Origin of the sequence: Youhaiella tibetensis, assembly GCF_008000755.1 — a bacterium.
GTDB lineage: Bacteria > Pseudomonadota > Alphaproteobacteria > Rhizobiales > Devosiaceae > Paradevosia > Paradevosia tibetensis.
Window position 1 is genome coordinate 1180692 of sequence record NZ_CP041690.1, and the last position, 113383, is coordinate 1294074.

Genomic DNA, 113383 nt, shown 5'->3' on the forward strand with positions numbered 1-113383 from the left:
CACCTACCTGCCGCCGCGCACGCCTCTGCGAACGCAGGTTTCCGCCCGCGACCAGGTGGTATAGTCCCAGCGCCGACTCGCAATTATGGACGCAGGGCCGATGGCTGACCTCGATCAACTCGACAATCCCGTCTGGAGTTCGCTCCACGCCGGCCACCGCTCCATGGCGCTGCTCAACGGCAATGCCGCGCGCTATCCGCGCGACATCTCCCCGCTCGCCGCCCTCGCCGAACCCAATGCCCAGGCTTTTGCCGATCTGCGCGAACTGGTCGAAGCCGGCGAGACCGTCGGGCTCGTCTCCCCCGTAGTCGCCGAGCCACCGGCCGGCTGGGAGGTCAAGCGCGCCCGCTTCATCGACCAGATGGTCTGCACCCGTGTCCTCGTCGAGGCCGACCTGCCGCTCATCGATCTGGGTGAAGAGGACGTCCCCGAAATGGTCGCGCTCGCCGCAGCCACCGAGCCCGGCCCCTTCGTCGCCGGCACGCATCGCATGGGCCGTTTTCGTGGCATCAAGTCTCCGGAAGGCAGCCTGATGGCCATGGCCGGCGAGCGCATGCACCTGCGCGGCCTTACCGAGATCAGCGCCGTGTGCACCTGGCCGCAATATCGCGGGCAGGGGCTGGCCAAGGCCCTGGTCGTCGCCGGTGCCAACCGCATCATCGCCGAAGGCGATATTCCCTTCCTTCACGTCAAGGGCGAGAACGCCGCCCGCCAGCTCTACGAGAAGATCGGCTTCCGCACCCGCCGCCAGGTGTACTTTACCGTCATGACTGCGCTTCCCGCCTGATCGGACCCGCGTCCGCATTTCCGGCATCGCCCCGGCTTTACCATGACAGCCCGACCCAATAAGATGGTGGTGGGGCAAGCACTTGAGGGTTGATATGCGGAACGTACTTCGGTCTGCCTGGGGGCTTTGCATTGCGCTTTGCCTCCTTTTGGGAACCTCCTCGGCCATGGCGGCGGATCGCAGCGTGACGCGACTGCCCGGCACCGACCTCCCCGGATTCGACTATTCGGTGATCAAGGACACGTCCGAAAAGGCGTGCCAGCAGGCCTGCGTGGATGACCGCGCCTGTCGCGCCTATACCTTCAACACCAAGGCCAAGTGGTGCTTCCTCAAGAGCGGCATGGACCAGGAGCAGGTGTTTGCCGGCGCCAATTCCGGCCGCATCGACCTGGCGCCTCGCGCCGATGTCACCGCCGCCGCCCGCATCGCCGAATTGCCGTTCCCGGCTTCGGACCTGGTGACCTCGGCAAGGAATTTCGCCGCCGAACTCCCCAACACCGATCCCGCGCCCACCGATGTCGGCTATGCCGATCTCGTCGCCTCGGGCGATGAGGCGCTGCGCCAGTCCAATCCTGATGGCGCTACCGCTTCCTACCGGCAGGCCCTGGCGATTTCGCCCAACGATCCGGCCGTCTGGCTCAAGCTCGCCCGCGCCGCCATCGCCCAGGGCGATGCGCGTCTGGCCCAGGACGACACCAGCAGCGCCTACGACGTCGGCACCACCGCCGCTTACGCGGCCCTCAACGGCTACCTGCTTTCCGACGAAGTTGCCGAGCGCGCCGAAATGCTCGGCGTGCTGGCGCGCGCGCTCGATTTCCGCCAGATGTGGAAGGAATCCATTGCCACCTACCGCGCCAGCCTCGCCCTCGTCGATGACGCTACCCTCCAGGAGCAACTCGACACCGTGGTTGCCCAGCACGGTTTCCGCGTCGTCTCCAACCAGGTGGATGCTGAATCGGCGACGCCGCAGATCTGCGCCGTCTTCTCCGATACGCTCCCCAATACCGATCTGTCCGGCTACGTCGTGGTCGAAGGCGCGCCCAAGGTCGCCGTCGAAACCCAGCAGAGCCAGATCTGCATCCAGGGCGTCGAGCATGGCCAGAGCTACAAGGTCAAGCTGCGCGCCGGCCTGCCTTCCGCCAACGGCGAGACCCTGCGCAAGGACGTGGAACTCTCCATGTTCGTGCCCGATCGCTCGCCCTTCGTGGGCTTCGCCAACAATGCCTATGTGCTGCCTGCCGGCCTCGGCGGCGGCCTACCGATTTCCTCGGTCAACGCCAAGACGGCCGATGTCGCCATCTACCGGATCGGCGATCGCTCGATCGCCGTGGCGGTCCGCAACGGCGTCTTCCAGGGCACCCTGTCCACGTCCTCGGCCGATGACATCGCCAATTCCACCGGTGAAAAGACCTGGGAAGGGCAGGTGGACCTTGCCGAGGGCAAGCCCAACGTCATGACCACGACGGCGATCCCCATCGCCGATGTGCTGACCGATATCGAGCCGGGCGTCTACGTTATCACCGCCAAGGTGGCGGGCGATGACAACCAGGATTACTGGTCGAGCGTCGCCACCCAGTGGTTCATCGTCACCGATCTCGGCCTCGCCACCGTTTCGGGCGAGGATGGCGTCCATGGCTTCGTGCGTTCGCTGACCAGCGCGCAGCCGGTCGCCGGCGCCAAGGTCAAGCTCGTCGCCGTCAACAACGAGATTCTGGGCGAGACCGTCTCGGCCGCCGATGGGCGCGTCGATTTCGCGCCGGGCCTGGCGCGCGGCACCGGCGGACGCGCGCCGCAACTGCTCGTTGCCGAGACCGATGGCGGCGACTATGCCTTCCTCGATCTCACCAAGCCCGCCTTCGACCTCACCGATCGCGGCGTTGATGGGCGCCCGACGCCCGGGCCGCTCGACCTCTTTGCCACCACCGAACGCGGCGTCTATCGCCCGGGCGAAACCGTCTACCTCACCGCGCTCCTGCGCGACACGCACGCCAAGGCCGTCACGGGCCTGCCGCTGACCATGGAGCTGGAGCGTCCCGATGGCGTGGTGAGCTCGCGCACCGTGCTCAATGACAAGGGCGCCGGCGGCTATTACGCCGAGCTGGCCATGGTCAAGGAAGCCATGCGCGGCTCCTGGACCGTCCGGCTCTATGCCGATCCCAAGGCGAGTGCGCTCGCCACCGTCAATTTCCTCGTCGAGGATTTCGAGCCCGAGCGCCTGGCCTTCGAGGTCAGCGCCCCGCCGGGCCCGATGGCCACCGAGGAAGTGACCCCGATCTCGGTCACCGCCAAATACCTCTATGGCGCCACCGCACCCGGGCTCGATGTCGAGGCCGATGTGGTGCTGCGCGCCACCTCCTCGCTCGCGGGCTTTGCCGGCTACACCTTCGGGCGCGAGGACGACACCTTCGAGCCCGATCGCGAGCCCTTGGGCGTCGTCGGCACCACCGATGAATCCGGCAATGCCACCGCCGAAGTCACGGTACCGGCTTCCCAGCAGACGACGCGCCCCCTCGAGGCCCAGGTCATCCTGCGCCTGGTTGATTCCAACGGGCGCACGGTCGAGCGCAATCTCACCCGGCCGGTGCTGGCCGATACCGTCCGCATCGGCATCCGTCCCCAGTTCTCCGGGAGCGATGGGCTCGGTGAAGACAGCCAGGCCGGCTTCGATATCGTCACCGTCTCGCCGGACGGCGAGGCCGTAGCCACCTCGGGCCTCAAGTGGACCCTCTCGCGCGTCGAAACCAACTACCAGTGGTACCGCGACAACGGCACCTGGAAGTGGGAGGCCGTAACCACCAACCGCAAGGTTGCCGATGGCACGCTCGATACGCCCGCAGACGGCCCGGCCTCCATCGCCGCCCAGGTCGATTACGGCCAGTACCTGCTCGAGGTGGATTCTGAGGATACGTCCTCGAGCTACTCGTTCTATGCCGGCTACTACTACGCCCAGGCCGGGTCGGACACGCCCGACACCCTCAAGGTGGCGCTGGACAAGCCCGCCTACCGGATCGGGGATACCGCCACCCTGCGGCTCGATCCGCAGTTCGCCGGCACCGCCGTCATCATGGTGGTCGATGATCGCGTCATCGACATGAAGGCCGTCGAAGTGCCTGAAGGCGGCACGTCCGTGGAACTGCCCGTTACCGAGAACTGGGGGCCGGGCGCCTATGTCACGGCCATGCTCTATCGCCCGTCCGACGCCGCCGAGAAGCGGATGCCGGCACGCGCCATCGGACTCGCCTTTGCCGATGTCGAGCCGGGCGACATGAAGCTCCAAACCAGTATCGAGGCCCCGGCCGAATCCCGTCCGCGCCAGAAGTTCACCGCCAAGGTGGCGCTGGGCAACGTCGCGGCCGGTGAAAAGGCCTATGTCGCGCTTATGGCGGTCGATCTGGGCATTCTCAACCTCACCAATTTCAAGGTGCCCGATCCCGATGGCTGGTATTTTGGTCAGCGCCAGCTCGGCATGGATATCCGTGATCTCTATGGCCAGTTGATCGATCCGACCCAGGGCATCCCCGGGGCCGTGCGTTCGGGTGGCGATGGTGCCTCCTCGCGCCTCGGCACCCCGCCGGCGACGTCGGTTCTCGTTGCCATGCATTCCGGCGTGGTCGAGGTCGGCGCCGACGGCACCGCCGAAGTCACCTTCGACATGCCCGATTTCAACGGCACCGTCCGCCTGATGGCGGTGGCATGGTCCGACAATGCCGTCGGCCATGCCTCCAGGGACGTGATCGTGCGCGACCCCGTCGTCGTCACGCTCAGCCCGCCGCGGCTGCTGCGCGTCGGCGACCAGTCGCGCCTGCTGGTCGAACTCAACAATGTCTCGGGCGAGGCTGGCACCTATAAGGTCGAACTCGTCACCGGCGCCGGTCTCGGCACCGACGCGGCGCAGACGACGTTCGATCTCGCCGTCGGCGAGCGCAGGGCGCTCAACCTCGGTCTCACCGGCACCGCGCTCGGAGACAACGACTTGCGCCTGCTCGTCACCATGCCGAACGGCGACACCCAGATTAAGGAACTCAAGCTCGGCGTCCGCGCCACCAGCGCCCCCCAGACCAGCAGCCAGCTTCTGCCGCTCCCTCCGGGTGGTTCGATCACGCTCGATGACAGCCTCTTCGCCGGCATGCTCCCGCACACCGGCACCGTGACCCTGGCTATCGGCCCGGTTGCCCGTCTCGACGTGCCGGGCCTGCTCCTCCAGCTCGACCGCTACCCCTATGGTTGCTCCGAGCAGCTCTCCAGCCGCGCCCTGCCGCTCCTCTACCTCAACGAAGTGGCCCACGCGATCGGGCTGGGTTCGGATGAGGAAATCGAGCAGCGCGTGCGCGACGCCATCCGGGACCTGCGCTCCAAGCAGACCTCCAATGGCGGCTTCGGCCTCTGGGACGCCTACAGTTCCTCGGACCTGTGGCTCGATGCCTATGTCACCGACTTCCTGCTCCGCGCCAAGGCCAAGGGTTTCGACATCCCGGCCGAGGCCGTGACCATGGCGCTCGACAACCTCTCCAACCAGGTCTCCTACGCCTCCGACTTCACCAAGGGCGGCGAAGACATCGCTTACGCCCTTTACGACCTGGCCCGAGCCGGCCGCGCCGCCATGGGTGACCTGCGCTACTACATGGAAGCCCGGCTCGATGCCTTTGGCTCGCCCCTGGCCAAGGCCCAGATCGGCGCTGCCCTCGCGCTCTATGGCGACCGCACCCGCGCCGACAAGGCGTTCGCCGCCGCCGTGGCGGACCTCAAGGGACCCGAGGACCGCAAGCGCTACCGGTCCGATTATGGCAGCCGCCTGCGCGATGTCGCGGCCGTCCTGGCGCTGGCCGCCGAGTTCAAGCCCGCCAGCGTCGACATCGCCGCCCTCACCGCGCAACTCGCCGACATGCGCGACCATGTCACCTGGACCTCGACCCAGGAAGACACCTGGACGCTCGTTGCCGCTGCCAGCCTTGCCAAGGACGCGGGCAATGGTAGCGTCACCGTCGATGGCGAGGCCCTTGAGGGTTCGGTCTACCGGCGCTTCGACCAGGAGCATTTCGATGCCGCCAGCGTCGAGATCGTCAACAACGCCAACCAGCCCACCGAGGCCAAGGTGACCGTTGTCGGCATCCCGGCCACGCCGCCCGCCGCCACCAGCGACGGCTTCACCATCGAGCGCACCTATTACCTGCCCGATGGCACGGAGGCCGATCTTTCCGACGTGCGCCAGAACGATCGTTTCGTGGTCGTGCTCAACGTCTGGCCGGATGCGCTGGGCTCGGGTCAGTATGTCGTCGCCGATCCGCTGCCGGCCGGCTTCGAGATCGAGAACCCCGATCTGCTTTCCGGCGCCGGGGTTGGCGATCTCTCCTGGCTCAGCGTGGATTCCCCGGTGCATACGGAATCGCGGACCGACCAGTTCGTCGCCGCCTTCCGCTATTCCTCGGCCGTCCAGGGCTTCACGACCGCCTACATGGTTCGCGCCGTTTCGCCCGGCACCTTCGCCATGCCGGGTGCCACCGTCGAGGACATGTACCGGCCCGAACTTCGTGCCAATACGGACGCGGGCACCATCGAGGTGGCTGTGACCGGGCCGTGACCACCGGCGTCCAACCCGCCCCCAGGCTATCGCCGCGCTGGCGGCGATGGCTGGCCGGGGGCGCCCTGGCCGCAGTGGTTCTCGCCGCGGCGGGTGGCCTCTATGCCAGCCAGGTCGTTGGCGACATCCGGGCCCATCTGCCGCCGACGCCGGGCATCGAGACCCTGCCGGTCTCGACTTCGGTCGTCGACCGCGACGGCCTGCTCCTGCGTGCCTTCACCACCGATGGCGGGCGCTGGCGGTTGCCCGTCACCGTCGATCAGGTGGATCGTCACTTCATCGCGATGCTCATCGCCTACGAGGACCAGCGCTTCACCGAACACCACGGCATCGACTGGACCTCGATGGTCCGCGCCGCCGGTCAGTTCGTCGGGGCAGGGGGTCACATCGTCTCCGGCGGCTCCACACTCACCATGCAGGTCGCGCGCCTCATCGAGCAGGAGCGGACCCGCAGCCTCTGGGCCAAGATACGCCAGATCGTTCACGCCGATACGCTCGAGCGCGAGCTGACCAAGGAGCAGATTCTCACCCTCTATCTCTCGCTCGCCCCCTATGGCGGCAATATCGAGGGCATCCGCGCCGCCAGCCTCGCCTATTTCGGCAAGGAGCCGGCGCGTCTCACCACTGCCGAGGCGGCCCTGCTCGTGGCCCTGCCGCAATCGCCCGAGGCGCGCCGCCCCGACCGCGACCCCAAGGCCGCCGAAGCGGGGCGCAACCAGGTGCTCGACCGGCTCGTATCCCAGGGCGTGATCGCCCCTGAGGAGGCAGAAGCCGCCAGGCTTGAACCCATCCCGACCGCGCGCCGCGAGTTTCCCATGCTCGCCGCCCACCTGGCCGAAAAGGCCGTCAAGGCTCAGCCCAACGCGCGTCAGGTCGCGCTCACCGTCGATCGCCGCCTGCAGGGCGCGCTCGAAAAGCTCGGCGCCACCCGCGCGGCCCGTCTGGGTCCCACCGTCTCGGTGGCCATCGTCGTCGCCGACCAGGCGAGCGGCGATATCCTTGCTTCCGTCGGCTCGGCCGGCTTCCTCTCCGAGCAGAGCGCCGGTTTCGTCGACATGACCCAGGCCCTGCGCTCGCCCGGCTCCACCCTCAAGCCCATGATCTACGGTCTCGCCTTCGAGCTCGGCATGGCCAATCCCGAAAGCCTCATCGAGGATCGCCCCACCGCCTTCAACCGCTACGTCCCGGTCAATTTCGACGGCTTCAGCCGTGGCACCGTCACCATTCGCCAGGCCCTCACCGAGTCCCTCAACGTGCCCGCCGTCGTCGTGCTCGATGCCGTGGGCACCGCCCGGCTCGTCGCGCGCCTCAAGCGCGCCTATGCCAATCCCGTGCTGCCCGATGATACGGCCCCCGGCCTCGCCGTTGGCCTTGGTGGCGTCGGCGTGACGCTGCGCGATCTCGTTTCGATCTACGCCTCGATCGCGCGCGGCGGCACGCCCGTGCACCTGCGCGATGGTGTGTCCCCCGAGCCCGCGACCGACATCGATCCTGCCCCGGTGCTCGATCCCACCGCCGCCTGGTACGTCACCGATATCCTGCGCGACGTGCCACCACCGCTGAACGGCTCCCCCGGGCGCATCGCCTATAAGACCGGCACGTCCTACGGCTACCGCGACGCCTGGGCCATTGGCTATGATGGCAAGACCGTCATCGGGGTCTGGGTCGGCCGCCCCGATGGCGCGCCCGTGCCCGGCATCTCGGGCATCACAGCTGCCGCCCCCATCCTCTTTGAAAGCTTCGATCGCCTCGGCATGCAGGCCGCGCCGTTCAGGCCCGCCCCGCCGGGCGTCATCGTCGCCGCCAATTCCGACCTGCCCGAGCCCCTGAAGCGCTTCCGCCACCCCAACGACACCATGGTGGCGCGCGACGCGCCCCCCCAGATTGCTTTCCCCGGCGATGGCGTGGATGTGGACCTTGGCCTGGCCTCCGGCTCCGGTCGCCCCCTGACGGTCAAGGTGCGCAACGGTTCGCCCCCCTTCACCTTCTTTGCCAACGGCGCGCCGTTCGGGCGCACGGCCTTTGCGCGCCAGAACAACTGGCGGCCCGATGGTCCCGGCTACGTCACGCTCTCGGTGGTCGATGCAAAGGGTCGCTCGGACCTGGTGCGGGTATTCGTCGAATAGCAGGCGTCTCAGCGCGCCAGTTGCACGAGGCGTGAGGAGGTCACTTCCAGCCCCCGGTCTTCGCGCGCCTCGACCCCTTCGGGCGGGCGATGTGCGTCCAGCACCACGTCGCGTTCGCGGATCAGGGCTTCGATCTCCGGCTGGAAATGGCGCACCACCGCCGTCAGCCAGCGGTTGACCAGGTAGGACGGCTTGGCGTGATGCACGTCGAATCGGGGCAGCAGCGCGATCGTCGGCTCCGCTGCCAGCCAAGCATCGCCCACCACCCACTGGTTTACCGTAAAGAGCCTGTGCAGTCGCCCATAAGGGTCCACGCCCACCGCGATCAGGTGATGCACCGGCCCCTTGGCGCCCTCGGGTCGCACGAAGCAGTGGAAATGCCCGTGCTCCACATCGTCAGCCGGGGGCAGGTGGCAATGGTAGTACCATTGCGCGCCCGTATCGGGGTCGAACACGTCCCCGCTCGGATAGTGCGACCAGGCCGCCACCGGTGCCCCGCGCAGCGTTTCGCTAAGGACATTCTCGCCGGATTTGGCGAGGACGCTTTCGCAAAACAGTGCTTCCTGCAGGGCCCGCTGGCGATCCTCGTCCATTCGCTCGCTCCTATTGCGCGCCCGCCGCGCAAGGGTTGGCCGCCGCACACGGAGCCGCCGCCGCGCAAGGCGCGCCAGCCGCACAGGGGTTGGCTGCCGCCGCCGGGGCTGCTGCAGCGCATGGCGCACCAGCCGCACAGGGGTTGGCTGCTGCAGCGCATGGCGCACCAGCCGCACAGGGGTTGGCTGCTGCGACCGGGGCCGCCGCCGCGCACGGCGCGCCAGCGGCGCAAGGGTTGGAGGCCGCGCACGGCGAAGCCGCCGCGCAGGGCGCCCCGGCGGCGCAAGGGTTCCCCGCGGCGCACGGATTGCCGGCAGCGCAAGGGTTCGCTGCCGCTGCCGCGGCTGCCGGTACCGGCGCCGGTGCGCGGGCCGCCGAGGCCACGTGGTCGGCCGCTACCGCTGCGGTTGCGACGAGGAAGGCGCTGCCGAAAAGCAGGGTGTTGCGCGCGCTCATTTCTTGAACCCATCCATGCCGAAGACCGGGCGCAGGTAGACGCCGGCCAGGCTCCCCACGAACGCCGATGCGAACCAGAGCCAGCCATGCAGGCTCCCCGAGGCGATGCCGCTGAACAGCGCCCCGATATTGCAGCCGAACGACAGCCGCGCCCCGTAGCCCATCAGCACGCCGCCGATGGCAGCCGCCAGGAGCGAGAGGAACGGCACCGCCACCTTGGGCGCAAACTTGCCGGCCAGCCCCGCCGCCAGCGCCGCACCCAGTATGATGCCGAAATCCATGACCGAGGTCGCGTCCTCCAGCACGCTGCTCTGCAGCGCCTTGGCCTGCGCCGGCCAGGTCCAGAATTCCCACGAAGCCACCGGCACGCCGACCGCCTGCGCGATCTTGGCGCCCCACAGGCCAAAGCCATAGGTGATCGACCAGGGATGACCGGCGATGAGGAGCGTCGCGATGTTGAGCCCCGCCAGAGCCAGTCCGGCCCCGATGAGCGGCCAGGGTCCACGCAGCACCCGCTGCCAGCCCGCCACCGCCGGTGCCTTGCGCTTTTCGAGGCTGCCATGGGCGCGCCGCTCGATGATCGCGGTGACCCAGGCGACCGCGCCGAGACCGGCCAGCGTCACCACGAGCGCCAGCGGCACACCCAGGCTCGTACCCAGGCTCATGGCCGGGAGCGACGGTTGGGTCAGCCACCAGGGCAGGTGCGCGGTGCCCAGCACGGCGCCCACGATGAAGAACAGCAGCGTCACCAGCATGCGCGAAGAGCCGCCGCCGACCGTGAACAGCGTGCCCGAGCCGCACCCGCCGCCCAGTTGCATGCCCAGCCCGAAGATCGCAGCTCCGATCAGCACCGAAACCCCCACCGGCGCCGTGGCGCCCGCCAGCGGCTGGCCGAAGGGATTGCCGAGCGTCAGCAGGGGAATGAAGGCCAGGGCCGCCACCGCGATCATGAGCATCTGGGCGCGCATGGCCCCGCCGCGCTTCTCCACCACCATCCGGCGCCACCCGCCGGTGAAGCCGAAGGAGGCATGGTAGAGGGTCAGCCCCATCAGGGCGCCCACGAGAAACAGCACGGCCTGGCGCAGGTCGACCAGTTGGGCGATCGCGAACGTGCCCACCACGAGCGCCGCTCCGGCAAACGCCACCGGCCCCCTGTCGAACTGGATCAGCGGCTTTTGGGCAAACGCGCCCGCGGCAGCATCGGTCATTGCAATATTCCTGAACAAATCGGTCCGAGCCTGTCGGCCCGGACGCTACTTGGCTGGTTATGGATATGTCCACCCGCCGGTGCCCCGGCGGGTGGCAAAGGCCTTAGTTGCTTGCGACGACCGGACGCGACGGGTCGGCGGTCCACTGCGACATGGAGCCGTCATAGAGCCGCACGTTCTTGAGCCCCTCCACTTCCGAAAGGCCGAACCAGGCGATCGAGGCCAGGTGCCCGGTGTTGCAGAAGGCGATGAGGCCCTTGTCGGTGGCCGCGCCCGAAGCCTTGACGAATTCGGCGATCTCGGCGGCCGAGGCGAAGGACGGGTTCTCCGGATGGTAGAACTTGTCGAAGTTGATGTTGACGGCCGTCGGCACGGTGCCGAGCTTCTGGACGGTGTTGGTCTTTTCCTTGCCGATGAACTGGGCCACCGAGCGGGCATCGATCAGGTTCGTATCGCTTTCGATGGCGTCCTGCACTTCTTTGACGTCGGCCAGCAGTTCGGGGCGGAACTCCGCCTTGAAGTCGCCCGCGGCCGGAGTTACCGCGTCGGTCGAAACCTGCGCATTGGCCTTGGTCCAGGCTGCGTAGCCGCCATCCAGAATCGTTACGGCGTCATGGCCGAGCACCTTGAACGTCCAGTAGACGCGGGTGGCGCCACCGAATTCTGAGGCATTGGTGCCGGCCGGGATGATCACCACCTGGCTGTCATCGTTGACGCCCAGCTTGGCGATCAACGCCTCGAGCTGCTCGGGGGCGGGCAGCATGCCGGGAATGTCGTTGACCTTCGTGCGCCAGCCATATTCCGAATAGCGGGCATTGACTGCGCCCGGCACGTGGCCGGCATCGTACGGGTTCTTGCCTTCGACCGCGTCGCGGATGTCGATGACGACCAGGCTCGGGTTGCCGAGCTGGCTGGTGAGCCAGGCGGAATCGACGAGCGGCTTGTCGGTCAGCCGTTCGGCCTGGGCCGGCAGAACCGACACCAGGGCTGCCGCGGCGAGGGTGCCCAGAAAAGACAGGCGCATGAACTTTGTCCCTATATGGAAGAAATGTTGACCTGCATTGTGCCAGAACGGGCTTTCGCGTTCGGCTGATAGCCATCCAAAGGAACGCGCCGCCGGGAAAAATCCATCTATCAGGTCGAGATTGAAGCGAAGGATTATCCTCTCGCCCCGATTTCCAGTTTCCGGTCCGGCTGGAATAATGCGAGTCAACATCTTCGGAACCCGCCCTATGTCCAGGTTATTGCTCCGCTTCGTCCTCGTTCTTGTTGCAACCTTCGGGTTGCACGTTACGGCCTTCGCGCAGGATGCCTCCACGCCATCCGCCGAGACGCAGGCCGGTGCGATGGTGACGTCCTTCGAAAACGAGGCGCAGCTCGACGCCCTCGCGGCCAAGGGCAAGACGGTGGTTTTCTTCTTTGCGAGCTGGTGCCCCAACTGCCGCGCCACGGTCGCCGAGCTCAATGCCCGCTGGGCCGAGGTCAATCCGGACCTGACCCTCGTCATCGCCGACTACGACAAGGAGACGGCGCTCAAGGGTCGCTACGGGGTAACCTACCAGGATACCTTCGTCCTGCTCGACAGCCATGGCGAAGGCATCAAGTCCTGGAATGCGGGCGGGGTCGACGGCCTCAACGCCAACACCGCTTCGTGATGCTGCCCCAGGTCGCGCTGGCATTCCTCGCCGGCATCATCACGGTTCTCTCGCCCTGCGTGCTGCCGCTCCTGCCGATCATCCTGGCAACGGCGGCGCAGGAGGGCAGGGCGCGTCCCTTCGGCGTCATCCTCGGCTTCGTTGGCGCCTTCACGCTCGCCACGCTCTCGCTCAGCTTCCTCGTGCGCGCCCTCGGCGTGCCGCCCGATCTCAACCGCACGCTCGCCGCGTCCATACTGGTCGTGCTCGGGCTGGTGCTGATCGTTCCCGCCTTCCACCACGCCTTCGAGCGTCTTGCGAGCGCGCTCGTCGCGCGCCTGCCGGTAGGGCAGGCGGGCAATGGCTTCGGTGGCGGCCTGGCAGTGGGGGCGGGGCTGGGGCTCGCCTGGAGCCCATGCGTCGGTCCCGTCATGGCTTCCGTCATCACCCTGGCGCTCAACCAGCAGGTCAATGCCGGAGCGGTGGCGATCACGCTGGCCTTTTCGCTGGGTACGGCCCTGCCCATGGCCGCCATCATCCTGGGCGGCCGCAACCTCGTGCGGCGTCTCTCCTGGTTCCAGGCCAACGCCACACGCATCCAGCAGCTCATGGGCGGCCTGCTGGTGCTGACCGGGCTCGCCATCTTCCTGGGCTGGGACCGCGCGATCCAGGTCCAGCTCCTCACCTGGTTCCCTGATTGGGAACTGGCGCTTACCGGCTGGGAGCCCAGGCCCTAGGCGCAGTAGATGCGATAGAGCGTCTCGAGGATCTGGCGCACGTCTTCCGAAGCAATGGAATAGTAGACCTGCTGCGCCTCGCGGCGGGTCTTGACCATGTTCCAGGCCCGGAGCTTGGAGAGATGCTGGGAGAGTGGCGACTGGGCCAGCGCCACGCGGTCTCCCAGCTCCGTCACGTTCTTCTCCCCCTCGAGCAGCTCGCACAGGATCAGCAGCCGCTTCGGGTTGGCCATGGCCGTCAGCAGAATTGTTGCTTCCTCGGCCTTGCTTTCCAGCTTTGCGATTTCCATCTTGATCATATTCGAACGTTCTAATATACGAATGGGCGTGTGAGCAATATCACCCCGATCGGCCGCACTTTCAAGGAGCAATGATGAATCGCATGGCACAGGCTTGGAAAGCGGAGGCGGCGCTGCCGGCCCGCCGGCCCGGTCAGGCGGCATTTGCTCCGAACGCCGCCGGTCGGCTTTCCATCCATCCAGGTTCTTGTTCAATGACGGAATTCACCCCCCTGATGTCGCTTGCGGGCGGCTCACTGATCGGCCTTTCCGCCGTGCTGCTTATGGCCTTCCATGGCCGCATCGCCGGCATGACCGGCATTCTCACCGGCATGCTGCCGCCGGTCGCTACCGATTGGCCCTGGCGCATCGCCTTCCTTGCCGGCGCAGTTGCCGCTCCGGCCCTGATCCTGGCCGCTACCGGCCAGTCGGTCGATTTCTCCAGCCCCGTGCCCGCTCCCTGGCTCGTGCTGGGCGGCCTGGTCGTGGGCATTGGCGTCTACTTCGGCGGTGGCTGCACCTCCGGCCACGGCGTCTGCGGCATAGCGCGTCTTTCGCCGCGCTCGATCGTAGCCACGCTCACCTTCATGGCGACCGCCGCTGCCTCCGTTTTCGTCCTCCGTCACGTGCTGGGGGCCTTCTGATGACCCGCGTTCTCACCGCCGCCTTCATCGGCCTCATATTCGGTACCGGCATCGCGCTTTCCGGTATGATCAACCCGGCCAAGGTTCTAAACTTCTTCGACCTTGCCGGGGCATGGGATCCTTCGCTGGCCTTCGTCATGGCCGGCGCGCTGGTCGTGACCGCCCTTGGCTACCGCTTTGTGCTCAAGCGCAGCCGGCCGGCGCTCGATACGCGCTTCCACCTGCCGGCCAAGCGCAGGCTCGATGTTCCGCTGGTGGCCGGTTCGGCCGCGTTCGGCATCGGCTGGGGGATGACCGGTTTCTGCCCGGGGGGCGCCATTCCGGCGCTTGGCCTGGGTGAAAGTTCAGCCTGGCTCTTCGTTGCCTCGATGGCCGTAGGCATCGCAGCAGCCCGATTGGTGAGGAACGCGCTCGTGGCGCGCGTGCCTCAGACTGCCTGACCCAAGGAGAATGAAATGACCTCGGTTCCCTTTACCCCTGATCTCTCGATCAAGCCCGAAGTCGTCGCGTTCTTTGACGCGCCGACCAACACCATCAGCTACATTGTGCACGATCCGTCGTCCGATGCCTGCGCGGTCGTCGATTCCGTGATGGATATCGACTACGCCGCCGGCCGCATCACCTATGACGGCGCCGACCGCATCGTCGAGTACATCAAGGCGCACGGCTGGAAGCTGGAATGGCTGATCGAGACGCATGTCCATGCCGATCACCTCTCGGGTGCTCCCTATATCCAGAGCAAGCTGGGCGGCAAGCTCGGCATCGGCGAGAACATCACCATCGTCCAGGACACCTTCGGCAAGATCTTCAACGAAGGCACCGAATTCCAGCGCGATGGCTCCCAGTTCGACCGCCTGTTCAAGGATGGCGACAGCTACACGATCGGCAACATGACGGCCTATGCCATGCACACGCCCGGCCATACCCCGGCCTGCATGACCCATGTCATCGGTGACGCCGCCTTCGTGGGCGACACCCTGTTCATGCCCGATGGCGGCTCGGCCCGTGCCGATTTCCCCGGCGGCGATGCGCGCACGCTCTACCGCTCCATCCAGCGCGTGCTCTCGCTACCGCCCGAGATGCGGCTCTTCATGTGCCACGACTACGGCCCGAACGGTCGCGACATCCGTTGGGAAACCACGGTTGCCGACGAGCGCGAGCACAACATCCATGTCGGCCACGGCACCACCGAGGACGATTTCGTGGCCATGCGCGAAGCGCGCGACGCCACCCTCGCCATGCCCAAGCTCATCATTCCCTCCCTGCAGGTGAACATGCGCGCGGGCAAGCTTCCGCCCAAGGACGAGGACGGCAAGGTGTTCCTCAAGGTCCCCGTCAACGGGCTCTAGCCGAACGAAAGACTTGACCAAATGAATATCCGCAAGATCGACGACCAGTTCTCCATCGCGGGCCAGATCGCCCCTGAAGACGTCAAGGCGCTCGCCGAGGCTGGCTATAAGGCCATCCTGTGCGCGCGCCCCGACGATGAGGACCCGGGCCAGCCCAGCTTCGCCGCCATCGCGGCCGAGGCTGAGCGGCACGGGCTCAAGGCCGCGCACGTGCCGGTCTCCGGCATGCTCGGGGAGGGGCAGCTTATCCGCTTCGAGCAGGCCATGGCCGAGTTCGAGCGCCCCGTTTTGGGCTATTGCCGGTCCGGTGGCCGGGCTGGTTCCCTCTACGCTGCCCTCAGCGAGTAGTCTCGATGCTCAAGACCTACTTCCCCATCCTCGATTGGGGCCGACGCTATGATCGGCAGGCGTTCGGCAGCGATCTCATCGCTGCCCTGATCGTCACGATCATGCTCATTCCCCAATCCCTGGCCTATGCCCTCCTGGCGGGGTTGCCGCCAGAAGTGGGTCTTTACGCCTCGATCCTGCCGCTCATAGCCTACGCGATCTTCGGCACCTCCTCGGCCCTGGCCGTCGGACCGGTGGCGGTGGTCTCCCTGATGACCGCCGCCGCGGTCGGACGCCTGGCGGCCGAGGGCACTGCCGACTATGCCAGCGCCGCCATCGTGCTGGCGCTGCTCTCGGGCGGCATGCTGGCGCTGATGGGCCTCTTCCGGCTCGGCTTCATCGCCAATTTCCTCTCGCACCCGGTGATCTCCGGCTTCATCACCGCCTCGGGCCTCATCATCGCCACCAGTCAGATCGGTGGGCTGCTGGGCATCAAGGCCGATGGCCACGCGCTGCCCGATCTCGTGACCTCGATCCTTTCCAATCTCGGTCATATCAACCTTTACACCCTCGCCATCGGCGCCCTCTCGCTCGGCCTGCTCCTCTGGATCCGGCTCGATCTCAAGAACTGGCTCGATCGCTTCGGCGTCGCCAAGGGCGTGGCCAAGATCGTCGTGCGCGCCGGCCCCGTCTTCGTCATCGCCCTCACCATGACCCTCTCGGTGGTCTTCGATTTGGGAGGCAAGGGCGTGGCGCTGGTGGGTGATGTGCCCCAGGGGCTGCCGATTCTCGCCATCCCCGGCATTTCGCTCGATATGATCGAGGCCCTGGCGCTGCCCGCGCTCATCATCTCGATCGTCGGCTTCGTCGAATCGATCTCGGTGGCTCAGACCCTGGCCGCCAAGCGCCGCGAGCGCATCGAGCCCAATCAGGAACTCATCGCCCTGGGCGCCTCCAACCTTGCCGCAGGCATTGGTGGCGGCTATCCGGTCACCGGCGGTTTCGCCCGGTCCGTGGTCAATTTCGATGCCGGCGCCGCCACGCCCGCCGCCGGCGCCTTCACCGCCATCGGCATTGCCGGGGCCACCTTGCTGCTCACCCCGTTCCTGGCCGTTCTCCCCAAGGCGACGCTTTCCGCCACCATCGTCATCGCCGTCCTCACCCTGGTTGATTTCGGCATGCTCAAGCGCGCCTGGGCCTATTCGCGGGCTGATTTCGCCGCCGTGGCGGCCACCATTGCCGGCACGCTCCTGCTCGGGGTGGAAGTCGGCATCCTGCTGGGTGTCGGCACCTCGATCCTCGTCTTCCTCTATCGTTCCTCCAAGCCCCATGCCGCCATCGTCGGCAAGGTGCCGGGCACCGAGCACTACCGCAACGTCAAGCGCCATGCCGTCGAGACCGTGCCGGGCGTGCTCTCCATCCGCGTCGATGAGAGCCTCTACTTCGCCAATGCGCGCTACCTCGAGGACCTGATCTACAACCAGGTTGCCTCCAACCCCGAGGTCACCGACGTGGTCCTCATGTGCTCGGCCATCAACGCCGTGGACATGTCGGCGCTCGAAAGCCTCGAGGCCATCCGCGTGCAACTGGGCGACATGGGCGTGCGGCTGCACCTGTCCGAGGTCAAGGGCCCGGTCATGGACCGACTCGTCGGCACCGAATTTCTCGAGCACCTTTCGGGCCGCGTCTACTTGAGCCAGCACCAGGCGATGCAGGCTCTCGTCGCCGAGCCGTCACGGCAGCACGAACCCGCCTGACCCCCGGTAATCCGGGCACTGTGGCGGGCGCGCAACCATTTGCGCCCGCCTCCTGCGGCCCCGTTTGAACGAACGGCGCGGCTGCCAAAAGCCTCTCCTAGAACCAGCGACACAACACCGAGCTTCACCTCGGGCAATCGCGCATTGCCCGTCGCCGGCTGCGCTCGCCGTCGGCTGACCTGACCTGGAGAAATGCATGTCGCAGCAGTCCTTTGGATGTCTCAGTCCCTATATCGTCGCGCGCCGCCGCCGCCGGCACGTGCTGCTGCTCGGCGGCGTGTCGCTGGCGGCCGTCATGCTCGCCGTTCCGTCCCGCGCGGCGTCCTACACCTATAACGACGGGGATGAGGAGACCAATCCGATCGCCCTTTCGGCTGGCGGCGACAGCTTCACCACTGGCGTCGACGTCTCCGCCACCATTTCCGGCGTCGTTTCCGGCGTCGGCGCGTTCAGCAAGCTCGGCGATGGCGTGCTCACCCTTTCAGGGGACAACACCTATTCGGGCGGCACCAATCTCAATGCCGGCGTGCTCGACCTCAAGCACGACAATGCCCTGGGCACCGGCATCGTCGTCTTCAACGGCGGCGCTCTCAGGTTCTCCGCTGCTGCCCCGATGACGCTCGCCAACGACATGTTCTTCAGCGCCAGCGGCACCGCCATGGACACAACGCAGAACACCACCCTGACCGGCGTAATGGCCGGTACGGCCACGTTGTACAAGCGCGGCTCGGGCACCCTCGCCCTGTCCGGCGCCAATACGTTCACCGGCGGCGTGATTGTCCAGGGCGGACAGCTCCATCTTCTCAATGACAACGCGCTGGGTACGGGAACCCTCTACAACTCCAACGTCGCATCCACCATTGGCTTTGCCGACGGCGTGAACATCGCAAACAACATCGTTGCCAATGCCGGTACCTATCTGTGGGTTGGCCCGGGCGTCGCTACCTATTCCGGCATTGTCTCCAGCACCGCGGGCGCCTTCTATTTGTCCAAGTCGGGCGCCGGGGAACTCGTCCTCACCGGCAAGGTAGGCTCGAACATAACCGTCAACGTTAACCAGGGCACCCTGACGGCGGGCGCGGAAAATGTGCTCAACGAGGGCGGCCTCTATACGCCTTCGGCCGGCGCGACCTTGCGGCTCTACGCCAATCAGCGCGTCGCGGCGATCACCGGCGAAGGCACCATTGATCTTGGTTCGAGCAAGCTTGAGATATCCTCCGGTCCGTTGGGCATGGACTTCAAGGGTGCCCTGGTGGGCGACGTGGATGCCGAACTGGTCAAGAGCGGCATGAGCAGCCTGACACTGTCCGGCAACGGCTCCGGCTATGGCGGACGCATCAGCCTCCAGGGTGGCTACTTGCATGTGGAGGGCGATTTCGCCGGCACGCCAGTCTTTGTCACCGGAGGCCGTTTCCAGGGCAGTGGCACCGTCGGCGATGTCTTCATCGATGCTGGCACGCTTTACGGCGTCGATGGCAGCACCCTGTCGATGCGCGATCTCTCGATGACCGGGAACACCATCGTTGATGCGCGCCTGGGAGCCGAGAACGCCACCGCGCTCTTCGATGTCGCCGGCGACCTCACGCTCGATGGCACCATCAACGTCACCAACGTCGGCGGCTTCGGGCAGGGCATCTATCGCATCTTCACCTATGGCGGCGCGCTGGACGACCGTGGTCTCGAACTCGGCACGATCCCGGAGGGCTATGACGCCGACAATCTCGCTGTCCAGACTTCCGTTGCCGGCCAGGTGAATCTTGTGGCCGACTCGCCCGACTACGGCCCGGTGGTCTTCTGGGACGGCGACGACGTCGCCAACCACAACAATCGCCGCGTGGATGGCGGCGACGGCGTCTGGCGTCGCGGCGGCAACGCCTTCACCGACGCCAACGGCATTGCCAACGGGTCGATGAATCCTCACCCGGGCTTCGTCGTCTTCACCGGCCAGGCCGGCAACGTCAGCGTCGTTACCGGGTTCGGTGAAATCCACCCCGACGGCATGCAGTTCGCCGTCGATGGCTACCGCATCTCGGGCGAACTGATCTCCTGGGACGCCGGTGATCGCATCGTCCGCGTTGGCGACGGCACCACTGCAGGCGCCGGCTACACCGCTGAGATCGCCAACCACATCGGCGGCCCCGGCCGCCTGGTCAAGACCGACCTGGGCACCCTTATCCTCTCGGGTGAAAGTGACTACGGCGGCGGCACGCTGGTCCAGGACGGCACGCTCCTGGTCAACGGCTCCATCCTCGATGTCGAAGTCGGCGTCGACGGACGCCTGGGCGGCACCGGCACCATCGAGAACGACGCCAACGTGCTGGGCACGCTTGCCGCCGGTAACTCCATCGGCACCCTCACCATCGAGGGCGACCTGACCATGGCCGCCGGCTCGCGCCTCGAAGTCGAGGTCGACGCCCTGGGCAATGCCGACCGCATCGACGTCACCGGCGTCGCCCATCTCGAAGGCGGCGAAGTCGTGACCCTCGCCAGCGGCGGCGACTATGCGGACGCCACCACCTACACCATCCTCACCGCCGAGGGCGGCGTGGAAGGTGAGTTCGAGGGTGTCAGCTCCAACCTGGCCTTCCTCGACGCCGCCCTTGCCTATGGCGACAAGGACGTCCAGCTCACGCTGACCCGCAACGGCGTCACCTACGGCAATGTCGGGGAGACCCGAAATCAGGTCGCCACCGGCGAGGCAGTCGAAGCCCTGGCCGCCGGCAACGGCATCTATGATCGCGTCCTGACCCTGAGCGCCGCAGACGCCCGCATGGCCTTCGATCGCCTCTCGGGCGAAGTCCACGCTTCCGCCAAGGGCGTCCTCGCCGTCCAGAGTCGCGACCTGCGAGACGCAATGTCCGATCGCGTCGGTGCCGCGTTCGAAGCGCTCGGCCTGCCCGAGCAGAGCCAGGCCTTCGGTCCCGCCTTCTGGACCGCGGGTTCGGCTTCTGCGGGCAGCCTCAAGAGCGACGGCAACGCCGCCGGTCTCACCTACAATGCCGGCAACCTCTTCATGGGCGCCGACGCCATGTTCAATCAGGATTGGCTGCTCGGCTTCGCGGTCGGCTACGGCCAGACCTCGCTGGGCATCGGTGACCGTTCCTCGACGGCGTCTTCGGGCAACTACCACGTCGGCGTCTATGGCGGCGGCGAGGTCGGCGACTTCACCTTCAAGTTCGGCGCCGGCTACACCCACCACGACATCAAGACTTCGCGCGATGTCGAGTTCGCCGGGTTCGATGAAACCCTCACCGCCAAGTACAATGGCGGCACCGGCCAGGTCTTTGGTGAAGTGGGCCACAAGTTCCGCTTCGACAGCGGCCTGATCGTCGAGCCTTATGCCAACCTGGCCCTGGCCAACGTCTACACCGGCTCCTACGCCGAAGAGGGCGGCTCGGCTGCGCTCGCCTCCAGCGGCGGCAGCTTCACGGCGGCCACGGTTACCCTCGGCGTTCGCGGTTCCCAGCAGTTCGTCATCGGCGATGGCACCAAGGCCAACGTCACCGGCGCCATCGGCTGGACCCATACCGCGGCCACCACGCCTCAGACCGAGCACGCCTTCGCCGGTGGTAACACCTTCACCGTTGCCGGTGCCCCGATCCAGGGTGACAGCCTCTTCCTCAAGGCCGGCGTCGGCATCGAGCTGAGCGAGAATGCCGATCTCAACATCGGTTACGCCGGCCAGTTCGGATCGCAGGGACAGAGCCACGGCATCAAGGGCGGAATTTCAGTCAAATTTTAACGATTGAGACACCCCCGAATGCAGGAAAGGCGGCCGTTTGGCCGCCTTTTTTCGTTCTCCAGCACTGTCGGAAACGGGCGACTAATCCCCACCCTCGACCTGCACCACCACCGCGCTGCGCGCCAGCAGCGCCACCAGCTCCTGCTGGCGGCTGACCTGTGCCTTGCGGAAGATGTTGCGCAGGTGGAACGCGAAGGTGGTCGTGGTGATCCCCATGTCCGCCAGGATCTGGTTGGCCTGGTGCCCTCGCGCCAGCGCCGTCGCCACCCGAGCTTCGGTTGGCGTGAACCCGTAGAGCCGGGCCACCAGCCGCTCCGACAGCGGAGCAGGGGCGTTGGTATCGATCAGGAAGGCCGCAGCGCTCGCGCCGCTCGGCGTTCCGCCCCGGCCCAGGCTGATGAACTGGACGATGAGCGGATGCTCGGCATCCTGGGAAATCGTGAGGAACTCGGAGTTCTCCCCTTCGTCGATCGCCTTGGCCAGCGCCGCCCGCAGCAGGCTCGCCTCGGCGGGCGATTGCACCTGCAGCTTGCTGTTCGAGATCGCCAGGCCCTTGCCGAGCACGCCCTTCGATTGCGGGTTGGCGTAGATGACGTTCCTGCCCGCATCGAACAGCAGCACGCCCATGGACACCCGGTCGAACGCCGTCGTCAGGTCGTTGAGGCCCCGCTGCAGGGCCCGCGCCACCTCTTGCGCCCGCCGTTGCTCGGCCTGCGCGTTGGCGGAAGCCTTGACGCGATCGACCTGGTCGAGCCGCGACTTGACGGTGATCAGCATGAGGTCGAAATCGACCGGCTTGGTCAGGTAGTCGTCCGCCCCGGCGCTCCGCCCCTCGATCACGGCGATCCGGTCCGAGAGGGCGGTCAGGAAGACGAAGGGAACGTCGGCCAGTTCGGGCCCGCGCGCACGCACCTCGCGCAGCAGCTCATAGCCCCCCATCCGCGGCATGGTGATGTCGCAGAGCACCAGGTCCGGCACGCACGTCTCCAGCACCGCCAGAGCCGCGACGCCGTCATCGGCCTCGACCACCTCGTAGCCCGCCTCGACCAGCTCCTCCACCACGTTGGTGCGCAGCTGGCGCTCGTCCTCCACGCAAAGGATCAACCGACGCTCGGCGGGCGCGCTTTGGACAGTCATGCTATGGCCTCGGCAGGTGCAATCGACAAGGGAAGGCGAAGCGTAAAGACCGTGCCCCCATCCGGTCCGTCGGAAACGGCGATATCGCCACCGTGCAGGCGCGCGATCTGGCGCGACACGTAAAGGCCTACGCCCGTTCCCGGAAAAGTCGTGGTGTTGCTGGCGCGGAAGAAGCGCTCGAAAAGCCGGTCCCGGTCCTCGACCGGTATCCCGACGCCCCGGTCCGCGACGCTGATCGTCACCCAGCCGTCCGCCTCCGCGGCGGTAACAGTAACGGGCTCGTCGGCCGGCGAATACTTGAGCGCGTTCCCCACCAGGTTCGTGATCACCTGGTCGAGCAGCAGCGCGTCGCACGTCACGGTCGCGCCGAGCCCGGATGCATCGAGCTGGATGTCGCGCGCCGGCTCCACTACCGCAAAGCGGGTCCGCACCTGTTCGAGCAACCCGGCCAGGTCCACTTCGTGCAGCGACAGCGCCATCTCGCCCGAGTCCAGCCGCGCGGCGCTGAGCGTGCTGTCCATCAGTTGCGCCAGGCCCGTCACCGCCTGCCGGATGGTCCCGGCGCGCCCCAGCAACTCCTCGCGGTCCATCTGCGCATGGCGGCGCATGATGCGCTGGACCGTGGAATCGATGATGGCCAGCGGCGTGCGGAACTGGTGGGACACCATCGAGATGAAGTCGCGATAGACCTCGCGCAGCTGCCGCTCGCGCAGCGCCTCGTAGCGCTGCGTCACGTCCCGGACGATGATGATCCCGCCGATCGTGTTCCCCTTGAGCTGGATCGGGCAGATCGTGTGCTCGAGATAGGCCCCGCTCTCGGAAAGCTGGGCGGGAAGGTAGGTCGTGCCGCCTTCGAGCGTTGCGGCGAGCAGCTCGGCCGTCAGCGCCCCGTCCGGCGAAAATCCCTCACGCAGCAGAGGCTTGCCTAGTATGTCCGCCGCCTCGACGCCGAACATCTTGGTCATGCCCTCGTTCCAGTGCGTGCAGTTGCACTGTCCGTCGAAGGCGCAGATGCCTTCCCCGCTCGATTCGAGCAGCAGCGACAGGAAGTTCTTTTCCCGCCGCAGCGTCGCCTCCGCGCGGTCCGCCTGGCGCAGGCTGCCGATCAGCCGGAACACCAGGAAGCTGCCGGTCAGCGTGATCCCGAGGACGGCGATGATGACTTCGCCCAGCGTCTGGCTGTAGCGGGCCCGCCGGTCGCCTTCCTCGACGCTGCTCTTGATCATCAGTTCGTTGCCGACCGACCCGAGCGAAACCACGTGCTGCGGCATGATCCTGGCGAGCCGCCGGTTGTAGCGGTCCACCTCGTTGCCCGAGCTCAGGATCAGCGGCTCCATGCTCAGGAGACTTGCCTTCGCCCGCTCGATGACGCTCGAACCGCCGATCTCGGCGATCCGCTCGCCGAACGCCCCTTCCTCGAGCAGTTGCAGGCGGCTGAGCGCCACGTCGAAACGCAGGCTCACCTCTTCGCCCGAGGGGGCGTTCAGTGGATTGGTGGCGTTGAGCAGGCGCTGGATTTCGTACTGGGCCTGGCCCACCGCCCAGACCACGCCCTCCTTGGAGCCCGCATGGGTGTCGCGCTCGACCTCGACCAGGCGCAGCAGTGCAAACACCAGCAGCACGGCGAAGGCCGATACGGCCAGCGCCACGCCAACGACTTCGACCGTGCGACCGCCCGGCAGCCTCACGGCAGCAACAGCCGGTTCATCTGCCACACCCAGCGATGCTCGAGCCGTTCATCGGCCAGCTCGGGGACGGCGTCGCGCGGATAGATTATCCAGAGCGGGCCCTTGTCGCGGCGGGTGAGGGGAACGCCATCCATGCTCCAGGCAAAGATCACGTCATAGTTCTCGAAGTCGGAAATCGGGATGCTCGCCGTATAGTCGTTGAGCGCCCGCGCCACGACCGAGGTTGAGCCGACGGGCCCCATTTCCGCCAGCACCGCGCGCGCCAGCACGCCCTCGAAGCGATGAACGCCCGTCGTCCAGCTCGTGCTGGTCTCGATTGTGGTCACGCCCAGTGCCATCAGGTCCGAGCGTGTGAAGAACCGCGAGTTCGCGACCCGGCCGCTGACCTCCAGGATCACCGGGTCGGCATTGCCGGCCGCAGCCAGGCCGCTCCCCGCCGGGAGCGCGCCGGCGCAGGCCAGGGCCGTCAGTCGTGCCAGCAACCAGCGACGGTCGACCTGCTCGAACATCGATGTCCTTCCAGAGGGCGGTGCGAAGGCACCGTAGTAGTCGGGCGACATTGGGATCAATGCCCGCCGAGCATAGACGAGAAAAATTGTGCCCAACCCGTCAGGAACAACGGGGCGCCTGCCGATTGGCCCTGCCTATGTGCCCCCGACAAGAATTCGGAGACGACAAATGGTTCTCGGTATCGGCTGGGCGACCTGGCTGACCTGGCTGCTGGTGGCTTTCTTCATCGGCGATGGCATCATGAGCGCAATCGGGCCGGAGCCCATGCGCGCTTCTTTCGTTAATTGGGGCTTCCCCTCCTGGTGGCACCTGGTCAATGCGGTGGTCTGCCTGGCGGTGGGCCTGCTGCTGCTCTTTCCTGCAACGCGCCCGTTCGGCTTCCTCCTGGGTTTCCTCGAGTGCTTCGCCGTCTTTGCCACGCTCATCCGCCACGGCGAATATGCCCACCTGCCGCCGGGCGTTGTGCTCTTTGCAGTGCTGGTCCTGGCCTATTGGGGCAATTACGGGCTCAAGCTGCCTGCTAACGCGGCTGTGTAGGCCGGGGCGCTTCACAACCACTGAAATCTCGACAAATATCGGCGCGTACCTGCCCTCAGCACGATGGTCCCCGTTGAAGCGCGTCGCCCCCTTTATCATCGCCTTTAGCGCGGCCGGCCTCACCATGGGGCCGGCCGCAGCCATGACCCTGAACGTGGCGACCTTCGCCGAAGCCATCACCGTGTTCCCCAAGGCCTTCGAGGGTTGGGATGTCGTTGCCATCGGCGACTGCCTGGAAGGTCTCGTGACCGAAGACGCGGCGGGCCGGGCCATACCCGGCCAGGCGCAGTCCTGGACGGTTTCGGACGATGGGCTCACCTATACTTTCCGCCTGCGCCCGGATGCCATGTGGTCCGACCACACGCCGGTGGTGGCGCAGGATTTCGTCACTGCGTTCCGCTGGCTTTTCGATCCTTCCAATGCTGTCGAATATGCCAGCCTGCAGTTCCAGATCCGCAACGCCGCCGCCCTCGCGCAGGGAACCATCGCGGATATGTCCCAGCTCGGCGTTTCGGCGCCCGACGAGCATACCCTGGTGCTCCAGCTCGATAGCCCCACCCCTTATTTCCTCGAGGCCCTGACGCATTACTCGGCCTACCCGGTCCCCACCGCCCGGTTCGAGCGGCTCGGCGAAGCCTGGCTCACGCCCGAGAACGTCGTCTGCAACGGCCCTTTCACCATCCAGGAGAAGCAGCCCGGCGGGGTCATTCATTCCCTCAGGTCGACCACCTATTACGACCGCGCCAACGTCGCCGCCGACGAGGTCTACTACCACTCCTTCACCGACCTATCGCGAGGCCTTGAGATGTTCGAGAAGGGCGATATCGATCTCGTCATCGCCCTGCCGCGCGAGGCCAATGCCTGGGTCCAGGCTCACGTGCCCGATGAGAGCCGGGTGGAGCCGTTCCTCGGGGTCTATTATTTCGTCCTCAACCAGGACAAGCCGCCCTTCGACAAACCCGAGATCCGCCGGGCCCTGTCGATGGCCATCGACCGCGACCGCATCGATCCCTTCGGCCTCGATACGCCCGAACTCTCGGCCTATGGCTGGGTTCCCGAAGGCACCGCCGGCTACCCGGCCTTGCCGCCCTTCGAGCCCGACTGGGCCGGCTGGCCGATGGATCAGCGCCGGGTCTGGGCCACCGCGGCCCTCGCCAAATATGGCTATACGTCCGCTCATCCCCTCACCGTCCAGCTCCGCTACAGCACGGTGAGCGATGACAGCCATCAGCGCATCGCCATGGCCGTCGCCGCCATGTGGGACGCCATCGGCGTGCGCACCGAACTGGTGAGCGCCAGCGTCGAAGATCACTTCAACGCCCTGCGGACGGGCAATTTCGACGTCGGCCGCGCCAGTTGGCTGCTCGATATCTCCGACCCCTCGGACGTGCTCGATATCATGTCGAAGCACTCCGACTACAACTTCGGCGGCTACTCCAACCCCGACTACGAGGCGCTGCTCGCGTCTGCCGCAAATGAGCGGAATCTGAGCAAGCGCGCCGATCTGCTTCGCAGCGCCGAGGAACTGGCGGTCGCCGACACGGCGGCGATCCCCATCTACTGGTTCTCGATCCAGAACCTGGTGTCGCGCTCGCTCGAGGGGGTCGTCCACAACCCCAAGAACGTCCACCGCAGCCGCTGGATCAGCAAGAAGGACTAGCGGGCGCTAGAGGCTGTGCTGGCTCGGGGGAACGTCCGCCACCATCAGCAGGTTGCCGTCCGGGTCTTTGAAGGTGAAGAACATCCCGTCCACGATCGGGCCGAGCGCATCGACGCCCAACGCCGCGCATTTCGCATGGGCCGCTGGCAGGTCGCGGCTGTTGAAGTGAAAGGCCGGCTTGCCGTCATGGGGGCCGCCGAAATCCTTGCTGTCGAGCACCAGCCCGCTCCCCGCCCGCATCGGAACCACCCAGAGGTGGCCGAAAAGGATATCGCCGGTCGGCTCACGGCCCAGGAGGGCGCAATACCAGTCGCGAGCCGCGGCAATGTCGCTGACCGGGATGAAAATCGCCCCGATTTCGTTGTGAACGGGGCTGGATAGGCTTTCGAGGAATGCATCCATCTCGGGGGTCGAGATGCCCAGGAAGAGCTGGTGCGGCGCTGCGGACAACGCCGGGTCATAGCCGAAATCGAGCTTGAGATCGTTCGCCGCAAGGCCGTTCGCCTCGGCATGGGCATAGAGCTCGCCGAACGCCCCGGCGATGCCCTCGAGCGGGCCCACATGGGTCTGGGTCAGGAAGCGGCCGGCGGGCAAGGCCAACTGGACCGTGCCCGGGGGCAGGGGTGTCGAGCCGTCGGCTAGAAAGCCGACGATTTCGCGAAACTGCCCCTCGCGTGGCGGCAGGCTGACCTCGACGAACTGCACTTCGCCTTCGACGGCGGCGAACAATTGGCGCCATGCCCGCGGAACGAATTGCGACAGCTGCTCGAATCGAGCGTCGACCGGGAGGCCCACGATCGTTTGGGCCGGAAAATCCACGAGAGTAATCGCCATAACCTGCTCCGGCTCCGAGGTGCGCTGACCCTGCCGCTAGTCGCCGGGAATGACGAAAACATTACGTAAAACAGGCCGCTAGGCAACGGCCTCGTTCAACCTTGATGCCCGCCCTTACCTGGCGGATTCGTCCAGGCCCAGCTTGGCCAGGGTGGCCTGGCTCGGCCGGCGATGCTGGCGGGCCGCAGCGGTGGCCTCACGTGCACCCTCGAGGACATTGAGCGCCGAGCGCAGCTTTTCCATCAGCGGATTGGTCATTTGTGAATGTCTCCTAACACGCTGAAATCTGGGGCCAATCGCGGGGCGGGAGAAGGGCCGATTGCGCGCCTCAGCCATTCCGCTCGCGCATGGCCGCTTGACTCGCGAAATCCACTTAGGACATATGACATATGTCATGAGTCAGAAGGGGCAGTTATGGCCAACTTGTTTAGCGTTGAGGGCAAGGTCGCGATCGTTACGGGAGGACTTGGCCAGTTGGGGCGGTCGTTCGTTGCGTCCCTGGCCGATGCCGGTGCGAAAGTGGCGGTGTTCAGCCGTCGCCCGATCGAGCAGGAAGCGCTGGCCGAATTGTTTCCCGATCATCTCGACAACATCCGCGTCTACGTCGCCAGCGTGACCGACAAGGAAGCGCTCGAGGCGGCGACCGAAGCGCTCTGCGCCGAATGGGGCGTGCCGCACATCCTGGTCAACAATGCCGGCATCGACTCCAAGCCCAACGGCGCGGCCGAGCAGAACGGTCCCTTCGAGACCTATCCCCAGAAGTACTGGGATGAGATCATCGACGTGAACCTGACCGGCGTGATGCTGTGCTCCCAGGTCGTGGGTGCGCGCATGGCTGCCGAAGGGCGCGGCAGCATCATCAATGTCGGCTCCATCTACGGGCTCGTCTCGCCCAACCAGGCGCTCTATGCCTACCGCGAGAAGCGCGATGGCGTGCCGTTCTTCAAGGCGGTTTCCTACGCCGCCTCCAAGTCCGGCCTGCTCAACCTCACCCGCTACGTGGCAACCTATTGGGCGCCCAAGAACGTGCGCTGCAACCTGATCTCGTTCGGCGGCGTCAAGACCGGCAGCTTCGACAAGGAATTCATCGATGCGTTCCTCGAGCGCGTGCCGATGGGCCGACAGGCCCAGGTCTCCGAGTATAACGGGGTGATCCAGTTCCTCGGCTCGGACGCGTCTTCCTACATGACCGGCTCGAACGTGGTCGTGGATGGCGGGTTTACCGCATGGTGAGCGAACCCGCGCCGTTCCCGGATCGAGGCAAGCTTCATGCTGCCGTGGTTGCGGCATTCGAGGCGCGGATTCTTTCCGGCGAGCTCAAGGTGGGAGATCGTCTCCCATCCGAAGCCGAGATCGGCCGGCAATACAACATCAGCACGCGCTCGGTGCGCGAAGGGTTGCAGATCCTTGAGACCAAGGGTCTGGTGCGGCGGCGCCATGGCGAGCGGGCTGAGGTAGTGCGCGACGATGTCGGGCAGTTCCTCGGCTCGCTCGCAGAGACGGTGCGCGCGCTCTTCGCCCGCGATGCCGACTACCTCGTCCAGCTCATGGATGTGCGGCGCATGTTCGAGCTCGAAGTCGTCGGGCGGCTCGCCGCGGGCGAGGGGGTGCTGGACGGCGACATCGCCAAGGCCCTCGAAAGCATGCGCGACGCGGCCGAACGCCAGGACTTCACCGACTACGCTACCGGCGACGCGGCCTTCCACAAGGCCCTCGTCCAGGCGTTAGGCAACGAAATTCTCTCTACCGTCTACGGCAATCTCTACGCGCTGATCACCGACGTCATCCGCGTCACCAGCCGCGTTCCGAGCAAGACCATGCGCGAAGGCGTGGCCGAGCACGAGCACATCTTCGCCCTCATCAAGGCAGGAAACGCCGCCGGCAGCCAGAGTGCCATGCGCGAGCACATCGACAACAGCACCGCCTATCTCCAGCAGGCGATAAGCGCTGCCAAGAACCAGCAGAACGGACCAACCAAATGAGTGACTACGACTACAACAACGTGGACTGGGCCGCGATCAAGCGCCTGTCGCAGTGGTATTCCGGCGACATCCACGATGTGCTCGACGACTACACCTACGGCTACCTCGCCGGGATCACCCCGTTCGGCGTTCTCAAGCCCGGTCAGGTTGTCTGCGGGCCCGTCTCGACGGTCCTCTACGAACCCAGCACTCGCAAGGGCCAGCCCCAGGACGTCTACCACGGCGCCATCGATGCGGTGGTTCCCGGCGGCATCCTGATGGTGGATTCCTCCTGCGCCGAAGGCTCGGGTACCGGTGAGCTGATGTCCACGGGCGCCAAGACCAGGGGCGCTGTCGCCACCATCGTCAACGGCACCGTTCGCGATCTCGCCGAGGTCCGCAAGCTCGACTACCCTCTCTTCGCCAAGGGCATGAGCCCGGTGGGCGTCTCCGGGCGCATGGAGCCCGCCAGGGCGCAGATCGAACTCGATATCGGCGGCGTGCGCGTGCGTCCGGGAGACGTGATCTTTGCCGACGTCACCGGCGTGGTCGTCATCCCGCACGAACTGGTGGGCGTCATCGCCGATGCCGCTGACAGGAACGGGCAGGGCGAGGCTGTTGCGCGCCAGCGCATTCTCTCGGGCGAAAAGCTCCGCGACGTGTGGCCGGTCGGCTCGACCGGTCCCGTCTGATCAGGGCCCGGGGCGGCTTGCCGCCCCTTCGGCCGCTCGGCGGAGGAGCCGGATGGTTGGACTAGCGAACATAGCCCAGGCGCTGGGAAATCAGGTTGGCGTGGTAGATCACCACCTTGTTGAGCTCGTCGATCTCGCTCAGCGGAAGTTGCCAGGCGGGGCTGCTGACGCTGATTGCGGCGAACACGGCTCCGGACTGGTTGCGGATCGGCGCGCCGACGCAGCGCAGTCCCGGCTGGTGCTCGCCCTCGTCGATGGCAAATCCCCGTTCGCGCGTCGTCGCCAGTTCGCGTTCGAGGCTGGCCCGGTCGGTTATCGTGGTTTCGGTGTAGCGCTTGAGCCCCGCGTCCACGACGCGCTCGAGCACTTCCAGGGGCTGGTAGGCGAGAATGGCCTTGCCCACGCTCGTGCAATAGGCCGGGGAATTCTCGACCATCGTAGCCGGCACGCTGCCGTCGGCATGGGATTCGGTGCGCTGGATGACCACCGCGCTCAACCCGTCGAACACCGCCAGGTGCACCGCGTGACCGGTCAGTCGGTTGAGGGCGTCGACGATGGCGCGCCCCTCGCGGTGAAGTTCGAGATTGGCCAGGACGATGTTGCCGAACTCGAAGAGCCGCAGGCCCAGCCGGTAATGGTCGCGTTCCCGGTCCTGTTCGACGAACCCGACTTCCCGCATGGCGGCGAGCAGCCGGTGCGTGGTCGACCGGGGGTATCCGGTCCGGGCGCAGATATCGGCAAGCGAGAGGGTGCGATGGCTCGTCGAGAAGCACTCGAGGATGCGGACGACCTTGTTGAGCGACTTGAGGCTTTCATCGCCCGAGCCCGCGCTTCGGGCGGTCGGCTTCGCCTTGACCGAAAGACCGTTCTGCTCAGTCATCTAGAAACCCTCGATACCGGCCCCAACCTGCGGCCGCTGGGCGGTGCACCCGCGTTTGGACCGCATAGCCGAAACTCCAACCTGCCTCAAGTCGCACCCCTTTCACGCATCGCCCGTCATGGCGCCGGTCAGCCGGGCCATGGCCAGCATGCCCGGGTCATCCAGGCTGATGCTCTTTTGTGCGAACATGCGTGCCCGTCCCATGCCGCAGGGGCGGTCACGGAAGTCGTCGAGGGCCTGCGCGAGGGCGGCCTGCGCCTGTTCCGCCACCTCTCCGGCCTCGCTGCTCCCTTCGATGGCGCGCGCCAGGTAGGTGAGGCTGTCGATGACGGTCTTGTCGCCGAGCGCGGCCTTGCCGCGCGCCATCGCCGCGTCGCGGATGGCGATGATAACCGCGCCCAGCTCCTGCCAGGGAAGCTCGGTCCTGCCCTTGGTCGCCTTGCCCGCCGTCATCAGGCCGGTCACGACGAGCGTGCCAAGGCTCGATCCCGTAGAGGAGGCGCCGCTTTTGGCAAGCGCCAGGAAAGCGGCGCCGAGATCGGTTTCGCTTGCAAGATCGACCGCGGCCAGCGCGTCCACCAGTCGCGCGAGCATCGTGCCGGTATCGCCGTCGCCAAGCTTGGCGTCCGCCGCGTTGAGCGTATGCTCCAGCTCGCCCATTGCGCCCTGCAGGCGCGTGAGCGCATTGCGCAGATCCGTTACGGTCAGGCCCATGGCTCAGTTCACCTTCCAGAACGGGCAATCGGCGGGCGCCGAGAGCAGGCCCTCGATCTCGTCGTCGAGGAAGCACAGGCTGATGGACGCGCCGCCCATTTCCATGGACGTGACGTAAGGGCCGACCAGCCGCTGCGCGATCTCGAGCCCTGCCTCCCCGAGGCGGGTGGCGAGGCGCCGGTAGAGAATGAAGAGTTCTTCGAAGGGGGTGGAGCCGAGGCTGTTCACCAGCACGGCCACGCGCGTCGCCCCTTGCGGACGTTCCTTGAGAAGCATGTCCGTCATTTCGTCAACCAGGGCATCGGCCGGCTGCATCTGCTTGCGCCAGATACCGGGTTCGCCGTGAATGCCCATGCCCATTTCGATCTCGTTTTCGCCCAGCGTGAAGCTGGGCGCGGCAGCGCCGGGGATCAGGCACGGCGAAACCGCAACCCCTACGGTGCGCGTGCGATCCACGGTGCGCTGGGCAATGTCGGCAACGCCCGCGAGGTCGGCCCCACGCGCCGCCATGGCGCAGGCGGCCTTGTAGGCGAAAATCAGCCCGGCGACGCCCCGGCGCTTGGCGCGCTCCTCGTAGGAGGCGCTGGCAATGTCGTCATTGCCCAGGACCGTCCGCGTCTCGATGCCCTCGAGGTCGGCAAATTCGCACGCCATCTCGAAATTCATCCGGTCGCCGCCGTAGTTTCCGAACAGGCACAGCACGCCCGCTCCGCCGTTGGCCGCGGCAATCGCGTCCTGGCAGGCATTGATGGTTGGTCCTTCGAACACGTTGCCGATGGCGCAGGCGTCGAGCAGACCCTCCCCGACATAACCCGTGAACAGCGGCAGATGCCCCGATCCGCCTCCGGAAACCACGCCGACCTTGCCGGCCTTGGCCGGTGCGTTACGCGCTATGGCGCGCCGGTCATCGCCTACACGCACGAGCCCCGGATGGGCCAGACACAGGCCGTCGAGCATCTCGTCCACGTAGTTGCGCGGGTCATTGATAAGCTTGGTCAATTCGTCCTCCCGAAAAGGCGGCCGCAGCAATGCCGCAGCCGCCTGGCGCATCAGGCCGCAGAGCGACCGCGTACGTCAACGAGTTCGAGCACGGGGCCGAGCGCGGCATCCATGAGAACCTTCTGCTCTTCGGTCACGCGCTCCATCGGCGCGCGCGGGTGGAAGAACTGGAGGCCCTGCTTGTGCTGAACGTATTTGACGCAGGCGGGCAGGTTGTCGTGCCGCATCGCATTCCACAGGGCATTGAGCTTGAAGTGAATGTCGCGGGCCGTTGCGTGGTCGCCGCGCTGCACGGCGTTGAAGAGCTTTACGGTCACGCCGGGCACCGCGCAGGTGAGCGCGCTGATCGCGCCATGGGCGCCGATCGAGAAGGCGGAGTAGAGCAGGGCGTCGATGCCGCTGAGCACCAGGTTCTCGGGCTTGGCGCGCAGCATCAGGTCGGACACCGACTTGAGGTCGCCCGAGCTCTGCTTCATGCCAACCACGCCGGGAACGGCGTCCATGATCGCCAGCATGGCGTCCACGCTCAGGTAGTTCCAGGGAATGACGTTGTAGATGAGGATGGGCGTGCGGGTTTCTTCCCAGATCGCGCGGAAATGCTCGATCGTGGCTTCCAGGCCGGGCTTGAAGAGGTAGTGCACCGGGGTGACCTGGAGCGCGGCGATCTTCATGTCGCCCAGCGCCTTGACGCGGTCGATGGCCTCGCGGGTCGAGTTCACGATAAGGCCGGCAACGAAGGGAACGCGGTTCTCGGTGGCCTCGTAGGCCTCCTTCATGGCGGTGACGAATTCCTCGGTCGAGAGGGTGTGGCCTTCGCCGGTGGAACCGCCCACCACCACGCCGCGCACACCGGACTCCACCATGAAGTCGACCTGCGGACGCAGGGCGCCCTTGACCAGGTTGCCCTGCTCGTCGAACGGCATCGACAGGGGCGGCAGGATGCCCGTGAGCGTGTCGCGCACGGACTGGGCTATGGGATTGGGCATCTCGTTCCTCCAACAAGGGGCGGGCGCGCAGCTCCGCTGCCTCCCTCATGCCCCGAAAAAGCTCTTGCCGCGCCGGAGAAATCGTCCCGGCTTCGGCGAGAGGCATTCAAATCCCACAATGTGGAATTGCCTCCCGACTATCTTCTAGCGATTCCTTTCGCGGAAAGTCAACACCGCTGCAAAAGCGCGGCACGAGGGCGATTCCGAAACGCATTGTCATTCCTGAATTCAGATGATAATTCCGGAATGCGGTACAAGATCACCAACAGTGGCGTGCCACAATCGTTCACGACCGGACATTCGGGCCGGTTCAACAGGGAGGAACTCTCATGAAGTTCATCAAGCGGGCTGCCTTGGCGGCCCTGACACTGGCTTTGGCTACCGGCGGCGCGCTGGCGGAATATCCCGATCGCCCGATCACCCTGATCGTGCCGTGGTCCGCCGGCGGCGGCACCGATGCCACCGGCCGCATCATCGCGACCATGCTCGAGGAAAAGCTCGGTCAGCCGATCAACGTGGTCAATCGCACGGGCGGTGGCGGTGTCGTCGGGCACGAGGAAATCAAGGCGGCAACGCCTGATGGCTACACCCTGGGCATCATCACCACCGAACTGTCGATGTATAAGGCCGTCGGCTCGGCCGACATGACCTACCAGGATTTCACGCTGCTCGGTCTCTACAACGCCGATCCCTCGGCTGTCTTCGTCAAGGCGGATTCGCCCTACAAGACCATCGAGGAACTGGCTGACGCCATCAAGAAGGCGCCCAACAGCATCAAGGCCAGCGGTGCCAATTTCGGCGGCCTCAATCACCTGTCGTGGGTGAGCCTCGTCCAGCAGCTCGGCGCTCCCGCCGACCAGGCGTTCTGGGTTCCGACCGACGGCGCGACCCCGTCCCTGCAGCTTCTGGCCTCCGGTGCGATCGACGTTGCCGTCTCGCAGTTCCCCGAAGCCCAGCCGCTTGTCGATGCCGGTGAAATCCGTCCGCTCGCTTACCTCGGCAACGAAGCCAACCCCAAGCAGCCGGACGTTCGCCCCGTCAAGGAAGCCCTGGGCATCGACTTCGCCATCGCCGGCTGGCGTGGTGTCGGCGCCCCCAAGGGCCTGCCGGAAGACGTGACCAAGAAGATTTCGGCCGCGCTCGAAGAAATCGTCAACAGCGCCGAATTCAAGACCTTCATGGACGGCCGCAACTACGGCGTCGTCTGGGCAGGTGGCGCTGACTTCGAGGATTACCTCAAGACCCGCGGCGAGGCCTTCCAGCAGGCCATCACCAGCGCCGGCCTGGCAGGCAAGTAAGCTCAGGCGCAAATCTTGGGTTCCGGGGCGCAAGTCCCGGAACCTGCGCTTCTAGGAGGAGGAAATCGTGAAGCCGAACAATGTCGGAGATTTTTGGTTGGGAGTGGTCTTTACGGCCGCAGGGTCGTTCATCCTGATCCAGGCTCTCGGTTTTCGCCCGATGCCTGGAATGCCGGTTGGACCTGGCCTGTTCCCCAGCATCACCGGAGGCGCCATGGCGCTCTTCGGGCTGGTCCTGGCCCTGCAGGGCTGGTTCGCCAAGGCTGGCGATGATCTCAGCCTCGTGCCCGAGGAAGGCGAGGTGGCGGCAGAAACAGCGCCTGTCCGCGCCGATTTCTGGTCGCGCATCCCCTTCATTCCGGGCCTGTTGGCCGCCATCGTGGCGACCATCCTGATCATGCCCCATCTCGGTTTCCTCATCACGGGCGCCGTTCTCACGGCCTTCCTTGTCGTCCTCGGCGGCGGCGGTTGGAAAAGCGCCGTCATCTTCAGCCCGATCGTGACCGTCGCGGTCTACGCACTTTTCTTCTACGGCCTGCGGGTTCCGCTGCCGCACGGACTCCTGGGGTAGATCATGGACGCCATTGCTCAGGGCCTTGCCCTCGTCTTCAATTTCGAAACCCTCATCGTCATCCTCGCTTCGGCGATCTTCGGCCTCTTCGTGGGCGCCTTGCCGGGTTTGACGGCAACCATGGCGACCGCGCTGCTGGTGCCGCTGACCTTCTACATGCAGCCCATCCCCGCCGTTGCCGCCATCATCGCCAGTACGGCGATGGCGATCACTGCCGGTGACCTTCCCGGCACGCTGCTGCGCATTCCGGGCACGCCTGCCTCGGCGGCCTATGTCGAGGATTCCTATCGCATGGCGCAGAAAGGCCAGGCGGGCCTTGCCATCGGCATCGGCGTCATCGGTTCGACGCTCGGCGGGCTCTTCGGCTTCATCGTCCTGCTGATTTCGGCCCCGGCGCTGGCCAAGTTCGCGCTCGGTTTCTCCAGCTTCGAATACTTCTGGCTCGCTGCGCTCGGCCTCAGCTGCGCCGCGCTCATCTCCTCGGGCGGCGTCGCCAAGGGTGCGCTTTCGCTCCTGATCGGCCTCTTCCTCTCCCAGGTCGGCCGCGATCCGCTGCTCGGGGCCGCCCGCTTCACCTTCGGTTCGGTCGAGCTGGCGGGCGGCATCAGCTTCATCCCGGCGATGATCGGCATGTTCGCCCTGGCCGAAGTCATGCGCACCGGGCGCAACTTCCGCCTCGGCACGCCCCAGGCCAACGTCAACAACCCCTTCAAGGGCGTGCTCAAGGTCATCTGGCAGTATCGCAAGAACCAGGTTCGCGGCTCCATCATCGGCAGCCTTCTCGGGGCGCTCCCCGGCGTCGGTGGGGACCTGGCGGCCTGGATCACCTATTCGCTGGCCAAGCGGACTTCCAAGACCCCCGAGAAGTTCGGCACCGGCCACCCCGAGGGATTGGTCGAGGCTGGCGCCACCAACAACGCGGCGCTCAGCGCCTCGTGGATTCCGGCCATGGTCTTCGGCATTCCGGGCGACGCGGTCACCGCGATTGCCGTCGGCGTACTCGTCATGAAGGGCATGGAGCCGGGTCCCCAGCTGCTCACCGTCAACGCGCAGAACTTCTACGCCGTGATGTTCGTCTTCGTCATCGCCAACATCCTGATGCTGCCGCTCGGCTACATCGCCGCCCGGTCCTCGCGCTGGATCTTCGAGGTACCGCGAGCCCTGCTCAACGCCGCGATCCTGCTCTTCTGCATCGTGGGCTCGTTCTCGATCAACAACACCATGTTCGGCGTCATCGTGATGGTCATCCTCGGCGTCATGGCGTTCATCCTCGAAAAGCACCGCTTCGCCATCGCCCCGATCATCCTGGGCATGGTGCTCGGGCCGCTGGTCGAGCAGAACTTCATCACCTCCATGACCATTTCCGGTGGCGACCTGCTCGGTCTCTTCAGCAGGCCCATCGCAGCGGGCATCGGCATCGTGACGCTCGCGATCTGGGCCCTGGCCATCGGTGGCACCGTCTACAAGGCCATCCAGGACCGGCGCGGCACGGCCAACGTCCCCGCATAGCGTCCCAGACTTTGTCGCAACTCACCTGGACGCGCCGCTCGGCGCGTTCAGCATTTTCGGGCCTTTCAGTGCTTGTCCCGGGATCGCCTCGTTTCGAGGTAGTGCAAGCCCCCGGCCGCCAAGGTTCCCGCCGCGATGCAGATCGCGACCCCGATTCCCGTGTTGCCGAACAGGGCTCCGAAGGCCGTGCCGATCACGACACCGAAGAGTATCCCCCACACGATCTTGATGGTCATTGGCGTCTCCTCTGTTTCTGAAACCCGGGTCGCGCCGCTACCGCGCGCGCCGGGGCAGCGTGGCGAAGAACTCGGCATAGGAGCCGGCGGTTGCCCGGTGAAGCAGCGCTTCCAGCTCGGCAATCGGAGCCTCCGACCAGTCCACCCGAAGGTCGACCTCCGCATAGGCTTCGTCGCCCTGGACGCGCAGCGCCGCCGAGCCGACGCCCCGCTTATCCCCGCCCGCCGCCGCTCCCGCCTTGAGGGCATGCAGCAGGCACGAGGCGAAATCGGATTTGCCCCGGTGCGATCGATAAGCCGCCAGCATCTGGGCGAGGACCTCTTCGCCCACGAGCATGTTGCCGGCAACCGCCACGCCTTCCTCGGTCAGGTGTCCGGCAAAGGGCACGCAACTCGGGCCCGTCCACCCGGCCGTTCGCCCTGCGCGGTCGATGACGATGGCTTGCCTGAGCGCCGCCTCCTGGTCCCTCGATAGCGCTGCGGCCAATGCCCCGTGGGCATCGGTTCCATCGATCAGCGCCAGCGCGTCGATGGCCAGGTAGGGATTGGTCATCGCCTGCGTGGCGGCTGCGCCGAACCCGGCTCGCGTATGGGGCACCAATGCGCCGACCATGGGCCCGGCCGTCGCCGTTGCGACGCCGAACGCGCCGGTTTCCGGATCGCGGGCGACTATCGAAAAAGTCATGCACAGTCCTTCCTTCGATATTTATCATCATAAATTGACAGGTGGCGAATTTATGATGATAAATCATCGATGCCTTCTTCCACGTCAGACGCGGAAGGGCAAGTGCGAGGGAACGCAAGGAGAGGTTTCAACATGATCCGCAAATGGAAAGGCATCGCGCCGCTGCTCTTGGCCGCAACTGCCCTGGCGCTGGTTTCGCCGGCCATGGCGCAGACGCCACCCAACATCCTGGTCATCGGCCAGATCGCCGAGCCGGCATCGCTCGATCCGCACGTTTCGACGGCGGCCAACGATTTCCGCATCGCCGTCAACCTCTATGACGGCCTGGTGCGCAACAAGCCCGGCACGCTCGAGATCGAGCCGGCCCTGGCCACCGACTGGACCATTTCCGAGGACGGGCTGGAGTACACCTTCAATCTCCGCAAGGACGTCAAATTCCACGACGGCACGCCGTTCAATGCCGAGGCGGTCAAGTTCAATTTCGACCGGATGCTCAAGGAAGATAGCCCCTACGCCTCGACCGGACCTTTCCCGCTCGCCTTCTTCTTCTCCTCGGTGAAGGATGTCAGCGTCGTGGACGAACTGACGGTCAAGTTCACGCTCAACGAGCCTTTCGCGCCGTTCATGTCGAACCTGGCTTCGCCCACCGGCCTCATCGTTTCGCCGGCAGCGGTCGAAAAGTACGGCAAGGACTATGGCCGCCATCCGGTAGGCACGGGGCCCTTCAAGTTCGAGGAATGGCAGTCCAACACCAGCGTCGTCGCCTCGCGCAATGATGCCTATTGGGATGGCGCTCCCGAGCTCGAGGCCGTGATCTTCCGCCCGATCACCGATGCCAACACCCGCGTCGCCGAAATGCTCTCGGGCGGCATCGACGTCCTGCTCGAAACGCCGCCGGACAACGTCGCCCAGTTCCGCAACGACGGCAATTATCACGTCGTCGAAGCCGTCGGCCCGCACGTCTGGTACGTCATGCTCAACGCCAAGAACGGCCCCTTCGCCGACAAGCGTGTCCGCCAGGCGGTCAACTACGCGGTCAACAAGGAAAGCCTCGTCAATGACGTGCTCCAGGGCACGGCCGACGTTTCCTCCGGTCCGATTCCGCCTGCCTTCAACTGGGCCTATAACCAGGATGTGGCGCCTTACCCCTATGATCCCGCCAAGGCCAAGGAGCTTCTCGCCGAAGCCGGGGCCGAGGGCGCCAAGCTCACCTTCCTCGTCACCGAGGGTGGTTCGGGCATGCTCGATCCGGTGCCGATGGGCACCGCCATCCAGGCTGATCTGGCCGCCGTCGGTCTTGATGTCGAGATCAAGACCTACGAGTGGAACACTTTCCTCTCCGAAGTGAACCCGGGCCTCGAGGGCAAGGGCGACATGGCCGAAATGGCCTGGATGACCTCCGATCCGGACACTTTGCCCTTCCTCACCCTGCGCACGGCCGCCTGGCCCGCCGAGGGCGGTTTCAACTCGTCCTACTATTCCAACCCGGAAGTGGACGACCTGCTGAACAAGGCCCGGCTCTCGACCGACCCGCAGGAGCGCGGCGCGCTCTACAAGCAGGTGCAGGCCATCACCCACGACGATGCCCCCTGGCTCTTCGTCGCCAACTGGAAGCAGAATGCGGTCGTTGCCAGCAGCGTCGGCAATTTCGAGCTCCAGCCGGACTTTTCGCTGGTCCTCCGGGACGTGACCAAGCAGTAAGCTCCGGGCCGGATGGGGCATCGACCTCATCCGGCCGTTCGGGCCGGCCAATGGCCGTCGCCGCAAAGTCCGAAATGACAGGAGGGCCCCACAATTGACCGCCTATATCGGCAAGCGGCTGCTTGCCGCCATTCCCGTCATCCTCGGCCTTTCGATCATCGTCTTTCTGGTGATGAAGCTCATCCCGGGCGATCCGGCCCAGGCCCTGCTCGGCTCCTACGCCACTCCGGAAAACGTCGAGCGCATCAATCGTGCCCTCGGTCTCGACCGGTCCTGGCCCGAGCAATACGTTATCTGGATCGGCAACCTGCTGCACGGCGACTTCGGCCGCTCCTACATCCTCAACCGCCCGGTGCTCGATGAAGTGCTCGAGCGGTTCGGCGCGACCCTGATCCTGGCGGGCGCCTCGCTCGTCCTGTGCTCGGTGCTCGGCATTCTCGCCGGTATCGCCTCGGCCGTCCGCCAGTTCGGCTGGACCGACCGCATCATCACCTTCTTCGTGCTCATCGGCATTTCCATGCCGGCCTTCTTTTTGGGGCTGGTGTTCATCCTGTTCTTTGCGGTGCAGTGGCGGCTGCTTCCGGCCTCGGGCATGTATGCGGTCTATGGCGGGGGCGATCTGCTCGATCTGCTGCGCCATCTCATCCTGCCGGCAACCACCCTGGCCATCGTCGCCACCGGCGTCGTCGCCCGCCTGACCCGCGCCGCCATGCTCGAAGTCTTGCGGCAGGATTTCATCCGCACGGCCCGCGCCAAGGGGCTTACGGAGAACAAGGTCATCTACCGCCACGCCTTCCGCGCCGCCCTTGTCTCCATCATCCCCGTGCTGGGCATCCAGGCCGGCTTCGTGCTCGGCGGCGCCGTCTATATCGAAACAGTGTTCCAGTGGCCCGGCCTCGGGCAGATGCTGGTCAAGGCCGTCTCCACCCGCGACCTGTTGCTGGTGCAGGGCGGCGTGCTCGTGGCGGCAACTGTCTATGTGCTCGTCAACCTCCTGGCCGACGTCGCCCAGGCCATGCTCGATCCGAGGCTCAAGGCATGACCGACCTCTCCGTCTCCGCTCCGCCCGTCTCCCGCAAGCGCCGCAGCGGCTGGGACCTGCTGATGGCCAATCGCCTCGCGGCGGCGGGGCTCTTCATCTTCGGCTTCATCGTCGTCGTGGCCCTGCTGGCCCCGTTCCTGCCGCTCGCCAATCCGGACATAACCGACCAGCCCAACCGCCTGCTGCCGCCGTTCAGTGACGGGCACCTGCTGGGCACCGATCACCTCGGCCGCGATATCCTCTCGCGCCTCATCTGGGGCACGCGGGTTTCGCTGCTCGTCGGCATCAGCGCCACCGCGATCGCGGCGCTTTTCGGCTCGCTCATCGGGCTCGTCGCCGGCTATGCCCGTGGCGCGACCGACAGCGTGCTCATGCGCTTCGTCGATATGCTGATGGCCTTCCCCTACATTCTTCTCGCCATCGCCATCGTGGCCGCGCTCGGGCCCGGGCTCCTCAACGCGCTCTACGCCATCGCGTTGGTCAACATCCCGTTCTTCGCCCGCAACATCCGCGGCGTCACCGTCTCGATCCGCAATCGCGAGTTCGTCGATGCCGCGCGCCTCTCCGGCAAGGGGCACGCCGCAATCCTCTTCACCGAGGTGTTGCCCAACGTCCTGCCGGTCATCGTCATCACCATGTCCACCACCGTGGGCTGGATGATCCTCGAGACGGCCGGCCTGTCCTTCCTCGGCCTCGGCGCGCAGCCGCCGACTTCCGACCTCGGCTCCATGCTCGGCCAGGCCCGCGCGCAGCTCTTTACCGCCCCGCATGCGTCGATCATTCCCGGCATCATGATCTTCGTGCTGGTCATGAGCATCAACCTCCTGGGCGATGGCATCCGTGACGTGCTCGATCCGCGCCTGCGCTCGGGCGCGCTCGATCGGCCCATGCCGGTGACCAGGATCGACCGCAAGACCAGGCCGGCTCCGGTCCTTTCCGATGCCCCCGCTCTCGTGGTGGAGAACCTTTCGACCGGCTTCGATACCGGCAGGGCCGTCACGCCCGCCGTCCGCGACATCGGCTTCCGCCTGGCCAAGGGCGAGTGCCTGGGCCTCATCGGTGAAAGCGGCTCGGGCAAGTCGGTCACGGCCCTTTCCATCATGGGCCTGGTCGCTTCCCCGCCGGGTGTCATCACCTCCGGTGGCGTCTATGTCGATGGCCGGGACGTATTGTCGATGCGTGAACAGGAACTGATCGGCCTGCGCGGCGCCCGGGTCGCCTATGTGTTCCAGGACCCGCTGACCACGCTCCATCCGTTGCTTCCGGTCGGCCGCCAGATCGCCGAAGCCATTCTCGCCCACGAGCCGGTAGGCAAGCACGCCGCCCATGCGCGTGCCGTCGAATTGATGGAAACCGTCGGCATCCGCGATGCGGCTGTCCGCGCCGGCGCCTTTCCCCACGAACTCTCCGGTGGCCAGCGCCAGCGCATCGGCATCGCCATGGCGCTCGCCAATGATCCGGACATCATCATCGCCGATGAACCCACCACGGCGCTCGACGTAACCGTCCAGGCGCGCATCCTCGAGCTGTTGCAGGACCTGCGGCGCGAGAGGGGCCTTGCCCTTCTCCTCGTCACCCACGATTTCGGCGTCGTGGCCGAGGTCTGCGACCGGGTCGCAGTGATGAAGAACGGCCAGATCGTCGAGCAGGGCGACACACGAGACGTCCTGCACGCGCCCCAGCACGACTACACCAAGCGCCTCATCGCCTGCGTCCCGGCGCTGGGCGAAGGCCATGGCTTCCTCGATCGCGTGCGACCGCTCTTTGAGGAGGCCCGGGCATGACGAACGCCATCCAGATCCGCGATCTCGTCAAGACCTTCGGGGGCGGCCGGTCGCTCTTTGGCCGCGTGGGCGCAACGGTGCAGGCAGTAAAGGGGATCTCCCTCGACCTGGAGCGCGGCGAGACACTCGGCATCGTCGGCGAAAGCGGCTCGGGCAAGTCCACTCTCGCCCGCATGCTGGTGGGCCTGGAGCACCCCACCTCTGGCACCATGCTCATCGACAACAAGCCATGGGCCGAACTCGCCGCCGCCGGTACCCGCGCCTTCGGCCGCACCATTCAGTATGTCTTCCAGGACCCGGTCGCCTCGCTCAATCCGCGCAAGACCATCGGGGACATTCTCGATGTCCCGTTGCGCCTGCTGTGCGACTACGACAGTGCCGCGCGGGCAAGGCGGAAGCGGGAACTGGTCGATGCCGTGCAGATGCCCGTCGATACGCTCGAGCGCTACCCGCATGAATTTTCCGGCGGCCAGGCGCAGCGCATCGCCATAGCCCGCGCCCTTGCAGCCGAAGCGAGCATCCTGGTGCTGGATGAACCCGTCAGCGCCCTCGATGTCTCGGTGCAGGCTCAGGTTCTCCTGCTGCTCCAGCAGCTTCGCGATGACCTGGGGCTTTCCTACCTCTTCATCAGCCACGACCTGGCGGTGGTCGAATCGATTTCCGATCGCGTCGCCGTCATGTATCTCGGTGAGGTGGTGGAGGTCGGCCCCGCGGCCCAGCTCTTCGCCAATCCGCAGCATGACTACACGCGGTCGCTCATCGCCAGCGCGCCGCGCCTTATCGCACCGGACAGCGCCGCATGAGCGAGACCGACCCCATCGCCCCCTCCAGCCCTTCGGGCCAGCCGCGCCGCAAGCGCACCGACGAGATCGTGGACGCCATCAAGCGCATGATCGTCGAGCACGGCTTGGGGCCCGGCGACCGCTTGCCCCAGGAGCGCGACCTGATCGTCCAGTTCTCCGCCAGCAAGGGTACGGTGCGCGAGGCGCTCAAGGCGCTCGAAGTTCAGGGTCTGATTTCGGTGCGGACCGGGCCGGGCGGCGGCGCATTCATCGAGCGCATGTCGGAGGGGCGGGCCATGAGCCTGCTCTCCAATTTCCTCTTCGCCAAGAATCTCTCCATCGCCAACATCTACGAGATGCGCAAGGTCCTCGAGCCGCAGCTCGCGGCCAGCGCCACGCCCCATATCGACGAGGCCGGCCTCCAGCGCCTCGAAGCCATCATCCGCATCTACGACCACGAACCGGTCGATGCCGCCGAGCGCTGGAACCAGCGCATGGCCGAACTCGATTTCCATGGCGTGGTCGCCGAATATTCCGACAATCCCATCCTCGCCTTCACCTGCCGCTTCCTGCAGCGCCTGCTCAAGGACCTCACCATCGCGCAGGACATCTACGTCCAGCCGGAGCCGGTCTCCCGTCAAAGCGGCATCCAGCACCAGCGCGACCTCATCGCGGTCATGCGTCGGCGCGATCCGGCGGCCGCCGCCGCCATCCTTGCCCAGCACATGAGCGAGGCCGAGCAGCACATGCTCGGGCTCGAGGCCAGGCTCGAGGACCGCTTCCTCGAGGAAGTGTCCCCCACGCGAACCAGGAAGCGCCGTTCCGCATGATCGACCAGGACTACCTCCTCGACCGCCTGCTGAAGCTGGTGAACACGCCGAGCCCTGTCGGCATGACCGGGCGTGCCGTGGCGCTGGTCGATGGCTGGCTGCGGGAGCTGGGCTACGAGCCAAGGTACACCCGGCGCGGCGTGCTCTTTGTCGAGGTCGGGGAGGGGGCGCCCCGGCGCGCTCTCGCCGCTCATCTCGACACGCTCGGAGCCATGGTCACCGAGCTCAAGCCCAATGGCCGACTGGCGCTGCGGAATACCGGCACCTGGGCTGCCCGCTTCGCCGAGGGCGCCCGCGTCACCGTCTTCTCCGACCAGCGCGAGCATCGTGGCACCATCCTGCCGCTAAAGGCCTCGGGGCACCGCTTCAACACCGAAGTCGATACGCAGGCCGCCGACTGGGACAACCTCGAAATCCGCGTCGACGCCATGCTGGCCGACCGCCCGGCTCTGGTGGCGGCCGGCTTCAATGTCGGGGACATGGTGGCCGTGGACGCCCAGCCCGAAGTGGTGGACGGCTTCATCGTCTCGCGGCACCTCGATGACAAGGCCGGCTGCGCCACGCTGCTCGCCGTTCTCAAGGCCGTAGCCGAGGGCGCCATCAAGGTCGCCGTGCCCTTCCAGGCCATGTTCACCATCGCCGAGGAGATCGGCATCGGCGGCACTCACGGTTTCGACCCGCAGGTCGAGGAACTGCTCGCCATCGATAATGCCGTGACGGCCCCCAACCAGGCCTCGCGCGACGATGCGGTGACCATTGCCATGCGCGACCGCCAGGGGCCCTTCGATGCCCGCATGACGCGCCAGATGCTCGAAATCTGCGCGCGCAAGGGCATCACCCATGTCAGGGACACGTTCCGCCACTACCGCTCCGACAGCGCAGCCGCAGTCGAGGCGGGCTGGGACATAAGGGTTGGGCTCATCTGCTTTTCGCTCGATAGCTCCCACGGTTGGGAGCGCACCCACATGGCCTCGCTCACCGCGCTCGGGGAAACCCTGGCCGGATACCTCGAACTGCCCATGGCCGATTGATCTTCGGCCCGGCTCCCCTAGCTGGGCTCGTAGGGCGCATCTCCGGCCAGTTCGGCGACGTGGTCGATAACCGCCGCCGCGTCGAGTTCGGACATGTCGAGCATGTCCGCGACCCGCTCGAGCGCCGCCACCAGCATGATCTGCTCCCAGTCCTTGAGGCTGGAGAACTTCTCCTGAAACCGGGCGTGCACGCCGTCGGGGGCGATCGCCAGGGCCTTCTTCCCGCTCTCGGTCAGCGACAGGAAGACCTGACGCCGGTCTCTCTCACCGCGCCGGCGCTGGATCATGCCCGCCGATTCCAGCTTCTGCAGGAGTGCGGTTGTCGTTGCCTGGGTTATCCCCATGCGGCTGGCCACTTGCCCGGCCGTGACTTCCTGCCCGCCCTCGAGAATCTGCATGAAGATGAGCTGGGAGGGTGTCAGTCCCGTTTCGCGCATCAATTGCTTGGAGTTCGACTCGGTCGCGCGCAGAATCTTGCGCATCGCCGTCAACGCCAGTTTGGTCCGATCTTCCAATAGCGCACCCCAGAAATCTCTCGGCGGCATACTATCCGCAGTGCCCGGCGAACCCAAGCATTCTGCGCCAACTCACGAATGTATTTAGCAGAATCTAAATGATAATGCACGTCACGCGCCGTTCACAAGCGCGGTGGATAACTTTTGCCACTTCCGAGAGTCTGAGTAAGTATCTGATAAAGCGTGATTAATTCCGGATGTGTGTCGGGAATGTGTCGCTCGCCAGCCATTTTCTGGCATCAAGCGGGTTGAAATTTAGTTTTAGCGAGCTAAATTTCATCCCCATGATCTATGGCAATTCAGTGTTGTTCGACGCCTCTGCCCTTATGCGGCAGCCGGCAGCGAACCCGAGAACGACCATACGCAGGCCGACAAGTGCGGATGGCGAGAAGGTATGGTCGCTCGTCGGAGCGACCGGTTCGCTCGATGACAATTCGCTCTACTGCAACCTGCTGCAGGCCACCCACTTTGCCTCGACCTGCGCCATTGCGGAGCAGAACGGCCAGGTGGTTGGCTGGGTCTCGGGCTACATCCTGCCCGAGCAGCCCGACACCTACTTCGTCTGGCAGGTGTGCGTGGGCGAGGCGGCACGGGGCAGGGGCCTTGGTCGTCGCCTCATCGGCGACGTGCTGACCCGGCCCGAATGCCGCGCCGTCACCACGCTCCAGTGCACCATCACTCACGACAACGAGCCCAGCTGGGGCCTGTTCCGAGCCATCGCTGGCAAGCTCGACGCGCAGTTGCGCCAGCTCGAGCTGTTCGAAAAGGACACCCATTTCGGCGGCCGGCACGAAAGCGAATACGTCGTCAGCATCGGTCCCTTCAGCCCGGCGCAGGCGACGGCCCTTACGCGCGCCTGATCGCGCGTCGACGACAAGCCCTTTCGACTACCCAGGAGGAATGCTCCCATGGCCACCACGGCAACCATCACGCCCATCAACACCTTCGAGCGCGTCGAAAGCCGTGTGCGGTCCTATTCGCGCAGCTTTCCCAAAGTGTTCGACCGGGCGCTGGGCGCAACCATCTACGACACCAACGGGCGGGGCTTCATCGATTTCCTCTCCGGTTGCTCCTCGCTCAACTACGGCCACAACGATCCGGACCTCAAGTCGGCACTGATCGACTACATCGCCAATGACGGGATTGCCCACGGCCTCGACATGTTCACCGACGCCAAGGAGAATTTCCTGGCGACCTTCGAGCGGCTGATCCTGCGCCCGCGCGGCATGTCCCATCAGCTCCAGTTCACCGGTCCCACCGGCGCCAACGCCGTGGAAGCGGCCATGAAGCTTGCCCGCAAGGTCACGGGGCGCACCAACGTCATCGCCTTCACCAATGGCTTTCATGGCGTGACCCTCGGCGCGCTCGCTGCGACCGGCAACGGCAAGCACCGCGGCGGCGCCGCGATGCCGCTTTCCGGGGTGACCCGCGCCGCCTATGACGGCTACCACGGCCCCGACATCAACACCGCCGGCCTGCTGGACCGCGAGCTCAGCGATCCCTCGAGCGGCATCGATGCGCCTGCCGCCATCATCGTGGAAACGGTGCAGGGCGAAGGCGGTCTCAATGCCGCCTCGCCCGAATGGCTGCGCCAGATCCAGGCCATCGCCGCCAAGCATGGCGCCCTCTTCATCATCGATGACATCCAGGCCGGGTGCGGCCGCACGGGCGGGTTCTTCTCGTTCGATGGCATGGGCCTTTCGCCCGACATCGTCACCATGGCCAAGTCGCTCTCGGGCATGGGCCTGCCGCTCGCCATGACGCTGATCAAGCCCCAGTACGACATCTGGAAACCGGCCGAACACAACGGCACGTTCCGTGGCAACAACCACGCCTTCGTCACCGCCGCCGCCGCGCTTGAGAAGTTCTGGGACGATGATCGCTTCGCGTCCGAAGTGAACGAAAAGGCCCGCTATCTCGGGGATCGCCTCGGCGCCATTGCCGACCAGCACGGTCTTTCCGTCAAGGGGCGCGGCATGATGGTGGGCATCGATGCCGGCTCGGGCGAGAGCGCCGCCGCCATCTGCAAGGCCTGCTTCGCCAAGGGCCTGATCATCGAGACCTCGGGCAGCTTTGACGAAGTCGTCAAGGTGCTCTGCCCCCTCACCATTTCCCTCGAACAGCTCACCGCCGGCATCGACATCATGGAAAGCGCCTTCGACGCTGTCCTGGGGTCCCGCCGCGCGGCTGCCGAATAAGGAGATCCGAGCAATGATCGTACGCGAACTCGAGTCCGCCCGCATGGGCGATCGCCTCGTCAAGGCCGAAGGCTGGGACAGCACGCGCCTGCTTCTGGCCGGAGACGACATGGGCTTCAGCTTCCACATCACCCGCATCCACGCGGGCACCAGCCACGTCTTCCACTACAAGCATCACTTCGAGAGCGTCTATTGCATCTCCGGTGAAGGCTCGATCGAGGAACTCGATACCGGCGTCGTCCACCAGATCCGTCCGGGCGTGATGTATGCGCTCAATCTCAACGACAGGCATCGCCTCTCGGCCACCAGCGAGATGGTGATGGCGTGCTGCTTCAATCCGCCGGTCACCGGCCAGGAAGTGCATCGCGAGGACGGCTCCTACGCCCCGATGCCCGCAGACGCCTGAGCCTCTTCCCAAGACACAAACTGAAAGGCGAGAACATGACCCAGTCAGCTTTCGACACCGCCAATCATGATGATTATCCCACCCGCCTGGCCGCCGAGAAGTGGCAGGAGCGCAAGGACCCCGTGGTCTGGGGGCAGTGGACCCCGGAGGCGCCGCTGACGCGCGCCCAGACCGAGAGCTTCGAGAAGAACGGCTACCTGATCCTGCGCGACGTCTTCACCCCCGGCGAGGTCGCTGCGCTTCAGAAGGAGTCCGCCCTCCTGCGTTCGGGCGATACCGGGATCGCCGAGGACAATGTCATCACCGAGCCCGGCTCGAACGAGATCCGCACCGTCTTCCGGCTCGATGAGCAGAACGCCCTCTTCGACCGCCTGGCGCGCGATCGGCGCATCGCCGGCGCCGTGAGCTTCCTGCTCGATGACGACGTGTATCTCCATCAGTCCCGGCTCAACTACAAGCCCGGCTTCACCGGCAAGGAGTTCTACTGGCACTCCGACTTCGAGACCTGGCACGCCGAGGACGGCATGCCACGCATGCGCGCCATCTCGGCCTCGATCCTGCTCACGGACAATGACGCCCTCAACGGCCCGCTGATGCTGATGCCCGGCACGCACCGGAACTTCATCGCCTGCGCCGGTGAAACGCCCGAGGACAACCACAAAACCTCGCTCAAGAAGCAGGAGGTCGGCGTGCCGTCCCATGACGCCCTCACGCGCATGGCCAAGGAGCATGGCATCGACTACGCCTCGGGTTCGGCCGGGACCGTCGTGCTTTTTGACTGCAACACCATGCATGGCTCGAACGGCAACATCACGCCATTCCCGCGCTCGAACGCCTTCTTCGTCTACAACGCCTGGTCCAACCGGGTGGTGGAACCGTTCGCCGCCAAGGCGCCGCGACCCGCTTTCCTGAGCTCGCGTGATCCCAAGGGCCCGATCGCCATCGAGGCCGGCACGATCGGCTGAGGCCGAGATGAGCTCCGAACGACAATCCAACCGGTTCCCGCTCCCTCGAAAGGGGGCGGACGGAGATTTCATGACCATGGAAAGCCCGCTCCATACCGTCGAGAAGATCGGCGGCACTTCGATGTCCCGCACCGAGGAACTGCTCGACACCGTGCTCATCGGCGGCCGCAAGGGCGCCGATCTCTATCAGCGCATCTTCGTGGTTTCGGCCTATGCCGGAATGACCGACGACCTGCTTGAGCACAAGAAATCGGGGAAGCCCGGTGTCTACGCCCTGTTCTCCAGCGCCGAAGGCGGCTGGGTCTGGGGCGATGCGCTGACCGCCGTCGCCGACAAGATGTACGCCCACAACGAGCGCATCTTTGCCGACGAAAGCGCCCGCCAGACCGCCAATCGCTTTGCGCGCGAGCGCGTGGAAGGGGTGCGCTCCTGCCTGATCGACCTGTCGCGCCTGTGCTCCTTCGGGCACTTCCAGCTCGAGCAGCACCTGCTCACGGTGCGCGAAATGCTGGCTTCGCTGGGTGAAGCGCACTCGGCTTTCAACACGGCCCTGCTGCTTAACCTTCACGGCGTGCGCGCGCGCATGATCGACCTTACCGGCTGGCGCGACGAGGCCCGCTACACCCTTGATGAAGCCATCGAGCGCGGCCTGGCCGATGTCGATCTGGCCACCGAACTGCCCATCGTCACCGGCTACGCGCAATGCAGCGAGTCCCTGATGGGCACCTATGACCGCGGCTATTCCGAAGTCACGCTGTCCCGCCTGACGGTGCTGACCAGGGCGCGCGAGGCCATCATCCACAAGGAGTTCCACCTCTCGAGCGCCGATCCGCGCCTCGTGGCTCCCGAGGCGGTGCGCGTCATCGGCGAGACCAACTACGACGTGGCCGACCAGCTCTCCAACATGGGGATGGAAGCCATCCACCCCCGCGCCGCCAAGAGCCTGCGCCAGGCCGGTATCCCGCTGCGGGTCAAGAACGCCTTCGAGCCCGAACACCCGGGCACCGTCATCCGCTCGGACCTGCCCGCCCAGTCCGCGCAGGTGGAAATCGTCACCGGCCTCAAGAACGTCTACGCCTTCGAGTTCTACGACCAGGACATGGTCGGGGTGAAAGGCTACGACTCCGAAATCCTCGAGGCACTCAAGCGCCACAAGGTCTGGATCATCGCCAAGACCTCCAACGCCAACACCATCACCCACTACCTCAAGGGGTCGATGAAGGCGATCAAGCGCGTCGAGAACGACCTGTCCAAGGCCTTCCCGGCCGCCGACATCACACTGCGCAAGATCGCGCTGGTCTCGGCCATCGGCCGCGATCTGGGGTCCACGCGCGTCCTCACCCAGGCCATCCGCGCGCTGTCGGACGCGGGCATCGAGCCTCTCGGTGTCCACGACCTGCTGCGCAAGGTCGACCTGCAGGTCGTCGTCGAGCCCGATCAGTTCGAAGCCACCATCGCCGCCCTGCACAAGGGCCTCATCGAAGACTGGACCGCCGCGCCCCAGGCACGGTTGCACGCGGCAGCCTGATCCATTGCCGGCTGCGGGGTTTGGGCAGCAGTCGGTTTCAACCGCCCGAAGACAAAGAAACAGGAGAACACACATGACCAAACTCGGACAAACCGCAGTCATGGCGCTGTCCGCCATCCTCGCCTCGGCCCTGGCCTCGACCGCCGTCAGCGCCGCGTCCCTCGAGGACATCAAGAAGTCCGGCTCGATCCGCATCGCCGTGGCCAACGAGATTCCCTATGGCTACGTCGATCCCAATGGCGATGCCAAGGGTGCGGGCCCGGATGTGGCCAAGGCCATCATGGACAAGCTCGGCGTCGACAAGATCGAGTGGGTGACCACCAACTTCTCTTCGCTGATCCCCGGCCTCCAGGCCGACCGTTTCGATATGGTCGCGGCCGAAATGGCCATCCGTCCCGATCGCTGCAAGCAGGTGCTCTTCTCCGAGCCCAACAGCTCCTATGGTGAGGGCCTGCTGGTCGCCGCCGGCAATCCGAAGGGCGTCCACGCCTATTCCGATTTCGCCGACAAGCCCGATCTCAAGGTCGCCATCATGGCCGGCGCCGACCAGCTCGAAATGATGCAGAAGCTCGGCGTCTCCGAAGGCAACCTGGTGACCATCGCCGCCAATGCCGACGCCATCTCGACCGTCTCGACCGGCCGCGCCGACGCCTATGCGGCCACGGGCCTCACCGTCAGCGGGCTTGCCGGCCAGAATGACGGCGTGGAAGTGGCCGGCGATTTCGTCGACCCGGTCGTCGATGGCCAGGAGGTGCGCTCCTGGGGTGGCTTCACCTTCGCCTCGGGCAATGAGGAGTTGCGCGACGCGGTGAACGAAGCCCTGGCCGAGTTCAAGAAGACCGACGACTGGTCCAAGATCCTGACCGGTTACGGCTTCACCCAGGCCGACGTTGACGGCTCGGGCCAGCGCACCACCGAACAGCTCTGCACCGCCGGGTAATCCGGCGCCGCGGGCGAAGTTCTGGGCGGGTGCTCCGGCGCCCGCCCAATACGCGTCTCAACCACTGCGCGAAAGCTGACACATGCATTGGACTCAATATTTGCCACCCCTCATCGAGGGCGCGTGGGTAACCGTACAGCTCACCATCTACTCCACCGTCCTGGGGGCGGTGCTGGCGTTTGCGTTCGGCATCGGCAAGTTGTCCTCAAACTGGGCCATCAAGGCCGTTTCGGTCGCCTATATCGAGGTGTTCCGCGGAACGTCCCTGTTGGTGCAGTTGTTCTGGCTCTACTTCGCCCTGCCTCTGGCCGGCATGGCCATCGGGGTGGATCTGCGCCTGCCGCCGGTCGTTGCCGGCGTCCTCGCCCTGGGTCTGAACATCGGGGCTTACGGCGCCGAGGTCGTGCGGGGCGCCATCCAGTCGGTGCACCAGGACCAGCTCGAGGCCGCCCGGGCCCTCAACTTCACCCCGCGCCAGACCCTCTGGAACGTCACCATTCCCCAGGCCGTGCCCGAGATGATGCCATCCTTCGGCAACCTGGCGGTCCAGAACCTCAAGGATACGGCGCTGGTTTCCCTGATCAGCCTGGGTGATCTCACCTTCCGGGCCGAGCAGATCCGCAATTTCACCCAGGACAGCACCACCATCTACTCGATGCTGCTGGTGACCTATTTCGGCATGGCGCTGGTGCTGACCGGCCTCATGCGCGCGCTCGAAGCCTATGTGAGCCGCTGGCGCACCGCGAGGAGCTGACACGATGCTTTTTGGATATGAATGGGACCTTTCCAGTCCACTCGCTTTTGCTATTTCCATCCTGCCCATTCTGCTCACGGGCATGGTGGTCACCATCCAGGCGACCGTGCTCGGCTTTTTCGTCGCGCTGGTTCTGGGGCTGGTCTGGGCCGTGCTCAAGGCCGCGCCTTCGCGCTTCATCGCCTGGCCGGCGCGGGTCGTCACCGAGTTCATTCGCGATACGCCGCTGCTCGTGCAGCTCTTCTTTCTCTATTACGTGCTGCCCGAATACGGCATCGTGCTGCCCGCCTTCCTCACCGGCGCGCTGGCGCTGGGCATCCAGTACAGCGCCTATACGTCCGAGGTGTACCGCGCCGGACTCGAAGCGGTCGGCGCCGACCAGCGCGAAGCGGCGCGCGCGCTCAATTTCTCGGCCGTGCATACCTTCACCCACGTCGTGGTCCCGCAGGCCATTCCGCGCATCGTCCCGGCCATGGGCAACTACCTGGTCTCCATCATGAAGGACGTGCCGGTGCTGTCCGTGGTGACCGTGCTCGAAATGCTCAACGTCGCCAAGATCGTGGGCGACCGCACGTTCGATTACCTGGTGCCGCTTTCCTTGGTCGGCGCCCTCTACCTCATCATGACTCTGCTGGCCTCGGGGGGCGTGCGCCTGCTCGACACCTGGCTGCCCAAACAGGGGATACCCTTGAAATGACCGAAGAACCGATCATCAAATTCGACAAGGTCGTCAAACGCTTCGGCGACCTGACCGTGCTCAACAAGCTCGATTTCGAGGTAAAGAAGGGCGAGAAGGTCACCATCATCGGCCCCTCGGGTTCGGGCAAGTCGACCGTGCTGCGCATCCTGATGACCCTCGAGGGCATCGATGGCGGCGTCGTCACCGTCGGCGGGGAGCCACTCTGGCACGAGCGTGCGCCCGATGGCAGCCTCGTCCCGGCCAGCGAGGCGCACCTGCACAAGATGCGCTCGCAACTGGGCATGGTCTTCCAGCAGTTCAATCTCTTCCCGCACATGACCGTGCTGCGCAACATCACCGAGGCGCCGGTCAAGGTCCTCGGATTGTCCCGCAAGGAAGCGCGCGAGCGCGGCGAGGAACTCCTCGAACTGGTCGGCCTCGCCGACCAGGCTCAGAAATACCCGCACCAGCTTTCCGGCGGCCAGCAGCAGCGCGTCGGCATCGCCAGGGCCCTGGCCATGCGCCCCAACATCCTCCTTTTCGACGAGCCGACGTCCGCGCTCGATCCGGAGCTGGTCGGCGAAGTGCTCAATGTCATCGGCAAGCTTGCCGAGGAGCACGACCTGACCATGCTTCTGGTCACTCACGAAATGCGCTTCGCCCGGGAAATCTCCGATCGCGTCTGCTTCTTCGATCGCGGCCGCATTCGTGAGGAAGGCTCCCCCGAGGAACTCTTCACTGACCCCACCGAGGATCGCACCCGAGAGTTCCTTCAGGCCGTACTGGACTAGGCGCGCGGAACGCGCGCGCCTCTCGCTGCATTTCCCGATAGGTTCGAAGTCACAGCGAGGGGACGAACGATGGCGATCGCCAAGAACACCATCTGCATCTGGTACGACAAGGAAGCCGAGGAGGCCGCGCGCTTTTATGCCGAGGTCTTCCCCGATAGCGAGGTGACGGCCGTGCGCCGCGCGCCCGGCGACAATCCCTCGGGAAAGGCCGGCGAGGTGCTCACCGTCGAGTTCACCGTCTGTGGCGTGCCCTGCATCGGCCTCAACGGCGGTCCGGCCTTCAAGCACAGCGAAGCCTTCTCCTTCCAGATCGCCACCGACGATCAGGCGGAAACCGACCGCTACTGGAATGCCATCGTCGGTAATGGCGGGGAGGAAAGCGCCTGCGGCTGGTGCAAGGACAAGTGGGGCCTTTCCTGGCAGATCACGCCGCGCACCCTGAGCGAAGCCATGATCGCCGGTGGCGAGGAGGCCAAACGCGCCTTCGATGCCATGATGCAGATGAACAAGATCGACGTCGCCGCCATCGACGCGGCCCGTCGCGGCTAGCCCAGCATCTCCGCCAGGAAGTCGAACACCAGCCGGATGCGGCGGCTGGTGTGCAGTTCGGCATGGGTGGCGAGCCACACCGGGATCGTGAAGGGCTCGAGCTGGGGCATGACCTGGACGATATCGTCATGCCGTTCGGCCGCCTCGCGCTGCACGACCCCGATCCCCAGGCCCTGCCGCACCATTTCGAGCGCGACCACGAAGCTGTTGGCGCTCCAGCGGAAGTTCTCGAGCGAGAGCGGCAACCCGCGCTCGTCGCGCAGCACCGCTACCAATTCCTCCACCCTGATGAAACCGACGAAGTCCGCCCTCGCCAGATCCTCGATCCGCTCCGGCCGGCCATGCGCATCGAGATAGGAGCGTGCTGCATAAAGATGGGCCGCGCTGTCGCGGCAGCGCCGGGCGACGAGGTCGGGCTGGGCGGGACGGACGTGGCGAATGGCGATGTCGGCCTCGCGGCGCAGGATGTCGCTCAGCCCATTGGAGGCCACGACCTCAACGCTGATGCCCGGCTCGCGCTCGTGCAATTTCCGCAGGAGCGGTGGCAGCACATAGGCGGCGACAATGTCACTGGCCGAAATCTTGACCAGGCCTTCCACCGATTGCGCCTGTCCCGACGCCATCAGCGCCAGGTCCTCCGCGGCCTGGCCCATGCGCCGGACATGGACCAGAAGCTCCCTGCCGGAGGGCGTCAGCACCAGCGAGCGGCCCACGCGGTCGAAGAGCAGGATGCCCAGGCTCGCTTCGAGCGCGCTCACCTGCCGGCTGAGCGTCGGCTGTGTCAGCTTGAGTTCGCGTGCCGCCGCCGACAGCGATCCCGCCTCGGCGGTCGCGAGGAATGCCCTGATCAGGTTCCAGTCCATGCCGGCTCCTTATGCGCCAATGCATAAAGCTGCTGCGCTTTTCGGCAATTTAACACCGATCGGCGTATATGTAATGTCGCTCAGGTCAGCACTAAGCGGCGAGGTTTGTCAGGATGGATACGGTGAGCACTGAAAGTCGGTTCTGGGACAGGCTTGCGGAGCGCTATTCGCGCCAGCCGGTTGCCGACGAGGCGGCCTATCAGCACAAGCTGCGCATCACGCGCGGCTTTCTCAAGCCCGACATGCAACTGCTCGAATTCGGCTGCGGTACCGGCAGCACGGCGCTCGTCCATGCAACCCATGTCGCCCATATCCGCGCCATCGATTTCTCCGAGAAGATGGTCGCCATCGCCCGCGGCAAGGCGGCGGAGGCGGGCATCGCCAACGTCACCTTCGAGCAGGCCGATATCGCCAGCCTCGATGTGCCCGACGCCACCTACGACATGGTGCTGGGCCTGAGCATCCTCCATCTCCTCCACGACAAGCAGGCGGTGATCGACAAGGTCGCGCGCATGCTCAAGCCCGGCGGTCTTTTCATCAGCAGCACGGCGTGCCTCGGCGACACCATGGCGGTGTTCAAGTACCTGGCCCCGCTCGGCAAGGCCCTGCGCCTGCTTCCGCAACTCGATGTCATGACCACCGCCGAGTTACGGCGCGGCATGGAGCAGGGCGGCTTTGTCATCGACCAGCTCTGGCAACCCAAGCGCGGCGCCGCCGTCTTCATCGTCGCCCGTAAGCCCGACTAATCCCCGCGACCCCGCGGCGGGCCGGTCGTGGTTGGCGCCGAGATCAAGCTTTGCCGGATGGCAGGGGGAAGTGAGGGCAGGGCGCTAAGGGGGTAGGTCGCTCCACCCCCCACCCCGATCTTCCCCGGCCGCAGAGCCGCGCCCACGGATGCCTCCACTCGAGTGGCTGCAATTCGTCCTGGGCTCCGCCCAAGGAAAATAGGAGCGGGGCCGCGCTTATTGAGGCACCGAAAATGAGTCAAATTTTATCGATTGAGAGCAATCGATATGTAAAATAATATAGTAATATCAAATATTTACATCAATTTCTTCCGGTCAGTGGCCGAAATCACCCACTTCACCGGGAGAAATCCCCGGTCCCCTAATACAGCCCCACGCTCCCTCCGCTCCTATCCCCCGCGATACCAGTTCCGCGGCGCTGTCTTGGGCAGATACTTCGCGCGTGGCAGCGGGTCCTCGGTTCGGACTGTCCAGTAGAGCAGTTCCTCAAGCATCTCGGTCTTCCGCGCGGCATGGGCCGGATCGTCGTAGAGGTTGTCGAGTTCCCCCGGATCGGCCGCGAGGTCATAGAGCTCGGCCCGACCCATCAACTCGTAGACCAGCTTCCAGTCTCCCTTGCGCACCATCTTGATGCTGCCGCTCTGGGTAACGCTGTTGAGCTCATCATAGGTCGGCCCCTCATAGGGGAAGTGCAGCGGCGGCCGCTCTTCCGGGCCATAGGGCAGGCTGCCGAAACCGATCTCGCTGTAGATGCTCGAAAACTCCTCGGCCGGATAGGCCTCTCCCGCCAGTATCGGCCAGAAGCTGCGGCCCTGGCAGCCGAAGGGGATTTCCGCCCCGATCGCTTCGCAGAGGGTCGGCATCACGTCGACCAGCGAGATGAAGTCGGTGCGGTCGTCGTGCGGCCGGATGCCCGGCCCCGTCGCGAGGAACGGTATCCGCACCAGGGACGCGCGTCGCCTTGGCATAGCGCAAGGTCAGCATCGAGGTGCGCGCCGGCGAGCAGATCGGGATCGGCGTATAGGCGCGCGAAAAGCGGGTGCCGCTCCGCCCGAGCGATTCCACGAACGGCATGGTGTCGACCGGGAAGCCCTCGGACGCGAAGAAATCGGCGCGCTGCTGATCGGTCATGATCGGCACGATGTTGGGTTTGGGAGCAGCCAAGGGGATCCCCTGGATCAAGGACGATGCCCCCGGCCGGTTGCCAGCCGGAGGTCCTGGCGAAAGTCCTGAAGCGCTGCCCGGAAGGCGGGAGGTTGCCGCCGGGCAGGCTCGGGGGTCTGGGCTGAGGAGCGTCAGCCCAGGATTCGGCCCGCTTCCGAAAGGAAGTTGTCCGCCGCCGCGTCCGGCGTCGTCTGGCCGAAACCGATCGAGGCATTGAGGCGACCCATCAGCGCTTCGAGCTCGCCGTGCCCGCTGATCCAGCGCGGCGTGGCGCTGGGCGCGTTCTTGCGCAGCTCGGTCAGGTAGTTGAGCACCTTTGTGCTCGGCGCATCGGCAGTCTTGGCGAGGACCGCCGTGGCCCTGTCCGAGGCGGGGCCGCCCAGGGTGAGGCCGAGGACGCCCAGCGCTTCTTCGTCGGGGCGTAGCTCCGCCAGCAGGGTCTCGATATCGAGCGGAAACTGCGCCCCGCGCTCGGAGCGCAGCAACTCGATGGCTCGGATCGGGTGTGTTTCATTGCAGCTGCCATGGTGGCAGCAATTGGAAAGCCTTATTGCGCACAACACAAGCCCACGGAACGTTGACCGCCGCAGATCCAGCTAGCCGGCCTGCGAAATCCCCGCAACGAGGGAAACCTCCACCGGTGCCCCGCCGGGAAGCGAATTGACGCCAATGGCGGCCCTGCTGGGAACGGACCCAAAAACCTCGGCAAGAACCGCCGAGGCAAAGTCGGCGACTCGAGCATGCGCTGTAAATTCTGGAGTGGTGTTGAGATAGACCGTGAGCGAAACCGCTTCCGCAATTACTTCGCCGCTTGCCAGCACGGTTTCTGCGGCTTGCAGAGCGTTTCGCGTCGCGAGCTCTACCGCCGCCTTGTAGCGTTCGAGCGGCTCTCCCTCGACGATCTTGCCTACCTGTTTGAGCACCCCGTTCTCGCGGGGCGTCATGCCCGAAACGAAGACCAGGTTTCCGAAACGCTTGGCCGGAACGTAATTGCCTTGTGGCACGGGGCCGGAAGCTGGAGTCATCGCTTACACCTTGTAGGTCTTGGCCATCTGCACGATACGGTGGGCAGCGGCCACCGCCGCGTTTCGATCCTGCGAGAAATTGAGCCGGATGCTGTTCGGATGCGGGCCGAACTCGGTGCCCGGCGTCACGATGACCTGCGCCTGGATGCGCAGCAGCTTGACGAAATCGGCCAGCGACACGGCAAGTTCGGGCAGGGTCGGAAACACGTAGCTGCCCGCCTGCGGAACGCGCGTCGCCATGCCTTCGGCCCTGAAGATCGCGACGATATCGTCGCGGATGGCCTGGTGCTGGACGATGCGCTCGTCCATCCAGCCCGCGGGCTCGCGGAACCAGGTCTTGAGCACGGCCTGGTTGTAGCCGGCGGCGCGAAGCGACACGATGGCCTGCAGCTTTTCCATCCGCGCGATGATCGAAGGCGAACCGAAGCCGATGCCGAGCCGGTATCCGCTCAGGGATTCCGTCTTGGACGGCCCCATGATCGTTAGCACCTGGTCTTCGGGCAGGCCGGCGGCGCGCATATGGGTGTAGGCGGTGTTTTCGTAGCGCAGGCGCGAATAGAGCTGGTCGGCGATGACGGTCACGCCGAACTCCCGGGCGAGGTCGGCAATAGCCGCGATCTCTGTGGCCGAATAGACTGCGCCCGTCGGGTTGTTGGGGTTCGAGAACAGGAACGTCTTCGCGCCCGCTTCGAAAGCCGCGCGCAGTTGCGCCAAGTCGAGCCCGGCCTCTTCCTCGGAGCCCAGATAATCGAGCGCCACCGGCATGATCTTGCCGCCGAAGAATTCGACGAGCTTGCGGTTGGCGAAATAGTCGGGCTGGACGATTGCGACCTTGTCGCCATCTCCCACCGTCGCCGCCACCGCCAGGAACAGGGCGCCCTGCGTGCCGGGCGTGATGATGACGCCGAGGTCCGGCTGTACCGGCGCGCCGGTGAAGCTGGCGAGATCGGCGGCGAGTTCGGCGCGGATGGCTGCGGCCCCGCGATATTCCGTGTAGGCCTGCCTGCCGCCGATCGCCACCGCCTCGGCGAACTCGTCGAAGGAGCCGGGGGTGGGCAGGAAGGCGTCGACATCGCCATGCGAAAAGTCGACGAGTGTCCCCGTCATGACCGGACCACGCTGCAGGCGGGTGACATCGTCGGCGTTCTGGCGAACCTCCTGGCCGGGCGCGTTGTCGATACCCAGGGTCCGGAATTTGTCTTCTATCGATGCCATCGTGGTTCCTGCGTGTGCATGGTCAATGCGGATTGTCTGGGCGCTTCACTTGGAGCGGAGCCGCTTCCCGCGCTCCTCGCCGGTCGGCCCGGCAGGAGGAGGACCACAATTCGCACTCATGGGTCCGAGGCAGGGAAGTCTTCCCGACCCCAGCCCGGTTTTTCGGAAAACTAACGACTCGTCCGCCTCCGGCAAGGCGCATAAAGATCGCCGTTCCATGAGATGAAAGAATGCACGAAGCCGGGCGTATGCGTTTCGCCCTACTGTAATTGCGAGATAAGCCACCGGCGGAATGCCAGTACCCTGGGCAGTTGCGCCTTGGATGCCGGGGTGACGAGGTAGTAGGCGCCCGGCCCCGAAACGCGCTCGTGGATGGGGGCGACGAGGCTCCCGTCGCGCAGTTCGTTCTCGATCAGGAAGGTCGGCAACAGCGCCACCCCGAGCCCGGCCTTGACCGCCTCGATGATCATGAAGAAGTGCTCGAGGCTCGGTCCCCATTGTATGTCGCGGAGCGAATTCTCGGTCGTCTGGAACCAGTGGTCCCATGAATGCGGGCGCGTCGAGTGCCGGATCAGCCGGTGATGGCGCAGCGATGAAGCGTCCACGATCGGGTGCGGTCCGGCCATGAGCTGGGGCGTGCACACGACCTGCACCTCCTCGCTCATCAACGGGTCGATCACGGCATCGGGCCATTGCCCGGGGCCGAACCGGATCGCCACGTCGATCCGCTCCTTGACGAAATCGAGCTCGCCGTCACTCGACACGATGTTGATGGCGATCTCCGGATGCGCCTCCTGGAACGAGGGCAGGCGCGGGACCAGCCAGCGCGTGCCGAAAGTTGGCAGCATGCCGATCGAGAGCGTACCGCGCCCTTCCTGCGACGAGATCAGCTCGACCGTCCCCGCCTCGATGAGGTCGAGCGACTTGCTCACCAGCCCGCTGTAATAGCGCCCCTGGTCGGTCAGCTCGATGCGCCGCGACCGTCGGGTGAACAGGGGCACCTGCAGGTATTCCTCCAGGCTGTGCACCAGGCGGCTGGCCGCGCTCTGCGTCACGTTGAGCTCTTCGGCGGCGCGGGTGAACGAGTTGTGGCGGGCCACCGCCTCGAAAGTCCGCAATGCGTTCAGGGAAGGGAGGAGGCGTCCACGCACGAGTTTTCATTCCTTCAGGTCATGCAAGGGCGATCTTTATGCGCCTTGTGGGGCCGCGCCAAGTGGGTAGCGTGACGATTGAAAAAAGTTGCCCCGGGCGCTGTGGCGATCCGGGCACGTCGATCAATCCGGGGGGAAACCTCATGAATTCGCATGAAATCGGTCGGGAGCTGACCGCGATCACCATGGGCATGGATGCGTTCGAGCGCCGCCAGCCCGCCGACCGCAGCCTCATGGGTGGAGAGGGCCTAGTTCCCATCTACCTGGGGGATTCTTCCCTTGAGCAAAGGCACTACGACGACATCGAGACGGTCAAGGCCGACCTCGCCGCCCTGGGCGGGAAGATCGACGCGCTGCCCGAGGGGCCGCGCAAGGTCTTCCTCTCCGGCATGCTCAGGTCGCTGCGCGTCGCCGCCAAGATGCTCGCCGGAGCGAGCCCGTCCTTCGAGGAAAAAGTCATCGATCTGGTCGGCGCGCCCGCTGGCAGGGAAGACCCCGCGGTGATCGAGGATGCCCGCTCCAAGCTCGACGTGCTGCTCCGCCAGTCGGGCTTCGTCACCGGCACCCTGGGCGAGCGCGTCGCCGCCTGGGAGGAAGCCCGCGCCGTTCCCACCGAAAAGGTGGAGACCGTCTTCCGCGAACTGATGAGCGCCGCCAAGGCCAGGACCGACGCCATGATCTTCCCGACCGGGGATTACGACATGGTGCTCAACCCGGTCCGCGGCATGTTCTACACGGCGCGCTGCTCGTTCAACGATGGCAAGATGGATCTCAACTTCGACCTGAGCTTCACCCGCGCCGCGCTCAAGCACCTGGTTTGCCACGAAGTGTTTCCTGGCCATTCCACCCAGCTGCTGTCGACCAAGGCCGCATTCGAATCGGGCGAGGCTCCGGCCGATGCCCTGCTCATCACCACCGACGCCATTACCGGCTGCGTGCAGGAAGGGATCGGCGACCAGGGCGTCCACCTCATCGATTTCGTTGAGGACGCGGACGACGAGATCCATATCGAGCTGCGCCGTGTCCGCAGCGCCGCCCAGACCAGCGCCGCCTGGATGCTGATGGTCGAAGGCGTCGGCCGCGAGGATGTCGCCAATTACCTGCGCAACACGGCAATGGGCCAGGAAGCCTGGGTTCAGGGGCGCCTGCGCATGGCGGCCCACCCCTTCCGCGGAGCCTTCATTTCCTCCTACTGGGCGGGCAACGAGGTGGTCCGCAAGGTGCGTGAACGCGTAACCGAGGCAGAGCGTCCCGCCTTCATCAAGGCGCTCTACTCCTACGCGAACTCCCCCGAGAGCCTCTCGATGTTCCCGCAAGTCGCCAACTAACCGGAAGGTCAGGGCCCACCCATGAAATTCACCATTATCGGTGCCGGCGCCATCGGCGGTCTTGCCGGCGCCTACATGACCAAGGCCGGCCACGATGTGCTCCTGGTCGATCGCTGGAAAGAACATGTCGATGCCCTCAACGAAAAGGGCATGACCATAGACGGCGTTCGGGGCGACCTGAACGTCAAGGTCAAGGCGGCCACGCCCGACCAATTGTCGGGCGATCTCGGCGTCGTCCTCATCGCCACCAAGTCCCAGCACACCCTCGAAGCCCTCAAGCAGATCGTGCCGCTGCTCACGCCGCAAAGCGCGGTCGTCTCCTACCAGAACGGCTTCAACGAGCCCGACATGATCGCGCTGCTCGACGAGCACGGCCTTCCGGGCAAGGACATCATCATCGGCTCGATCCCCAATTACGGCGGCGCGCTGGTGGACCCGGGCTATATCGAATTCGTTCACGAGGGCCCGATCCAGCTCGGCGAAATGAGCGGCGAGATGACCCCGCGCCTCAAGGAAATCGGCGACGCGCTCTCGGCGCTCACCGAGGTTCAATATTCGGATCGCATCTGGGGCCAGATCTGGGCCAAGGAAGTCTATTCGGCGCAAGTGGTGTTCTCGGCCCTCGCCGACGCCAAGATCCGCGATACGCTCGGCGTGGAGCGCTACGCCCGCCTCGCCGGCGCCATCGTCAAGGAAGCGCTCGAGATCGCCGACGCCAACAACATCGACATCCAGGCTTTCGATTTCTTCGATCCCGCCAATTACCGCGTGAAGACCGCCGAGGACACCAAGAAGCTCCTCGCCAATATCGACCACGCCATCTGGCTCCTCAAGAAGGACCAGGACAACAAGCCGACCCACAACTTCAAGAAAAAGGGCTCGGGCATCTGGTGGGACATCGTCTATCGCAAGCGCCCCTCCGAGACCCGCGCCTTTGCCGGCAAGCTCATCGAGTTCGGCAAGAAGGCCGGCGCCGATACCCGTCTCAACGAGAAGATGGTCGGCATGATCTACGAGATCGAGGACGGCAAGCGCGAACTCGGCTTCCATAATTATGATGAACTCGAAGCCTATGCGGCGGAGATCGGAAAGACCCTGCCATGAGCGCTTCAACCACCAGCAAACTCGGCGTCGGACTTATCGGCGCACACACCTGGGCCGACAAGGCGCATCTCCCCGGCTACAAGGCGCATGAGCGCGTCGACCTGATCGCCGTCTGCGACCTGGATGCCGACCGCGCCAGGGCCATGGGCGAAAAGTATGGAGCAAGGAAGGTCTTCACCGACCCCGAGAAACTCATCGCCGATCCCGACGTGCAGATGGTGGACGTCTGCACCCCGACCCACACCCACCTGCCGCTGAGCCTGGCCGCCATTGCGGCCGGCAAGCACGTGCTCTCGGAAAAGCCGCTGCACACGGAAGCGGCGCCGGCTTTCGACGCAGCCGCCAGGGCCGACGCCAAGGGCGTCCGTACCAAGCTCGGCTTCACCTTCCGCTATTCGCCGGCCATCCGGCAGATCAAGAAGTGGATCGATGACGGCACGCTCGGCGAAATCTTTCACATCCACGGCTTCGAGCAGAATTCGCAATGGCTCGATCCGCAGGAGCCGCTGCGCCAGATCACCCCGGGCGTCGACCGCAACTCCCTGATTCCGGCCTCGATCGTCGGCTACGGCTCGCACCTCATCGATCTGATGCGCTGGCTGGGCGGCGAGTTCGGCTCGGTCGCCTCGACCATGAAGAACTTCATTCCCGAGCGCATCGTGCGCGGTGAAGTCGGTCTTCAGAAGATCAAGGTCGAGGACGGCGCGGTGGCGCTGGTCGAATATGCCAGCGGCGCGCAGGGCCTGCTGCAGACCTCCTACGTCGCCGTCGGCAATTATCCGGGCGTCGAGATCCGCGTCTATGGCTCGAAGGGCGCCGCCGTCGCCCGCCTGATCTCGGAATTCGGCACCGCCGAAACCCTCAAGATCGCCAAGGCCGAAGCCGTCGAGTTCATCCCCTATGACGTCGGCGCCGAAGCGCTGCCGCCCGGCACCACGCTCAATACGCCCTGGCCCGAACTCTATTATCGCAATCTCGTCCGCCATTTCGTCGATGAGATCCTCGAGGACCGCCCGCAGGAATGCACGTTCTTCGATGGCGCCAAGAGCCAGGAAATCGTCGACGCGATCATAAAGGCGCATTTCGAGCGCCGTTGGGTCGATCTGCCGGGCGTTGGCGCATGAGCGGCTACGATCCGGCCCTGGTAGACGACTTCCTGGAGCACCATTGGCGCTATCGGCCCGTGGATGCGACCTTCATGGGCAATCGCGACCATGACCATCGCCTGCCTCCGGTCGGCCCTGGCGTGCTGGCGGAGGAGCTGGACGGCAACCGGGTGCTCCACGCCCGCATTGCCGCGACGCCTGAACCGCCCGCTCTCGGCGATCGGCTCGACCGCCGCATGATGCTGGCCGAACTCGAGGTGCAGGCGGCCGCGATCGCGGCACGCCCGCGACTGGCCAATCCGGCTTGGCTCTCGGGCGAGGCTGCGTTTTCGATAATTTCGCTGCTCCTTCCCCAGACCGCTCCGGTCCGGCACGACGCGCTGCGCGCCCGTCTTTCCGCAATTCCGGCATTCCTGGCCGACGGCGCTGCGGCCCTGGCCGGCACACCGACCCCCGCCGGCTGGATGCGGCGCGCCCGCCGCGAAGCCCAGGCCATGGCGGTATTCCTGCGCGAGGACATCGCGCTGCACGACGAATATACGCCCGACTGGGACAATGCCCGAAGCGGCGCCGCTGCCGCTTTCGAGCGCTTTGCCGCAGCCATCGAGGGCCTTCCCGACGCTGATCCGGCCTGTGGCGAAGAGTATCTGGCGCTGATCATGAAGCGCCAGCACGGCCTCGCGCTTTCTCCCACGGAGGCGGTGGAGCAGGCACGGTCGGCGTTCGACCGCATGGGCGAGGAGCTCGTCGCGATGGCGAGCGCCATCGACGGGAACCGCTCCTGGCAGGACATCGTCGCCGGTCTCGGCAAGATCGGTCCGCGGACCGTCGAGGAGGCCTTCGCCTCCTATCGCGCCATCGACATGGAAGCCCGCGCCGCCGCACCGGGCCTGGTGACGCCGGCGGTGGAGTACGGGCTCGACTATCGCTGGATGAGCCCTTGTTTCCGCCGGATCAGCCAGTCGCTCTATTTCCTCTTCTACCGTTCCCCGCCGGGCCTCGATGCCGGGCAGGGGAGCGTCTACTGGGTCACACCGCCGGGCGACGACGAAGCCGCATTCCTTGCCGCCAACAATACGGCGACGGTAAAGACCATCCACTCCGTCCATCATGGCGGCGTGGGGCATCACACCCAGAACGCGCGGGCCCGCGTCGCGCACTCGCGGCTGGCGCGGATCGCCGGCACCGATTGTGCCCTGGGCCTCGCCTTCCTCGGGGCCGGCACCCTCATCGAAGGCTGGGCCTGCTACGTGGAGGACCTCCTCATGGAAGCCCCGGGCTTCTATTCGCCCGAGGAGGAAATCCTGCTCAAGCAATATGAGCGGCGCAACGCGGCGAGCGTTCTGGTCGACATCAACCTCCATCTGGGGCGCTGGACGCAGGAACAGGCGGCAGCCTTCTATCGCGACGAAGCCGGCTTTGCGCCCTCGCGCGTCGAGGGGGAGGTCGTGCGCAATTCCATGATGCCCGGATCGCGCCTGATGTATTGGCTGGGCGTGGAAGGCATCAAGGCGCTGCGCGGCCGCTGGAAGTCCGACACGCAATCTTTCCACGACGCGCTCCTCAGCTACGGCCACGTGCCGCTGGCATGGATCGCCGAGGAAATGGACCGGGCAGGGCAACTCAACCCATGATCGAGCAAAGCACGGCACCGCTGCTGGACATCAAGGGGCTCGTCACCGAGTTCCGCACGGAGACTGGCCTGGTCCGCGCCGTCAAGGGCGTCGACCTTGCCATCGGGCAGGGCGAGACCGTGGCCCTGGTGGGCGAGAGCGGCTCTGGCAAGTCCGTGACCAGCCTTTCGGTAATGCGCCTCATCCCCAAGGGCGTCGGGGCGATAACCGGCGGGCAGATCCTCTTCCGTGACCGCAGCGGCGCGATCATCGATCTCGCTGCGCAGTCCGAGGACGCCATGCGCGCCATTCGCGGCAACCAGATCTCGATGATCTTCCAGGAGCCGATGACCTCGCTCAATCCGACCCAGAAGGTCGGCGCGCAGATCGCCGAGGCGGCTCGCCTGCACCAGGGCCTCACGCGGGCCCAGGCAAAGGCGCGCGCCATCGAGATGCTGGCCCTCGTGGAAATCCCCGAGCCGGCCCGTCGCGCCGAGGTCTATCCGCACCAGATGTCCGGCGGCATGCGCCAGCGGGTCATGATCGCCATGGCGCTAGCCTGCAATCCGGCGCTGCTCATTGCCGACGAGCCCACCACCGCGCTCGACGTGACTGTGCAGCTGCAGATTCTCGAGCTCATGCGCCGCCTGCAGCGCGAACTGGGCATGGGCATCCTTTTCATCACCCACAACCTGGGCGTCGTGGCCGAGATCGCCGACAGGGTCGCGGTGATGTATGGGGGCCGCATCGTCGAGACGGCTCCGGTCAACCAGCTCTTCGCGGCACCCCGGCACCCCTATACCCGTGGCCTGCTGGAAAGCCTGCCGACCGCCGATCATGCAGCCCGCGCCCGCGGCGAGACGCCTCGGCTCAAGGCAATTCCGGGCAGCGTCGTCGACCCGCGCAACCCGCCGGCCGGCTGCGATTTCAACCCGCGTTGCGCGCTGGCCGTCGCCAATTGCCGGGCCGAGGTGCCTCCCCTCTTCGAGGTGGGCCCAGGTCACCAATCCCGCTGCTTCCAATGGAGCGAACTGAATGGTTGAGCCGCTTCTGGTCGTGAACGACCTAAAAGTTCACTTTCCGCTGGGCAAGACGCTTTTCAACCGCGGTGTCGACGTCAAGGCCGTCGATGGCGTGTCGTTTACCGTCGGGCGGGGCGAGGTCGTTGGCCTCGTCGGGGAATCGGGGTCGGGCAAGACCACGCTGGGCCGTTCCGTTCTGCGGCTGATCGAGCCGACCGCCGGCACCGTCGCCATGGACGGTCGCGACATCACCGGTCTCCCGCCGCGCGAGATGAAGGCCCTGCGCTCGCGCATGCAGATCATTTTCCAGGATCCCTATGCCAGCCTCAATCCGAGGATGAGCGTCGGCCAGATCATCGGCGAGGCCCTCATGCTCCACGGCATCGGCACCCGCCAGGATCGCGGCGCGCGGGTGGCTGCCCTTCTCGAGCAGGTCGGCCTGCCCGCGCAGGCGGCGTCGCGTTTCCCGCATGAGTTTTCCGGCGGGCAACGCCAGCGCATCGGCATCGCCCGCGCCCTTGCCGTCAGCCCCGACTTCATAGTTGCGGACGAGCCGGTTTCGGCGCTCGACGTCTCCATCCAGGCCCAGATCATCAATCTCCTGCAGGACCTGCGCCGGCAGCTTGGATTGTCGCTGCTCTTCATCGGCCACGATCTGTCGGTGATCGAGTTCCTGTGTGACCGCGTCATCGTGCTCTACCTCGGCAAGATCATGGAGGTCGCCACCGCCGCCGACCTCTATGCATCGCCCCGGCACCCCTATACGCGCGCGCTTCTCGATGCCGCCCCGGTGCCCGATCCGACCGTCAGGCGCGAGCGCATCACGCTCAAGGGCGACCTGCCCAGCCCGATCTCCCCGCCCAGCGGTTGCGTGTTCCGCACACGCTGCCCCTTCGCCATCCCGGCCTGTGCCGAGGTCGTGCCGCCGCTCGAGGGCGTTGGCGACCAGCACCAGGTCGCCTGCATCCGCGCCAACGAGCTCGACCTGAGCCCGGCGCGCGGAGCCGCATGACCCCCATGTCATCCATGCGCCCCGGTTTCCATGAGTTGCGATGCATGGAAAACGAAGATTTTCGGGCGTTGCATGATCCGATCCGACCCATTCATCCTGATAGCCATGAAACGAATATTCATCTCCTCGCGCGGCAACCCTGAGCATCTGGCGGAGCTTTTCCGCCGGGAACTGCCCGGCTACGACGTCCTCACCACCCAGCCCGGTCCGGACGATCCGGCGGTGCAGTACATCGTGGTCGGAAGGCCCGCGCCCGGAGTGATCGCCGCCGTTCCCGGCATCGAGCTCGTCCTTAGCCTCAATGCCGGGGTCGAGCACCTGCTGGCCAGTGGCGAGGTCCCCGATGGGCTCCCGATCGTGCGGCTGGTCGACGAGGGACTGGCGCTGGGCATGGCCGAGTGGGTGCTGGCCCAGGCCCTGGCCTGGCATCGCAACCTCTTCGACTACGCCGAGGTCCAGAAGCGCGCCGAGTGGACGCCACGGGCCGAAAAGCTGGCGAACGAGCGCCGCGTGGCGGTGCTGGGCGCGGGCGCGCTCGGGCGTCCTGTTGCCGAGCATTTCGTCCGCTTCGGCTTTGACACCCGGGTCTGGTCGCGCACCCGCCACGATATCCCCGGCGCTGCGACTTTTGCCGGCAGGGAGCAGCTGCTCGAGGCCGTCGCGGGCAGCGACATCCTGGTCAACCTGCTGCCGCTGACCGCCGAGACCGCCGGCATCATTGATGCCTCCGTGTTCGCGGCGCTCAACCAGGGCGCGTTCTTCATCAATGGCGCGCGTGGGGCGCACGTTGTGGACGCCGACCTGCTTGCCGCGCTGGATTCAGGGCAGCTGAGCGGCGCCGCGCTCGACGTCTTCCGCGTCGAGCCGCTGCCCGCAGATGACCCGTTCTGGCGGCATCTGAAAATCCGCGTGTCTCCGCACGTGGCGGCCCCGACGCACGCCCATGTGGCGGTCAAGGAAATGGCCGAGAACATCCGTCGGTTCGAGCGCGGTGAGGCGATCCCTCATCTCGTTGATCGGACCGCCGGCTACTGAACTACAGACCGGGGACAACCCGGCTGAGGGAAACAACAAAGGGCAAAAGGTAGGAACACATGACTTTCAAACCAACTCGTCGCAGCGTGCTGCAGGGAATGCTCGCCGGTTCGGCTGCTTTTGCGGTGATGGGGGCCTTCCCGGCCTTCGCCCAGCAGAAGGGCGGCAAGCTGACTGTCGGTCTCACCTATGAAATCGACACCATGAACGTCTATTCCACCGGCTTCCTGGGTGACGCCCAGGCCGCGGTGGTCGAAGGGCTGCTGGCGCCCGACGAGCACGCCAAGTACGTGCCGGTCCTCGCCACCGAAGTGCCCACCCTCGAGAACGGCGGCATCGTCGTCTCCGAGGACGGCAAGACCATGAAGATCACCTACAAGCTGCGCCCGGGCGTCAAGTGGCACGACGGCGCGCCCTTCACCTCCGCCGACGTCAAGTACACCTGGGAAGCGGTCAAGGATCCGGCCTTCATCGCCGAGTCCAAGGATGGCTCGTCCGAGGTCGAGAGCATCGACACTCCGGACGACCTGACGGTCGTGGTGAACTACAACACCATCCTGCCGACCTTCGCCTCCACGCTCTTTACCTTCGGCATCATGCCCAAGCACCTGCTCGAAGGTACCGATCTGAACACCTCGTCCTACAACGAGACTCCGGTCGGCACCGGTCCCTTCAAGGTCACCGAATTCGTTCGTGGCCAGTATGTGGTGACCGAGCGCTTCGAGGACTATTGGCGCAAGGCCGACAACGGCGATCAGCTGCCCTACCTGGACGGCATCATCTTCAAGATGATCCCGGACACCAACACGCTCATCACCCAGCTCAAGTCCGGTGAAGTGCAGCTCGTCGTTCAGACCCCCTACAACCAGGCCGCCCAGGTCGAGGGGATCGACGGCATCGAGCTGGTCAAGGGGCCGCTGCTGTCCTGGCAGCACCTGGACTTCAACTTCAAGCGTCCTTCGCTCGCCGACATCAATGTCCGCAAGGCCATCGCGTCCGCGATCGATCGCTCCATCCTGATCAAGGCGCAAGGCGGCTTCCCTGAGGCCATCAAGTCCCCGGTCGTGCCGGTGTTCGACTTCTACGACCCGAACACGCCCGAAACCGCCTATGACGTCGAAGCCGCCAAGAAGCTGCTCGACGACGCCGGCTACAAGCCCGGTGGCGACGGCATCCGCGAGAAGGACGGCGAGCGGCTCTCCTATACCTTCATGGTGCAGGCCGGCCGTGCCGATGACGAACTTGCCCAGCAGGTCATCATCGCCCAGCTCAAGGCCATCGGCATCGAGGCTACCGCCGACAACAAGACCGGCGTCGCTTATCGCGAGGCCCGCTACAAGGGCGGTTACGACCTGATCTACGGTCGCTGGATCACCTCGGCCGACCCGGTCTACTCGGTGTTCTGGGGCACCGGTGGCGCCAACAACGGCCAGTCCTACTCCAACCCGGCGCTTGACGCGGCATTCGGCAAGTTCGAGAACACTCTCGATCCGGCCGTGCGCAAGGAGGCTGCGGCCGAGTTCCAGAAGATCCTGGCCGAGGACCTGCCCACCATCTCCCTGACCACCAACGTGGCCCTGATCGCCAAGACCGAGAAGCTGAAGAACTTCGTCCCGAACCCGACCAACATGACGAACTTCGTCAACTCCAGCCCCTGGTATCTCGAATAGTGCTGATTTCCATGCTCTTCTGCTTCCGGCGCCCTGCGCCGGAAGCAGTACTGGACCGCGAGGCATCATGAGTTTCGGTTTTATCCTGCGCCGGCTCGGTGGAGCGATCCCTCTGCTCCTGGGTATCTCGCTCATCCTGTTCGCGATCATCCACCTGGCTCCAGGTGGCCCCCTCGACATGTACACGGACAATCCGGCCGTAAGCCAGGAGGCGCTCGACCAGATCGCGCAGGCCTATGGTCTGGATCAGCCCGTGCCCGTGCAGTATTTCCTCTGGCTCAAGGCCATGGTCGTTGGAGACTGGGGTTATTCGATCCGCACCGGCAGGCCGGTCCTGACCGAGATCGCGCTGCGCCTCGGACCGACCCTGCAGCTCGGCGGCCTGGCGCTCCTGCTTTCCCTTTGCATTGCCATCCCCCTCGGCGTTCTGAGCGCGTCGCGTCGCGGCACCCCGCTCGACAACACTCTCACGCTCGCCTCCTTCGCCGGCATATCGGTGCCCGTGTTCTGGTTGGCGCTGTTGCTGCAGCTGCTGTTTTCAGTCCAGCTCGGCTGGCTGCCTTCGGCCGGCTACCAATCCATCGGCGACGGGTCATTCCCCGATCGCGTCGCGCACATCCTCATGCCTGCCGCGGTGCTCTCGCTCGCCACCATCGCCTCATGGAGCCGGTTCATCCGCTCCGGCATGGTCGACGTCCTCAACCAGGACTACATCCGCACCGCCTACGCCAAGGGGCGCGGCGAACGCGGCGTCCTGCTGTTTCATGCGCTGCGCAACGCCATGATACCGGCCGTGACCGTCATCGCGGTGGATTTCGGCACCGTCATTTCCGGCGCCGTCATCACGGAAACCGTCTTTGCCTGGCCCGGGATCGGGCGCCTCTTCATGGAGAGCATGGACGGACGCGACTATCCGATGCTGATGGGCCTGATGATGATGGGCTCCGTTGGCATCATCCTTGCCAATATTATCGCCGACATTGCTTACGCGGCGCTGGACCCGCGGATTCGCTATGGCTGATCTCTCGCTTACCCCCGCAACCGTCGCGCCGCCCCAGAGTTACGGGCGGCGGGCATTGCGCCGCTTCCTCAAGCACAAGCCGGCGGTCGCGGGGCTCGTGTTCCTGCTCGTCATGGGACTGATCGTGCTCATCGGGCCGTTCGTTTCGCCCTATGCATTCGATGCGCAGGATTTCACCCTCATCGGCTCTCCCGGCCCGATGACCTCGGCCCATTGGCTCGGTACCGACGAACTCGGGCGCGACGCCTTGACCCGGTTGATCCATGGTGGACGGATTTCGCTGGCCGTGGGTCTTGCCGGCGCCATCGTCTCGACGGTCCTCGGCACCCTGGTGGGCGCGCTGGCCGGTTTTTACCGGGGCTGGACCGACACGCTCCTGATGCGGTTCACCGACGTCATCCTCTGCATTCCCACGCTGCCGCTCGTGCTGCTCCTGTCCGGGCTCTTCCGCCCGAGCCCGCCGCTTCTCGTGGCAATCGTGGGCATTCTCATCTGGATGGGCACCGCGCGTCTCGTGCGCTCGCAATTCCTCACCCTGCGCGAACGCGAATTCGTCGAGGCGGCGCGGGCGCTGGGAGCGGGCGGCGCGCGCCTCATGTTCCGGCACATCCTGCCCAACGCCATCGGCCCGATCACCGTCGCCGCCACCCTGGCGGTGGGCAGCGCCATCATGCTGGAATCGGCGCTTTCCTTCCTCGGCTTCGGCATCCAGCCGCCGGTGCCGACCTGGGGCAACCTGCTCAACAGCGCCAGTTCCTGGCTGTCGGTCGCGCCCTGGCTCGCCATTCCGCCGGGCCTGTGCATCCTGCTTACCGTGCTCTCGGTCAATTTCCTCGGCGACGGCCTGCGCGACGCCCTCGAGCCCAAGGACTGACCCCGTGAGCGACCTCTCGCGCTATATCGTCGACCAGGGCCCCAAGCCGCTCGCGCGGGGCAGGGCGGTTGCCAGCACGGGAAATCCCGTCGTCACCGAGACCGTGATGAGTGTCCTCGCGTCGGGCGGCAACGCCGCCGATGCCGCAATCGCCGGAGCGCTGGTGCAGGCGGCGGTAGAGCCGCACCTCACCAGCCATGCCGGGATGGTGTCCTGCCTCTATTTCGATGCCGGCACCGGGACATCCCACCAGCTGAACGCCCTCGGCACGCTGGCGCCCGACCTGCCGCCGTTTCGTCCCATCAACGGCGTCGGCGGATGGGCGCGCGAGGGCGCGCCGGGTCCGCAGGCCGCCATTCCCGGCTTCATGCCGGGCCTCGGCGCCCTGCACGAGCGCTTCGGCAGCAGGCCCTGGGCCGAACTATGCGCGCCCGCCGTCCATTGGGCCGAACAGGGCCATCCCGTCTCGTCGTTCGAATACGGCGTCAACGTCTTCGCCGCTCCGTTCATCAGCTATTTCGAATCCGGCAGAAGCGTCTTCATGCCGGAAGGCTACCTGACGCCCGTTGGCCAGGTCGTGCGCAATCCCGAACTCGCGCGCACCCTTCGCCTGCTGGCGGAGGAGGGGCCCGCCTATTTCACCACCGGTGGCTGGGCGAAGGCCTTCATCGCCGCCGGCAACGCCCTGGGCTGGCCGGTGCGCCAGGACCATATGACCGCCAATCCCCCGCGCTGGCAGGAGCCGCTGCGGTTCAACCATCGCGGGCACGAGATCGTCGCGCTTTCCCCGCCGGAGCGGCAGGGGGCCTATTGCGCCCTGGTCCTGGGCGTCATGGATGCGCTCGGCGTCGCCGGAATGCAGCCGTTCGGCGCCGACCACGTCTTCTCCATGGCGCACGCCCTCCGTCTCGGAGACCAGGCCGCCGGCTTCCTCCACGATCCGCTCTACTTCGGCGCCGCGGCCGACGTGATGATGGATCCCGATTATCATCGTTCGCTCGCGCGCCTCATCGAGGCGGGGCGCTCGCGGGTCGACCTGACCGAGCACGTCCGCCTGACCCATGGCAACGCCGCCTTCCACGCATCGGGCTGGAACAGCGCGCGCAGCAAGGCGCCGGTCGGCTCCTGCGAAATCTCCATTGTCGATGCGAACGGCAACTGGGTGCAGATGATGAACACCATCCAGTCCGGCGGCATTCCCGGCATGGCGGTGGATGGCGTCTTCATGATGGGCTCGCACGAGCAGAGTTCGATGAGCGCCCATTTCGCCAATTGGCGGGTGCCGGGCGCGCGCATGCGCAACATCCTGGGGAATACCTTCGTCATGAAGGATGGCGCCCCCTGGCTGGCCCTCGGCACGCCGGGAAACGTCTACGCCACCGTCGCCCAGATGCTGGTCAATATCCTCGATTTCGGCATGACGCCGCAGGCCGCTTCCGACGCCCCGCGCATGCTTCCGATCGGCGACGACTACACACTCTCGATCGAGAGCCGCCTTGCGGCAGGGACCGTGCTCGACCTGACGGCTCTTGGGATCTCGCTGGCGCCCATGCCCGGCTGGGACTGGAACCAGGGCTCGTTCCAGATGTGCTGGCGCGACGGCAGCGACCTTGTCGCCGGCGCCGACTTCCGCCGCACCGGACAGGCTGCCGCGATAGGGTGACGCGCGACCGCCCCTGACTGCCGCGATGCGGGCGCCATGTGCGCTCGTACTTGCGCGCTAGTCGATCCGCAGTGTGGTTTGGGGGTCGAAGAGATGGACCTGGCCGGCCACCGGGCGGAGGACCAGACGATCACCCGGCCTGGCGGCGATGCGATGGTGGAAGAGGGCGATCAGCTCATTGCCACCAACCGAGAAGGTGACCTGGGTGTCCGAACCCATTGGCTCGACAAGCGTCACGTCTGCGGCAAAGCCGCCACTTTCCGCGATCTCGAAATGCTCCGGCCGGATGCCCAGGATGACCGGCTTTCCGTCATCGGCCTTCGGCCCGTCCGCAAGGGGGACGCTGTTGCCGGCCTGATCCACGAACGCGCCCGCACTGACCTTGCCGGGGATCAGGTTCATGGCGGGCGAACCGATGAACCCGGCCACGAACAGGTTGGCCGGACGATCGAAGAGTTCTAGCGGCGCGCCGATCTGTTCGACCTTGCCGGCGTTCATCACCACGATCTTGTCTGCCATGGTCATGGCCTCGACCTGGTCGTGCGTGACGTAGACGGTGGTGGTCTTGAGGCGCTGGTGGAGCCCCTTGATCTCGCCGCGCATGACCACGCGCAGCTTGGCGTCGAGGTTGGAGAGCGGTTCGTCGAAGAGGAAGACCTGCGGGTTGCGCACGATGGCGCGGCCCATGGCCACGCGCTGGCGCTGGCCGCCGGAAAGCTGGCCGGGACGGCGCTGCAGCAAGGGTTTGAGGCCAAGGATGTCGGCAGCCCAGTTCACGCGTTCCGCTATCTCGGCCTTGCTCGCACCGCGATGCTCGAGCGAGAAGCCCATGTTCTTTTCGACCGTCATGTGCGGGTAGAGCGCGTAGTTCTGGAACACCATGGCGATGTCCCGGTCCTTGGGCTCGAGGTCGTTGACCACGCGGTCGCCGATTTCCAGTTCGCCGGAGGTGATGGGTTCGAGCCCCGCGATCATGCGCAGAAGCGTGGACTTGCCGCAGCCGGAGGGACCGACCAGCACCACGAACTCGCCCTCGGCGATGTCGAGGTCGACACCATGGATGACATGGGCGTTGCCGTAGCTCTTCTTGATGTTGCGAAGGGTAACGGGGGCCATGGGCTAACCTTTAAGACCAGTGTGCGCGAGGCCTTCGATGAACTGACGCTGCGCGAAGATGAACACGATGAGAACCGGGATGGCGGTGAGGGTCGCCGCGGCGAGCTGGATGTTCCACATCGGGCCCTGGTAGACGTCGACATATTGGGTCAGCGCCTGCGGGAGCGTGAAACGCTCGGGGCTCGTCAGGAACACGATGGGCTCGAGATAGAGGTTCCAGGAGTGGAGGAAGGTGAAGATTGCCACCGCCGCCAGGGCCGGGCGGGCGAGGGGCAGGGCGATGGTCCAGAAGATCTTGAACCGCCCCAGGCCATCGACGCGCGCGGCCTCCTCCAACTCGCCGGGCAGCGAGATGAAGAACTGGCGCATGACGAAGGTAGCGAAGACGCTCGGCGCGCCGAAGATCGGCACGAGGATCAGCGGCCAGTGCGTGTTGATCATCCCCCACTTGAGGAACATCTGGAACAGCGGAACGATCGTGACTTCCGAGGGGATGAGCAGCCCCAGCAGCACCACCATGAAGATTAGGTTGGCGCCGGGGAACTTGATGCGCGCAAAGGCGTAGCCGGCCATCGAGGACACGATCATCGTGCCGATGGTGACGATCGCCGCGATATAGGCCGAGTTCCAGTATTGCTGCGCGAAGGGCTGCAGCTTGAAGACCTGAGCATAGGTCGAAAAATCGTAGGAGCGCGGGATGAGGTCCGGCGGGAAGGCGAAGATCTGGTCGATGGGTTTCACCGACGAGGTCACCATCCACCAGGTCGGAAAGACGAAGGGAATGGCGAGCACGCAGAGCAGCCCGTAGATCGCGACCTTGGCGCGGGGGGAGAACTCAGTTTTCATAGAACACGATCCTCCGGCGCATCTGCCACTGGGCGAAGGTGAGGATGGCGACGATCACGAACAGCAGGATCGAGATGGTGGCGCCGTAGCCGAAGCGGTGGAACTGAAAGGCCTGCTGGTAGAGGTAATAGACGAGCACCGTCGTCGACATGCCCGGGCCACCCTGGGTCAGCACGGCGATCTGGGCGAAGACCTGGAGCGAGCCGACGATGGTGATGATCGAGGTCAGCATGATGGTCGGGCTGATGAGCGGCAAGGTGATGCGGCGGAACTGCTTGAAGCGCGAGGCGCCATCGACGCGCGCGGCCTCATAGAGCTCCTTGGGCACGCCCTGGAGGGCGGCGAGGAACAGCACCATGTTGAGGCCGACATTCTTGAACACCTGCACGACGATGACCGAGATCATCGCGGTGGTCGGGTGGCGCAGCCAGTTGGGACCCTCGATCCCGATCATGCCGAGCAACCCGTTGATGCCGCCATTGGCCTGCAGCAGGAAGCTCCAGACGATGGTCCAGGCGACGAGCGAGACGACGACGGGCGAGAAATAGAGCGTGCGGAAGACCACGATGCCCTTGAGCTTCTGGTTGACCAGCACGGCCAGCAGCAGCGCCAGGCTCATGTTGAGGATGACCAGGCCCACCGAGAAGATCGCGGTCGCGCCGAGCACTTCGGGGATCGCCGGGTCGGCGAGCAGCTTGCGGTAATTGGCGTCGCCCTGGAACTTGAAGGTGCCCGCGAGCACGTTCCATTCGTGGAGCGAATACCAGAAGACGAGGCCCAGCGGGATCAGGACGAAGACGATGATGCCGATGAGCTGGGGCGCGATGAAGAGATAACCGGCGAGGCCGTCGCGGCGCTCGATGGTCCAGAAGGGGCGCTTGCGCGCCCGATCCGGTGTCTGTTGCGTGGCGACGGCCATTGGTTCGGTCCTTACTGGGCCAGCAGAGGCTGGATGCGGTCGCAGACCGACTGCAGCACAGCCGGTACGTCGGCGTCGGCCACCCACAGAGCGTCGAGCGCGGCGCGGGCGGTCTGCTGGATTTCGGCGAACCCGGCATGGCCCGGCTTCACGACGCCGGTGGAGATGCCCTTGACCACGACGGCCTCGATCTGCTCGGGCGTGAGCAGCGGATTGGCCTTGCCGAGCACTTCCGCGTTCAGCAGCGAAGCGCGTGCCGGCGGGAAGAACTGGGCGAGCTTGGCGCTGTTCTCGGGATTGGTGAAGAAGGCGAGGAAATCGGCGGCTTCCTTCGGGTTCTTGCTGTTCGCAAAGACGCCGATACCGGCCTGGCCGATCACCGCATACTCACCGGCAGGGCCGGCGGGGAGCGGGACCAGATCCCAGGAGAACGGGTTCTCCTTGGGCAGCAGCGAAGCGCGGCTGATCTGGGTGATGGTCATGGCGGCGTCGCCGGCGAAGAAGTCGGCGCTGACGCCCGGACCGGGAATGGCCTTCTGCTTGAAGATGGCGTCGTGGATGAAGGTCATCGCGTCGACCATCGGCTGCTCGGTCATGGTGCAGGTCTTGCCGTCCGCGCTCCAGGGCGAGGCGCCCCAGCCGTTCCAGATGGAAGCCAGGTTGTCCCAGACCTTGTAGTCGAAGTCGCGGACGATGAGGCCCTGCTTGCCCGAGGCGGCGACTGCCGCGTTGACGGCCATGGCGTTCTGCCAGTTCCACTCCCCGGCAGCGATCATCTCGGCCGGCGTCTTCTGGCCGGCGGCCTTGATGACGTCGTTGTTGACGAACATGCCGAACGGCGAGGTCGAGAACGGATAGGCGTAGATCTCGCCATCCGTGCTCCACAGCTTGAGCGAACTCTGCGTCACGTCGGCGAGGTCGTAGCCCTCGGTGGCCTCGAACGTGGCCTTGAGCGGCGAGAGCGCGCCCGAGTTCACGAAGTCACCGGCCGTGGTCTCGAGGATCCAGGCGAGGTCGGGCGCGTTGCCGCCAGCGATCTGGGTGGTGAGCGTGGTGGTGTAGCCGTCGAAGGGCAGGGAGTCGAAGGTCACCGTGACGTTGGGGTGGTTGGCCTTGTAGGCGTCCGCAATCTCGTTGAAGAGCTTGAGATGGGCCTCGTTGGCGGTCCACAGCGTCATGCGCAGGTTGACCGCATCCTGGGCGAACACGCTGGTCGCCAGCAGCGGGAGCGCGATGCCGGCAAGCGCGGCGGCCCTCCGAATCGATAGAATTTGACTCATTTTTTGACGTTCCTCCTTTTGGTTTTTAGTAGCCCCGCACATCCGGCCAGCGAATCTCGACACCCTCGTGGTAGAGGCGCGCCTGGAAGTCGCCGAGCAGGCCATCGTCGGCCTGGACTGAGTGCGGAGTGAGACGGTTCTCGAGGCAATGCGCGGCCAGGAGGCCGGCGACCTCGCCCACGTTCCATTCGACCGGATGCAGCCGGTAGCTGCCATTGGTGATGTGCGTGGTGCCGATGTTCTTGCCGGCGGGCAGCAGGTTCTTCATGCGCCGCGGGAGCAGGGCGCCCAGCGGGATTTCGAACGGGCACGAGCCTACGTCGACATAGTTGTCGCCACCCGTCGAGGGATGCAGGTCGATGCGGTACATGCCCACCCCGATCGAGTCGCGGTAGTTGACCGCGCCGCGATCGCCGCGGACGGCGAGCGAGAGGTCCTGCTCGACGACCGTGGTGACGGCGCGGATGCGGCGGCTCTCGCGGATATAGGGCGCCATGGCCAGGCCGTGGTTGGTGCCGGTGACATCGCCGCGCAGGCGCAGGCCGGGGAAGCCGATGCCGCCATCGGTGCGCGGCGCCTCGGTCTGCATCCAGTAGAACACCGAGTAGGAAAGATCGGCCGCAGCCTTGATGCGCCTGGCGTATTCGTCTTCTGACACATCGATGATCGGCGCCTCGAAATAGTCGATCATCGGCCAGTTGACGAGGCAGATGTCGGACTCATAGGCGCCGGGCAGGAAATTGCGGCGCGCGGCGATGCGGCGGAAGGTCCACAGGTTCCCGTCGCCGGGGTTGCGGCGCTGGTCGGCGTCGACGGAGAGCGGATCGTCGTCTGGATTGGGCGTGAACGAGCGCGTGACGATTTCGAGCGTGCGCGGATGGGGCGAATTCCAGCCGAGCAGTGGGCCGCCCCAGAAGGCGGGCTGGTATTCGCGCCAGAAGTCGTAATTGTCCGGCTTGTCGATGACGTGGTTGCCATCGACATGATCCACCGCAAAGCAGATCGAAACCGCCTGCTGGTTCTCCGGCTGCGCTTCGCTCGGCGCGCTGGGCTCGCCCGTTTCGGCCTGGGATTCGAAGCCCTTCACATATTCGGTGCCGGTCATCGGCAGCAGGTCGCCGAGTTCGGTGGCATCGATGATGTAGGGCGCGGTGGCCACGACCTTGTCGCCGCTGTCGCGATGCCTGAGCGTAACGGAGCGGACGGTGTCGCCATCGACTTCGGCGCTGACCGGCTTATAGGGCTGGAGCACCGTGAGGCGGCCGCCGGCGCGATAAGGCAGGAGCATGGCTTCGAGCACCGCAAGGCCCACGCGCGGCTCGTGGCAGAGGCGCGAGACATGGCCGGCACCGGGGTTGAGATCGCCCCAGGCGCGCGAGCGCTCGGTCAGCGGGTAATGGTCGCGGTAGTACTGGCGGATGCCGTTGCGCAGCGCGCGATAGCCCCGCGTCACGCCGAACTGCTCGACCCAGGAGTGCTCGTCGGGCGGCACGGCCTGGCTGGTGAGCTGGCCGCCGATCCAGTCGAACTCCTCCGTCATGATGACGGTGCGGCCGTTGCGCAGAGCTGCCAGGGCCGCCGCAATGCCGCCCAGTCCACCGCCCACGATCAGGATGTCTGCAGAATATTCTTTCACTTAACGCTTCCGGTTAGAGGGGGCGCCGAGGGTTTGGCCCTCGACCGTTTCGCAGGGCAGGAGCACTTGCCCGCCCGCGCCGTTGTTCTCGATCCGCTCGACAAGCATCGCGGTGGCGCGGCGCGCCATCTCCTCGCGGGGGACCGAAAAGGTGGTGAACTGCGTGCCGGTCTGCGCCGGCCGGATATGGCTGCCGAGCACGACGATCGAGAGGTCGTCCGGAACGGACAGGTTCTGCGAGCGGGCGGCGGCGTCCACCACCACGGCATCGGCAAGTTCTGTGAAGAAGGCCACGGTGGCGCCGCTCTCGCGGATGCGGGCCAGCACCTCGGCGGCAGGTCCGCCCACGGTCGGAATATGCAGCACCAGATCGGCGCCGGGCAGGGCATCGTTGAACCCGCGCCAGCGATCGATGGAGGATTCCGGGCCCTTGGACGGGCCGACATAGGCGATGCGGCCGTGTCCCTTCGTGCGCGCCAGCTCGACGAGCCGCGCGGTGGCCGAGGCGTAGTCCGCCCCGACATAGGGCACCGGCCCGCCGGCATCCTCGCGTCGGCCGACGGCCACGAAAGGATAGTCGCCCTTCACGAGCTGCTTGAGCTCGGCTCGGTCGAAATCGCGACCGAGGATCACGCAGCCGTCCGCCAGGCGCAGCCGGTTGTTTTCGTCGAAGATCTTGCGCTTCTTGCTGGCCCCGGCGCCCGTCAGCAACAGCAGGTCGTACCGCGACTGCTGCGCGGTCTCCTCGATGCCGAGGAGGAACGGCAGGAAGAAGTCGGCCTGAGCACTGGGGAAGGCCGGCTCATAGGTGAAGACGCCCAGGATGCGGTTGAGGCCCTTGGCCATGCGCCGCGCGATGGGGTCGGCGACGTATCCGGTCTCCTTGATGGCCTTTTGCACCCGCTCGCGGGTTTCCTCGGGGATGCGGCCCTCTGCGGCCTTGGCGTCATTGAGGACGAGCGACACGGTGGCCTGGCTCACGCCCGCCAGCCGCGCGATGTCGCGCTGCGTCAATCGCCCTGCCTTGACCACCGGAAATCTCCTCCTTGACTGCTAATGCGTATTAGCAGCTAATGCGTATTAGCAACATTGCGGGACATGAGTCAACAGCGGGTCGGCATGCAATTCGGGGATTGGTTTCGAGCAGCGGGGAAGCGTTCGCTGGTGGTGTTCGGGGATTCCATCACCGTGGGCGTGGGTGCCACCGTGCCGCAAAGGAGCTGGGCAGGGCTTGTCGCTGCCGAGTTGGCCGTCAGGGAGTTGAGGAACGCCGGTATCTCCGGTTCCACGCTCCAAAGCTCTCCCATGGCCGACGGGCTGCCCCGACCGGGCAACGGCTTCTCGCGCTATGGCGCCGCGCTGATCGAAGCGCGCGCCGACGCCATCGTGATCCTCTACGGCTACAACGACGCGCGATACACGGCGGCGCCCGATGCCTTCAACGTCGAGGCCTTCAGTCGCCAATACCACGAGATGGTCGCAGCGCTGCTGGAGGCGGGCTACGTCCCCGGCGACATCTGCATTGGCAGCCCGCCCTTCATCCCGACCATGGGCCTCTACCACGGCAGCACCGGCTTCACGGGCCAAAGCCGGGCCGGTTTCGAAGAGTATGTACACGCGGTCGAGGTATTGGCGCACGAGTTCCGATGCTTCTACGCTCCGGTCTACGAACGGATGGCAACCCATCGCGACGGCACACTGGCCTCACCCGACATCACCCACCCCAACGATCTCGGCCACGAGGTCATTGCCCGGAGCGTGCTGGAGGCAACTGTTGGCGTTTCGCCAGACTGACGCGCTTCCTGGTGGTCGGTCGCGAGGCGTCCGACGGCCAGCGCCAGTTCAGGTTTTCCCGCCACGGCCGCCAGCTTCTGCGCCGCGCGTGCGCTCGGTGCCTCACGAGTATGGAACTTAGCGCGGGTGGACTTCCCTGCGTTCGTCGCTGGCGCGATAGACGGCGTCGATGATGCTCACGACATGGCGGGCGTATTGGCCATTGACGGGAACGGGGGCTTCGCCGCGGATGGCGGCGAGCAGGGCCTGCCACTCACGGATGATGGCGCGATGGGTCCAGTCGGGCTCGATGGAATCGGGGACGGCCACCCACTTTCCGCCTTTGCTCAGCGCGATGCCGCTGTCGAAGTCGAGCCGCAGGGCGCCGTTCTCGCATTGGAGTTCCATGGAATAGTCGAATACGCCTTCGCGATAGCCGACGCTGCGAACCTGTCCGATGCCGCCGTCGGCGAAGCGCAGGCCGATCAGGGCGGTGTCGTCGGCTTCCTGGTCATGGAAGAAGGTTCCGGCGAGGGCGTTGACGCCGACGACGTCGCTTCCCATCAGCCAGACTAGACGGTCGAGCGAATGAATGCCGGCGGTCATGAGCATGCCGCCGCCATCGGCCTTGCTCAGGTGCCAGGGGCGGCGATTGCTTTCCATCCAGAACTTGACCATGGCGCTCGAACCGACCAGCGGTTTGCCGATGGCGCCCGAGGCGATGATTTCCTTGGCCTTGAGGCACGGCAGGGCGAAATGCATGACGTGGCCGACCATCAGGTGCACACCGGCCCTGGCAACCGCCGCGTTGATGTCGTCGCACTCGGCCAGCGATGGCGCCATGGGTTTTTCGAGCAGGATGTGCTTGCCCGCTTCGGCTGCGCCGATGGCAACGTCGCGGTGCAGGTGGTGCGGCGTGGCGATGACGACGGCATCGACCCTCGGATCAGCCAGCAAATCGCGCCAGTTCACATAGACCCTGCCACCATGCTCGGCGGCGAACGCGGCCGCCGCCTCGGCGTCCTCGCGGCAGACGGCAACGATCTCCAGGCCCTCGACCTGTGCGATCGCCCTTGCATGCACCGCGCCGAAATGGCCCGCGCCGATAATTCCAATGCCAGTCATAGTCCTGCCTTTTCGTATGCGGAATCGATGAGCTGCATGGCAGCCAGATAGTCATCGAGAGAAATTGCCGGGTCGCGTCCCTCGGACAGCCGCCGCAGGGTATCTGCGGTGAAGAGCCGGTAGCGGGTGGAGGTATGCTCAGGAGTCAGAACGCGGCGCTCGCCATCATCCAGGGTGGCACAGAACGCAGAATCGCCGCGATCCACGAGCGTGGAATTGGCGCTGACCAGCCGCCACTCGAAATCGCCGCCCGGCGCCATCGAGGCGTAGGTGTAGCCGGCCTCGACCGTGAAGAGAGTGCCCGCCGCGTCGGTAAGAACGACGAGCGCGTGATCTTCGACGCGCTCCGCTGCGTGAATGAGCTTGCCGATGCTGCTCGAAACGATCGTCAGCGGCCCATCGGCGAGGGACAGGGCGGCGTCGATGCCGTGGATTCCCAGATTGCGCAACGCGCCGCCACCGCCAATTGACGGATCCAGCAGCCAGCCGACCGCATCGTCGCGATAGCGCTGCGGCGGGCCGTTGACGAGGCGGAAGGAGGCATGCGCGAGCTTGCCGCTGCGTCCGGCCTGCCTGAGGCGTGCGAATTCGGCCACCGCCGGGCCAAACCGGTTGGGCAGTGGGACGCCGACGAAGGCGCCCCTGGAGCGGGCCAGTTTCGCAAGCGGCGCCAGCATCTTCGTGGAAGGGGCGGCAGGCTTCTCGAGGATCATGGGAGTGCCGGCCTCGATCACGCGCCGCGCCAAACCTGGCACGGTGTCGGGATGGCCCATCAGCACGACGAGGTCGGCGTCCGCAATCGCCGCGTCGAAATCCCCTTCTGCGACGAGGCCGAAGCGTTCCGCGAACTCTCGGCCATGCGCGGCATCGAGGTCCCATGCTCGAATGTCGTCAGCGCCCGCGTGCCGGGCTGCATCCAGGTGCATCTGCGCGTGCCAGTGGCTGGTTCCAGCCAGCAAAATCCTCATGATCACCTCGTTGTCCGATATTGACTTGCAGGATATCCCATATGTTGTTATACGACAAGCATTGACCCCGGTGAGATTGCGCGGCCCATTACCCCGCCGACGCATCAAACAGGAGCAAGAATGGCACGAGCGACTTCAATCAGGCCGTTGGCCCGTCCGCCTCTGCTGCACGTCACAGTGCAGGAGACGCTCAAGGGCTATATCGAAGCCAACAAGCTCAAGGCAGGCGATCCGTTGCCGCCCGAGGCCACGCTCGCCCAGCAACTGGGGGTGGGGCGCAACTCTGTCCGAGAGGCGATCAAATCGCTGGAATCTCTGGGCATCCTGGAAACCCGGCGTGGCATCGGTGTTTTCGTCAAAGAGTTTTCGTTCCAGCCGCTGCTCGACAACCTGGCCTATGGGTTGCGGGACTCGCTGCGCGAGGTCGAGGAACTGCGCGAGATCAGGCGCGTGCTCGAAACCGGGCTCATCGACAAGACCATCGCGATGATCGGCGAGGATGACATTTCCGAACTCCGTGCCGTCACGGAGCGCATGCGGGAGCGGGCAGAACGCAACGAGAGTTTTGCTGCCGAGGATCAGCTGTTCCACCAGTTGCTGTTCCGCTGCCAGAACAACCTGATGCTCAGCTCGCTGATCGACATCTTCTGGGTGGCCTTCAACAAGGCCTCCAACTTCAACAATCTAGAAAACCCGACGCCACTCGATACGTGGCGCGATCACCATGAAATCGTTGAAGCCATCGCCAAAAAGGACGTGGAGCAGGCCCGTAGCCGGCTCGACGACCATTATAGCGGCATTCAGCAGGTGATCGCGCGCAACCGGGTGGCTGCGGACTAAAGCTACCAAGGGAGGTACATACCATGCGACTGAAAGCGACTGCCCATGTCCTGGCCATTGCAGGTCTTCTGCTGGGGGCCACGGCCTTAACGATTCCTGCCTTCGCGCAGGAAAAGACCATTACCGGCGGCTTTGACGTCGGCCCGGGTGGCTTCCCCAAGAACTTCAATCCGCTGGCTGCGACGGGCGGTTTCACCTGGCTCAAGACTTACTTCGAGCCGCTGGTGATCTACAATGCCGACCTCTCTGCCCTCGAAGGCGACCTCGCTACCGAATACACGGTAAGCGACGACCAGTTGACCTATACGTTCAAGCTGGCCGAAGAGACCTGGCACGACGGCCAGCCCTTTACCTCCAAGGACGTCAAGTTCACCATCGAGCTGGCGAGCAACCCGGCTTCAGGCAGCGTCTTCGCAGGCCGCCTCAAGGCGATCTCGAGCGTGGAGGCCCCCGATGACCGCACCGTGGTGCTCAAACTTAGCAAGGCCGACGGCGGACTGCTCTCGATCCTCGCCCAGCTCATGATCCTGCCCGAGCATGCCCTCGGTTCGATGGCTCCGGAAAGCCTGGCGACGAGCACCTGGTGGTCCACCACCCCGATCGGGACCGGCCCCTTCAAGTTCACCAAATACGTGACCGACCAGTATGTCGAACTGGCAGCCGATGACGACTATCGCCTGGGGCGCCCGAAAGTCGACCATCTCATCAACCGCTACTTCGAGAACGCGGCGGCAGCCGTGGCCGCGCTGCGGGCAGGGGAGATTCAGTTCACCTATGTCGAGCCCGACGATGCCAAGACCTTCGACGGCAACGCCGACTTCCGCGTGATCGAGGGGGACTCCTTCGTCGTCAACTACATCGGGTTCAACCAGAAGGTCGATCTGTGGAAGGACGAACGCGTCCGCCAGGCCGTCATGTACGCCATTGACCGCAACGCGATCATCGAGAGCCTTTACGGTGGTGCCGCCAAGGCAGCCCAGTGCGGCTACGTCGCGCCGCACCTGGTGCCGCAGGGCCTCAACGATTACGCCTACGACCCCGAAAAGGCCAAGGCGCTGCTCGCTGAAGCCGGCTGGGACAAGATCAACGGCGACAAGCCGATCACCTGGCTGACCTATTACGGAACCCCGCTCGCCGCCAACGTCATGGCCGCGATCCAGGCCATGCTGGCACAGGTCGGCATCAATGTCGTGCCGCGCGTGGTGGACGTGCCGACCTATAACGGCATCGTCTACCAGGACACCAACCCGGACTGGAACGAGTTCCCGCTGATCTATGCGGGTCTCCAGAACGGCCCGAACCCGGCAGGCATCAATGCCGGCCTCAACAAATCGCAACTGCCCCCGAACGGCGCCAACATCATGCGCATCGAGTTCGACGACCTCAGCGCCGCCTTCGACGCCGCGCTCGGTGAGACGGACGCGACGCAGGTCGACGCCAAGTGGCAGGATGTCTGTCGCGTGATGAACAAGGACCTGCCATGGGCAACCATGTGGGTCGCCAACCGCTACGGCGTGGCCTCCAACAACCTGGTCGATTTCGTCTGGACCCCGGCGCCTGCCGGTGGCCCCTACGCCGACCATCCCGAGCGCTGGGACATCAAGTAACCCCGGCATTTGTCCTGAAACCGGCGACGCGGGAGGCTTCCGTGTCGCCGGTCACCCGGCGCCGCCCGGCCGTTGGCCAGGGCTAGCTGCCATGTTTCGGAAACGGCCATGTTGACATACCTGCTTCGCCGCGTCGGCATTGGCCTGCTGATGCTTGTTGCCCTCACGGTACTGGTTTTCATCCTGCTGCGCCTGGCGCCGGGTGATCCGGTCACCGCCTACATCAATCCGTCCGTGCCGATGTCGCCCGAAGCCATAGAGGCCCTGCGGGTACGTCTCGGCCTCGACCAGCCGCTGCCCTTGCAGTATTTCGCCTGGCTGAGCGCTGCCGTGACCGGGGACTTCGGCTACTCGATCCAGCGCGGCGGCGCTGCCGTGCTGCCTCTGGTCTTCGACCGCATCGGGCCGACCCTGCTGTTGATGGCCGCGGGCTTGACCATCGCGATCATCGTCGGGGTCGCTACCGGCATCATCAGCGCCGTGCGCCGCAACTCGGCGACCGATGTCGGCCTGTCGGTCGTCGCCTCGCTCGGCATTTCCAGCCCGGCATTCCTGACCGCTCTGCTTGGGCTCTATTTCTTCGCCGTCCAACTCCGAATTGCCCCATCCGGCGGGATGCTCACGCCCGGCGCGCCTTTCTCCATCGGGGACCTGCTGGCGCACCTAATCCTCCCGGCCAGCCTTCTCGCCATCGGCCACGCTGCCCTCATCATGCGCTACATGCGCTCCTCGCTCCTCGAGGTCCTCAACCAGGATTACGTGCGCACGGCGCGCGCCAAGGGCGTCAAGGAGTTCTGGGTCATCGTCAAGCACGCCACGCGCAACGCACTTCTGCCGGTGATCACCCTCATCGGCTCGACGATAGGCGTGGCCATCGGCGGCGCGATCTTCCTCGAAAGCGTCTTCAACTGGCCTGGCATGGGCCTGCTGCTGGTCAACGCCGTCAATGCCCGCGACTACCCGGTCATCATGTGCGCCACCCTGGTCATCGGCGCCTGCGTGATCCTGGTGAATCTCCTGACCGACATTACTTACGCCGCGGTCGATCCGCGCATTCAGGTGAGTTGAATGAGCGCGATCACGCAAACCACCAGCGCACCGCGCGCCACCGGCCCGCTCCGTCGTGCGTTGGGACGTTTCTTCACCAACCGCGCCGCGATGATCGGCCTGCTCATCTTCGTGCCGATCCTCGTTGCGGTGCTGACCTATCAATGGTGGTGGCCGTTCGGGCCCAACGCCATCGATCTCACAGCGCTCAACAAGGGTCCTTCGAGCAAGCATTGGCTTGGAAGTGACGGGGTTGGACGCGATGTCTTTGCGCGCCTGCTGCAGGGCGGTCGCACGTCATTGCTGGTCGCGACAACCTCGGTGGTGATCTCGACCGTCATCGGCTTCCTCGTCGGCGCCTTCGCCGCGTTCGGCGGACGGTTTGCCGATGGCACCTCGATGCGCCTTGTCGACCTCGCCATGACGCTGCCGCCGATCATCTTTCTGCTGGTGCTGGCCTCGATCGCCGGCACGGGCATCGCGCCGACGATCTTCGTGATTTCGCTGCTCTCCTGGCCGGTTCTCGCCCGCATGGTTCGCGCCCGTCTGCTCGAACTGCGCGAACGCGATTTCGTCGTTGCCGCGCGGGGCATGGGCGCCGGCGTGCCGCACCTGCTCTTCCGCCATGGCCTGCCCAACTGCATCGACATCATCGTCGTCTATGCGACCCTGCAGATCGCCAACGCCATCCTGCTCGAAGCGGGCCTGTCTTTCCTCGGGCTCGGCATCGCGCCGCCGGAAGCGAGCTGGGGCAACATGCTCAACCTGGCCCGCTCCACCATCGTCCTCGAGCAATACCCCTGGCAGTGGATGTTCGCGGGTGGGGCGCTGGTCCTCACGGTTCTCGCCATCAATTTCATCGGTGACGGTCTGCGCGACGCGTTCGACCCCCGATCCGACCTCAACTAAGAGAAAGTCTTGCACAAATGCCTCTCTATACCGGCGTCGTTCCTCCTGTGGTTACCCCGCTCAACCCGGATTTCACGGTCGATTACGACTCGTTCACGCGCGTGCTCGAGCACCTGATCGCGGGCGGCGTGCATGGCCTGTTTGTTCTCGGCTCGACCAGCGAGGTTGTTTTCCACGACGCGGACACCCGCAAGGCCATCACCGAGCATGCGATCAAGGTCGCCAATGGACGGGTGCCGGTTCTGGTCGGCACGATCGACCCGACCACTGACCGCGTCATCAAGCACGTCAAGATCGCCGAGGCTGCCGGCGCCGACGCGGTGGTGGTGACCGCGCCGTTCTACACCCGCACCAACCAGGCCGAGACGATCGACCACTTCCGCTATATCAAGGATGCGACGAGCCTGCCGATCATCGCCTATGACATCCCGGTCTGCGTCAACATCAAGATCGAGCGCAAGACGACTGTGACGCTGGCCAGGGAAGGCACCATTGCCGGCCTCAAGGACTCGAGCGGCGACGACGGCAACCTGCGCTACGTGCTGGCGGACATGAAGGACCACGACAGCTTCTTCGGCATGACCGGCTCGGAGATCGTGGTGGACAGCTGCCTCGCCATGGGTGCGCAGGGCGTCGTGCCCGGCCTCGCCAATGTCGACCCGGCAGGCTACGTCAAGCTCTGGAACCTCATGCAGGCCGGCGATCATGCCGGTGCCCGCGCCGAGCAGGAGCGCCTTTGCAGGCTGTTCGAGATCGTCTGGATTTCGACTGGCCGTACGAGTTCCGGTTCGGCCGGCGTTGGCGCTTTCAAGACCGCCATGCGCCGCCTCGGCATCATCGCCAGCAACACCATGGCGCGCCCGCAGCGTGCGCTCAACGACGAAGAGGCGGCCAGGATCGAGGCGATCCTGAAGTCCACCGGGTTGCTCGACTGATGAGCGACCCGATCCTGAACATCTCCGGCCTGCAAGCGGTTTTCAGAATCGCCGGCAAAGACGTGCCGGCGGTTGAGGACCTCGACCTGACGATCGCGGCCGGCGAAACCGTCGCGCTTGTCGGAGAGTCAGGATCGGGCAAGTCGGTCACCAGCCTCGCCATCATGGGGCTTCTGCCCAAGAATGTCGGGCGCATTGGGGCCGGTACCATCTCCTTGCGCCGCAAGTCGGGGGAGGTGGCCACGCTCAATGCGCTCGACCACGAGCACCTGCGCCAGATCCGCGGCAACGACATCGGCATGGTGTTTCAGGAACCCATGACCAGCCTCAATCCGGTCTATACGGTTGGCGAACAGATCGCCGAGCCCATCCGCATCCATCTGGGCAAGTCCCACAAGGAAGCGGCGGCGGAGGCCGTCAAGCTGCTCGCGGGCGTCGGCATTCCCGATCCGGCCCGCCGAGCCACCCAGTATCCCCATGAGTTGTCGGGCGGCATGCGCCAGCGCGCCACGATCGCAATGGCGCTGGCCTGCAACCCGCAACTGCTCATCGCCGACGAGCCGACGACGGCCCTCGACGTGACGATCCAGGCGCAAATCCTGGAGCTTCTCCAGCAGCTCCAGCGCGAGCGCGGCATGGCGATCCTTTTCGTCACCCACAACCTGGGCGTGGTGGCGGAAATCGCCGACCGCGTGGCGGTCATGTATGCGGGGAGGGTGGTCGAGACCGGGCCGGTGGCGGAAGTATTCGCCCATCCGCGTCACCCCTATACCAAGGGCCTGCTGCGTTCGGTGCCGCGGCTGGGCGAGGCGGTCAGGCTCAAGGAAGCGGGCACGCCACTACCGACCATCGCCGGCTCCGTGCCGTCGCTCTCCAATCGGCCCAAGGGCTGCGCCTTCGCCAACCGGTGCCAATACGCCATCGACGCCTGCAGGACCGAAATACCTCCACTTTTCGACGTCGGTCCCAATCGCGCCGCACGCTGCATCCGCTGGCAGGAGGTTTGACCGTGAGCGCTCCCTATCTTTCCGTCCGCAACCTTTCCAAGCACTTCAAGGCCGCCGCGTTCTCGAATGGCCCCGAGGTCAAGGCTCTGCAGGACATCTCGTTCGACATTCCGCGCGGGCAGGTGGTTGGGCTCGTCGGCGAATCCGGTTCAGGCAAGACCACCATCGGTCGCTCTGTGCTGCGCCTGATCGAGCCGACCGGCGGCGAGGTTTTCGTCGACGGAACCGACATCACCAAACTCTCGAACGCCCAGATGCGCAAGCAGCGGCGCAAGATGCAATACGTCTTCCAGGACCCGTTCGCGTCCCTGTCGCCGCGCATGACCGTGGGGCAGATTCTCACCGAGGGCCTGCAGATCCAGGGCATCGGCACCAAGAGCGAGCGCCGGGCGCGCGCCGAGAAGGCGCTCGTCGCAGTGGACCTGCCGGCCGATGCCTTCGATCGGTATGCCTATGAGTTCTCCGGCGGCCAGCGCCAGCGTATCGGCATAGCTCGCGCCCTGGTCCTCGAACCCGAATTCATCGTTGCCGATGAGCCGGTTTCGGCGCTTGACGTTTCCATCCAGGCCCAGGTCATCAACCTCATGCGCGAACTCCAGGTTCGGCTGGGGCTGACCATGCTCTTCATCTCGCATGACCTGGCCGTCGTCGAATATATCTGCGACACGGTGATAGTGCTCTATCTGGGGCGCATCATGGAAGTGGCGCCCGCTGCCGAGCTCTATGCCAACCCCACTCACCCCTATACGCGCGCTCTGCTCTCGGCCATTCCCTCGCCCGACCCCGAAAAGCGGCAGCAGCGACAGGTATTGAAGGGCGATATTCCCAGTCCAGCCAACCCGCCATCGGGCTGCGTGTTCCGGACGCGCTGTCCTTACGCGGTCGAAGCCTGCGCTGCCGCCGTGCCCGAACTGCGCGAGACGGCTCCCGGCCATCTACGCGCGTGCATTCGTGACGATATTCTCTAGGGCCTCCTAATCATGACTTCCAAAGCGTCCCTGCTTGCCTCCCTCGAGGGCGGCCTCATCGTCTCCTGCCAGCCGGTCGACGACGGCCCGATGGATAGCGTCGAGATCGTGGTGGCGATGGCGCTGGCCGCGCGCGATGGCGGGGCGCGGGCGCTGCGCGTGGAAGGCGCGGCGAAGGTCGCAGCGGTGGTCAAGGCCTGCGATCTTCCGGTCGTCGCCATCGTCAAGCGCGACTTCGACGACAGCCCGGTGCGCATTACCCCATTGCTGGAGGATGTCGCGGCGCTAGCCGATGCAGGGGCGGCGATCATAGCCGTCGACGGCACCGACCGGGAGCGGCCTGTGCCGGTGGCGACCTTGCTTGAAGCCATCCACGCACGCGGCTGCCTGGCGATGGCCGACCTCTCCAACATCGAGGAGGCCAAGGCCGCCAAGGCCATGGGTTTCGATGTCCTCGGCACCACGATGTCCGGCTATACCGGCGGGCCGGTTCCGGCGGAGCCGGATTTCGACTTCGTCACCGCCTGTCGCGCCCTGGGCGGCACCGTTGTTGCCGAGGGGCGGTTCAACAGCCCGCAGCTTGCGGGCGAGGCGATCCGTGCGGGCGCGAGCGCCGTCTGCGTAGGCTCGGCCATCACCCGGCAGGAGCACGTGACCGGCTGGTTCCTCGATGCCGTCAACCAGGCGGCATCATCTGTGACCGAACCGGTGCTCGCGCTCGATATCGGCGGCACGAAATCGATGCTCGCGCTGGTGCAGAACGCCAAGGTCATCGAGCATCGCATCGTCGCCACGCAGGGCGCCATCGCCACTCCCGAATGGTTCGCCCAGATGGCGAGCGAGTGTCAGGACTGGGGCGGCCGCTACGCGAGCATCGGCGCGGCGGTCACCGGCGTGGTCGATAAAGGCCGATGGAAGGCCCTCAACCCCGCTACGCTCGACATTCCGCCCGAGACGCCGATCATCGAGCGCTTGCAGGAAGCTTTTGCACTCGACCGCGTGATGGCCGCCAACGACGCGCAGGCGGCTGCCTGGGGGGAATACAGGTTCGGCGCCGGCCGCAGGCTGGACATGATGTTCGTGACGGTTTCGTCGGGTATCGGCGGCGGCGTGGTATTGAACGGCAAGCTGCTCACCGGGGCGCGCGGTCTCGCCGGAAGCCTCGGCCAGGTCACCGATCTGGCCGGCGGCAGGCTCGAAAAGAGCGCTTCCGGCTTCGGCATTGCGCGCCGTGCCGCCGAGCAGGGCCGCGCCGCCGATACGCGGCTTGTCTTCGAAGCGCTGGCCGCGGGGGAAGCGTGGGCGGAAACCCTGGTGTCGTCCGTGGCGGAAGAACTCGCCAATGCGCTGGTCAACAGTCAGAAATTGCTGGACGTTGAAGCCTTCGTTCTCGGCGGCGGGGTTGGACTGCTCGAGCCGTTCCGCACGCGCCTCGATCGGGCACTGGCATCGCGCGCACCGCTGCTGCGCCCGACCGTGCGTCCTGCGGCTTTGGGGACGTTTGCGGGCGCCATCGGCATTGCGGATCTCGCGACCCGCATCTGATCCTGCCGCCCTCTGGCGCCGGACTTGACGAGAACACCTGCGCAGACCCCCGGGCTCGCCTTCCAGTTGATGCGCGTCAATGCAGGCAGGTGGGAGCATGCGAGGCTGTGCGCTCAGCGGCAGATCGCCCGCGAGCTTCAGGAAGTCTTTCGATGCCGGAGACAGTGCTGAAAACGGTCGACCTGACCAAGGTCTATCACACCGGCGCCATCGAGGTCCTGGCGCTGAGCGGCGTTTCCTTCGAGGCGGCCATGGGCGACTTCGTGGTGATCCTGGGGCCGTCTGGGTCCGGAAAGTCCACGTTCCTCAATCTCGTGGGAGGACTGGATATCGCCACGTCCGGCTCGGCCTTCTACCAGGATCACGACCTCACGCGTGCCGGGGAAGCGGAACTCACACGCTATCGGCGCGACCATGTGGGTTTCGTCTTCCAGTTCTACAACCTGATACCCAGCCTCACCGCCCGGGAGAACGTCAGGCTGGTCACCGAGATCGTCGACCACCCGATGCCCGCCGAGGAGGCGCTGGCGCTGGTCGGCCTGGAAGGGCGTCTCGACCATTTTCCCGCGGAGCTTTCCGGGGGTGAGCAGCAACGGGTGGCGATCGCGCGGGCCATCGCCAAGCGCCCAGGTCTGCTGCTCTGCGACGAGCCCACCGGCGCGCTGGATTGCGCGACCGGCGTGCTGGTGCTCGAGGCCCTCCAGAAGGTCAACCGCGAGCTTTCGGCAACGACGCTCGTCATCACGCATAACGTCGCGATCGCCGACATGGCCGGTCGCGTCGTGATGTTCGCCAACGGCAAGGTCGCCTCGTCGCGCAGAAACGAGACGCAAAAGCCAGCCTCGCAGATCCGGTGGTAGCGATGTCGGCGTTGCACCGGAAATTGCTCCGGGATGCAGCCAGGCTCTGGGCCCAGGTCCTTGCCATATCGCTGGTGCTGGCGGCGGGCGTGGCAACGCTGATCGTGGGCACCGGCGCCTATGCTTCGCTGGCACAGACCCGGGACGCCTACTACCGGTCGAGCAGTTTCGCCGACATCTTTGCCAATGTGACGCGCGCCCCGAACGCCCTCAACGAGCAGATCCGGAGCATACCGGGCGTTCGCGGCAGCGAGACGCGGATCGTGGAGGCTGCCCTGGCCGACGTGCCGGGGATGAGCCAGCCGGCCAGCGTCGAGCTGATATCGCTGCCCGACCTCGGCGCGCAGAGCCTCAACAAGGTGCATGTGAGGCGCGGCCGGCTGCCTGCAAAAGATTCCCATGACGAAGCCGCCGTCAGCGAGCGTTTCGCCATGGCCCATGACATGCAGATCGGGGACAAGCTGTCGGTCGTGGCCAACGGGCGCTGGCGTGAGATCCGCGTGACAGGGATCGTGCTGTCGCCCGAGTTCATCTATGCCATCGGCCCCGGCGACATCTTTCCCGATGATCGCCGTTTCGGCGTGCTCTGGATGTCCGAGAGCATGATGGCTGCGGCTTACGACATGCAGGATGCCTTTTCGAGCGTCCTGGTGGACGTGACGCCGGGCGTCGATACGCGGCGGGTGATCGAGCGCATCGATACGCTCCTGAAGCCGTTCGGAACGCAGGGCGCCTATGGGCGCGACCAGCAGATATCCTACCGCTTTCTCTATGCCGAGCTTCGGCAATTGCAGGCGATGAGCTGGGTGTTGCCGCCCATCTTCCTGGCGGTCGCGGCATTCCTCGTCGGCATGACCCTGTCGCGCCTGGTGACGCTGGAGCGCGAGCAGGTGGGGCTGCTCAAGGCACTGGGGTATGGCAAATGGGCGGTGGCCCGGCACTACGTGGAATTCGCCATCATCGTGGGGATCGTCGGCCTCGTGATCGGGCTCGGCGCGGGCGTCGTGCTCGGCCAGAGGCTCACCCGGCTCTACGCGCAGTATTACTCGTTCCCGTTCCTCTCGTTCAGCGGCGATGCGCGCATCTATGTACTGGCAGCCTTTGCCAGTATCGGGGCGGTGGTGATCGGCGCGGGCCGGAGTGCGCTCGCCGTTGCCTCGCTGCCGCCATCGGTCGCCATGCTTCCACAGCCGCCCAGCCGCTATAGCCGCACCTTCGGCACCAATACCCCGGCCTTGGCCTCAGGTGGCATGGCCCTCGTGATGGTGATCCGGCACCTCGTCCACAGCCCGCTCAGAACCGCCGGCGCGGTCATGGGGGTGGTCCTTGCCACGGCCGTTCTCGTCGCCTCGCTCTGGAGCTTCGGCTCCACGGACTTCCTGATCGACTTCACCTTCTTCAAGGCGCAGCGACAGAGCGCAACCGTCACCTTCGGAAAACCGCTGCCACCCTCGGCCGCGCTTGATCTCGCGCGCCTGCCCGGCGTCTCGCGGGTCGAGCCGATACGGGTCGTCCCGGCAGTTCTTCGCAACGGCATTCACGAACGCAGGGTGGCCGTAGAGGGACGGGTGGCGGGAGCCGACCTGTCGCGATCTCTCGACACCGAACTGCGCCCGGTCGAAGCGCCAGGGAGCGGGCTCATGCTGTCATCGGCGCTGGCCGCAGCGCTCGCGGTCGCTCCCGGAGACACGGTAGAACTGGAGCCACTGATCGGGGTGCGCGAGTCCAAGCTCGTGCCGGTCGTCTCCGTGGTCGAATCCTATATCGGGCTCGGCGCGACCATGCGCCTTGAGGCGCTCGAAAGGCTGCTGGGCGGGGCCGTGACCATCGGCGGGGCCGACATTCGCCTCGATCCCAGCCGGGAGGACGCGTTCTTTGCCTCCGTCAAGCACGTGCCGACCGTTGCCTCGGTCTCGCTGCTGCGGCTGGCGCTGACCAAGTTCCGCGAGACGCTGGCACAGAACGTCCTGGTGATGGTTGCCATCTACGTGGGCTTCGCGGGCATCATCGCCTTCGGGGTCATCTACAACTTCGCCCGAATTTCGCTTTCCGAGCAGGGCAGGGAACTGGCCAGCCTGCGCGTTCTCGGCTTCTCCTCGAGGGAGGTGGCGGCGGTGCTGTACCGGGAGCTGGCGATCATCCTCCTGGTGTCCCAGCCGATCGGCTGGCTGCTGGGCTATGGCCTCGGCTCTGCTGTCGCCCGAGGGTTCAGCACCGAGCTTTATCGCATTCCGCTCATCATCGGGCCCGATGTCTATGCGTGGGCGAGCATCTGCGTGGTGGGGTCGGGGCTGCTGTCGTTCGTGTTGATCGGGCGGCGTATTCGCCGGCTCGACCTGATTGCCGTTCTCAAGACGAGGGAATAGCGATGGTGAGACGCATTGCATGGGTCGTGGTCGCGGTCGTCCTGCTCGCGGGCATCGCCTGGGCCCTCTGGCCGCGGCCGATCCTCGTGGAGACCGGCAGCGTGGAGAATAGGGACCTGGTGCTGCAGATCGACAACGAGGGGCGGAGCCAGGTCCGCGAGGTGTTCACGGTATCCGCCCCGATTGCGGGCCGGATGGCGCGGCTGGACCTGCATGCCGGCGACAGCGTGACCAAGGGAGAGACGGTCGTTGCCGAGATCAGGCCGCTTGATCCCGGGCTTCTCGATTCCCGGTCCCGTCAGGTTTCGCAAGCGCGCACGCAGGCCGCGCAGTCGGCCGTCGATCTGGCGGAAGCCGAGCGGGACCGGGCGAGCGCGCAACTGAGCTTCGCGCAGAGTGCCCTCGACCGGCAGTTGTTCCTCTCCGAACGGGGCACGGTGCCCGAGACGGCCACCGATCAGGCGCGTTTCGATCTCTCGACCGCGCGCTCGGCCCTTGCGAGCGCCGAGGCCTCGCTCAAGATGCGCCAGGATGAATTGCAGGCTACCAAGGCCGAACTCATCGAAGGGAATGACGAGGCGTCGACGCCGCAATGCTGCATGTCTGTCTACACGCCGGCCTCGGGTCTGGTGCTGCGCGTGCTCACCGAAAGCGAGCAGGTGGTGCAGCCGGGTGCGCCGCTGCTGACCCTGGGCGATCCCTCCGACATCGAAATCGTGGTGCCCACGCTCTCGAGTGACGCCGTGGGCATCGCCGTAGGTGCCGACGCCACCATCGACGGATGGGGAGGCCCGCCGCTGGAGGCCAGGGTCACCCGCATCGATCCGGCGGCGCGAACCGTGGTCTCGGCACTGGGCATCGAGGAGCAGCGGGTCGACGTGATCCTGGCGCTCGCCGAACCGGTGCCGCAGGGTTATCGGCTCGGGCATGATTTTCGCGTCATCGCCCACATCACCACCTGGCGTGGCGATGGCGTGCTGGCTGTGCCGGCAGGGGCGCTGTTCCGGCATGGCAATGACTGGGCGGTGTTCGTGGTTTCGGGCGGGAAGGCGCAACGCCGGATAGTCCAGATCGGGCACCAGAATGCCGACTACGGCGAGGTGCTGTCGGGGCTCAAGACGGGCGAGGCGGTTGTGCTTTATCCCAACGATCAGCTCGCGGATGGATCCGCGGTCACCATTTCGACAGGCGTCGAGGGGGGATGATGGAAAGCTTCGCGTATGCAGGACACATTGGAAGCCGTTGGCAACCCGGGCGTCCACACTGCGCCATCACATGGACGCGCAGGCATCCGGCCCTTCTAGATCAAGGCGCTAGGGGTCAACTGGTCGGGAAACTGGCTGGGGCGCTAGGATTCGAACCTAGGAATGGCGGTACCAAAAACCGCTGCCTTACCACTTGGCGACGCCCCAACGCGGGCGTTCCTACACGAGGTGAATAAGCTTTGCAATCATGGCTTGAACTGGTCGGGGAGCACGGTTATATAGCGCGCACCGGGACGCCCGAACCCGGTGAATAGACGGCCTGGCGGAGTATAGCGCAGCCTGGTAGCGCACCTGCTTCGGGAGCAGGGGGTCGCGTGTTCGAATCACGCTACTCCGACCAACATTGCGGGGGCTTCGGCCCCCGCTTCCTTTTCCAGCCGACGGTTTCTCCAGATGAAGCAGACCTTTGTAGTCGCCGATCTGCATGGCCGCCTCGATGTGCTCGAAGCGGCGCTGGCGCGAATCGAGGAGCGCAGCCCCGAGGGCGGCAAGGTCGTTTTTACCGGCGACTACATCGATCGTGGCCCGCAAAGCCGCGAAGTCATCGAGCGCCTCAGGGCCGGGCCGAAGCCTGGCTGGCGATGGGTGATCCTGAAGGGCAACCACGAAGACATGATGGTGCGCTCGCGCCTCCGCCCGGCAGGCGACCGTTCGGTCCGCGACGACGAGCGCTGGCTCGCCAACGGCGGCACCGAGACCCTCGATTCCTACAATGGCGACATTCCGCACAGCCACCTGACCTGGGCTCGCGACCTGCCCTCGATCCATCGAGACAAGCACCGGATTTACGTGCATGCCGGCGTCGATCCGCAAGTGCCGCTGTCAGGTCACGACGATTCCATCCTGCTCTGGCTGCGCTACCCGGCCGGCAAGGACGTGCAGTATCCCGGCGGGCTCCACACCGTGCACGGGCATACGCCCAACCCGGAAGGGCCCGAGCTCTACAAGGGCCGAACGAACCTGGACACGCTTGCCGTCCGCACCGGGCGGCTGGTGGTCGGCGTTTTCGATGACGATCGCCCGGGTGGGCCGGTCGATCTGCTCGAGGTCAAGGTCGACTGATCATACCGGGCGCGCCTCGATCACCGAGATGTCGCGCCCCGTGTCGGTGACCCCCGAGACCAGGAAGCCGTTCGCCTCGAGCAGGGACCGATATTGCTCGCGCGTCCGCTGCCGGCTGGCGAACTGGGCCAGCATGATGATGTCGAGCAGCTTGGACCAGTGCACGTCCTCGTCCTCCGGCACTTCGGTCTCTATGACGAGAAGGCGGGCGTCGGCGGGAACCGCGGCCCGTACGGTCTGCAGTATCCGCGAGGCCTCCTCATCGGGCCAGTCGTGCAGGATTTCCATCAGGACGATGGCATCGCCCTCCGGCACCTTCTCGAAGAAACTACCCGGCACGTATTCCAGGCGCTCGGGGGCCGCATGTTTGCGTGCGGCCTCGACCACGGCGGGAACATCGAAAAGCACCCCCTCAGCCTGGTCGTGCTTTTCGAGGACGGCTCTGAGAAGATGCCCCTGGCCGCCGCCGACATCCACGATCCGCCGGTAGGGCGAAAAGTCGTGGCTGGCGAGGATGCCTTCGATCTGCGCCCTGGCCTTGGCCTGCATGGCCTCGCCGAACTGGCGCTCGTGATCCGGGTGCGCTTCGAAATAGCCCCAAAGCCCGCCATCGTAGAGCCGTGTCGCCACGGCCTCGCCCGTGCGCAGGCTGTGGGCCAGTTCGGCGGCGCTGCGCCAGTGGACTTCCTGCGCGAACATCATGACGAACGGGCGCATCGAGGCGGGATGGTCCTGCCGCAGCAGGCGTGATGCGTCCGTATGCGCTATGGTGCCTGCGTTCCTGGCAAAGATGCCGTGGGAAGCGAGCAACCGCATTGTCCGGTCGAGCGCGTCCGGATTGGCGCCGACGCGTTCCGCCAGCGCCGCGACCGGCGTGTCCTCTTCCAGAGCGTCAGCCACCTGCAGGTCGGTCACGGCCTCAAGAGCTGCCACCAGATAATGGCCGGCCGCGAGTTGCTGGATTGTGTCAAAAGCCGTCTCTCCCATCGTACCCTCCTGTTGAAGATAGATCGTCAAACGAACTCGACTTGGTAATGATGAGGGTTATTCGCGCGGTCCGGACCTGGGACGCCCGGGTAGGCGCACGTCAGGCACCGACGCCAACGGCGATCGATGCCTTCTCAAGCGTTGCGGGCCATGTCCAATGCGAAAACGAGCATAACTCGCCTGCCGCTCCCTCGAGCGGCATACAATCACGTTTGAGGCGACCTGTCAGTGCGCCTCAATGGTCGATCTTGCTCAGGAAATAGGTGAGCGCCACGATAACCATGGCCACCGCTCCGCCCAGATAGAGGATGTCCGGGCTGCCGTTCCCGGTCCAGACGACCGCCTGGCCGAGGAAATAGACGGCGAGCACGGTGATGGTCACGCCGACCAGCTTGGACTTGAGATCGTCGAGGTTGTCGATCTTGAGCCAGGCCGGCAGGCGCAGGTCCTGGTTGAAATAGAGCTGGTAGAGCCCGAGGGAGACCACCTGCACCACCGTTGCGAGCAGGAAGAGGTCCACGATTTCGATGGCCAGCAGTAGCGCCTCGTCGCGGCTCGGATGGTGGTCCGAGATGTAGAGGGCGTCGATGAAGTGCCAGGTCTCGATGGCGCCGTAGACCAGAAGCGCCAGCGCCGCCATGAAGGTAGCCACGACCGGAATGACCATGACGGCCCGGATGAAGCCGCCGCCCGCCGTCAGGAGCGCGCTCGTGCCGCCGGATTCGGCCTCGTGCTGCGATTGGTGCTGGTTGCTGGCGCTCATGGTGGTCCTCCGGGGCCGATATGCCTAGCATAGGCGGCTCCTTTGGCAGGACAACAGATCGTCGCAGGGCCAAATGTGCATTTCCGACATACTGGACAATTGACCGGAAGGCTCTCGCGCTGTTTTGTGCACGGATGAGCATGAACGACACCCCAGAGATCGGTCCGGTGATCCAGCGCGAACGCAAGGCGCGGCATCTGACCCTTGAGCAACTGGCAGCCCGCTCGGGCGTTTCCAAATCGATGCTGTCCCAGATCGAGCGAAGCGAGGCCAACCCGACATTTGCGGTTCTCTGGAGCCTGACCCAAGCCCTCAAGATCGACTTCACCGACCTGATCGCCGGTGGCGTGGCGCATCGGCAGGCCAACCCGATCGAACTGGTGCCGGTGGCGCATACGCCCGAGATCAAGAGCCCGGATGGCGCCTGGAAGCTGCGTATCCTCAGCCCTCCGGCACTGGCCGGGCGCATGGAGTGGTACGACGTCGAGATCGCGCCCAAGGGCAGGCTCGAAAGCGCCCCGCACGCGCCGGGTACGTTCGAGCACCTGACCGCCCGCAGTGAGGGGCTCGTGGTCGAGACCGAACAGGGCCGCCAGGAACTCGGCGAAGGCGAGACCGCCCGCTATCGCGCCGATGTGGTGCACAAGATTCTCAACGGCGGAGCGGAAGCAGCCCACGCCCTGATGGTCGTGCTCTACGAATAGAATTCCGCTCCCTCGTTGACAGAATTCCAATATAGTGGAATTGTTCTGTTTAGCGGAAGGGAGCGGGATATGGATTCCGGATTTACCGATCACCTCAAGGCAGTCCTCGCCGAGATCGAGGCGGATGGCTTCACCAAGCGCGAACGCGAACTGGTAAGCCCTCAAGGCGGAACCGTTCGACTGGAAGGTTCGAGCGAGCGCGTCATCAATCTTTGCGCCAACAACTACCTCGGTCTGGCCGACGAGCCAGCCATCGTGGAGGCGGCGGGGGCGGCGCTCGAGCGCTACGGCTTCGGAATGGCGTCGGTTCGCTTCATCTGCGGCACCAATGAGCTGCACCGCGCGCTCGAGGAGCGCATCGCCAGCTATTTGGGCAAGGACGACGCCATCCTCTTCGGCTCGTGCTTCGATGCCAATGGCGGCATCTTCGAGACGTTGCTGACCGCCGAGGATGCGGTGATTTCCGATGCCCTCAACCACGCCTCGATCATCGACGGCATCCGCCTCTCCAAGGCGCAGCGCTTCCGTTACGCCAATAGCGACATGGATGACCTGGAAACGCAGCTCAAGGCGGCCGACGCCGCCGGAGCGCGTTTCAAGCTGATCGTAACCGACGGCGTCTTCTCGATGGACGGCTACGTCGCCAAGCTCCCCGAGATCTGCACGCTCGCCGAGCAGTACGGCGCGCTGGTGATGATCGATGATTGCCACGCCACCGGCCATCTTGGCGACAAGGGCAGGGGCACCCCGGCGCTGACCGGCGTCGGCAACCGCGTCGATATCATCTCGGGCACGCTCGGCAAGACCTTGGGCGGCGCCATGGGCGGCTTCATCGCGGCGAGCCAGCCGATCATCGATATCCTGCGCCAGCGCGCGCGGCCCTATCTCTTCTCGAACGCCCTGGCCCCCTCCATCGTCGCCGGCTCGATCAAGGCGCTCGAAATCGCCGAAGCTGCCGATGATCGCCGCGAGCGCCTCAAGCGCCACGCGCAGCGGTTCCGGACGGCGCTGGGCGAAGCAGGTTTCGACCTGCTGCCCGGCGAGACGCCAATCATTCCGGTCATGCTCAACGACGCCAACCGCGCGACGGCCATGGCGCAGGAACTGGGCAGGCGCGGCGTCATGGTGACGGCCTTCTCCTTCCCGGTGGTCCCCAAGGGCAAGGCACGTATTCGCACACAGATGTCGGCGGCTCTCACCGACGAAGACATCGGCTTTGCCATCGGCGCCTTCATAGACGCGGGCAAGGCTCTCTCGATTATCTAGAGGTTTCCATCATGAAGGCTCTCGTGAAAGCCAAGGCCGAGCCGGGGATCTGGCTCGAAGACGTGCCCGTGCCGCAGATCGGGCCGGACGACGTGCTGGTGAAGGTCCACAAGACCGGCATCTGCGGCACCGACATCCACATCTACAAGTGGGACGAGTGGGCGCAGCGGACGATTCCGGTGCCCATGACGGTGGGTCACGAATATTGCGGCGAGATCGTCGAACTGGGCGCCAACGTGCGCAACCTTTCGATCGGCCAGCGCGTCTCGGGCGAAGGGCACGTCATCGGCATGAAGAGCCGCGCCTCGCGCGGCGGCCGCTTCCACCTCGATCCCGAAACCCGGGGCATCGGCGTCAACCTGCCGGGCGCCTTCGCCGAATATGTGCGCATCCCGGCGTTCAACATCGTGCCGCTGCCGGAGACGATCTCCGATGAACTGGGCGCGATCCTCGATCCGCTGGGCAACGCGGTTCATACGGCGCTGACATTCGATCTCGTGGGCGAGGACGTGCTGGTGACCGGGGCAGGCCCTATAGGCATCATGGGCGCGGCCATTGCCCGCCATGTAGGCGCGCGGCACGTGGTCATCACCGACGTTGACGCCAAGCGGCTCGAACTCGCCGGCCAGACGGCCGACGTGGTACCGGTCAACGTTGCCGAGGAGAAGCTCGAGGACGTTATGGTGCGCCTCGGCATGCGCGAGGGTTTTGACGTGGGGCTCGAGATGAGCGGCTCCCCGCAGGCGCTCGACCAGATGCTCGATCACCTGGTGATGGGCGGCAAGGTGGCGCTGCTCGGCCTGCCGGCCAAGCCGTTCCTCTTCGACCTCTCCAAGGTCGTGCTGCGCATGATCACGCTCAAAGGCATCTATGGCCGCGAGATGTTCGAGACCTGGCACAAGATGCTGGCCATGCTCGAAAGCGGGCTGGATGTGAGCGGGGTGATCACCGATCGGTTCAAGGCCGAGGATTACCAGACCGCGTTCGCCAAGGCGGCGGCGGGCGGTTCGGGCAAGATCGTGCTGGAGTGGGTTTAGTCCTTCAGCGTGGTCGCATGCTGGACTAACAGTTGGTCAGAAGGTCTCCCTCCCCCCTGTGGGGAGGGAACAAGGGTGGGGGATGCAGGGGGCAAGGTGCCTTGGGCTCACCCCCACCCTCTATCCCTCCCCACAAGGGGGAGGGAGGCGATGGAGTCTCGCGTTTCGAGGCTGCCGGATATCTCGCCCTTGCTATCCTAATCTGGTATGGTAGTTTCGCTTGCCCGCCTTCTTGCAGCAAGAGAAGCCTACCTGATGAGATACGCCATCGTCGGCACTGGTGCGCGGCACCAGATGTTCCGCAACGCTATTGCCCGCAACTTCGGAAATCGCCATGAAATCGCGGCGCTTGCCGACCTGAACCCGCACCGCCTGGCGCTGTCCGCCGGCTGGGTGAAGGACAATGCCAGCCGCGAGGTGCCGACCTACCTCGCCACCGATTTCGACCGCATGATCGCCGAGCAGCAGCCCGATACGGTGATCGTCACCACGCCCGACTTCACGCACAACGAATACATCGTGGCGGCCCTCAAGGCGGGGCGGGACGTCATCACCGAAAAGCCGATGACCACCGATCTCAAGCGGCTCAAGGCAATTCTCGACGCCCAGCGCGAGAGCGGCAAGTCGGTGACGGTGACGTTCAACTACCGCTATACGCCGGCCCGGACCCAGCTCAAGGATATCCTGATGTCGGGCGCGATCGGGGAGATCACAGCTGTCGATTTCCGCTGGTATCTCGACCGGGTGCATGGCGCCGACTATTTCCGTCGCTGGCACCGCTACAAGGATCGTTCCGGCGGACTATTGGTCCATAAGTCCACCCACCATTTCGACCTCGTCAACTGGTGGCTGGGTTCGACCCCGACCCGTATCAATGCCAATGGCAAGCTGGCTTTCTATACGCCGGAAATGGCCAAGAAACTCGGGCTGGAAGGGCACGGCGTGCGTTGTCACGGCTGCCCGGTGGCCGAGCGGTGCGACTTCCGCCTCGACCTGGATACCGACGAGGCGCTCAAGGCGCTCTATCTCGACGCCGAGGAGGACGACGGGTACCTGCGCGACAAGTGCGTGTTCGCCGACGACATCACCATCGAGGACACCATGCAGGTGCAGGCCGAATATGCGAGCGGTGCCAGCCTCAACTACACGCTGGTGGCCTATAGTCCGTGGGAAGGCCTGGAGGTTAAGTTCCACGGCACCAAGGGCGAACTGACGCATCGCCACGTGGAAGTGCATGGCGTATTCGGCGGCAAGCGTGACCATGCCCACAAGGACGGGATCACCACCGAGCTTCACCTGGCGGGCGGGTTGCCGCAGTCGATTCCCGTCTGGGAAGGAACCGGCGACCACGGCGGCGCCGACCCGGTGATGCTGGGCTATATCTTCGACAAGGAGAACATGGAGCCCGATCGCTATGGTCGCGCCTCCAACCAGGTGCAGGGCGCGTGGTCCATTCTTACGGGCATCTCCGCGAACCGGTCCATGGCCACCGGCGAAGTTGTCGATGTCGATGCATTGCTCGCCGAGTATGATATCAGTCTGCCCAGAGGGTGATCGGAGCCGGAATGAACGAACAGACTGAAATCGCTGCCGGAGATGGCATGGACACGATCGCCACGCGAATGATGACCAATCTGCGTGACGCGATCGTGCGCCTGGACCTCAAGCCGGGAGACACGATTTCGGAGGCCGAGGTCGCCGAGCGCTTCGGCGTCTCGCGCCAACCTGTTCGCGAGGCGTTTATCCGGCTTGGCCAGCAGGGCCTGCTGCTGATCAGGCCCAAGCGCGCGACCATGGTCAAGCGCATCTCCGAAGACGGCGTCGGGCAGTCCCGGTTCATCCGGGAGGCCATCGAAGTCGAAATCATCCGCCGGGCTGCTGCCGCACTGACCGAAGCGACCGGCCCGATGCTCGAAGCAATTCTGGCGCAGCAGAACGCGGCCGCGGCAGCGGGCGACATAGGCCTCTTTCACACGCTCGACGAGACTTTCCACCGGGCGCTGGCACAGACGGCGGGCGTCGAATACGCCTGGCAGCTCATCGACGACCACAAGATCCAGTTGGATCGGGTCCGCTACCTGACCCTGCCGCGCTCCGATCCGCCGCGGACCATCGGCGAACACCGCGCGATCACCGACGCGGTCCTCGCCGGCAATGGCGCGGCCGCCGAAGCGGCGCTGCGCGCGCACCTCGGCAAGGCGGAGGCGCTGCTCCACCAGGCCAAGGCGGATTTTCCCGACTATTTCGAGTAATCAGGTCAGCCGCTCGACGGCCCGGATGACGCCGCGCAGCTCGGCCAGCCCACGCAGGCGCCCGACGGCAGGATAACCCGGCGCGCTCTGGCGCGTGAGATCGGTGAGCATGCGCTGGCCGTGATCAGGCCGGTAGATGAGGCTCTGCGCCGGCGAGCGCATGCGGTCCTCCGCCACCAGCGCCTTGATCACTTCGATCATGTCCACGTCGCCATCCAGATGCGCCGCCTCGTGGAAGCTGCGGCTGTCGCTCTCCCGCCTGGTGGAGCGCAGGTGGACGAAGTGCACGCGCGACGCGAAACGCCTGAAGATCGAGACCAGGTCGTTGTCCGCCCGCACGCCCAGGCTGCCCGTGCAGAAGCACATGCCGTTGGAACCCGAGGGCACGGCATCGAATAGAGCGGCATAGTCGGCCTCTGTTGAAGCGACGCGCGGCAGGCCGAGCAGGGGACGCGGAGGGTCGTCGGGGTGGAGTGTCAGCTTGACCCCCAGGCTTTCCGCCGCCGGCGTCACCGCCTCGAGGAATTCGATCAGATGCTGGCGCAACCGGGCGGCATCGATGCCCGAATACTGGCGCAGGCGCTCCTTGAAGGCGGGCAGCGTCAGGGCATCGGAAGTCGAGCCGGGCAGGGCGCTCGTGATGATACGCGCCACCTCCGCCAGCCCATCCTCGCCCAACTGCTCGCGCGCCGCCGCAGCCTCGCGCTTGTCCTCTTCGCTATATTCGGCCTCGACCCCGTCCCGCTGCAGCACGAAAAGCTCGAAGGCCGCGAAGGCGCGGTGATCGAATCGCATCGCGGTCGAGCCGGTTGCCGTGACGTAGTCGATCTGCGTGCGCGTCCAGTCCACCACCGGCATGAAGTTGTAGCAGATGGTCGAGATGCCACAGCGCGCCACCGATTCCATGGATGCGATCCAGGCCTCGATCTCCGCCGCGGCGACTTTCCCCTCGCGCTTGACGCGATCCGCAATGGGGATGGATTCGACCACGGACCAGCGCAGCGGCGAGCGGCCCGGCGGCGTCTCCTCGATAAGGTTCTTGCGCGCGGCGACTTCTGCCTCGGTCCAGACCTCTCCGATCGGAACATGATGCAGGGCCGAGACGATATCGGAAGCACCCGCCTGCCGGACATCGTCCAGGCTCACGCCCGCATCCGGCCCGAACCAACGCCAACCTTCACGCATTCCTTCCTCCCGTCTTTCTCCCACTCCTATCAGGTATGGCAGATTTGCCAATCGGGCGACGGGACTTGGAAAGGCGACAAATTCCGATATAGTGGAATTGGATCGCTGTCAGGCTGGAATAGGCCCGCGATGGGAGTGGTGATGTTCCTTTCGGTATTCGACGTTTTCAAGATCGGGATCGGCCCGTCCAGTTCGCACACGATGGGGCCGATGGTTGCGGCCAACCGGTTCCTCGACGAACTCGCCACGGGCCAATGGCCGCGGCCGGCCACTGCGCAGGTGGCTGCCCTGGCAGTGAGCCTTCACGGCTCGCTGGCCTTTACCGGCATCGGACACGGCACCGGCCGGGCCGTCATTCTTGGTCTTAGCGGCTATACGCCGGCTTCGATCGACCCCGACGATATCGAGGCGGTGATCGCCCGCGTGGAGCGGTTGGGCCGGGTCGAGCCTCCAGGGCACCCGTCCTACCGGTTCAGGCCGGCCGTCGACCTGGTCTACGACAAGCAGCACGTGATGCCCGGGCACCCCAACGGCCTCCAGATCGCGGCCTATGACGCCGACGGCGGCCTGCTGCTGCGGCGCAGCTACTACTCCATCGGCGGCGGTTTCGTGCTGGAGGAGAGCGAACTGGCCGCACTCAAGCACAAGACGCCACGCGACACGGTGCCGGTGCCCTATCCGTTCGAGACGGCGGCCCAGATGCTTGGCATGGCCAAAAGCTCGGGCCTCTCCATCGCCGAGATGAAACGCAGCAACGAATTGGCGCGCCAGAGCGAGGCCGAACTCGACGCCGGGCTCGACCGCATCTGGCAGGCAATGTCCAATTGCATCGACCGTGGGATGAGCCAGGAAGGGCAACTGCCCGGCGGCCTCAAGGTGCGGCGGCGCGCGAAGGCCATCCGCCTGCAGCTCGAAGCCGAGCGCTCGCGCAATGCCGTCAATCCGCTGACCGCAAACGATTGGCTGGCGCTCTACGCGATGGCCGTCAACGAGGAGAACGCGGGCGGAGGCAAGGTGGTGACGGCGCCGACGAATGGAGCCGCAGGCGTCATCCCTTCCGTGCTGCGCTATTACCGCGACTTCGCGACCGACTGGACGGAGGAGGGGACCCGAACCTTCCTTCTCACGGCCGCCGCCGTCGGGGGCATCATCAAGCACAACGCCTCGATCTCGGGCGCCGAGGTCGGCTGCCAGGGCGAGGTCGGCTCGGCCTCGGCAATGGCGGCTGCCGGCCTCTGCGCCGTGATGGGTGGCACGCCCGAGCAGGTGGAGAACGCCGCCGAGATTGCCCTGGAGCATCATCTTGGCATGACCTGCGACCCGGTCGGCGGGCTGGTGCAGATCCCCTGCATCGAGCGCAACGCCTTCGGCGCGGTCAAGGCTGTTACCGCTGCCTCCCTCGCCATGAAGGGAGACGGCGTGCACAGCGTGGCCCTTGACGCATGCGTCGAAACCATGCGCCAGACCGGCCGCGACATGAACGAGCGCTACAAGGAAACCAGCCTGGGCGGGTTGGCCGTCAACGTGGTCGAATGCTGATCGACGCGCGCAAGCGCCTGTTGGGGATTACGAAGCTGGAACATTGACCATCTGGTATGGTAGTTGTAATCGACGATAAATCGAGGTTACAGCATTGCCACTTCATCCAGACCGGTTGTTCCCCGCCGATCCGACGGTTCGCGGGCTCGCGCGCGAGCTCTATCAGAGCGTCAAAGACCTGCCGATCGTGTCGCCGCACGGCCACACGGAGCCGCGCTGGTATGCGGAGGACGCGGCGTTCCCCGATCCGGTGGCGCTCTTCATCAAACCCGACCATTACATCTTCCGGATGCTTTATTCGCAGGGAGTTTCCCTCGAGGCCCTGGGTATTCCCGATCGCGACGGCAATCCGAAGAAGACCGATGACCGCGCCATCTGGCGGCTTTTCGCCGAGAACTGGTTTCTCTTCCGCTCGACCCCGTCCCGCCTCTGGTTCGAGCACTCGCTGGAAACCGTCTTCGGCATCACCGAGCGGCTGACGCCGCTCAACGCCGACCGCATCTACGATCAGATTGCCGAGGCCTTGCAGACGCCCGAGTTGCGGCCGCGCGCGCTCTATGACCGCTTCCGCATCGAGGCGATCTCGACGACCGACGCGGCGACCGACGATCTGCGCTACCACGACGCCGTGCTGGCATCGGGCTGGCATGGCCGCGTCCTGCCCGCCTACCGACCCGATTTTGTCATCGACCCCGAGCGCGAAGGCTTTCCGCAGCGGGTCGCCGAGTTCGTGGCCCTGGCCGGCACGCCCATGAGCTGGGCGGGCTACCTCGACGCCCACCGGGTTCGCCGGGCCTATTTCAAGGCTCGCGGCGCCACGTCGTCCGATCATGGGCACCCGAGCGCACGCACGGCCAATCTTTCGAGGGGCGAGGCCGAGGCTCTGTTCGACCGTGTCGTGAAGGGTAATCCCTCTCCCGAGGACGCCGAGCTCTTCCGCGCGCAGATGCTCACCGAGATGGCGCGCATGAGCCTGGAAGACGGCCTCGTGATGCAGATTCATCCCGGCTCGTTCCGCAACCACAACCGTGATGTCTTTGCCGCCTACGGCCCGGACAAGGGCGCCGACATTCCTGCGCGGACCGACTATGTGCGCGCTCTCAAGCCGCTCCTGGACGAGGTGGGGAACAGGTCGGACCTCACCATCATCCTCTTCACGCTCGATGAAACGACATACGGGCGCGAACTGGCGCCGCTGGCCGGCCACTATCCCGCGCTCCGGCTGGGGCCGGCCTGGTGGTTCTACGACAGCCCCGAGGGGATGCTGCGCTATCGCCAGCTGGTGACCGAGACCGCCGGCTTCTACAACACCGTAGGCTTCAACGACGATACGCGGGCTTACCTGTCGATTCCGGCGCGCCACGACGTGGCCCGGCGGGTGGATTGCTCGTACCTCGCAGGGCAGGTGGCAACGCACCTGATGGACCTCGATGAGGCCCATGAGGTTGCCAGCGACCTGGCTTACGGGCTGGCGAAGAAGGCCTACCGCATCTAAGGGCGCCAAACCGTTAGTGAGCGTGCTCCGGGGTTTCGCTTTCGACATCCCCGACGTCGCTGGAGCCTTCCAGCGCGTTGATGTCATCCACGAAGCGAACGCCGACCTTTTCGAGTGCCGGTCTGCCCGCGGCGAAATTGTCCTCGATGATCCATTCGCGGTCCGGACCGGCGAATACAGGGCTGACAGCCTCGATGCCGAAGCTGCGCTCGAGCAGGTGGCGATCCTCGTCCGAGGCCGCGCGAACCGTGCGCCGGGCAATGGAGTTCGGAAACGTCGCATTTGCCCTGACCCAGCCGGCCAGTTCCGGCTCGACCATCGCCGCCAGGTCGAGGACCGCACTGGCCGCGACGCGCCCGTTTTCGGGCATGTCGTCGCAACTGAGGACCGTGAAGGCGCCGGCCCCGCTGTTCCAGCGACGCCTTAGCGCCGCAACGATCAATCCGATGACCGTCCGGGGTGCGTTGATGTCTTCGGCATCGGCAACGACGTCCGGATGATCGGCGTCGAAATGCCCGGTAGTGGGATCGACGTAATATCCGCCCGGCGTGATGGTCAGGCTGACGATGCGAATGGCGGGATCTTCCAGCCGATCGAGTATCGCGTCCGTCTCGCCCGGCTCGAGGAACTCGGCCATCGGCGCCAGCACGCGGGTGGTCGTACGATGACCGTCTTCCTCCACGATCGTCGAAAGCCAGTCCTGGCGTTCGAGCAGCAGGCGCATGTGTCCGTCCGCCGCCCGGACGCCCGCGCCGGCAATGGCCCAGTCGTGGCCTTCGCCCAGATTGAAGAGATCGTCGAGATAGGTGGCCTGATGGGCGCGGTGGAAGTTGCCCACCCCGAAATGCATGATGCCCGTCTTGAGGCGCGCCAGATTGTAATGCGGAACCGTCGCGGTCAGCGAGACCTGCGCCAGTGTCGCCAGCGACACCTTTGTCGTCATAGAAATCCTCGCGCGGCTGTTTACCGCCCCCAGGTTCGGCTTATCCCGAACGGATCGGGCGCGATTATGGCGCCCCTGCGGCCTTGCTGAGGCGGCTGTCCAAAAGGTCGCCGCTGTCGGAGAGGATCGAATAGGCGATGCCCGAGAGTGCCGAGTTGATCCGCTTGAGGGCATGCACGGTTTCCAGATGCAGGTCGCTGCTTTCCCGACTCGCCGCCGTTCCGGCGCGCAGCCGCGTCAGATGCCGGGCGATGCTCTCGCGCTCGAACGCCCCGATCTCGTCCTTTTCCTCGATCAGCTGGCGCGCCGAATCGCGATCCTCGGAAACGAGCACGTTGAGCGACAGCTGCATGTTGCCGAGCACGCGTGCGTGCAGGTCCGTCAACTCCTGCCAGCCCTGGTCCGAGAACTTGATATTGCGCTCGCATTTTTGCTCGGCGAGCTTGAGCAGCTGCTTGGCGACGATGTCGCCGGCCTGCTCGACATTGATGGCGAAGCTGGTGAGTTCCTGCCCGCGCCGCTTCTGGTCGCGATCCATCGAATCCCAATCGAGGCTGGCAAGGTAGAGCTTGATGTCGCTGTTGGACTTGTTGACCTCCGCCTCCAGCTCCTTGATCTGCTTGATCGCGACCTTGTCCCCGGTTTGGTAGATATCCATCACGGGCTGCAGCATCACTTCCACCAGCTCGCTCATGCGCAGCAGCTCGCGCGTCGCGCTGGCGAGGGCGGTGTCGGGATTGGCCTTGGCTTCGCGGATAAGCGCCGGCTGGCGCAGCCGCGCCACGTCCATGGTGTCGCTCGGCGCCGGCTTGAGCAGGCGTTCGGTGAACCTGGCCATCTGGGAAACGAACGGCAGGCACACCGCGACGCGGAAAAGATTGAAGGCGACGTGGAAGACGATGACGTCCGAACCGGGCATTGCTTCCATGAACTCCAGCGGCGGCCGGACGAACTGCAGGACCAGCAGCAGCGCGACGGCCACCAGGACCTGGAAGACCAGGTTTCCCAGCGCTATGCGCCGCGCGCGCACGTCCATCGCCCGCGTGAGGATGACCGTGATGACGGCGCCGCCGGTGTTGACGCCCAGCACCAGCGCGGCCGACATCTCGACCGGTATGAGACCATGCGCCGAGAACGAGGCGATCAGCAGGATCGCGGCCACCGAGGAGTGAATGGCCCAGCCGAGCAGGGCAGCGAGCAGGAACGCCGTGATCAGGTCGTTGCGCAGGTAACCCACGCCCATGGCAAGGATCGGGCTGTCGCGCCAGGCCGCCGTGGCCTCCGACATCATCTGGAGCGAAATCAGGGTGAAGGCGAGGCCGAGGATGAGCCGGCCGAGTTGCTTGGTCTGTCGGGCGCTGCCCTTGAGGAAGAGGCCGCCGCCGGCGATGATGAGCAGGGGGGTGAGCCAGGAAAGATCGAGCGAGAGTATGCTGGCCACGAGGGCCGATCCGAGCGCCGCGCCCAGTTGCACAGCAATGCCCGTGCTGGCCGTCATCAGGCCGCTGCCCGCAAATCCGATGGCCAGGAGCGCCGCCGCAGTCGAACTCTGCAGGGCGATGGCCATCGTGGCCCCCGAGCTGGCGGCCGCCAGCTTGCTGGAACTGGCAAAGGCGAGCACGCGCCTGAGCTGGGTGGAATAGGAGCGCTCCACCGCTGTTCGCACCATACGCACGGCCCAGATCAGCAGCACGATGGCCGCTACCAGGTGTACGACAGTGAGATACATGCCTTTCCTCCGTTGAGTCGGGGGTGATTGTTCACGCTAACAATGCGCGCACAGCCGCAAGGTCGAAACCCCCTTGTCGCCATCCGGTTGCGCAGCATCCTCCTTCCGCGCAAACGTCCGGCATTTTTCGGACCTCAGATTTTCATATGAACGTTCAGGAAGCAAGGAGAGCTAACGCCTCCTCGTTCGAATGTTCGCGCAAAGATGCTGATATCACGCGTTCATGTCATAAAAGTGCAATCAGGTCCGCCTATTCCTCGCGACGGCCGCGATGGCCTTCACATCCGAACCAACCCACACTTGTCCACCTCCATTTTCATATGAACTTTTCATGTTGCCATATGAAAATTCGATTGCTAGCGTTTCGACCAAGGAAGGCAATCGACCTTCTGGAGGGGACCTAAAAGGGAAGAGACCTATGAACAAGCTTGCATTGCTTGCCACGACCGCTATTGCGGCGCTCACTTTCGCTTCCACCGCCGAAGCTGCGACCAAGATCCAGTGGTGGCACGCCATGGGTGGCGAACTGGGCGCCAAGCTCGAGGAAATCGCTGCCAACTTCAACAAGACCCAGAGCGACTACGAGATCGTTCCGGTCTACAAGGGCTCCTATGACGAGGCCCTGACCGGCGCCATTGCCGCCTTCCGCGCCAACGAACAGCCTGCCATCATTCAGGTCTACGAAGTCGGCACCGGCACCATGATGGGCGCCAAGGGCGCCGTCTATCCGGTCTACCAGCTCATGAAGGACATGGGCGAGCCCTTCGACCAGTCCAAGTTCCTTCCGGCCGTCGTTGGCTACTACTCGGACACCGAAGGCAACGTGCTCTCGCTGCCGTTCAACTCGTCCACCCCGATCATGTACTACAACAAGGACGTGTTCAAAAAAGCCGGCCTTGACCCGGAAGTCGCCCCCAAGACCTGGAAAGAGGTCGAGGAATTCTCCCAGAAGATCATCGACTCCGGCGCTGCCAAGTGCGGCTTCACCACCGGCTGGATCGCCTGGGTGCAGCTCGAGAACCTGAACGCCATCCACGATCAGCCCTATTCCACCAAGGCCAACGGCTTCGGCGGCCTGGATGCCGAGTTCACGTTCAACAACGACCTCTCCGTACGCCACTGGGAAAACCTGAAGAAGTGGCAGGATTCCCACGTGTTTGAATTCGGCGGCCCGGGCGGCGGCGACAA

At 65.4% G+C, this 113383-nt stretch carries 104 protein-coding genes, 2 tRNA genes and 1 pseudogene (2 of these 107 only partly in view); 70 read left to right on the plus strand and 37 right to left on the minus strand.

Going from position 1 to position 113383, the window contains the following annotated elements; translation table 11 throughout:
* The 4 genes from FNA67_RS05760 to pbpC all read left to right on the plus strand — a co-directional run.
* Positions 1 to 64, plus strand: the final stretch of a protein-coding gene (locus FNA67_RS05760; protein WP_170267223.1) for an acyltransferase family protein. It extends 986 nt beyond the left edge of the window; the window shows 64 of its 1050 coding nt (coding positions 987-1050); the start codon falls outside the window, past its left edge; the stop codon is at positions 62 to 64.
* 36 nt (positions 65 to 100) lie between these two features.
* Complete coding sequence (locus FNA67_RS05765) at positions 101 to 787, plus strand: GNAT family N-acetyltransferase (RefSeq protein WP_170267224.1); 687 nt, start codon at positions 101 to 103, stop codon at positions 785 to 787.
* 184 nt (positions 788 to 971) lie between these two features.
* The gene (locus FNA67_RS05770) at positions 972 to 6365 is read left to right on the plus strand and encodes an alpha-2-macroglobulin family protein (RefSeq protein WP_170267225.1); all 5394 of its coding nucleotides are present in this window, start codon (positions 972 to 974) and stop codon (positions 6363 to 6365) included.
* Complete coding sequence (gene pbpC / locus FNA67_RS05775; protein WP_147655368.1) at positions 6362 to 8491, plus strand: penicillin-binding protein 1C; 2130 nt, start codon at positions 6362 to 6364, stop codon at positions 8489 to 8491. The genes FNA67_RS05770 and pbpC overlap by 4 nt, the downstream gene beginning before the upstream one ends.
* An 8-nt stretch (positions 8492 to 8499) precedes the next feature.
* Here pbpC and FNA67_RS05780 read toward each other — a convergent pair whose 3' ends face one another.
* The 3 genes from FNA67_RS05780 to FNA67_RS05800 form a co-directional block, all read right to left on the minus strand.
* Positions 8500 to 9084 (minus strand): DUF6969 family protein, encoded by a 585-nt coding sequence (locus FNA67_RS05780; RefSeq protein ID WP_147655369.1) that lies wholly within the window; start codon positions 9082 to 9084, stop codon positions 8500 to 8502.
* Positions 9085 to 9537: 453 nt separating this feature from the next.
* A complete protein-coding gene (locus tag FNA67_RS05795) occupies positions 9538 to 10749 on the minus strand; it encodes a YeeE/YedE family protein (protein ID WP_147655370.1) in 1212 nt (403 codons plus the stop codon).
* Positions 10750 to 10852: 103 nt separating this feature from the next.
* Positions 10853 to 11773: a sulfurtransferase gene (locus FNA67_RS05800; RefSeq protein ID WP_147655371.1), complete on the minus strand. Its 921-nt coding sequence runs from the start codon at positions 11771 to 11773 to the stop codon at positions 10853 to 10855.
* Between the two features lie 208 nt (positions 11774 to 11981).
* Here FNA67_RS05800 and FNA67_RS05805 point away from each other — a divergent pair, with 208 nt between their 5' ends.
* Together FNA67_RS05805 and FNA67_RS05810 are read left to right on the plus strand one after the other, a co-directional pair.
* Positions 11982 to 12404, plus strand: coding sequence for a TlpA family protein disulfide reductase (locus FNA67_RS05805; protein ID WP_170267226.1), 423 nt, complete (start codon positions 11982 to 11984; stop codon positions 12402 to 12404).
* Positions 12404 to 13120 (plus strand): cytochrome c biogenesis CcdA family protein, encoded by a 717-nt coding sequence (locus FNA67_RS05810; RefSeq protein ID WP_244616646.1) that lies wholly within the window; start codon positions 12404 to 12406, stop codon positions 13118 to 13120. Before FNA67_RS05805 ends, FNA67_RS05810 begins: the two co-directional genes overlap by 1 nt.
* Here the strand turns inward: FNA67_RS05810 and FNA67_RS05815 are convergent.
* Entirely contained in the window at positions 13117 to 13419 is a 303-nt protein-coding gene (locus tag FNA67_RS05815) for an ArsR/SmtB family transcription factor (RefSeq protein ID WP_049704315.1), read from the minus strand. The two genes, FNA67_RS05810 and FNA67_RS05815, sit on opposite strands and share 4 nt — an antisense overlap.
* Before the next feature lie 194 nt (positions 13420 to 13613).
* Here FNA67_RS05815 and FNA67_RS05820 point away from each other — a divergent pair, with 194 nt between their 5' ends.
* From FNA67_RS05820 to FNA67_RS05845, 6 genes are all read left to right on the plus strand, one after another.
* Positions 13614 to 14042: a YeeE/YedE family protein gene (locus FNA67_RS05820; protein ID WP_147655374.1), complete on the plus strand. Its 429-nt coding sequence runs from the start codon at positions 13614 to 13616 to the stop codon at positions 14040 to 14042.
* Positions 14042 to 14482, plus strand: coding sequence for a YeeE/YedE family protein (locus tag FNA67_RS05825; RefSeq protein WP_147655375.1), 441 nt, complete (start codon positions 14042 to 14044; stop codon positions 14480 to 14482). Before FNA67_RS05820 ends, FNA67_RS05825 begins: the two co-directional genes overlap by 1 nt.
* Before the next feature lie 15 nt (positions 14483 to 14497).
* Entirely contained in the window at positions 14498 to 15391 is an 894-nt protein-coding gene (locus tag FNA67_RS05830; protein WP_049704318.1) for an MBL fold metallo-hydrolase, read from the plus strand.
* A gap of 21 nt (positions 15392 to 15412) precedes the next feature.
* Positions 15413 to 15739 (plus strand): protein tyrosine phosphatase family protein, encoded by a 327-nt coding sequence (locus FNA67_RS05835; RefSeq protein WP_049704319.1) that lies wholly within the window; start codon positions 15413 to 15415, stop codon positions 15737 to 15739.
* Between the two features lie 5 nt (positions 15740 to 15744).
* Positions 15745 to 17475 carry a SulP family inorganic anion transporter gene (locus FNA67_RS05840; RefSeq protein WP_147655376.1) on the plus strand — a complete coding sequence of 577 codons (1731 nt, stop codon included), beginning with the start codon at positions 15745 to 15747 and terminating at the stop codon, positions 17473 to 17475.
* 196 nt (positions 17476 to 17671) lie between these two features.
* On the plus strand, positions 17672 to 21217 hold the full coding sequence (locus FNA67_RS05845; RefSeq protein ID WP_147655377.1) for an autotransporter domain-containing protein: 3546 nt from the start codon (positions 17672 to 17674) through the stop codon (positions 21215 to 21217).
* An 81-nt stretch (positions 21218 to 21298) separates the two neighbouring features.
* Here FNA67_RS05845 and FNA67_RS05850 read toward each other — a convergent pair whose 3' ends face one another.
* Genes FNA67_RS05850 through FNA67_RS05860 form a run of 3 tightly spaced genes read right to left on the minus strand, consistent with a single transcriptional unit; the run spans position 21299 to position 24551 of the window.
* On the minus strand, positions 21299 to 22354 hold the full coding sequence (locus FNA67_RS05850) for a response regulator (protein ID WP_147655378.1): 1056 nt from the start codon (positions 22352 to 22354) through the stop codon (positions 21299 to 21301).
* Positions 22351 to 24069, minus strand: a complete 1719-nt coding sequence (locus tag FNA67_RS05855; protein ID WP_147655379.1) for a sensor histidine kinase — start codon at positions 24067 to 24069, stop codon at positions 22351 to 22353. The genes FNA67_RS05850 and FNA67_RS05855 overlap by 4 nt, the downstream gene beginning before the upstream one ends.
* A complete protein-coding gene (locus FNA67_RS05860) occupies positions 24039 to 24551 on the minus strand; it encodes a putative pterin-binding protein (RefSeq protein ID WP_053167716.1) in 513 nt (170 codons plus the stop codon). The genes FNA67_RS05855 and FNA67_RS05860 overlap by 31 nt, the downstream gene beginning before the upstream one ends.
* A 169-nt stretch (positions 24552 to 24720) precedes the next feature.
* Here FNA67_RS05860 and FNA67_RS05865 point away from each other — a divergent pair, with 169 nt between their 5' ends.
* A complete protein-coding gene (locus FNA67_RS05865; protein WP_049704323.1) occupies positions 24721 to 25089 on the plus strand; it encodes a DoxX family protein in 369 nt (122 codons plus the stop codon).
* A gap of 73 nt (positions 25090 to 25162) precedes the next feature.
* Positions 25163 to 26749 (plus strand): peptide ABC transporter substrate-binding protein, encoded by a 1587-nt coding sequence (locus tag FNA67_RS05870; protein WP_170267227.1) that lies wholly within the window; start codon positions 25163 to 25165, stop codon positions 26747 to 26749.
* 6 nt (positions 26750 to 26755) lie between these two features.
* Here FNA67_RS05870 and FNA67_RS22105 read toward each other — a convergent pair whose 3' ends face one another.
* Positions 26756 to 27583, minus strand: coding sequence for a VOC family protein (locus tag FNA67_RS22105; RefSeq protein ID WP_210246441.1), 828 nt, complete (start codon positions 27581 to 27583; stop codon positions 26756 to 26758).
* Between the two features lie 114 nt (positions 27584 to 27697).
* Positions 27698 to 27841, minus strand: a complete 144-nt coding sequence (locus FNA67_RS21855; protein ID WP_170267228.1) for a hypothetical protein — start codon at positions 27839 to 27841, stop codon at positions 27698 to 27700.
* Between the two features lie 156 nt (positions 27842 to 27997).
* Here FNA67_RS21855 and FNA67_RS05880 point away from each other — a divergent pair, with 156 nt between their 5' ends.
* The 3 genes from FNA67_RS05880 to FNA67_RS05890 are packed head-to-tail and all read left to right on the plus strand — an operon-like array spanning position 27998 to position 30236.
* Positions 27998 to 28816, plus strand: coding sequence for an SDR family oxidoreductase (locus FNA67_RS05880; RefSeq protein ID WP_049704325.1), 819 nt, complete (start codon positions 27998 to 28000; stop codon positions 28814 to 28816).
* Positions 28810 to 29565 carry a FadR/GntR family transcriptional regulator gene (locus tag FNA67_RS05885; protein ID WP_049704326.1) on the plus strand — a complete coding sequence of 252 codons (756 nt, stop codon included), beginning with the start codon at positions 28810 to 28812 and terminating at the stop codon, positions 29563 to 29565. Before FNA67_RS05880 ends, FNA67_RS05885 begins: the two co-directional genes overlap by 7 nt.
* The gene (locus FNA67_RS05890) at positions 29562 to 30236 is read left to right on the plus strand and encodes an RraA family protein (protein WP_049704327.1); all 675 of its coding nucleotides are present in this window, start codon (positions 29562 to 29564) and stop codon (positions 30234 to 30236) included. Before FNA67_RS05885 ends, FNA67_RS05890 begins: the two co-directional genes overlap by 4 nt.
* Before the next feature lie 61 nt (positions 30237 to 30297).
* Here FNA67_RS05890 and FNA67_RS05895 read toward each other — a convergent pair whose 3' ends face one another.
* The 4 genes from FNA67_RS05895 to FNA67_RS05910 all read right to left on the minus strand — a co-directional run bounded on the left by FNA67_RS05895 (position 30298) and on the right by FNA67_RS05910 (position 33815).
* On the minus strand, positions 30298 to 31116 hold the full coding sequence (locus FNA67_RS05895) for an IclR family transcriptional regulator (RefSeq protein WP_147655382.1): 819 nt from the start codon (positions 31114 to 31116) through the stop codon (positions 30298 to 30300).
* Positions 31117 to 31218: 102 nt separating this feature from the next.
* Complete coding sequence (locus FNA67_RS05900) at positions 31219 to 31830, minus strand: DAK2 domain-containing protein (protein WP_147655383.1); 612 nt, start codon at positions 31828 to 31830, stop codon at positions 31219 to 31221.
* A gap of 3 nt (positions 31831 to 31833) precedes the next feature.
* On the minus strand, positions 31834 to 32829 hold the full coding sequence (locus FNA67_RS05905; protein WP_147655384.1) for a dihydroxyacetone kinase subunit DhaK: 996 nt from the start codon (positions 32827 to 32829) through the stop codon (positions 31834 to 31836).
* Positions 32830 to 32879: 50 nt separating this feature from the next.
* Entirely contained in the window at positions 32880 to 33815 is a 936-nt protein-coding gene (locus FNA67_RS05910; RefSeq protein WP_147655385.1) for a dihydrodipicolinate synthase family protein, read from the minus strand.
* A gap of 329 nt (positions 33816 to 34144) precedes the next feature.
* Between FNA67_RS05910 and FNA67_RS05915 the strand changes: the two genes are divergently transcribed.
* The 3 genes from FNA67_RS05915 (at position 34145) to FNA67_RS05925 (ending at position 37193) form a co-directional block, all read left to right on the plus strand.
* Positions 34145 to 35113: a tripartite tricarboxylate transporter substrate binding protein gene (locus tag FNA67_RS05915; protein ID WP_049704330.1), complete on the plus strand. Its 969-nt coding sequence runs from the start codon at positions 34145 to 34147 to the stop codon at positions 35111 to 35113.
* A 103-nt stretch (positions 35114 to 35216) separates the two neighbouring features.
* The gene (locus FNA67_RS05920; protein WP_244616649.1) at positions 35217 to 35684 is read left to right on the plus strand and encodes a tripartite tricarboxylate transporter TctB family protein; all 468 of its coding nucleotides are present in this window, start codon (positions 35217 to 35219) and stop codon (positions 35682 to 35684) included.
* A 3-nt stretch (positions 35685 to 35687) separates the two neighbouring features.
* Positions 35688 to 37193 carry a tripartite tricarboxylate transporter permease gene (locus FNA67_RS05925; protein ID WP_049704332.1) on the plus strand — a complete coding sequence of 502 codons (1506 nt, stop codon included), beginning with the start codon at positions 35688 to 35690 and terminating at the stop codon, positions 37191 to 37193.
* Between the two features lie 65 nt (positions 37194 to 37258).
* Here FNA67_RS05925 and FNA67_RS21860 read toward each other — a convergent pair whose 3' ends face one another.
* Together FNA67_RS21860 and FNA67_RS05930 are read right to left on the minus strand one after the other, a co-directional pair.
* Positions 37259 to 37429 (minus strand): hypothetical protein, encoded by a 171-nt coding sequence (locus FNA67_RS21860; protein ID WP_170267230.1) that lies wholly within the window; start codon positions 37427 to 37429, stop codon positions 37259 to 37261.
* Positions 37430 to 37466: 37 nt separating this feature from the next.
* Positions 37467 to 38114 carry a DUF1028 domain-containing protein gene (locus FNA67_RS05930; protein ID WP_147655387.1) on the minus strand — a complete coding sequence of 216 codons (648 nt, stop codon included), beginning with the start codon at positions 38112 to 38114 and terminating at the stop codon, positions 37467 to 37469.
* Positions 38115 to 38246: 132 nt separating this feature from the next.
* On the opposite strand from FNA67_RS05930, the gene FNA67_RS05935 reads away from it, so the two are divergent.
* The 6 genes from FNA67_RS05935 to FNA67_RS05960 all read left to right on the plus strand — a co-directional run bounded on the left by FNA67_RS05935 (position 38247) and on the right by FNA67_RS05960 (position 45284).
* Complete coding sequence (locus FNA67_RS05935) at positions 38247 to 39815, plus strand: ABC transporter substrate-binding protein (RefSeq protein ID WP_147655388.1); 1569 nt, start codon at positions 38247 to 38249, stop codon at positions 39813 to 39815.
* A gap of 94 nt (positions 39816 to 39909) precedes the next feature.
* On the plus strand, positions 39910 to 40857 hold the full coding sequence (locus FNA67_RS05940; RefSeq protein ID WP_049704335.1) for an ABC transporter permease: 948 nt from the start codon (positions 39910 to 39912) through the stop codon (positions 40855 to 40857).
* Positions 40854 to 42641, plus strand: coding sequence for a dipeptide/oligopeptide/nickel ABC transporter permease/ATP-binding protein (locus FNA67_RS05945; protein WP_147655389.1), 1788 nt, complete (start codon positions 40854 to 40856; stop codon positions 42639 to 42641). The genes FNA67_RS05940 and FNA67_RS05945 overlap by 4 nt, the downstream gene beginning before the upstream one ends.
* Entirely contained in the window at positions 42638 to 43444 is an 807-nt protein-coding gene (locus FNA67_RS05950; RefSeq protein ID WP_049704337.1) for an ATP-binding cassette domain-containing protein, read from the plus strand. The genes FNA67_RS05945 and FNA67_RS05950 overlap by 4 nt, the downstream gene beginning before the upstream one ends.
* Positions 43441 to 44253 carry a FadR/GntR family transcriptional regulator gene (locus FNA67_RS05955; RefSeq protein WP_147655390.1) on the plus strand — a complete coding sequence of 271 codons (813 nt, stop codon included), beginning with the start codon at positions 43441 to 43443 and terminating at the stop codon, positions 44251 to 44253. Before FNA67_RS05950 ends, FNA67_RS05955 begins: the two co-directional genes overlap by 4 nt.
* On the plus strand, positions 44250 to 45284 hold the full coding sequence (locus tag FNA67_RS05960) for an osmoprotectant NAGGN system M42 family peptidase (protein WP_147655391.1): 1035 nt from the start codon (positions 44250 to 44252) through the stop codon (positions 45282 to 45284). Before FNA67_RS05955 ends, FNA67_RS05960 begins: the two co-directional genes overlap by 4 nt.
* 17 nt (positions 45285 to 45301) lie before the next feature.
* Here FNA67_RS05960 and FNA67_RS05965 read toward each other — a convergent pair whose 3' ends face one another.
* Positions 45302 to 45766: a MarR family winged helix-turn-helix transcriptional regulator gene (locus FNA67_RS05965; RefSeq protein ID WP_210246442.1), complete on the minus strand. Its 465-nt coding sequence runs from the start codon at positions 45764 to 45766 to the stop codon at positions 45302 to 45304.
* 317 nt (positions 45767 to 46083) lie between these two features.
* Here FNA67_RS05965 and ectA point away from each other — a divergent pair, with 317 nt between their 5' ends.
* The 10 genes from ectA (at position 46084) to FNA67_RS06015 (ending at position 54609) form a co-directional block, all read left to right on the plus strand.
* Entirely contained in the window at positions 46084 to 46659 is a 576-nt protein-coding gene (ectA, locus tag FNA67_RS05970) for a diaminobutyrate acetyltransferase (RefSeq protein ID WP_244616483.1), read from the plus strand.
* A gap of 48 nt (positions 46660 to 46707) precedes the next feature.
* Positions 46708 to 47997 carry a diaminobutyrate--2-oxoglutarate transaminase gene (gene ectB, locus FNA67_RS05975; protein ID WP_147655392.1) on the plus strand — a complete coding sequence of 430 codons (1290 nt, stop codon included), beginning with the start codon at positions 46708 to 46710 and terminating at the stop codon, positions 47995 to 47997.
* A 13-nt stretch (positions 47998 to 48010) separates the two neighbouring features.
* Positions 48011 to 48403 (plus strand): ectoine synthase, encoded by a 393-nt coding sequence (locus tag FNA67_RS05980; protein WP_049704342.1) that lies wholly within the window; start codon positions 48011 to 48013, stop codon positions 48401 to 48403.
* A 35-nt stretch (positions 48404 to 48438) separates the two neighbouring features.
* Positions 48439 to 49368 (plus strand): ectoine hydroxylase, encoded by a 930-nt coding sequence (thpD, locus tag FNA67_RS05985; protein WP_147655393.1) that lies wholly within the window; start codon positions 48439 to 48441, stop codon positions 49366 to 49368.
* A 70-nt stretch (positions 49369 to 49438) separates the two neighbouring features.
* Entirely contained in the window at positions 49439 to 50896 is a 1458-nt protein-coding gene (locus tag FNA67_RS05990; protein WP_244616484.1) for an aspartate kinase, read from the plus strand.
* A 73-nt stretch (positions 50897 to 50969) separates the two neighbouring features.
* Complete coding sequence (ehuB, locus tag FNA67_RS05995; RefSeq protein ID WP_049704344.1) at positions 50970 to 51836, plus strand: ectoine/hydroxyectoine ABC transporter substrate-binding protein EhuB; 867 nt, start codon at positions 50970 to 50972, stop codon at positions 51834 to 51836.
* 82 nt (positions 51837 to 51918) lie between these two features.
* A complete protein-coding gene (gene ehuC / locus FNA67_RS06000) occupies positions 51919 to 52590 on the plus strand; it encodes an ectoine/hydroxyectoine ABC transporter permease subunit EhuC (RefSeq protein ID WP_147655394.1) in 672 nt (223 codons plus the stop codon).
* A 4-nt stretch (positions 52591 to 52594) separates the two neighbouring features.
* Positions 52595 to 53287, plus strand: a complete 693-nt coding sequence (gene ehuD / locus FNA67_RS06005; protein ID WP_049704346.1) for an ectoine/hydroxyectoine ABC transporter permease subunit EhuD — start codon at positions 52595 to 52597, stop codon at positions 53285 to 53287.
* Positions 53284 to 54060, plus strand: a complete 777-nt coding sequence (gene ehuA / locus FNA67_RS06010; protein ID WP_049704347.1) for an ectoine/hydroxyectoine ABC transporter ATP-binding protein EhuA — start codon at positions 53284 to 53286, stop codon at positions 54058 to 54060. Before ehuD ends, ehuA begins: the two co-directional genes overlap by 4 nt.
* A gap of 75 nt (positions 54061 to 54135) precedes the next feature.
* Positions 54136 to 54609, plus strand: a complete 474-nt coding sequence (locus tag FNA67_RS06015; RefSeq protein WP_210246466.1) for a VOC family protein — start codon at positions 54136 to 54138, stop codon at positions 54607 to 54609.
* On the opposite strand, the gene FNA67_RS06020 is transcribed toward FNA67_RS06015, so the two are convergent.
* Positions 54606 to 55472 carry a LysR family transcriptional regulator gene (locus FNA67_RS06020; RefSeq protein WP_147655396.1) on the minus strand — a complete coding sequence of 289 codons (867 nt, stop codon included), beginning with the start codon at positions 55470 to 55472 and terminating at the stop codon, positions 54606 to 54608. The two genes, FNA67_RS06015 and FNA67_RS06020, sit on opposite strands and share 4 nt — an antisense overlap.
* Before the next feature lie 113 nt (positions 55473 to 55585).
* Between FNA67_RS06020 and FNA67_RS06025 the strand changes: the two genes are divergently transcribed.
* Positions 55586 to 56218: a class I SAM-dependent methyltransferase gene (locus FNA67_RS06025; protein ID WP_244616486.1), complete on the plus strand. Its 633-nt coding sequence runs from the start codon at positions 55586 to 55588 to the stop codon at positions 56216 to 56218.
* Between the two features lie 389 nt (positions 56219 to 56607).
* Here FNA67_RS06025 and FNA67_RS22235 read toward each other — a convergent pair whose 3' ends face one another.
* From FNA67_RS22235 to gcvA, 6 genes and pseudogenes are all read right to left on the minus strand, one after another.
* Positions 56608 to 57186 carry an alkaline phosphatase family protein gene (locus tag FNA67_RS22235; RefSeq protein WP_147655398.1) on the minus strand — a complete coding sequence of 193 codons (579 nt, stop codon included), beginning with the start codon at positions 57184 to 57186 and terminating at the stop codon, positions 56608 to 56610.
* Positions 57187 to 57229: 43 nt separating this feature from the next.
* Positions 57230 to 57349 (minus strand): annotated as a pseudogene (locus FNA67_RS22470) (hypothetical protein); the annotation flags it as partial.
* Positions 57350 to 57513: 164 nt separating this feature from the next.
* Positions 57514 to 57867 carry a hypothetical protein gene (locus FNA67_RS06040; protein ID WP_147655399.1) on the minus strand — a complete coding sequence of 118 codons (354 nt, stop codon included), beginning with the start codon at positions 57865 to 57867 and terminating at the stop codon, positions 57514 to 57516.
* Between the two features lie 111 nt (positions 57868 to 57978).
* Complete coding sequence (locus FNA67_RS06045) at positions 57979 to 58407, minus strand: RidA family protein (RefSeq protein WP_147655400.1); 429 nt, start codon at positions 58405 to 58407, stop codon at positions 57979 to 57981.
* 3 nt (positions 58408 to 58410) lie between these two features.
* Entirely contained in the window at positions 58411 to 59622 is a 1212-nt protein-coding gene (locus tag FNA67_RS06050) for a pyridoxal phosphate-dependent aminotransferase (protein WP_147655401.1), read from the minus strand.
* A 260-nt stretch (positions 59623 to 59882) separates the two neighbouring features.
* Complete coding sequence (gene gcvA / locus FNA67_RS06055; RefSeq protein WP_049704353.1) at positions 59883 to 60773, minus strand: transcriptional regulator GcvA; 891 nt, start codon at positions 60771 to 60773, stop codon at positions 59883 to 59885.
* A gap of 143 nt (positions 60774 to 60916) precedes the next feature.
* Here gcvA and FNA67_RS06060 point away from each other — a divergent pair, with 143 nt between their 5' ends.
* From FNA67_RS06060 to FNA67_RS06110, 11 genes are all read left to right on the plus strand, one after another.
* Positions 60917 to 62101: a hypothetical protein gene (locus tag FNA67_RS06060; RefSeq protein ID WP_147655402.1), complete on the plus strand. Its 1185-nt coding sequence runs from the start codon at positions 60917 to 60919 to the stop codon at positions 62099 to 62101.
* Between the two features lie 21 nt (positions 62102 to 62122).
* Positions 62123 to 63205, plus strand: coding sequence for a ketopantoate reductase family protein (locus FNA67_RS06065; protein WP_147655403.1), 1083 nt, complete (start codon positions 62123 to 62125; stop codon positions 63203 to 63205).
* Positions 63202 to 64329 (plus strand): Gfo/Idh/MocA family protein, encoded by a 1128-nt coding sequence (locus FNA67_RS06070; protein ID WP_147655404.1) that lies wholly within the window; start codon positions 63202 to 63204, stop codon positions 64327 to 64329. The genes FNA67_RS06065 and FNA67_RS06070 overlap by 4 nt, the downstream gene beginning before the upstream one ends.
* Complete coding sequence (locus tag FNA67_RS06075) at positions 64326 to 65945, plus strand: DUF885 family protein (RefSeq protein WP_147655405.1); 1620 nt, start codon at positions 64326 to 64328, stop codon at positions 65943 to 65945. The genes FNA67_RS06070 and FNA67_RS06075 overlap by 4 nt, the downstream gene beginning before the upstream one ends.
* Entirely contained in the window at positions 65942 to 66967 is a 1026-nt protein-coding gene (locus FNA67_RS06080) for an ABC transporter ATP-binding protein (RefSeq protein WP_147655406.1), read from the plus strand. Before FNA67_RS06075 ends, FNA67_RS06080 begins: the two co-directional genes overlap by 4 nt.
* Positions 66960 to 67958, plus strand: coding sequence for an ABC transporter ATP-binding protein (locus FNA67_RS06085; RefSeq protein WP_147655407.1), 999 nt, complete (start codon positions 66960 to 66962; stop codon positions 67956 to 67958). The genes FNA67_RS06080 and FNA67_RS06085 overlap by 8 nt, the downstream gene beginning before the upstream one ends.
* 105 nt (positions 67959 to 68063) lie before the next feature.
* The gene (locus FNA67_RS06090; RefSeq protein ID WP_170267232.1) at positions 68064 to 68993 is read left to right on the plus strand and encodes a 2-hydroxyacid dehydrogenase; all 930 of its coding nucleotides are present in this window, start codon (positions 68064 to 68066) and stop codon (positions 68991 to 68993) included.
* Between the two features lie 59 nt (positions 68994 to 69052).
* On the plus strand, positions 69053 to 70663 hold the full coding sequence (locus FNA67_RS06095) for an ABC transporter substrate-binding protein (RefSeq protein ID WP_049704360.1): 1611 nt from the start codon (positions 69053 to 69055) through the stop codon (positions 70661 to 70663).
* 67 nt (positions 70664 to 70730) lie between these two features.
* Positions 70731 to 71684, plus strand: coding sequence for an ABC transporter permease (locus tag FNA67_RS06100; RefSeq protein WP_147655409.1), 954 nt, complete (start codon positions 70731 to 70733; stop codon positions 71682 to 71684).
* On the plus strand, positions 71677 to 72558 hold the full coding sequence (locus tag FNA67_RS06105) for an ABC transporter permease (RefSeq protein WP_147655410.1): 882 nt from the start codon (positions 71677 to 71679) through the stop codon (positions 72556 to 72558). The genes FNA67_RS06100 and FNA67_RS06105 overlap by 8 nt, the downstream gene beginning before the upstream one ends.
* Before the next feature lie 4 nt (positions 72559 to 72562).
* On the plus strand, positions 72563 to 74221 hold the full coding sequence (locus FNA67_RS06110; RefSeq protein ID WP_210246443.1) for a gamma-glutamyltransferase: 1659 nt from the start codon (positions 72563 to 72565) through the stop codon (positions 74219 to 74221).
* Positions 74222 to 74278: 57 nt separating this feature from the next.
* Here the strand turns inward: FNA67_RS06110 and FNA67_RS06115 are convergent, their stop codons facing one another.
* Genes FNA67_RS06115 through FNA67_RS06140 form a run of 6 tightly spaced genes read right to left on the minus strand, consistent with a single transcriptional unit; the run spans position 74279 to position 81050 of the window.
* A complete protein-coding gene (locus FNA67_RS06115) occupies positions 74279 to 75337 on the minus strand; it encodes an ABC transporter ATP-binding protein (protein ID WP_147655411.1) in 1059 nt (352 codons plus the stop codon).
* Positions 75338 to 75340: 3 nt separating this feature from the next.
* Positions 75341 to 76183, minus strand: coding sequence for a carbohydrate ABC transporter permease (locus FNA67_RS06120; RefSeq protein WP_147655412.1), 843 nt, complete (start codon positions 76181 to 76183; stop codon positions 75341 to 75343).
* A complete protein-coding gene (locus FNA67_RS06125; protein WP_049704366.1) occupies positions 76173 to 77102 on the minus strand; it encodes a carbohydrate ABC transporter permease in 930 nt (309 codons plus the stop codon). Before FNA67_RS06125 ends, FNA67_RS06120 begins: the two co-directional genes overlap by 11 nt.
* An 11-nt stretch (positions 77103 to 77113) precedes the next feature.
* Complete coding sequence (locus tag FNA67_RS06130) at positions 77114 to 78382, minus strand: ABC transporter substrate-binding protein (protein WP_049704367.1); 1269 nt, start codon at positions 78380 to 78382, stop codon at positions 77114 to 77116.
* Positions 78383 to 78407: 25 nt separating this feature from the next.
* Positions 78408 to 80018, minus strand: coding sequence for an FAD-dependent oxidoreductase (locus FNA67_RS06135; RefSeq protein ID WP_147655413.1), 1611 nt, complete (start codon positions 80016 to 80018; stop codon positions 78408 to 78410).
* The gene (locus tag FNA67_RS06140) at positions 80019 to 81050 is read right to left on the minus strand and encodes a LacI family DNA-binding transcriptional regulator (protein WP_147655414.1); all 1032 of its coding nucleotides are present in this window, start codon (positions 81048 to 81050) and stop codon (positions 80019 to 80021) included.
* Between the two features lie 66 nt (positions 81051 to 81116).
* On the opposite strand from FNA67_RS06140, the gene FNA67_RS06145 reads away from it, so the two are divergent.
* The gene (locus tag FNA67_RS06145) at positions 81117 to 81812 is read left to right on the plus strand and encodes an SGNH/GDSL hydrolase family protein (RefSeq protein ID WP_244616488.1); all 696 of its coding nucleotides are present in this window, start codon (positions 81117 to 81119) and stop codon (positions 81810 to 81812) included.
* 117 nt (positions 81813 to 81929) lie between these two features.
* Here FNA67_RS06145 and FNA67_RS06150 read toward each other — a convergent pair whose 3' ends face one another.
* Entirely contained in the window at positions 81930 to 82916 is a 987-nt protein-coding gene (locus FNA67_RS06150) for a Gfo/Idh/MocA family protein (protein ID WP_147655415.1), read from the minus strand.
* A complete protein-coding gene (locus FNA67_RS06155; RefSeq protein ID WP_147655416.1) occupies positions 82913 to 83884 on the minus strand; it encodes a Gfo/Idh/MocA family protein in 972 nt (323 codons plus the stop codon). The genes FNA67_RS06150 and FNA67_RS06155 overlap by 4 nt, the downstream gene beginning before the upstream one ends.
* 120 nt (positions 83885 to 84004) lie before the next feature.
* Between FNA67_RS06155 and FNA67_RS06160 the strand changes: the two genes are divergently transcribed.
* The 11 genes from FNA67_RS06160 (at position 84005) to FNA67_RS06210 (ending at position 97173) form a co-directional block, all read left to right on the plus strand.
* A complete protein-coding gene (locus FNA67_RS06160) occupies positions 84005 to 84724 on the plus strand; it encodes a FadR/GntR family transcriptional regulator (protein WP_049704373.1) in 720 nt (239 codons plus the stop codon).
* Positions 84725 to 84747: 23 nt separating this feature from the next.
* Positions 84748 to 86331 carry an ABC transporter substrate-binding protein gene (locus FNA67_RS06165; protein ID WP_147655417.1) on the plus strand — a complete coding sequence of 528 codons (1584 nt, stop codon included), beginning with the start codon at positions 84748 to 84750 and terminating at the stop codon, positions 86329 to 86331.
* A 108-nt stretch (positions 86332 to 86439) separates the two neighbouring features.
* Positions 86440 to 87399: an ABC transporter permease gene (locus tag FNA67_RS06170; RefSeq protein WP_147655418.1), complete on the plus strand. Its 960-nt coding sequence runs from the start codon at positions 86440 to 86442 to the stop codon at positions 87397 to 87399.
* Positions 87400 to 88287: an ABC transporter permease gene (locus FNA67_RS06175; protein ID WP_049704376.1), complete on the plus strand. Its 888-nt coding sequence runs from the start codon at positions 87400 to 87402 to the stop codon at positions 88285 to 88287.
* Positions 88288 to 88304: 17 nt separating this feature from the next.
* Positions 88305 to 89222 carry a dihydrodipicolinate synthase family protein gene (locus FNA67_RS06180; RefSeq protein ID WP_147655419.1) on the plus strand — a complete coding sequence of 306 codons (918 nt, stop codon included), beginning with the start codon at positions 88305 to 88307 and terminating at the stop codon, positions 89220 to 89222.
* Positions 89222 to 90229, plus strand: coding sequence for an ABC transporter ATP-binding protein (locus tag FNA67_RS06185; protein WP_147655420.1), 1008 nt, complete (start codon positions 89222 to 89224; stop codon positions 90227 to 90229). The genes FNA67_RS06180 and FNA67_RS06185 overlap by 1 nt, the downstream gene beginning before the upstream one ends.
* 2 nt (positions 90230 to 90231) lie before the next feature.
* Positions 90232 to 91197: an ABC transporter ATP-binding protein gene (locus FNA67_RS06190; RefSeq protein WP_049704379.1), complete on the plus strand. Its 966-nt coding sequence runs from the start codon at positions 90232 to 90234 to the stop codon at positions 91195 to 91197.
* 12 nt (positions 91198 to 91209) lie between these two features.
* Positions 91210 to 92742 (plus strand): putative N-acetylmannosamine-6-phosphate 2-epimerase, encoded by a 1533-nt coding sequence (locus tag FNA67_RS06195; RefSeq protein ID WP_147655421.1) that lies wholly within the window; start codon positions 91210 to 91212, stop codon positions 92740 to 92742.
* A 152-nt stretch (positions 92743 to 92894) separates the two neighbouring features.
* Positions 92895 to 93602, plus strand: coding sequence for an ABC transporter ATP-binding protein (locus FNA67_RS06200; protein WP_147655422.1), 708 nt, complete (start codon positions 92895 to 92897; stop codon positions 93600 to 93602).
* 2 nt (positions 93603 to 93604) lie between these two features.
* Entirely contained in the window at positions 93605 to 95968 is a 2364-nt protein-coding gene (locus FNA67_RS06205) for an ABC transporter permease (protein WP_147655423.1), read from the plus strand.
* A gap of 2 nt (positions 95969 to 95970) precedes the next feature.
* Complete coding sequence (locus tag FNA67_RS06210; protein WP_147655424.1) at positions 95971 to 97173, plus strand: efflux RND transporter periplasmic adaptor subunit; 1203 nt, start codon at positions 95971 to 95973, stop codon at positions 97171 to 97173.
* A 132-nt stretch (positions 97174 to 97305) separates the two neighbouring features.
* Here the strand turns inward: FNA67_RS06210 and FNA67_RS06215 are convergent.
* A tRNA-Gln gene (locus tag FNA67_RS06215) sits at positions 97306 to 97380 on the minus strand.
* Positions 97381 to 97496: 116 nt separating this feature from the next.
* Here FNA67_RS06215 and FNA67_RS06220 point away from each other — a divergent pair.
* Both FNA67_RS06220 and FNA67_RS06225 read left to right on the plus strand, forming a co-directional pair.
* Positions 97497 to 97573: transfer RNA gene (locus FNA67_RS06220), tRNA-Pro, on the plus strand.
* A 53-nt stretch (positions 97574 to 97626) separates the two neighbouring features.
* A complete protein-coding gene (locus FNA67_RS06225; RefSeq protein WP_049704384.1) occupies positions 97627 to 98295 on the plus strand; it encodes a metallophosphoesterase family protein in 669 nt (222 codons plus the stop codon).
* Here FNA67_RS06225 and FNA67_RS06230 read toward each other — a convergent pair whose 3' ends face one another.
* Together FNA67_RS06230 and FNA67_RS06235 are read right to left on the minus strand one after the other, a co-directional pair.
* On the minus strand, positions 98296 to 99282 hold the full coding sequence (locus tag FNA67_RS06230) for a methyltransferase (RefSeq protein ID WP_147655425.1): 987 nt from the start codon (positions 99280 to 99282) through the stop codon (positions 98296 to 98298). It abuts the gene before it with no gap.
* Between the two features lie 235 nt (positions 99283 to 99517).
* Entirely contained in the window at positions 99518 to 100045 is a 528-nt protein-coding gene (locus FNA67_RS06235; protein WP_210246444.1) for a YqhA family protein, read from the minus strand.
* A 140-nt stretch (positions 100046 to 100185) separates the two neighbouring features.
* Between FNA67_RS06235 and FNA67_RS06240 the strand changes: the two genes are divergently transcribed.
* The 5 genes from FNA67_RS06240 (at position 100186) to FNA67_RS06260 (ending at position 105304) form a co-directional block, all read left to right on the plus strand.
* Positions 100186 to 100749: a helix-turn-helix domain-containing protein gene (locus tag FNA67_RS06240; RefSeq protein ID WP_244616490.1), complete on the plus strand. Its 564-nt coding sequence runs from the start codon at positions 100186 to 100188 to the stop codon at positions 100747 to 100749.
* A 69-nt stretch (positions 100750 to 100818) separates the two neighbouring features.
* Positions 100819 to 102015: a glycine C-acetyltransferase gene (locus FNA67_RS06245; RefSeq protein WP_147655427.1), complete on the plus strand. Its 1197-nt coding sequence runs from the start codon at positions 100819 to 100821 to the stop codon at positions 102013 to 102015.
* An 11-nt stretch (positions 102016 to 102026) separates the two neighbouring features.
* Positions 102027 to 103052 carry an L-threonine 3-dehydrogenase gene (tdh, locus tag FNA67_RS06250; RefSeq protein ID WP_147655428.1) on the plus strand — a complete coding sequence of 342 codons (1026 nt, stop codon included), beginning with the start codon at positions 102027 to 102029 and terminating at the stop codon, positions 103050 to 103052.
* Between the two features lie 255 nt (positions 103053 to 103307).
* Positions 103308 to 104606, plus strand: coding sequence for a Gfo/Idh/MocA family protein (locus FNA67_RS06255; protein ID WP_147655429.1), 1299 nt, complete (start codon positions 103308 to 103310; stop codon positions 104604 to 104606).
* 11 nt (positions 104607 to 104617) lie between these two features.
* Positions 104618 to 105304 (plus strand): GntR family transcriptional regulator, encoded by a 687-nt coding sequence (locus FNA67_RS06260; RefSeq protein WP_082201885.1) that lies wholly within the window; start codon positions 104618 to 104620, stop codon positions 105302 to 105304.
* Here FNA67_RS06260 and uxuA read toward each other — a convergent pair whose 3' ends face one another.
* Complete coding sequence (gene uxuA, locus FNA67_RS06265) at positions 105305 to 106489, minus strand: mannonate dehydratase (RefSeq protein ID WP_147655430.1); 1185 nt, start codon at positions 106487 to 106489, stop codon at positions 105305 to 105307.
* 141 nt (positions 106490 to 106630) lie between these two features.
* Here uxuA and FNA67_RS06270 point away from each other — a divergent pair, with 141 nt between their 5' ends.
* Both FNA67_RS06270 and uxaC read left to right on the plus strand, forming a co-directional pair.
* Positions 106631 to 108028, plus strand: a complete 1398-nt coding sequence (locus FNA67_RS06270; RefSeq protein ID WP_049704391.1) for an L-serine ammonia-lyase — start codon at positions 106631 to 106633, stop codon at positions 108026 to 108028.
* 94 nt (positions 108029 to 108122) lie between these two features.
* Positions 108123 to 109523: a glucuronate isomerase gene (uxaC, locus tag FNA67_RS06275; protein ID WP_147655431.1), complete on the plus strand. Its 1401-nt coding sequence runs from the start codon at positions 108123 to 108125 to the stop codon at positions 109521 to 109523.
* Positions 109524 to 109536: 13 nt separating this feature from the next.
* Here uxaC and FNA67_RS06280 read toward each other — a convergent pair whose 3' ends face one another.
* Together FNA67_RS06280 and FNA67_RS06285 are read right to left on the minus strand one after the other, a co-directional pair.
* Complete coding sequence (locus tag FNA67_RS06280; RefSeq protein ID WP_170267233.1) at positions 109537 to 110466, minus strand: mannitol dehydrogenase family protein; 930 nt, start codon at positions 110464 to 110466, stop codon at positions 109537 to 109539.
* A gap of 64 nt (positions 110467 to 110530) precedes the next feature.
* A complete protein-coding gene (locus FNA67_RS06285) occupies positions 110531 to 112195 on the minus strand; it encodes a Na/Pi cotransporter family protein (RefSeq protein WP_147655433.1) in 1665 nt (554 codons plus the stop codon).
* A 418-nt stretch (positions 112196 to 112613) separates the two neighbouring features.
* On the opposite strand from FNA67_RS06285, the gene ugpB reads away from it, so the two are divergent.
* Positions 112614 to 113383, plus strand: partial view of a sn-glycerol-3-phosphate ABC transporter substrate-binding protein UgpB gene (gene ugpB / locus FNA67_RS06290; protein WP_049704394.1) — the 5' portion only. 556 nt of this gene lie beyond the right edge of the window; only the first 770 of its 1326 coding nucleotides appear in the window; the start codon lies at positions 112614 to 112616; the stop codon falls past the right edge of the window.

What these genes read in the sequence shown, in the direction of transcription:
- FNA67_RS05765 (WP_170267224.1), top strand. Translation starts at nt 101, where the DNA reads ATGGCTGACCTCGATCAACTCGACAATCCCGTCTGGAGTTCGCTCCAC.
- FNA67_RS05780 (WP_147655369.1), bottom strand. Translation starts at nt 9,084, where the DNA reads ATGGACGAGGATCGCCAGCGGGCCCTGCAGGAAGCACTGTTTTGCGAA.
- FNA67_RS05795 (WP_147655370.1), bottom strand. Translation starts at nt 10,749, where the DNA reads ATGACCGATGCTGCCGCGGGCGCGTTTGCCCAAAAGCCGCTGATCCAG.
- FNA67_RS05800 (WP_147655371.1), bottom strand. Translation starts at nt 11,773, where the DNA reads ATGCGCCTGTCTTTTCTGGGCACCCTCGCCGCGGCAGCCCTGGTGTCG.
- FNA67_RS05805 (WP_170267226.1), top strand. Translation starts at nt 11,982, where the DNA reads ATGTCCAGGTTATTGCTCCGCTTCGTCCTCGTTCTTGTTGCAACCTTC.
- FNA67_RS05810 (WP_244616646.1), top strand. Translation starts at nt 12,404, where the DNA reads ATGCTGCCCCAGGTCGCGCTGGCATTCCTCGCCGGCATCATCACGGTT.
- FNA67_RS05815 (WP_049704315.1), bottom strand. Translation starts at nt 13,419, where the DNA reads ATGATCAAGATGGAAATCGCAAAGCTGGAAAGCAAGGCCGAGGAAGCA.
- FNA67_RS05820 (WP_147655374.1), top strand. Translation starts at nt 13,614, where the DNA reads ATGACGGAATTCACCCCCCTGATGTCGCTTGCGGGCGGCTCACTGATC.
- FNA67_RS05825 (WP_147655375.1), top strand. Translation starts at nt 14,042, where the DNA reads ATGACCCGCGTTCTCACCGCCGCCTTCATCGGCCTCATATTCGGTACC.
- FNA67_RS05830 (WP_049704318.1), top strand. Translation starts at nt 14,498, where the DNA reads ATGACCTCGGTTCCCTTTACCCCTGATCTCTCGATCAAGCCCGAAGTC.
- FNA67_RS05835 (WP_049704319.1), top strand. Translation starts at nt 15,413, where the DNA reads ATGAATATCCGCAAGATCGACGACCAGTTCTCCATCGCGGGCCAGATC.
- FNA67_RS05840 (WP_147655376.1), top strand. Translation starts at nt 15,745, where the DNA reads ATGCTCAAGACCTACTTCCCCATCCTCGATTGGGGCCGACGCTATGAT.
- FNA67_RS05845 (WP_147655377.1), top strand. Translation starts at nt 17,672, where the DNA reads ATGTCGCAGCAGTCCTTTGGATGTCTCAGTCCCTATATCGTCGCGCGC.
- FNA67_RS05850 (WP_147655378.1), bottom strand. Translation starts at nt 22,354, where the DNA reads ATGACTGTCCAAAGCGCGCCCGCCGAGCGTCGGTTGATCCTTTGCGTG.
- FNA67_RS05860 (WP_053167716.1), bottom strand. Translation starts at nt 24,551, where the DNA reads ATGTTCGAGCAGGTCGACCGTCGCTGGTTGCTGGCACGACTGACGGCC.
- FNA67_RS05865 (WP_049704323.1), top strand. Translation starts at nt 24,721, where the DNA reads ATGGTTCTCGGTATCGGCTGGGCGACCTGGCTGACCTGGCTGCTGGTG.
- FNA67_RS22105 (WP_210246441.1), bottom strand. Translation starts at nt 27,583, where the DNA reads ATGGCGATTACTCTCGTGGATTTTCCGGCCCAAACGATCGTGGGCCTC.
- FNA67_RS21855 (WP_170267228.1), bottom strand. Translation starts at nt 27,841, where the DNA reads ATGACCAATCCGCTGATGGAAAAGCTGCGCTCGGCGCTCAATGTCCTC.
- FNA67_RS05880 (WP_049704325.1), top strand. Translation starts at nt 27,998, where the DNA reads ATGGCCAACTTGTTTAGCGTTGAGGGCAAGGTCGCGATCGTTACGGGA.
- FNA67_RS05885 (WP_049704326.1), top strand. Translation starts at nt 28,810, where the DNA reads ATGGTGAGCGAACCCGCGCCGTTCCCGGATCGAGGCAAGCTTCATGCT.
- FNA67_RS05890 (WP_049704327.1), top strand. Translation starts at nt 29,562, where the DNA reads ATGAGTGACTACGACTACAACAACGTGGACTGGGCCGCGATCAAGCGC.
- FNA67_RS05895 (WP_147655382.1), bottom strand. Translation starts at nt 31,116, where the DNA reads ATGACTGAGCAGAACGGTCTTTCGGTCAAGGCGAAGCCGACCGCCCGA.
- FNA67_RS05900 (WP_147655383.1), bottom strand. Translation starts at nt 31,830, where the DNA reads ATGGGCCTGACCGTAACGGATCTGCGCAATGCGCTCACGCGCCTGCAG.
- FNA67_RS05910 (WP_147655385.1), bottom strand. Translation starts at nt 33,815, where the DNA reads ATGCCCAATCCCATAGCCCAGTCCGTGCGCGACACGCTCACGGGCATC.
- FNA67_RS05915 (WP_049704330.1), top strand. Translation starts at nt 34,145, where the DNA reads ATGAAGTTCATCAAGCGGGCTGCCTTGGCGGCCCTGACACTGGCTTTG.
- FNA67_RS05925 (WP_049704332.1), top strand. Translation starts at nt 35,688, where the DNA reads ATGGACGCCATTGCTCAGGGCCTTGCCCTCGTCTTCAATTTCGAAACC.
- FNA67_RS21860 (WP_170267230.1), bottom strand. Translation starts at nt 37,429, where the DNA reads ATGACCATCAAGATCGTGTGGGGGATACTCTTCGGTGTCGTGATCGGC.
- FNA67_RS05930 (WP_147655387.1), bottom strand. Translation starts at nt 38,114, where the DNA reads ATGACTTTTTCGATAGTCGCCCGCGATCCGGAAACCGGCGCGTTCGGC.
- FNA67_RS05935 (WP_147655388.1), top strand. Translation starts at nt 38,247, where the DNA reads ATGATCCGCAAATGGAAAGGCATCGCGCCGCTGCTCTTGGCCGCAACT.
- FNA67_RS05945 (WP_147655389.1), top strand. Translation starts at nt 40,854, where the DNA reads ATGACCGACCTCTCCGTCTCCGCTCCGCCCGTCTCCCGCAAGCGCCGC.
- FNA67_RS05950 (WP_049704337.1), top strand. Translation starts at nt 42,638, where the DNA reads ATGACGAACGCCATCCAGATCCGCGATCTCGTCAAGACCTTCGGGGGC.
- FNA67_RS05955 (WP_147655390.1), top strand. Translation starts at nt 43,441, where the DNA reads ATGAGCGAGACCGACCCCATCGCCCCCTCCAGCCCTTCGGGCCAGCCG.
- FNA67_RS05960 (WP_147655391.1), top strand. Translation starts at nt 44,250, where the DNA reads ATGATCGACCAGGACTACCTCCTCGACCGCCTGCTGAAGCTGGTGAAC.
- FNA67_RS05965 (WP_210246442.1), bottom strand. Translation starts at nt 45,766, where the DNA reads ATGCGCAAGATTCTGCGCGCGACCGAGTCGAACTCCAAGCAATTGATG.
- ectA (WP_244616483.1), top strand. Translation starts at nt 46,084, where the DNA reads ATGATCTATGGCAATTCAGTGTTGTTCGACGCCTCTGCCCTTATGCGG.
- ectB (WP_147655392.1), top strand. Translation starts at nt 46,708, where the DNA reads ATGGCCACCACGGCAACCATCACGCCCATCAACACCTTCGAGCGCGTC.
- FNA67_RS05980 (WP_049704342.1), top strand. Translation starts at nt 48,011, where the DNA reads ATGATCGTACGCGAACTCGAGTCCGCCCGCATGGGCGATCGCCTCGTC.
- thpD (WP_147655393.1), top strand. Translation starts at nt 48,439, where the DNA reads ATGACCCAGTCAGCTTTCGACACCGCCAATCATGATGATTATCCCACC.
- FNA67_RS05990 (WP_244616484.1), top strand. Translation starts at nt 49,439, where the DNA reads ATGACCATGGAAAGCCCGCTCCATACCGTCGAGAAGATCGGCGGCACT.
- ehuB (WP_049704344.1), top strand. Translation starts at nt 50,970, where the DNA reads ATGACCAAACTCGGACAAACCGCAGTCATGGCGCTGTCCGCCATCCTC.
- ehuC (WP_147655394.1), top strand. Translation starts at nt 51,919, where the DNA reads ATGCATTGGACTCAATATTTGCCACCCCTCATCGAGGGCGCGTGGGTA.
- ehuD (WP_049704346.1), top strand. Translation starts at nt 52,595, where the DNA reads ATGCTTTTTGGATATGAATGGGACCTTTCCAGTCCACTCGCTTTTGCT.
- ehuA (WP_049704347.1), top strand. Translation starts at nt 53,284, where the DNA reads ATGACCGAAGAACCGATCATCAAATTCGACAAGGTCGTCAAACGCTTC.
- FNA67_RS06020 (WP_147655396.1), bottom strand. Translation starts at nt 55,472, where the DNA reads ATGGACTGGAACCTGATCAGGGCATTCCTCGCGACCGCCGAGGCGGGA.
- FNA67_RS06025 (WP_244616486.1), top strand. Translation starts at nt 55,586, where the DNA reads ATGGATACGGTGAGCACTGAAAGTCGGTTCTGGGACAGGCTTGCGGAG.
- FNA67_RS22235 (WP_147655398.1), bottom strand. Translation starts at nt 57,186, where the DNA reads ATGCCAAGGCGACGCGCGTCCCTGGTGCGGATACCGTTCCTCGCGACG.
- FNA67_RS06045 (WP_147655400.1), bottom strand. Translation starts at nt 58,407, where the DNA reads ATGACTCCAGCTTCCGGCCCCGTGCCACAAGGCAATTACGTTCCGGCC.
- FNA67_RS06050 (WP_147655401.1), bottom strand. Translation starts at nt 59,622, where the DNA reads ATGGCATCGATAGAAGACAAATTCCGGACCCTGGGTATCGACAACGCG.
- FNA67_RS06060 (WP_147655402.1), top strand. Translation starts at nt 60,917, where the DNA reads ATGAATTCGCATGAAATCGGTCGGGAGCTGACCGCGATCACCATGGGC.
- FNA67_RS06065 (WP_147655403.1), top strand. Translation starts at nt 62,123, where the DNA reads ATGAAATTCACCATTATCGGTGCCGGCGCCATCGGCGGTCTTGCCGGC.
- FNA67_RS06070 (WP_147655404.1), top strand. Translation starts at nt 63,202, where the DNA reads ATGAGCGCTTCAACCACCAGCAAACTCGGCGTCGGACTTATCGGCGCA.
- FNA67_RS06075 (WP_147655405.1), top strand. Translation starts at nt 64,326, where the DNA reads ATGAGCGGCTACGATCCGGCCCTGGTAGACGACTTCCTGGAGCACCAT.
- FNA67_RS06080 (WP_147655406.1), top strand. Translation starts at nt 65,942, where the DNA reads ATGATCGAGCAAAGCACGGCACCGCTGCTGGACATCAAGGGGCTCGTC.
- FNA67_RS06085 (WP_147655407.1), top strand. Translation starts at nt 66,960, where the DNA reads ATGGTTGAGCCGCTTCTGGTCGTGAACGACCTAAAAGTTCACTTTCCG.
- FNA67_RS06090 (WP_170267232.1), top strand. Translation starts at nt 68,064, where the DNA reads ATGAAACGAATATTCATCTCCTCGCGCGGCAACCCTGAGCATCTGGCG.
- FNA67_RS06095 (WP_049704360.1), top strand. Translation starts at nt 69,053, where the DNA reads ATGACTTTCAAACCAACTCGTCGCAGCGTGCTGCAGGGAATGCTCGCC.
- FNA67_RS06100 (WP_147655409.1), top strand. Translation starts at nt 70,731, where the DNA reads ATGAGTTTCGGTTTTATCCTGCGCCGGCTCGGTGGAGCGATCCCTCTG.
- FNA67_RS06105 (WP_147655410.1), top strand. Translation starts at nt 71,677, where the DNA reads ATGGCTGATCTCTCGCTTACCCCCGCAACCGTCGCGCCGCCCCAGAGT.
- FNA67_RS06115 (WP_147655411.1), bottom strand. Translation starts at nt 75,337, where the DNA reads ATGGCCCCCGTTACCCTTCGCAACATCAAGAAGAGCTACGGCAACGCC.
- FNA67_RS06120 (WP_147655412.1), bottom strand. Translation starts at nt 76,183, where the DNA reads ATGAAAACTGAGTTCTCCCCCCGCGCCAAGGTCGCGATCTACGGGCTG.
- FNA67_RS06125 (WP_049704366.1), bottom strand. Translation starts at nt 77,102, where the DNA reads ATGGCCGTCGCCACGCAACAGACACCGGATCGGGCGCGCAAGCGCCCC.
- FNA67_RS06130 (WP_049704367.1), bottom strand. Translation starts at nt 78,382, where the DNA reads ATGAGTCAAATTCTATCGATTCGGAGGGCCGCCGCGCTTGCCGGCATC.
- FNA67_RS06145 (WP_244616488.1), top strand. Translation starts at nt 81,117, where the DNA reads ATGAGTCAACAGCGGGTCGGCATGCAATTCGGGGATTGGTTTCGAGCA.
- FNA67_RS06150 (WP_147655415.1), bottom strand. Translation starts at nt 82,916, where the DNA reads ATGACTGGCATTGGAATTATCGGCGCGGGCCATTTCGGCGCGGTGCAT.
- FNA67_RS06155 (WP_147655416.1), bottom strand. Translation starts at nt 83,884, where the DNA reads ATGAGGATTTTGCTGGCTGGAACCAGCCACTGGCACGCGCAGATGCAC.
- FNA67_RS06160 (WP_049704373.1), top strand. Translation starts at nt 84,005, where the DNA reads ATGGCACGAGCGACTTCAATCAGGCCGTTGGCCCGTCCGCCTCTGCTG.
- FNA67_RS06165 (WP_147655417.1), top strand. Translation starts at nt 84,748, where the DNA reads ATGCGACTGAAAGCGACTGCCCATGTCCTGGCCATTGCAGGTCTTCTG.
- FNA67_RS06170 (WP_147655418.1), top strand. Translation starts at nt 86,440, where the DNA reads ATGTTGACATACCTGCTTCGCCGCGTCGGCATTGGCCTGCTGATGCTT.
- FNA67_RS06175 (WP_049704376.1), top strand. Translation starts at nt 87,400, where the DNA reads ATGAGCGCGATCACGCAAACCACCAGCGCACCGCGCGCCACCGGCCCG.
- FNA67_RS06180 (WP_147655419.1), top strand. Translation starts at nt 88,305, where the DNA reads ATGCCTCTCTATACCGGCGTCGTTCCTCCTGTGGTTACCCCGCTCAAC.
- FNA67_RS06185 (WP_147655420.1), top strand. Translation starts at nt 89,222, where the DNA reads ATGAGCGACCCGATCCTGAACATCTCCGGCCTGCAAGCGGTTTTCAGA.
- FNA67_RS06195 (WP_147655421.1), top strand. Translation starts at nt 91,210, where the DNA reads ATGACTTCCAAAGCGTCCCTGCTTGCCTCCCTCGAGGGCGGCCTCATC.
- FNA67_RS06200 (WP_147655422.1), top strand. Translation starts at nt 92,895, where the DNA reads ATGCCGGAGACAGTGCTGAAAACGGTCGACCTGACCAAGGTCTATCAC.
- FNA67_RS06205 (WP_147655423.1), top strand. Translation starts at nt 93,605, where the DNA reads ATGTCGGCGTTGCACCGGAAATTGCTCCGGGATGCAGCCAGGCTCTGG.
- FNA67_RS06210 (WP_147655424.1), top strand. Translation starts at nt 95,971, where the DNA reads ATGGTGAGACGCATTGCATGGGTCGTGGTCGCGGTCGTCCTGCTCGCG.
- FNA67_RS06225 (WP_049704384.1), top strand. Translation starts at nt 97,627, where the DNA reads ATGAAGCAGACCTTTGTAGTCGCCGATCTGCATGGCCGCCTCGATGTG.
- FNA67_RS06230 (WP_147655425.1), bottom strand. Translation starts at nt 99,282, where the DNA reads ATGGGAGAGACGGCTTTTGACACAATCCAGCAACTCGCGGCCGGCCAT.
- FNA67_RS06235 (WP_210246444.1), bottom strand. Translation starts at nt 100,045, where the DNA reads ATGAGCGCCAGCAACCAGCACCAATCGCAGCACGAGGCCGAATCCGGC.
- FNA67_RS06240 (WP_244616490.1), top strand. Translation starts at nt 100,186, where the DNA reads ATGAACGACACCCCAGAGATCGGTCCGGTGATCCAGCGCGAACGCAAG.
- FNA67_RS06245 (WP_147655427.1), top strand. Translation starts at nt 100,819, where the DNA reads ATGGATTCCGGATTTACCGATCACCTCAAGGCAGTCCTCGCCGAGATC.
- tdh (WP_147655428.1), top strand. Translation starts at nt 102,027, where the DNA reads ATGAAGGCTCTCGTGAAAGCCAAGGCCGAGCCGGGGATCTGGCTCGAA.
- FNA67_RS06255 (WP_147655429.1), top strand. Translation starts at nt 103,308, where the DNA reads ATGAGATACGCCATCGTCGGCACTGGTGCGCGGCACCAGATGTTCCGC.
- FNA67_RS06260 (WP_082201885.1), top strand. Translation starts at nt 104,618, where the DNA reads ATGAACGAACAGACTGAAATCGCTGCCGGAGATGGCATGGACACGATC.
- uxuA (WP_147655430.1), bottom strand. Translation starts at nt 106,489, where the DNA reads ATGCGTGAAGGTTGGCGTTGGTTCGGGCCGGATGCGGGCGTGAGCCTG.
- FNA67_RS06270 (WP_049704391.1), top strand. Translation starts at nt 106,631, where the DNA reads ATGTTCCTTTCGGTATTCGACGTTTTCAAGATCGGGATCGGCCCGTCC.
- FNA67_RS06280 (WP_170267233.1), bottom strand. Translation starts at nt 110,466, where the DNA reads ATGACGACAAAGGTGTCGCTGGCGACACTGGCGCAGGTCTCGCTGACC.
- FNA67_RS06285 (WP_147655433.1), bottom strand. Translation starts at nt 112,195, where the DNA reads ATGTATCTCACTGTCGTACACCTGGTAGCGGCCATCGTGCTGCTGATC.